Origin of the sequence: Metabacillus sp. B2-18, from assembly GCF_021117275.1 — a bacterium.
In the GTDB taxonomy this organism is placed as follows: Bacteria; Bacillota; Bacilli; order Bacillales; family Bacillaceae; genus Metabacillus.
Window position 1 is genome coordinate 2,056,006 of the sequence record NZ_CP088245.1, and the last position, 115,343, is coordinate 2,171,348.

Sequence of the window (115,343 nt, forward strand, 5' to 3'; positions counted from 1 at the left end):
TGAGACGAAGAAATATGCAGTATATACGATTCTAGGTTATACGATGGACGGAAAGAAAGAAATCCTTGGTATATGGTTGAATGAAACAGAAAGTAAACATAAATGGATGCAAATCTTTGATGAGATCAAATCACGTGGTGTAGAGGATGTGTTTTTCTTATCAATGGATGGAGTAAGTGGACTAGAAGAAGGTGCTCGTGCCATTTTTCCTGACCTGATTGTGCAGCGTTGTATGGTCCATTTGATTCGAAATTCCATTAAATATATTCCTACTAAAGAGTATAAAGCCTTTACAGCTTCTTTAAAAAAGGTGTATGGAGCACCTAGTCTGAAAGCTTGTCATAGCGCCTTCGATGCCTTTCAAAAACAGTGGACTTCTTATCCAGGTGCTGTGGATGTATGGGTTCGCAACTTCAACCATGTGGAGCAACTTTTTGACTACGGGAGTGCCATTCGCAAAGTAATGTACACCACAAATGCCGTAGAGAGCATTCATTCTAGCTTTCGAAAGGTGACGAAAAAAGGAGCATTTCCAAATGAAAATGCCCTGTTCAAAGTCCTATATTTACGTATTCAAGAATTAGAAAAGAAATGGAGTGTTGGGTTTATTCAAAACTGGTCCATGGTAATAAATCAACTTTTACTCCACGAAAACCTCAAAGACCGAGTCCTAAAGTATATGGAGTAAATTAGGACTTACACACTTTATTTGACAGCCCCTGACATTTATACTTTCTGCTCTATTCATCTAACTCGCACTTTCTAATAGACCTAAATCAAATAAGTCAGTTCCCTTTTACTACTCTCATTTGTTATTTTTCAATTCTGCTTTTTAACATCAAAAGACAATGAATATAAATTATTTATCCCACTATGATGTGCTTTTTATTAAACAATTAGAATTTACTTCCACCAATGTTTCGAAGGCCCATTACTTTTAACTGTAAAATTTATTTAATCTTAATTCATTAACTTTTCTATCTGACTTATAAGAAGGTCTTTAAATTGTATGAGTATTTTGTGTATGCATTATTATTCCACATCCTTTATTTATCCAATAAAAATACATCTTCTCCCTATTTTAATAATTTCATATCAACATACCATTCCTCATTCTGTACCCTTAACTGCTAAACTAATCCCCCCTTTAAAACAATCTTTATAAAGAAATAAACATGTATAGATGCTTATTTACTAAATGTAATATAATAAATTTATTCCTATTAGTTCTTAGCTTTAAACCTAACTTCATTAAGTCCACTTTCATTAAGTCCCCTTTTTTGTAGATACCGAAGTGATTCAACGTATGTAACAGAGGGAGAAGCAGAACAATTTCCAGAGATTCTACAGAAGCTAAGAGGATTTGATCAATATAAAGAACTCTTTCCTTTGCCAGTTTCATCAATCTTAAAAAACCCTCGATATGTGAATGAAAAAAAGGTAACAGATCACTATGCAATAATTCCAACAGAGCAAGTTAGGGATCCTAAAAAGCTCTCTTCTGATGAGGAAAAAATTTATGACATGATTGTTAGAAGGCTAATCGCTGCCCATTATGAAAAGGCAATTTTTGATTATTCTACATTAACAACCCTTGTTGATGGACGTGCAGAATTTATAACAAAAGGGAAGCAGCAAATTCAAGAAGGCTGGCGTAAAGTCATCTATCAAAATGACAAGGATAAGGATGAGATTTTACCAAATCTTGAAAAGGGTGATTCCGGGCGTGTTGATATGGTGGAAACAAAGGAAGGAAAAACCCAGCCACCAAAACGATATACAGAAGGACAATTAATTACCTTAATGAAAACTGCTGGTAAGTATCTTGATAATGATGAATTGGAAAAAGTACTAAGTAAGGTAGAAGGCTTAGGAACTGAAGCAACCAGAGCTGGTATTATCACAATGCTAAAAGATCGTAAATATATTGAAATTAAAAGAAATCAAGTATTTGCAACAGATAAAGCAAAAGTTCTTATTGAAGCAGTAGGAGATCATATTTTGGCTTCACCTGAAATGACAGCAAAATGGGAACAACGCTTATCGGAAATTGGAGAAGGTCAGGCGTCAGCATCAGTTTTTATGGAGCAGACAAAAAGGTTGTCAACTAAAATAGTATCGGATGCTATAGAAGTCTCCACAAGTTGGAGTTTTGAAGGTTTAAAAGTAGAATCAATTCAGAGAACATCTTCAAAATATTCTTTAGGAAAGAAAATAGGGAAATGTAAATTTTGTGATGGAGATGTAGTTGACAAAGGAGAGTTCTACGGATGTTCAAACTATAAAACAAATCAATGCAAATTTACGATTTCGAAAAAGATACTTGGTAAAAAAATCTCACAAACAAATGCTCAAAAATTGTTAAGTGAAGGTCAGTCTAATGTTATTAAAGGGTTTAAAAAGGGTGATAAAACCTTTGATGCAAGGCTTGAATGGAAAGACAATAAAGTACAATTCTTTTTTGAAGAAACGAATGAAAAAAAATAGATTCGCATTTTTCCGCAAAAACATGTACAATTCTTTACAGTATGGTTAAAAGATTGTGTTCTATTGCTATTATCGATATACTATTAAGTTGTATGTTTCTATATATTTTATATTACAGAATTAAGAATTGCCTTTTTAAAGATTAGGATAAGCGCAGTTTGAAAGGAGAATTGCATAATGAATGAACAACAGCGTAAGGAAAGCACTCAAGTAAACCCTTCGGACAAAAAATCCGAAAAGGACTACAGCCAGTATTTCCAAGCCGTATATATGCCACCTTCTTTAAAAGATGCGAAGAAGCGTGGAAAAGAAGATGTAAAATATGATGGATTCTCAATTCCTGAAGAATTTAAAGGAATGGGACAAGGTCGTAAGTTTTACATTCGCACATATGGCTGTCAAATGAATGAGCATGACACAGAGGTAATGGCGGGAATCTTCATGGCATTGGGCTATGAGCCAACAGACGGTGTTGAAGATGCAAACGTGATTCTTCTAAACACATGTGCTATTCGTGAAAATGCAGAAAACAAAGTGTTTGGTGAATTAGGGCACTTAAAAACATTAAAAAAAGAAAGACCAGATCTTTTATTAGGTGTTTGCGGCTGTATGTCACAGGAAGAATCTGTTGTGAACCGTATTCTTAAGGTGCATCCTTTTGTTGATATGATTTTCGGTACACATAACATCCATCGTTTACCACAAATTTTGAATGAAGCTTATCTTTCAAAAGAAATGGTTGTTGAAGTATGGTCAAAAGAGGGAGATGTTATTGAAAATCTTCCAAAAGTTCGTAAAGGAAACATTAAAGCGTGGGTTAATATTATGTATGGCTGTGACAAGTTCTGTACTTATTGTATTGTTCCTTATACACGTGGTAAAGAACGCAGCCGTCGTCCTGAAGAAATTATCCAGGAAGTACGCCATTTAGCTGCACAAGGCTATAAAGAAATTACACTTCTTGGTCAAAACGTTAATGCGTACGGTAAGGATTTCGAGGATATAGAATATGGATTAGGCGATTTAATGGATGAAATTCATAAGATTGACATTCCTCGTATTCGCTTTACTACTAGTCACCCTCGTGACTTTGATGATCATTTAATTGAAGTGTTAGCTAAAGGCGGTAACCTTCTGGATCATATTCATTTACCGGTTCAATCAGGTAGCTCTGAAATATTAAAAATTATGGCACGTAAATATACACGTGAGAGCTATTTAGAGCTAGTTCGTAAAATTAAGGAAGCAATGCCTAATGCTTCTTTAACAACTGATATTATTGTTGGTTTCCCAAATGAAACTGAGGAACAATTTGAAGAAACACTTTCACTTTATCGTGAAGTCGAATTTGATAGTGCTTATACATTCATTTACTCTCCACGTGAAGGTACACCTGCAGCTAAAATGAAGGATAATGTACCAATGGAGGTTAAGAAAGAACGTCTTCAACGTTTAAATGCAGTTGTAAATGAAACCTCTGCAAAAAAATTAAAGGAATATGAAGGTCAGATTGTGAACGTTCTAGTAGAAGGTGAGAGCAAAAACAATCCAGATGTTCTTGCAGGCTACACAGAAAAAAGTAAGCTTGTGAACTTTAGAGCACCAAAATCGGCAATTGGTAAAATTGTTAAAGTTAAGATAATAAAAGCTAAAACATGGACGCTAGATGGAGAAATGGTAGAAGAAGCGGTTGAGGTGAAATAAAATGACAAAAATATATACAAAAGACGATATTGTAGTAAAAGCTCGTGAACTTGCACAAATGATTTCAGAATCAAAGGAAGTGGATTTCTTTAAACGTGCGGAAGCTCAGCTTAATGAAAATCAAAAAGTTCGTGAGATGATTGCAAGTATTAAAAGCTTACAAAAACAAGCAGTTAATTTTCAACACTATGGTAAACATGAAGCATTAAAGCAAGTAGAAGAGAAAATTGACAAAATTCAAGGTGAACTTGATGAAATTCCAATTATCCAGGAATTTAAAGATTCACAAATTGAAGTAAACGACTTACTTCAACTAGTTTCTCATACAATTTCTAATAAAGTAACAAATGAAATCATTACTTCAACTGGTGGTGACCTTTTAGCAGGTGAAACTGGTTCGAAAGTAAGAAGCTCTAAAGGCGGCAGCAGCTGTTCATAATTTAAACTTTGGCAATCGGTTGAAAGAACCGATTGCCTTTTTATGTGTCTTTCCTTTGCGATGAAATCACTCCAATTTTTATAATAAGAGGTTTGATAGATAGCTCTTAAATAAGTGAGGAAAAAATAAATTTGGGTTCTTACAAGCTTCGCAATGGCTATAACAGCAATTGATATTGCAAGTTATATAAGAATTTGTATAAAAATTTCATTGAAGAAGTGCATATCTTCCTCCGGTTTAACATAGATTTTTTTGAACACTCAACTAAATAATGACTTTTTTACTTTTCACGTTAAACACGGAAAAATAACATAGTTGAGAGTGAAGTTATACATTTGTTTTACATGATAAAGGCGCTGGAAAGAAATTTAAGCAAATTTTTTTACTTACACATGCACCTTTTTACTTTTTTAGGCACATATTCTGTCAACCTAGCATACAATGTACTATACGTTACATGTATTGGCGTAACATGTCATAAATTCATTTAATTAATTAGCACATATGTTACTAGCCTAGCATAGGATTAAATGAAGATTCATTGAGGAGGGTATGCTCGAATGTCTGAATACAGAGAGATTATTACAAAAGCAGTTGTTGCAAAAGGACGTAAATTTTCACAATGTACACATACGATTTCACCATCGCAAAAACCTGCGAGCATTTTAGGTGGTTGGATTATTAACCATAACTATGATGCGCATAAGAAAGGTAAAACAGTTGAAGTTGAAGGTACTTATGATATTAATGTTTGGTATTCTTACAACGAAAACACAAAAACTGAAGTTGTTACAGAACGTGTAGATTATGTAGATGTGATTAAGCTTAGATATAAAGATGATAACTTTATTGATGATGAACATGAAGTAATTTGTAAGGCACTTCAACAACCAAACTGTTTAGAAGTTACAATTTCACCAAACGGAAATAAAATTATTGTTCAAGCGGAACGCGAACATCTTGCAGAGGTTATTGGTGAAACTAAAGTTTGTGTACACGTTAATCCAGAAGGCTGCGATGATGATGATTGTTGGGAAGAAGAATTAGAAGATGAGTTTGAAGACTTGAATCCTGAGTTTTTAGTTGGAGATGTAGAAGAGTAACTAGGGGGAAGCAACCTCCTAGTTTTTTTGTTTTCTCTTGAGCTATTAAAATTAGAACAATAAAGATCATAATATACTAATGGTTGTTACGAAAATTTCCAACGTGCTACTTTCACTAGAAAATGTCGATTTATGTTATAATGGAGGATATTGAAAAAGGCTTATTTCACCATAGATATAGATTTTACGGAATGGAAAATAACCTATATAGAACGTTAACAGTGGTATTGGAGGATAAACATGGCAACTTACACGCCAATGATACAGCAATATTTAAAGATTAAGGCAGATTATCAAGATGCCTTTTTATTTTTCCGTTTAGGAGATTTTTATGAAATGTTTTTTCAAGATGCTGTTAAGGCATCACAGGAATTAGAAATTACTTTAACAAGCCGTGATGGAGGCGGAGAGGATAGAATACCAATGTGCGGGGTTCCTTATCATTCTGCTCCTAACTATATCGAACAATTGATTTCAAAAGGTTATAAGGTTGCTATTTGCGAGCAAACAGAAGATCCGAAGCAGGCAAAAGGTGTAGTTCGGAGAGAAGTTGTTCAACTTATTACACCAGGTACTGTAATGGATGGAAAAGGAATTCAAGAAAAAGAGAACAATTATATTGCTTCCATAACCGAATTTGATTCTCAATTTGGTTTGGCATTAAGTGATTTAACAACGGGTGAAAACCTTGTTGCATACTGTTCAAGTTTTGATGATTTATTAAACGAAATCTATTCTGTTGGTGCAAAAGAAATTGTGATTTTAAATGATTTTCAAGAAAACTGGAAAAAGCAGCTTATAGATCGATGTCAAGCAACTTTATCCTATCAAATAGAATCATCAATTTCAGAACAGTTTTCTTCACTAGTTGAAGAAATAAACGATCAACGGCTGGTTACAACATTTGGTAGACTATTATCCTATTTAGAACGGACTCAAAAACGTAGTTTAGATCACTTGCAAAAACTAAAAGTGTATTATCTTCATGATGCGATGAAGATCGATCTTTTTTCAAAAAGAAATCTTGAACTAACAGAAACAATTCGTTCAAAAGGGAAAAAAGGTTCGCTTTTATGGTTGTTAGATGAAACAAAGACGGCAATGGGTGGAAGACTCTTAAAACAATGGGTAGACAAGCCACTTGTAGATAAGGTGAAAATCGAAAAGCGATTGTCAATGGTTGAAACTTTAATGGAACACTTTTTCGAACGAGAAGATCTAAGGCAATTATTAAAGGAAGTATATGATTTAGAGCGCCTAGCTGGTCGAGTAGCCTTTGGTAATGTAAATGCTAGAGACCTTATTCAACTTAAAAAATCGTTACAGCAGGTTCCAGCAATAGAAAGTCTATGTCAATCTTTACAAAGTGAGACATTTTCTGTAGAAAGGCTAGATTCTTGTGAGGATTTAACAAATTTATTAGAACGTTCGATAATTGAAAACCCACCTCTATCCGTTAAGGAAGGGAACATTATAAACGATGGTTATAACGAGCAATTAGATCAGTATCGTGATGCCAGCCGAAACGGAAAAACCTGGATTGCTCAGCTTGAACAGCAAGAGCGACAAAAAACAGGAATTAAGTCACTGAAGATTGGCTATAACAAAGTTTTTGGCTATTATATCGAAGTAACCAGAGCAAACCTTCACCTTTTAGAAGAAGGCATGTATGAGCGTAAGCAAACATTGTCTAATGCTGAACGCTTTATTACTCCAGCTCTAAAAGAAAAAGAGTCACTAATCTTAGAGGCAGAAGAAAAAATTGTAGAATTAGAATATCAATTATTTGTTGAAATTAGAGAAAAAATTAAACAATATATTCCTAGATTACAAGGCTTAGCTAAACGTCTTAGTGAATTAGATGTACTTCAGTGTTTTGCAACTGTAAGTGAAAATCGTCACTATTGCAAGCCTGCATTTTCTTTATCTAATGAACTATTTATTAAGAATGGCCGTCACCCAGTTGTAGAGAAAGTAATGGATACTCAGGAATACGTAGCAAATGATTGTTATTTTAACAATGAACGACATATGCTGCTTATCACAGGACCCAATATGTCAGGGAAAAGCACGTATATGCGTCAAATAGCTTTAACGTCAATACTAGCTCAAATAGGTTGCTATGTACCTGCTTCGAAAGCTGTTTTACCTATATTTGATCAAATTTTCACGCGCATTGGTGCAGCTGATGATCTAATATCAGGTCAAAGTACGTTTATGGTAGAAATGCTTGAAGCTAAAAATGCCATTGCTCATGCTACTTCTCAAAGCTTAATATTGTTTGATGAAATCGGCAGAGGAACTTCAACTTATGATGGTATGGCTCTAGCACAAGCTATTATTGAGCATATTCATGAAAAAATAGGCGCTAAAACATTATTCTCAACACACTATCATGAACTAACAGTTCTCGAAGAACAATTACAATCGTTAAAAAATATTCATGTAAAAGCCATTGAGGAAAATGGAAAAGTTGTGTTTTTACACAAAATTGAAGAAGGTGCAGCAGATAAAAGTTATGGAATACATGTAGCAGAACTTGCTGAACTCCCAAAATCTTTAATTGTACGTGCGAAAGAAATATTGAAGGATCTAGAAAAAGAGAATAAAGGTACAAATTCTGTCACACCTAAGAAGAGTGAAATGGTACAAGAAAAATCTTTTATAGATTCTCAGCTTTCTCTGTTCCCGGATGATGGACGACAACCTGCGACTAAAGTGCAAACTCTAACTAAGAAAGAACAAAATGTTGTTGATCAATTAAAATCTATGAATCTCTTAGAAATGACACCTCTTGATGCTATCAATGCACTATATCAATTGCAGAAAAAGGTAAAATAATATGCAAGAAGGCGGTGAGATGATTGGGAAAAATAATTCGCCTAGATGATATGTTATCCAATAAAATTGCAGCGGGAGAGGTCGTTGAACGACCTGCTTCTGTTGTGAAAGAGTTATTAGAGAATGCAATAGATGCAAACAGTACGATTGTGGAAATTGATATTGAGGAAGCTGGTTTAAGTAAGATTAGAATTGTTGACAATGGTGATGGAATTGAACCTGATGATTGTCTAAATGCTTTCCACCGTCATGCCACAAGTAAAATAAAAGATGAAAATGACCTTTTTCGCATTCGGACTCTCGGCTTTAGAGGAGAGGCGCTACCTAGTATTGCATCGGTCTCGCTGCTTGATATGAAAACAAGTACAGGAGAAGGCGCAGGATCAAATCTGATTTTATCGGGTGGGAAAATTGAAAAACATGAATCAACCTCAAGTAGAAAAGGAACGGATATCACTGTTAGAAATCTCTTTTTCAATACACCAGCCAGGTTGAAATACATGAAAACTGTTCATACGGAATTAGGAAATATTACGGACATTGTGAACCGAATCGCACTTGCACATCCAGAGGTTTCCATACGCTTAGTTCATAATGGTAAGAAGCTTCTTCACACGAATGGAAATGGGGATGTCCGCCAGGTTTTGGCTTCAATCTATGGACTTTCCATTGCAAAAAAAATGAAAAAGTTAACGTTAGAGTCGTTGGATTTTGAAGTAAATGGCTATGTTGCTTTACCTGAAATAACAAGAGCTTCTCGTACCTATATATCAACGATCATTAATGGCCGATTTATAAAAAATTATTCTCTTGTTAAGGCTATTCAGCATGGATATCATACATTGCTTCCAATTGGACGCTTTCCCATTGTGTTTTTAGAAATAAAAATGGATCCATTATTAGTTGATGTGAATGTTCATCCATCAAAACTTGAGGTGAGGTTAAGTAAGGAAGCAGAATTAAATGAACTTATTACAAATGGAATTAAAGATGTGTTAAAAAAACAGCAGCTTATACCGTCCGTAGAATCTCCTAAAATGACAAAAGTGAAGTCAAATGATGAGCAGCAACAGTTTACCTTCGATCATAGTAGCGAGGTTGTTGAAAAGACATCAGCTATTCAACAACCATCCATTATACAGAATACACCAATATTAGATAATGAAGAAGAACAGCTTTATAATAAAATGGATGCTAGTTGGCAACATCAAGATCAAATAGATCAAGAATCTCATCATGTAATTGAAACAAGAACAATTCATCATGAAGAAGAGGTTTTTGAAGAAAACCTTTCTTATGATGATAAACAAGAACAAGAACAACAACAAGAACAACAACAAGAACAACAACAAGAACAACAACAAGAACGAGTACCTGTCTTATATCCGATTGGTCAAATGCATGGAACATATATATTAGCTCAAAATGATCGAGGGCTTTTTATCATAGATCAACATGCTGCCCAAGAGCGGATTAAATATGAATTCTTTAAAGAAAAAGTTGGAGAGGTTCACTCGGAGGTTCAAGAGCTTCTGGTGCCTCTAACATTTGAATACTCTACAGATGAAACAATGATTATTGAAGAACATCTAAATACATTAGCACAAGTGGGTATATTTCTTGAGCCTTTTGGTCGGAATAGTTACATTGTAAGATCGCATCCACAGTGGTTTCCTATAGGAGAAGAAAAGGATACAATTGAGGAAATCATTCAGCAGGTACTCGATGAAAAGAAGATAAATATTAAGAAACTCCGTGAAGAAGCAGCGATTATGATGAGTTGCAAAGCTTCCATCAAAGCGAATCATCACTTACGGAATGATGAGATTTTTGCATTGCTTGAAACGTTAAGAAAAACAACTGATCCATTTACTTGTCCTCATGGAAGACCAATTATTGTTCATTATTCAACTTATGAAATGGAGAAGATGTTTAAACGAGTAATGTAAAAAACATAAGAAATAATATGAACTGGAGAAACAGTCCTCTTTTTAGAGGGCTTTTTCCTTTTAGGGAGAAACCTCTGAAAATAATAATATTATGTAAACAAGAATACTTCGTAATTTAAAGTCTTATATAATATTGTTGTTTACATTGTTTAAAACATTGTGCAAAAATAAATACTAATAGAATGTTTACAATTATATTAAAAAGGTAACAATAATCTGGTGTTCATATCATACACATGATAAGATGATGAACGTAGAATCTATTTGATGTGAAAGAGTGGTTGTTTTTGAATAGAAAGAAAATCGTCGTCATCATTGGTCCAACAGCAGTTGGAAAAACGAAGCTTAGCATTGACCTCGCCCACCGATTAAATGGTGAAATTATTAGTGGGGATTCAATGCAAATTTATAAAGGCATGGACATTGGAACAGCCAAAATAAATGTAGATGAGATGGAGGGTATCCCTCATCATCTTATAGATATTAAAAATCCAGATGACGATTTTTCAGTAGCTGAATTTCAAGGAAAAGTCAGACCCTTAATTGATGACATTACTATAGCAAACAAAATGCCAATGATTGTTGGAGGGACAGGCTTATACATACAATCTGTTTTATATGATTATCAGTTTACTGAATCTCCATCAGATCCTGAATTTAGGAAGAAGCTTGAAGAAGACCTAAAAGTTAATGGTGAACATGCCATACATCAATTATTAGTTGATGTTGATCCGGAGTCTGCTATTAAAATCCATCCAAATAATACAAGAAGAGTTATTAGAGCCTTAGAAATTTTTCATTGTACCGGTGTGACGATGGCAGAGCATCTGAAACAACAGGAAAGCCAACTTTTGTATGATGTAGCCTTAGTTGGTTTAACAATGGACAGAGATATTCTATATGCCAGGATTAACGAACGTGTTGATTCTATGATCAAACAAGGACTCATTGAGGAAGTTAAGCAGCTGTATGATATTGGCATACGTGATACACAGGCAATAAAAGCAATAGGCTACAAAGAAATTTATGATTACCTTGATGGTTTAACAACACTTGAAGATGCAATAATCCAATTAAAGCAGAATTCAAGAAGATATGCTAAACGTCAGTTAACATGGTTTCGAAATAAAATGGATGTTAAATGGTTTAATATGACCCCACCTATAAATCATGAACAAAAGGTGGATGAAATTTTTACATACATAGCAGGAAAGCTGAAACTTTAATCGAATTAAAAGGTATAGATAAAAGAGGAGGACGAAACATGAAGCAATCAATTAATATTCAAGATCAATTTCTTAATCAACTTCGTAAGGATGGAACTTTTGTAACTGTTTTTTTATTAAATGGATTCCAATTAAGGGGCCTTGTTAAGGGCTTTGATAACTTTACAGTATTGTTAGAAACAGAGGGTAAGCAACAGCTTATTTACAAACATGCTATCTCAACATTTTCACCACAAAAAAACATACAAATAGAACTAGAGCAATAAAAGTAAGGGAGTTGATGAAAAAACATCAACTCCCTTTATTTTTTGAAATTTATCATTTAAATAGATCTCAAGGTTTTATTTTATGGAAAACTGAATATAGATAAAGGAATGGATATTTCTTGGGAAAGCGCAGAAACCAACAAAATTCCTCTTTTTTTGCGTTTGCCATTTGGACAATTTCATTCCATAGTCAAATTTTTAAAAAGCTCACGTATACTAAGTAACAGATAGTGAGGTGAAGGTCTTTGGAACGTGATCAAGCATTCACATATAAAACAAATGGACAAATAAATATAATTTTAAACAATCAATCAAAAGAAAAAGTGGAAGTCAGCTCCTCTTCATATGACTTGAAAATTCCTAAGGTAGAGGTCAAGCACGCGATTTTAAAGGAAATTGAGGAAGAAATGGGCTCACTTGTCGGGATGAATGAAATGAAGAGAATGATAAAAGAAATTTACGCTTGGATTTTTATAAATAAAAAGCGTGAAGAACAGGGGTTAAAAGTAGGAAAGCAAGCACTTCACATGATGTTTAAAGGAAATCCTGGTACAGGAAAAACAACTGTTGCAAGATTAGTTGGAAAACTTTTTTTTCAAATGAATGTTTTATCAAAAGGACATCTTATTGAAGCAGAAAGGGCAGATCTCGTTGGAGAATATATTGGGCATACTGCACAAAAAACTCGTGATTTAATTAAGAAAGCACTTGGTGGGATATTATTTATTGATGAAGCCTATTCTCTTGCAAGAGGAGGAGAAAAAGACTTTGGTAAGGAAGCAATTGATACATTGGTCAAACATATGGAAGATAAGCAACATGATTTTGTATTAATATTAGCCGGATACCCACGTGAAATGGAAAACTTTTTGTCTTTAAACCCAGGACTTTTATCAAGGTTTCCACTTGTTGTAGATTTTCCTGATTATTCTGTGGACGACTTAATGGATATTTCGGAACTTATGATGTCAGAACGAGAATACCGATTTCACCAAGATGCAGAGATCAAACTCAAAGAACATTTAATGGCTGTTAAAACGGAAACACATCCATCAAAGTTTAGTAACGGTCGCTATGTTCGGAACATAATTGAAAAGTCTATCCGTTCTCAAGCGATGAGGTTATTACTAACGGACAGATATAATCGAGAAGATCTTCTAACAATAAAAAGCCAAGATTTGGTATTAAATGAACATAAAAGTAATTGAAGTTAAAGTTGTTTTTTATTGAGACGACTTTCAAGACATTGCCCCCATTTTAATTAATTGGGGGCTTTTGTTCTTATTAATATTTTTTAGAGGCGCTAGCCGTTCTTTTTTTATATTTTTATCATACATCATATATCAGGTTATTATTTGCACTGTCTGTTCAATTTCGGGACAGTTTTTTCGATATGGAGGTAATGATGAAAATAAAACTAATTCTTTTACTCGTTTTAACAGGGGTCTTATTAGGGATTTGTATTGTCTTTATTAAGCCAGACGCCGGAGGAACATCTAAAGAAGTAACAACAAGTGAAATCAAAGAAGATTATAAAACCTTTACTTATGTTATTACAAAAGTTGATGGTAATGAATATCATGGAAAATCAACAGATGGGAAAACTAAAATACAATTTAATAGCGAGAATATTAAACATCCTTTAACAGAAAAACTTGAAGTGAAAGACAAGATTGTGGCTTATGTAGAATCTGAAAATCATATTAATGGGATTGTTAAAATCGAAAAAATTGAAAATGAAAAATAGATTTCTTCTATTTCTAAAACAAAAAAGGTACTTGCACAGTACCATTCAATAAACAAATATATTTACGATAGTCAATTGATGACTATCGTTTTATGTTTTCCTTTAAGCTGCTAATTCCATTGTGATTAAAGAGCATGATATAAATATATTTTATTTTTATTTTTCATAAGGTTCGTATTTACGATCAGGAACAGCTTCTTCAGAGAATGTGGTTGTTGTTTCTACGGATTGATTTAAGTTATTTTTGGTTGGCTGTAGGTTTGTCATATCAGAAGGGGTTATGGGATTGTCTGTTTTTTTATTGAAAAATCCTTTTCCATTTTCAGGATTGGAAATAATTCCTAATGTAACAAGAATACCTAAAACAGATGTGACATAAGTTTCCCAACTTGTTAGATCAATTTGTAGGCCTAAATCTTTAAATACCATATATAAAAGAGAAGCAATAGATGTCCATAAACCATAATTTCTCCACTTCATTATAATCACACCTTTCTTTTTGTAGCTATCATATAAAGTATTCTTGATTAATCAATCGGTGAGAGCATTCATGATATTTAGCAGAAAAAAATTAATAAATAATAATTGATTTCAGAAATCTTAACATGTATTCCCTCTAAATTAACTGAATAAAAATAAGTTAGAGTTTGTAGAGAATGGGAATAATAATCATTAGAAATCTATATACAATAAAAAATTCTAAACCATAACTTTCAGGTTCATTATGAATTTATTTGTATAAATATAGAGTCATATAAAAATAGCATTAAACCAGTAATCTTCAATCGAAAAAAGCTATAAAAAACAATATTGGAAACGATTTCAAAAACACCCTCTAAATGTTAGAATACAAACTATAAGAGGGAGTGATTAGGATGTGTGATAACAAATTATTTTTAGAACAGCTAAAATACCTTGTTGAAAATAACTTGTCACTTAACGAATCTGTCATTAATCAATTGGTGGAAAAATACGATAAAAATCCATTTTTAATAGTTCAACTATATCAAATAATTAAAAATAACGAAGCAATTTTACCATTCTTCCAAGATATTGAATCTGCAATTTATGATTATATTATTAACGAAGAAATGACTAACGAAAAAACCTATTATGGAGCAACGTTATATGTTGCAGACATGTTTGATACAACTCAAACTTACATAAAATGTAAAGTTAGTCGATCAAGAGAAGAACTTCAGGAAATCAGCTAAAATTAAAAAAGGCAACTCCATTAAAGTTGCCTTTTTCTATATTTATCCTGAGATTGTTTCATTGTTTGTTGATGGTTTGAAACTTCGGTTTGGCAAACGCCACTTATATGTATAAGACAGAACTCTAAGTAATACAATTAATCCAAAAAGAATATAAAGTTCGAAGGGCTCGTTAACAAGCTTAAAGCCAATTAAAAATCCTGCAATAATTGCCCAAAAGGCATAAATTTCTGCACGAAGTACTAGTGGCTTACGTCCTGCAAGGATGTCCCGGACAATTCCTCCACCACTACCTGTTAATACTGCTGCAACGATTACTGCACTAATAGGGTGATTCATGTTAACCGCATATAAAGCACCTTGTATGGCAAATGCGGAAAGACCGATTGCGTCAGTAAAATTCCCCCATTTTTCCCAATGTTGTAATAATCGATTAGGAAATAAAAAAACAATCGTCATAGCAAAAAGGGCTACCTGAAAAAGCACTCCTTGTTCCCATAAGGCACTGACTGGGACACCAATAAGTAAATTTCGAATTGCACCACCGCCAAATGCCGTGACAATACCTAAAATATATACTCCTAATATATCATACTCTTCTTCCATTGCTACAATTGCGCCGCTAATCGCAAAAGCAATTGTTCCAATAATACTTAAAACGTCCCAAGTCAAAATAATTCCCCCAGTTGTATTAATTCAGCCGAAATAATTGTATATGTAACCTCCATAAAGGTCAATTCTATTTTTTAGTATGCTGCTGCTTGCATGCAGGTGGAAAAGAATATTATAGGTCCAAAACTGTTTATACTAGGTCTATAACAGAAATAATTAGAGAATTACAGTAATGTTTGATATGATTAAAGTGCTAAAAATAGCGTAAGGGAAGGGTTTTTTATTGAATAATACATTGGATGTACTAAAAGAAAAGGTAATATTAGTTGGTTGTCAGCTTCAAACAATACTTGACGAACATTTCCATTACTCAATGGAGGAGTTAGCTTCATTAACGAAAACAGCTAATGGTGAAGTACTTAGCCAAATGACACAGAAAAGGGAGAGGCCACATCCCGCTACATACATAGGTAAAGGAAAAGTAGATGAATTATTGAGTTTAGTTGAGGAATTTAGTCCAGATATTGTTGTTTTTAATGATGAATTATCACCAAGTCAATTAAGAAATTTATCATCAATAGTAGATGTGCGAATTATAGATCGTACTCAACTGATTTTAGATATATTTGCTCAACGTGCTAAATCAAAAGAAGGTAAGCTTCAGGTAGAGCTTGCACAACTACAATACCTGCTCCCGAGATTAACTGGACAAGGTATTGCTTTATCACGTCAAGGGGGAGGTATTGGTACAAGAGGGCCAGGGGAGACTCAATTAGAGACAGATCGTCGTCACATTCGAAATCGTATTAATGAAATAAAACAGCAGTTATCAACTGTAGTTAGACACAGAAGCAGATATCGTGAACGTCGTAAGAAAAACCAAGCATTTCAAATTGCTTTGGTAGGATATACAAATGCAGGGAAATCAACGATATTTAATCGATTAACAACAGCAGGTACTTTTGAAGAAGATTTATTATTTGCAACATTAGATCCTATGACAAGAAAAGTATTGTTACCATCAACATATCAAGCTCTTATCACAGATACTGTAGGTTTTATTCAAGATTTACCGACAACTCTTGTAGCAGCGTTTCGATCCACACTTGAAGAAGTAAAAGAAGCGGATCTTATTCTTCACGTTGTTGACAGCTCAAATGAAGACTACGCAAATCATGAAAAGACTGTATATAAGCTTCTTGAACAATTGGATGTAACTGATATACCAATTTTGACCGTTTATAATAAAAAAGATCAGACTCCGGAATCATTCGTACCATCCCCGACGGAGGATTATTTAACAATTTCTGCTTTTTCTGAAGAAGATTTAAAAATGTTGATGAATAAGGTGGAGAAAATTGCAAAAAAAGAAATGAAACATTATTCCATCCACCTACCAGCAAATGAAGGTAGATTAATTTCGCAATTGAAAACTGAATCTCTTATTGAACACTTAGAATTTATCGAAGAGAAAGAAATGTATGAAATCGAAGGGTTTGTTCTCCCGACACATGCTATAAATGGACAGCTAGATAGGTATAACGGAGAGGGTAATAAACATGTTTAAGTTATTAAAAAATGGGGCAGCTATTGCCCCAATTGTTGAAAATGCTGAACAAAAAATATCTAAGATTCATGACCAAATTGATTTTATCAGTGAGGTAAACCAATTTAAGGTGCTAAAAAGCTTTCAGAAGCATCGAATTAGTGACTCACACTTTATTCCATCAACAGGTTATGGATATGATGATATTGGCAGAGACACCTTAGAAGAAGTGTATGCAGATGTGTTTGGGGGGGAGGCTGGCTTAGTAAGATCACAAATTATCTCTGGAACGCATGCTATTTCAATCGCTCTTTTCGGAGTTTTAAGACCAGGTGATGAACTTCTATATATAACAGGAAAACCATATGATACACTCGAAGAGATAGTAGGTATCAGAGGTAGCGGTATTGGTTCACTTAAAGAATTTAATATAGATTACAATACTGTGGACCTTAACGGAGATGGTACTGTAAGTTTTGAAGCTGTAAAAAACGCCATTTCACCTAAAACAAAAATGATTGGTATTCAACGATCTAAAGGGTATGCAACAAGGCCTTCATTTACAATATCAGATATTAAAGAAATGATAAATTTTGTTAAATCTATTAAAGAAGATATTGTCATTTTCGTTGATAACTGCTATGGTGAATTTGTGGAAGAATTGGAGCCATGTCATATTGGAGCTGACCTAATTGCAGGGTCATTAATTAAAAATCCAGGCGGTGGACTTGCAAAAACAGGAGGCTATTTAGTCGGCAAAAAAGAACTTATAGAGGCGTGTTCGTACAGAATGACTTCACCTGGTATTGGAGCAGAGGCTGGTGCTTCACTATACAGCCTTCAGGAAATGTATCAAGGGTTCTTTTTGGCACCGCATGTTGTGGGCCAAGCGTTAAAAGGTGCAGTATTTACTTCAGCTTTTTTGGAAGAAATTGGTTTGAAAACAAGTCCTAAGTGGAACAGTATAAGAACTGATTTGATTCAATCTGTACAATTTGACGACCCAAACCTGATGGTTGCTTTTTGCCAAGCAATTCAGTACGCCTCACCAATAAATTCCCATGTTACACCATATCCTAACTATATGCCTGGATATGAAGATGATGTCATTATGGCAGCAGGTACTTTTGTTCAAGGAGCTAGCATTGAACTTACCGCAGATGGGCCACTAAGAGAGCCGTACGTTGCATACGTTCAAGGTGGCCTAACATACACGCATGTAAAAATAGCTGTTTGTAGTGCTGTTGATTCTCTAATTGAGCAAAAGTTAATTTCAATAGATAGATAATTACCATATAGAAAGTAATTATCCTATGTTATGTAACCTTACACATGATTGACACATAATATTACATAAGTTATAATGAGATTAGTTAATTAAAAGGAGCGAATAACATGAGTGATAACATACGACGCTCAATGCCCCTATTTCCTATCGGAATTGTTATGCAGCTCACAGATCTGTCTGCAAGACAAATTCGTTATTATGAAGAGAATGAACTTATTTTTCCAGCTCGAACTGAAAGCAATAGAAGATTGTTTTCGTTTAATGATGTTGACAAGTTATTGGAGATTCGTAATTTAATTGAACAAGGTGTCAACTTGGCTGGAATTAAAGAGATTTTCTCGCGTAACAGTACACATAATGAAGAGAAAGAAGAGCAACATAAAACTGTTGAAAAACCTGATTTGAGTGATGCTGAATTACGTAAGCTCTTAAAATCTGAGCTTATGCAGGCAGGACGCTTTAATCGTCCAACATTAAGGCAAGGGGACATGACAAGGTTCTTTCATTGATTTGGTTAGTATTAAATTGAATATAAAACTTTTTTGAAATAGGAGAGGAGATTTTCAAGTGGCTAAATATTCAAGAGAAGATATTGTAAGTTTAGTAAAAGAAAACAATGTAAAATATATCCGTCTACAATTCACAGATATTTTGGGAACTATTAAAAACGTAGAGATTCCTGTAAGCCAATTAGATAAAGCTCTTGATAATAAAATGATGTTCGATGGATCTTCAATTGAAGGTTTCGTTCGAATCGAAGAGTCTGATATGTACTTATATCCTGATATTGATACATTCGTTATCTTCCCTTGGACAGCAGAAAAAGGAAAAGTTGCACGATTCATCTGTGATATTTATAATCCAGATGGCACTCCATTTGCTGGTGATCCACGTAATAACCTACGACGTCTTCTTTCTGAGATGGAAGAACTAGGGTTTACAGATTTCAATTTAGGGCCTGAGCCAGAATTCTTCTTATTTAAATTAGACGAAAAAGGCGAACCAACATTAGAATTAAATGATAATGGTGGATATTTCGACTTAGCACCAACTGACTTAGGTGAAAACTGCCGCCGTGATATCGTTCTAGAACTTGAAGAAATGGGATTTGAAATCGAGGCATCTCACCATGAGGTAGCTCCTGGTCAGCATGAAATTGATTTTAAATATGCTTCTGCAATTAAAGCATGTGACGATATTCAAACATTTAAATTAGTTGTTAAAACAATTGCACGCAAGCATGGATTACATGCTACATTTATGCCAAAACCATTGTTTGGTGTAAACGGATCTGGTATGCACTGTAACTTATCATTATTTAGTAATGGTGAGAATGCATTCTTAGATACAAACGCTGAACTGCAATTAAGTGATACTGCTAGACAATTTATTGCTGGTGTAATCAAACATGCCCCTGCATTTACAGCAGTAACAAACCCAACTGTAAACTCTTATAAACGACTTGTACCAGGTTATGAGGCGCCATGTTATGTGGCTTGGTCTGCACAAAACAGAAGTCCTTTAATTCGTATCCCTGCTTCACGTGGGTTAAGTACACGTGTAGAAGTACGCAGTGTTGACCCTGCAGCAAATCCGTACCTAGCTATGAGTGTTCTTTTAGCTGCTGGTCTTGATGGTATTAAAAATAAGCTTCAAGCTCCAAAACCTATTGATCGTAACATTTATGTTATGTCAAAGGAAGAGCGTGTTGAAAATGGTATCGTAGACCTACCAGCAACACTAGCTCAAGCTCTAGACTTGTTAAAAGCTGATAGCACAATGAAGCATGCTTTAGGTGAACATTTATTTGAGCACTTTATTGAAGCAAAAGAAATAGAGTGGGATATGTTCAGAACTCAAGTACACCCATGGGAAAGAGAACAATACATGTCAATGTATTAATAGAAAAAAACTTAACACAAATTTGTGTTAAGTTTTTTTATTTACAAATAAAAAGCTTGCCTGATTAGGCAAGCTTAATGAACCGTGCGGTAAACTCCAATTACTTTTCCTAGTATACTCACATTTCGAAGAATTATAGGTTCCATTGTTGAATTTTCTGGCTGTAAGCGAATGTAGTCTTTTTCTTTGAAAAATCTTTTACAAGTTGCCTCATCATCCTCTGTCATAGCCACAACAATATCACCATTGTTAGCCGTTTGCTGTTGTCGGACAATTACTAAATCACCGTCTAATATTCCAGCTTCTATCATACTTTCACCCATAATTTCTAGCATAAAAACATGTTCATCTTCTGAAATATATCGATCTGGGAGCGGAAAGTACTCTTCCACATTTTCAATAGCTGTAATTGGAAGACCTGCTGTTACTTTTCCGATTACTGGAACATTAATAACATTGCTCTTTGGAATATGAAGAGTCTCTTCTTCCTCTAAAATTTCAATAGCTCTTGGTTTCGTAGGATCTCTTCTAATTAATCCTTTTGACTCTAATCTAGCTAAATGGCCGTGTACTGTTGAGCTTGAAGCTAAACCCACAGCTTCTCCAATTTCACGTACTGAAGGTGGATACCCCTTTTTTTGGACCTCATCTTTAATAAAAGTTAATATATCTTGTTGCCTTTTTGATAGTTTCGTCATCCTCTGTGACACCTCGGATCCTCTAATTTATGTTTATTATAGCATCATTTACCTTTATATACAAACATAAGTTCGAGAAAAACGCTTGACTGGAACATTCGTTCGTATTATACTAATTTCAACAAATACGAACAAATATTCCTATGAGGTGTGTAATATGAAAAAAGAATCTTTTACATATGTAGTATCATTTTTTCTAGTCCTTTTTGCAATTACACTAGCAATAACGTATACTGGTGAACCAGAAAGTTTGGATAAGTATCATCAAGTAGAGATTCAAGAGGGTGACAGCCTTTGGTCAATTGCTGATGAGTTTAATGTAAAAAGCCAGATTTCAAAACAAGAGTTTGTAAAGTGGGTACAGGATAAAAACGGCATTCACTCCAATGTTATTAAGCCAGGTGAATTTGTTTTTGTACCTGTTGAAAAGGATGAAATCTATCAAATTGAACAAATTGCTAGTAAGTAGAGGATGATCTAATAATGAAGGCAGTTGTTTATTGTAGAGTAAGTACAGAGAAGGATAGTCAAGACTCATCAATTGATAGGCAAAAAGAGGAGCTATTAAGGTTGGCTTCGCTACATAATATTGAAGTTATAAAGATAATAGAGGAAAGACATAGTGGATATGACATAGACCGTGATGGAATTATTGAAGCTCTATCAATATTAAAAGAAAAGAAGGCATCTATATTATTAGTTCAAGATGATACAAGATTGGGACGGGGTCACGCAAAAATAGCCCTTTTGCATGAAATAAGAAAAATGAAAGCTGAGATTTTCACTCTTAATGAACGTGGAGAGCCTGAACTGTCCGAAACAGATGAAATGGTACTGAGTATTCTTGCAACTATTGAAGAATTCCAACGGAAGCTTGTTAATTACAAAATTAGAAGAGGCATGAACCGGGCAATAGAGAATGGTTACAATCCTCTTAAAAATTTAAAAAACATCGATAAGGGAGGGGGCCGTGAGAAGATTGATTTACCAATCGAAGAGATTCTTAAGTTAAGGAAGAAAAACCTAACATTTGGAGAAATTGCTTCAACTCTTAGGGGATTAGGGTTTCAAGTTAGTAAGGCTACAGTACACAGAAGATACCAAGAATATATTGATGAAAATGATCTACAGAATCTTGAAAGGTAAATTATTGGTGAAAAAATATGTTTTAAAGTTGTTATTTTCTCCTCTATTTAGTAATATGTCATTTGTATCATTTAAAAGACTTTAAAGTAATATTATAGTTAATCTCTTTGAGGTTAGCTGTAGATTGAAGTCTATATGGTTTAAGAGAGGAGTTTATAAAACATGTTACCGAAACTTAAGATCGATCGAATAAATGAATTATCCAAAAAAGCAAAGTCAGTAGGACTAACTGATAAAGAAAAGCAAGAACAACAATCTCTTCGAAATGAGTATTTACAAGTGTTTCGATCATCTATGAAAAACACTTTAAAGGGAGTAACAGTTGTTGATCCGAATGGTAACGATGTAACCCCGCAAAAGCTGAAAAATGAGAGAAGTAAAGATCTACATTAAAAGGGAATAAATCAATGATTTATTCCCTTTTTGTTGGAAGTGAATATGGCATTCTTATTTAAGTAATGATAGGCTTCGAATGTTCGACAAAAATAGTGTCTTCTCTCTCCAGTTTAAGACAATAATTGCTTCTCTGTTCTTTTATAATAAGAGAAATAGTATGGTTGAGGAGAGTGAAATAGTGAGACACTATTATATTTACTTAATAGAAGAAGAATTTGCAAGTCACTACTTTGGTCGTGAGTCTAAAATCTACCATCTGTTTCAAGATTTTCACTGGACAATTGCCCGTTCTGAACATGAAAACACACTAGAGAAGCAAATTAATTATATAACTAAGCCTATTCCAATGTTATTTATTCATCAATTATTAGGAACTCATTTAGCAAAGCGTTCGGATTATCAAGTGTTCCAAAATATCCATAAAATTGAGTTAAAAGGAAATCTTGGTAATGCAACATTAATAGTGAAAAATCGTCATCTTGAGCTTTCTTCTGATGGAAGTTATGAGGCAGAAACTATATTTTTCGAAGTGTTAAGAAAATTTGATCCTTGTTTTTTAGCAATGGACTTAAAAGGTGAAAGATATGGGTGGCTAAACCCAATAAAAGAAAGAAATTTTGGATAAAATATAAAGAAATTATAGTGCAAATGTTGTATAATATCAAAGGATTTAGTACACTGTAAAATAGACAACACGAAGGAGGAAATACAATGCAATTATGGGTTGTTATTCTAGTAGGCATTCTAGCTTTACTTGCTGGAGTTGCACTAGGATTTTTCATTGCGCGTAAATATATGATGAATTACCTGAAGAAAAATCCACCAATTAACGAACAAATGCTAAAAATGATGATGATGCAAATGGGACAAAAACCATCCCAAAAGAAAATCAATCAAATGATGTCACAGATGAATAAGATGCAAAAGTAACAAACGTTGATATAGCAAGGTTTTAAGCGATTTACAGATTGAAATCCTAAGTAGAAAAACTGTTATTGGTGAATCTTTCTTCGGGATTTTTAATATAAACTGCTTAATCTTTCTTACATAACGTAGAAGACCATTTTTTCTGATGAAAAATTCAGGAAGGGTGGTCTTTTTTTATGCTTATTTAAAAGATGTTTTATCGGAGTATTTCTACCACTGTCAGGCGAAGGGATATACCCTAAAACAATGAAAAATAAAAATCAGGAGTAAAGCAACTTAAGCAGTTTCTTGTCGATAAATAGATTAAACATAGAGAAATTGAATTAAATGAGAATGGCTTTTTAGAGGAATGTCATAAAAAGCAATTGTTGCCCAAAGGGATTACTTTGTCACCTTCTCACACAGCGTAATGACAATAAACAAGGCAATGCAGAAACAGTTATGAAGCATTATGTGAACACAAACATAGTAAACTCTGTAGATGCTAACAGAAAGATACCACAATTGATTGTTGCACCAAACTAAAACAGAGGACAGTCAATATCCTGGCAATCACGTTTAAAAATCCTTGCAGAAGAAATAGCAAGTATCTCACTTCTTATGTTGAAGGACAAGGTGAAGGGATTGACAGAAGAGTCGTTGATCTGATTCAGGTTGATATCGACATGAGATGTTTGTAGAGCTAAAGATACAGCAGAAACAAACGATGATGGAACAGCTAGGCTCGAGGTTGTTGTTTATGATTTAAACACTAGGAGCTATGTAACAGATACATTTGGAAAATTAAATGTGAAGGAAGTGGTTATTTGAATAACAGAAGCTACTAAAATTGCAATTGAAAGATTAGCGAAGTATGGGATTGAAGCCGGATTATGATGTTACAAATGATTATGAAGTCCCTCTTATTTCTATGATAAATGCTTTGGTTAAAGCTATTGAAGATAGAAAACTGAAGTAGATAGGTTCTGTGTTTTACAGATTGTAGAAATATATGGTAATATTTTCGTGGTTGATAGATTTCAAATTGAAGGGAGAAGACCATGAAAAAAATAATATTATCAATGTTTACAGTATTGGTTGCATTAACATTAACAGTAAATACTGCTAGTGCTAGTAGTTACACTGATGCTGCAAATTTAGGTGAGGTACTTAAAACAAAGTTATCTAGCTTCAATTCCACAATTAACTCGGGTGACATATCTTTAATTGATGATCAGTATGATTCATTTTCTAATGATATTAAGAAGACTGAAAGAGCAATTGGAAAGACTTCAGGAAAATCCAACAGAGATGCTTTGAATAATAAATATGTGAAGCCAGCGAAGGTTGCAAGAGAACGTGTTATCTATGAAGTGTCTCAATATAGATTAATGAAAGTAATAAATGACTCACTTACAGCAAACAGAGTTGATATAGCAAATAGTGACTTTGCAAAACTTGAAAGATTAGAAAAAAGAGCAGTTGAAATTAAAGAAGCTGGTGGGTATGAGCAGTTACCTGCTAAAGTGAGCAATGGACTATCTAAAATAAAAAGTGATATTGTTGACAAATTAAACGAACTTAATAATAGAAATTCTAGAAAGAATCCAGCAGGAATTGGTGAAACATTACTTGTTGAAAAAGATGATTGGTTAGACGGTCATGTTAAATATGAGGTTGAACTAACAGATGTTATCACAGGTGATGAAGCATTAACTTTGGTAAAAGAAGCAAACATGTATAATGATTCACCAGATGCCGGTATGAAATACGTGTTAGCTAAGTTTAGAATAAAAGTTCTTGAATTAGAAAAAGAACCATATGATATAAATCATGCTAAATTTAAAGCTGTTAGTGGAAGTGGAGTAACGTATGATGACTGGATTTCTATTGCTGGTCTTGAACCAGACTTAAGAAACGATTTGTATGAAGGTGCAGAACATGAAGGTTGGACATATTTCATGGTAGATGAAAATGATGAACCTTTAGTTGTATTTAATCAAGGTTGGGATGATGAAGTTTGGTTTGACATAAGTAATTAAGTAGAAATAACCCCTTTCCTGATTTGGTAGGGGTTATTTTGTTTACTCCAATTACAATTATTTTACATCCTAATTTGTTACAATTGTTTTGAGGTGTATTTAAATGTTTATATCGCCAATGTTGTTACACAAATCTGATCATCCTTTTGAAGATGATTTTATATAACTGAGTTAAAATTAGATGGTGTTAGTATACTTTGGACTAAGTTTAATGACAAGGTACGTATTTACACTCGACACAATAATGATTAACTATTTTAAGAGGATATTATGTCCATTAAATGGGTATAGATTCTCTTTTTTAAATATATTAAAACAGTTATATGAAGCTTAAAAAATATGTCAACTATGTTTACTCTAGTATGACAAATCTAAATTGGAGGACAAAAAAACGTAAAATAATAGGATGGTCATTAAAGGAAATTAAGGTGGAAAGTACATGAAGGTTCAAGAGATATATTTAGAATCCTAATAGCAAGAGATACATACTCATTGATGGAGAAGGAATACCGGTTAAAAGCAACTCTCTATAACAATAGAGACCATAGTAGCATAACGAAATCTTACGTCAAAAACAAACACAATCACCTACTGCAAAACAAATAAAACGTGAAATGAACGAAAATAACAAAGACGCTCTTATGGAGTCATTGAAACGAAAAATTCGCAAGATATAAGACGAAAACAAACAACTTAGAGAACAGTTAAAAGTAGCCTACGCAGAGGTATATAAAAAATTTTAGTTTATGCCCAGAACATTGCTCTCCCTCCCTGCTTATTCAATTAACAGGCTAGAGTGTTGAAGATCAATTTGTTGAGACTGTGAAGAGTTATACTTAAACTAACGGAGCATTAATATTTAACATGAAACAACTAAATGAGTTAGAAAAAATGGTATAATTAGGTAAAGATTCGAAAGGAAGTTTTGTTCAACTAATGAAATTGTGGAACAGATAAAAATGCAAATCAATATTCTGGTAGGGTTTTATTATAGGGGGATTCATTTGCAATTTATTAAAAATATATTTTTTACTTTATCTGGTTTAGTTTTAACAGTCATTTTATTAGGGGCAATCTATTTATTTCTAGACAATGAAATAGGAACAATCGTTTTATTAATAGGGTTCATTTGTTTGTTTGCGTTGTTTGTATTAACGCTCATAGGTTTAGTAAGAGGGAGTATAAAGTGGTTGAAACTGAATAATAGATTTAGCATATCTTTAATCCTTATCTACGTAGTGGTAACAAGCATTCTATTATGTGGGATTTGGGGATTCAATTTTGTGTTACATCATGAGTTCGGTATAATGTCTGCAAAAGAAAAAATTCAAATTTTTCAAGGGGAAATTGTAAGTAGCGATGAGATGCGACTGGAAATCATTCAGGAATACCCTGTTTTAGAGCATCAACATATAACCTTTAGGTACCATCCTGATACGGAGAAACAGGTGCAAGAGATTATCAATAGAATGGAAGATATTACGCAACTTGAAAAAGAAATTTTTGGAGAAGAAATCACAAAGACCGAGACGTTAGAAGTAATTGTTCTTCGTAGTTCCAAAGAATTCAATCAGCTAAACCCTATTTTTACCGAAACCATAGGTGGCTCTTATGAATCAACCAATAAAAGAGTGATAATTTATCAAAGCAGAGAAAACTTTGCAGATAGCGAATCCTTTATGATTGGTACGTTTGCACATGAATATGGTCATTTTCTTCTTGACTTATTTTCGAAGGAAAAAGGAATACATAGTGATGAATTTCCAGCTTGGTATAACGAAGGATTATGTGAATATATAAGACATCAAATTGTTGATAATATCCAAATCCGAGAAGAAATTAACACTAATATAAAGTATACAGACCTACATACATCAGAAAATTGGAATTCTGAATCGGAAAATACGGATGTATATTATTTAGCCCAAAGAGCAATCGAATATATTGTAGGACGTCAAGGTAATGCAGAGGTATTATCGAACATTCTCCTACATCAAAAGGAAACTGGAACATTTGAAGAGTCCTTCTTTCAACTAACAGGGGTGAAATTAGATACATTAAACAAAACCATTTTTTCAATGAAGGAAGATCTAGAAGAAGCATGGAAAGCATGGTCGCAAGAATCAGATTTTGAAAAGGCTGGAAAACTTTATGAAGAAATAACAGAGAAATATTCTCACGAAAGCTTAGTTTGGCATCAATTCGCATTAATGCTAGAAGAACAAAAGAAGTGGGATGAAGCACTCATTGCTAGACGAAAGGTGATTAGCTTAAGTCCAGAGGATTCAGCTGGTTTCCAAAACATATCCTATTTATTAACAATTATTGATCCAAGTGAATCCTTAGAAATGGCGAATAAAGCTTTGGAATTAACGAAAAAGGATCCAGATGGAAATGTTGAATTCATACAGAAGTGGTTAAATGAAATCTCTCAATTTAATGATCTGATAAGTGAAGAAAAATATGCAGAGGCATATCAAGCTATTCTCCGAAGTGAACAATTGTCCTACCAGACTACTGTATTGGAAGAATTAAAAAAACAAGAAAAAGAGAACTCTTCGGGGCTATGACTAAGAAATTATAAATATTTCTGAGTATTAATACGCTATATTAATAAAGAGAGTTTTAAGCTAACAGGTGCTCATGTTGAACTAGAAACCAGAAAAACAAAAGATCCTTTTCTGCGTAGTACAACGATACTATGCAAAAAAATAGAAGAATATTGTTCTTCATCAAAGCGCGATTGTTGCAGAAAGTGATCGCTTTTACATATCGAAGAAGAAGAACTATTAATAGAGTACCTTATAGGAGTGAGATTTTGAAAAAACATATTTTGATTTCTCTTTTAGCCTGCCTATCTATGTTGATTAGTGGATGTAATTTTTTTCAAGGGGGGAAATTACCAATTGAGATGGTTGCCTTTAATAGCCTAACAAAAGAGGAACAAGATAAAATTCCTGTGTCTCCAAAAGATTCATCAGTAAAAAAAGTGACAGTAAATGATGAATTAAGTGAACAGCTTGGCAATAATCTTATCGGTAAGAGGCTATATGCAGTAATATTTAATGGTACTGAAACTGATTCTTTAGGCAAACTTATTGTCTATGTGGATTTGAATAAAGAGACAGTTGTTGGAAAAGGTTATGAGAAAAAACTAAATAATTGATTCTCCACAAACGGGCGCTTTTATGTAATAAAAAAAGAGCACATATTATACACGACTAATATGTGCTCCTCTTTATTGCGTGCCCAGCAAGCCGTTAATTGCTAGTTGGTGAAAGTCCGACCCGAGTAAGTTCCAAGACGCTCGGTAGCTGACAGGCAACTGGTGGAGAAATCCTAAGGTTGAAGCCCTGTGACAAAGTAACTCTCTTGAGAGTGCAAGCAAACTAACAGGTTGTAACATAAAGTGAATCCTGCCGTCTCGTCAAGAGCATCCACTGTTTGTGGCTAAGGAGAAGTCGAGCCTTGAGTAAATGGGCGAAGACCATGGAAGGTGTGAAGAACTTGGAGGAGCAGCACCGAAGAATCTCTCGGGATAAGGGGAACGACATGTTAGGAAAGTAGTTAACGGAACTGGGGAGACCCTCATCATCACTTTCGGAAGAAAGTAAAACAGAAACCTATAAGTGCAAACGAAATGGTGGATGGATGAAAGGGAGTCGGAGGGGGTCATAGTACCTATGATGACAATGACAACACAACATTGTCTAGGGAAGGACGGCGTAAGCCAGTACCCTACTTCGTTCATATGTCAGAAGGAGGTAAGAGTCAGTGAATGTCAAGAAAATGGCTAACTACACCAATAGTGCAAAAGCTCAAGAACTCTGGAAGACGTTATATCTTTGTGCCAAGGAGAGTCCAACTCGTAGATTTCACGCTTTATATGACAAAATTTATCGTCCTGATATTCTATGGGAGGCATGGCAACGTGTGAAACGTAAGAAAGGTAGTGGAGGTGTCGATGGACAGTCGATTGAACAAATCGTTTTGGATTACGGTGAGAAGAAGTTTATGAACGAACTTTATCTAGAATTGAAGGAGAAACAATATCACCCAAGTCCAGTCCTAAGAACCTATATTCCGAAAGATGATGGAAAGAAACGTCCATTAGGAATACCAACCATTAAAGATAGAGTGGCACAAATGGCAACGAAAATGGTCGTTGAACCAATTTTTGAAGCTGACTTCCATGACTGTTCGTTTGGTTTTCGTCCTAAACGTAATGCTCACCAAGCACTAGCCAAAATAAGAAAGGCAAGCAGAAATTGCTTTTGGGTAGTAGACGTCGATATCCAAGGGTATTTTGACAACATCAATCAAATCAAATTGATGAAACTGCTTGAACAACGAATTAGCGACCGACGGGTCTTAAAATTAATTCGGAAATGGCTAGAATCGGGCATTATGGAAGAAGGAAAGATAAGGAATCCAATATCCGGAACTCCGCAAGGCGGTGTAATTTCTCCGTTACTAGCAAATATTTATCTGAACACAATGGATAGATTATGGCAAGAGAAGTTTAATCACCTAGGAGAATTAATACGTTACGCAGATGACTTCGTCATCATGTGTAAAACCAAACAACAGGCACTGGAAAGTATAAAGGTCATTCAGTCAATAATGGGAAAACTTGACCTTTCTATTAATCGAGACAAATCAAGATTAGTTAATCTGTGGAATGATATAGATGGATTTGATTTTCTTGGTTTTCATAATCGAAAGTTTCCAAAGAGATTAAAAGGTGGAAGTACCGTACATGTAATGTCTCACATACCAAAAAAGAACGCACTGAAGAAAATGCGTACAAAGATAAAAGCCTATACCGAGCCACGAAATAAGCTTTATCTAGACATCAGGGAATTGGTGAAAGGACTAAATAAGAAACTACAAGGTTTCAAGAACTATTACCAAATATCACCCCTAGGAAAGAAATGGCTCAATCGAATCGATTGGTATGTCTTAGAACGTCTCACTTTGTTTTACAACAAGAAGAGAAATAATCGTAAGAAACATGGAAACTTAAAGGACGTAAGTAAAGAAGTTGAACATATTTTAGTGAAATTGGCTCGTTAGAAACCGTAAAGCCAAAGAAAGAAGAACGTCGGAAAGCCGTATGAGGGAAAACCTCACGTACGGTTTGATGAGGAGAAACTGAAAGTAAAAGAGATAGCGTAAGCTATCCCCTCGAAATCAGTTTCTTACTCTACTTTAAGTATTTATATAATTTAGACCTTGATAAATAATGAAGTCACAGCGATTTATCCTGAATTAATCAATATAGATTTACCTAATGGTACTGTTATAGACGGTGAAATAGTCGTTTCTGATGAACAGGGTAAACCTGACTTTGAGGCCACAATGGAACGTTTTAGATCCAGGTAAGCGCCGTATGAGATATAATATTGTGTGTTTGACATCATTCAATATAATGATTAAAAAGACGCTCACCTTCCATTATTAGAACGTAAAGAACTGCTGCAAAAAAATGAATACTACTATGAGGGCGGAATTAAGTCGTATGTAGAGCATTTAAACCGTACGCGCGAGGTTATTCATGATGAGCCGGTTTATATTGAGGGAGAAAAAGATGGTATTACAACCGAGGTAGCTATTCAGTATAATGTAATTCCTACTCATCCTCATATCCATGTAGTACAGTGGCTTCCAGGTAACGCTAATGCTTACTTTGACCTTGTTAAACAAAATCACCTTGAAGGAATTGTTATGAAGCGTTCTGATAGTCCCTATGAAATTAACAAACGTTCATACAATTGGCTCAAAGTAATAAACTTTCAATATGATGATGTCTACATTACAGGTATACGTAAAGGTGAGTTTGGTGTACTGTTATCATTCCTAGATAGGAGACCTGCTGGAATAATGGAATTTATGCCACCTGAAGCACGTAAAGAGTTGTATTCTATGTATAAAACAAACTCAGAAAATGATAAATTTAAGATTATTGAACCTATTAGTGCCGCATCAAATATCGTAACCTAACTAAGCAAGGTAAATTACGTATTCCATCATTTGTGGAGTGGTTGTAATAAGCTCTACATTACATAATTTATTCTTTACTTAAATTAGTTTGAGGTGGGCGGATCTTCGGATTTAAATATCTATTTCTAAACTATTTTTAATTTTATTAGGTATTATTCAAATTGTATGCTATCCTTAGTTAACCATTGAAATACCTTTTAGTATGTTTGCCTCCCCCCATTCATTTTAGAGTGGGGGTTTTTTATTGTCTAAAAAAATAGAGAAAAATAAAAAAGGACTCTAATATAGAGTCCTTTAATCATTATGCTTTGTTTACGTTAGTAGCTTGAAGACCACGTTGACCTTGTTCTGTGTCAAAAGTAACCTTTTGGCCTTCATCTAAAGATTTAAATCCTTCGCCTTGGATAGCTGAGAAATGTACGAATACATCGTCTCCACCTTCAACTTCGATGAAACCGAAACCTTTTTCTGCGTTAAACCATTTTACTGTACCTTGTTGCATAATTGTTGCCTCCTGTGTGGATTCAATCCACAATTTATTACTATAGTTGCTCAATTAGATATCAAAGGCGAAAGTTTTAAAAAACTTTTTCTTTCCTTACATACCGAACAAAAATAATTCTTATATAGAATAACAGATAATTCTTGGAAAAGCAAATAAGGAAAAATAAAAGACTTTTCACTCACTCGGCTTTTTTCTATATAATAGATAAATTTATTTATGAAAATCAAATGATTATCTTAGGGACAAATTTGTTGAAGTAAAAAAAGGGGAATAATCCTATAGAAGAAAGGCAGCTTATTTTGAACCTGCCCCTTATATATGGACAGATTGAATAATTTTATGGTATGTTTTTCCTATCGGAAAAATGGTCGGACATATTATAATTTATATATCAACGTTTTGATGCAAATGGGAAAAAACTATCCCAAAAGAAAATCAATCAAATGATGTCACAGATGAATAAGTTGCAAAAGTAACCAGTCCATTATTATATGGATTTGCCACTTGTTGAGATAGATAAAGATAATAGATCTAATTAAAATTTTTCGATTAGATTATACTCTTATCTCCTTTTATCTTACATCGAACATACTAGAAACCACTTTTCTTGATAAACAATATGGAAGAGTGGTTTTTATGTTGTTTATAAAATGTAAATTAGTATTCTCTATATAAAGCTAAAGCACGCCTAGTAGCGTGCTTCATCATTTCTTAGGAATAAACTTGATTTTTACGTGGTAAATCCTCTTTAATGTATTGAGTTAATAAAGTATCTAGCTCCTGGCTATATTTTATAGATATGGTTGAATTAAGCCCGTACTTTAGGACAATGTCAATAAGCTCAGCTCGTTTCTTTTCAATCAGTTGTAGCATTTCTTGTTTAGACACGAGAACTTGTCCTTTCTGTCAAAAAATTGGAATACATAAAGTATATCATTTTTTTCTTGTGATAGAAAATAACAATGAGTATATTATAAAGGGTTAATAGGTGGAATGAAAAGAAAAAAATGGCAGATGTTATACAATTGACATAAAAATGTCACAGATTGATACATATATTAGAAAGAAACATTTGCTAGAATAGAGAAGACGTTCTTTTTAGGAGGAATAGTATGGCTGATGTAAATATATTTTTAGCATTTGGAGCAGGATTCCTGTCTTTTATTTCACCATGTTGTCTGCCGCTTTACCCAGCTTTTTTATCTTATATTACAGGTGTTTCGGTAGGAGAGCTAAAAACAGAAAATGCATTGTTACAAAAGAGAAGTTTATTACATACAATTTTTTTCTTAATAGGTTTTTCTTCAATATTTATTGCGCTTGGATTTGGAACATCTTTTATAGGCGAGGTTTTTCAAAATTATCAAGATTTTATCCGTCAAATCGGGGCTATTTTAATTATAGTGTTTGGATTAATAATTGTAGGTGTCTTTAAACCTGAATTTTTAATGAAAGAGCACCGCTTTGAATTTAAGAATAGACCAGCTGGATTTGTGGGTACATTCCTAATTGGAATGGCTTTTGCTGCTGGCTGGACACCATGTACAGGGCCTATTTTATCGGCTGTTATTTGGCTCGGAGCAACAAATCCTGGTTCAGCTATGATTTATATGATTGCCTATATATTAGGGTTTGCTGTACCTTTCTTAGTTCTTTCTTTCTTTATTGGAAAACTAGGATGGATCAAAAAACATAATGTGAAAATAATGAAGATAGGAGGATATATCATGATTGTAATGGGAATATTATTATTCTTTGATATCATGACCTCTATCATTATCTTTTTAACACGAATTTTTGGTGGTTTTACAGGTTTTTAATATCGCTTAAATGAATTTTAATAAATTGTCATTTTAACTATATTATGTTGTGAAATTTGATATAATGGAAGTAGTGTGACTGATATTGCATTGTAGGCTAAAGGAAAAAAGTCCACAATTAAGTCAACTGTCAATCGCCTTCAAATAAGAAAGTTTTCAAGCTTTCTTTATCATGTTTGAGGAGGAACTAGGCATGGCTAGAATATTAATTGTTGATGATGCCAAGTTTATGAGAATGACTTTATCTAATATACTTATAAAGGCTAACCATGAGGTTGTTGGTGAGGGGGAAAATGGATTAGAGGCAGTGACTCTTTTTGAAAAAGAACAACCTGATCTAGTTACCCTTGATATTACAATGCCAGAAAAAAATGGTATACAAGCCCTTAAGGAGATTAAGGAAAAATATCCCGATGCAAAAATTATTATGTGTTCAGCGATGGGGCAGCAAAAAATGGTCGTTGAAGCTATAGAAGCAGGAGCAAAGGACTTTATTGTAAAACCTTTTGATGAAAATCGTGTACTTGAAGCAGTCGGAAGGGTACTGGGATAATGAGACAAAAACCATTTAAGTTATTCTTAAATGGTTTTTATTTTTCAACCGTGGAGAATGGAATTTCTAAGATCAAGAGTGAAAAATGTAAGATCATCTATTTATATAGATGAATTTCGTATATACTAAAACTAGCAGCGGTCTAGTAAAGGATTGATATTTTTGATAACTATTGCTTCTTCTATTATTGCTGTAGTCATGGCAGTAATTGTTTTATTTATTCGAATGAAGTCTGCCAAAAAGCCGGCTACAGCCAAAAAAATTATATTACCTCCGCTTTTTATGAGTACTGGTGCTTTAATGTTTCTTCATCCCTTGTTTAGGGTAACAGCAGCTGAATTCTTTGAAGCTCTTTTTGTTGGAATGTTTTTTTCTATTTTTTTAATTAAGACTTCTAAATTTGAAATTAGGGATAATGAAATATACTTAAAGCGTTCGAAAGCATTTGCCTTTATTTTAATTGGTTTACTCATTATTCGAATTATTATGAAGTCATATTTAAGTAATTCTATTGATGTTGGAGAGTTAAGTGGTATGTTTTGGATCCTTGCTTTTGGAATGATTGTTCCTTGGAGAATCGCAATGTACCGGTCTTTTCAAAAGATCCATAAACAACATAATGCTTCTACAAATATTCGTACATAATCTTGAATAAAGCACAACGAAAAACCCGAAAATCATATGATTTCGGGTTTTTGTTTTAAAACAAAGCTTTATAAGGGGAATAATCTATTTGTTTTTCTTTCAATCTTTTCATAAGAAACTTATGATCCCGTTTAGGGGTAGCTAATATATAACCACGTATTATTAAATCTAAGGTAATCTTTTTTGCGTTTTCTTTTAAAGCGAGTTGCCCAATCCTGCCTGCTATTTTTGCCCGGGCTACATCACGGAATAGTTCTGGAACGGGTTCTACTAACTCTTCTAATAGAATTTTTTCTTCTTCATTCCATAAATGTCGGGTTTTTTCTAAATAGTAATCCTGCCAATCAAGATCTGATTTACCATCTTCTTTAGGTAGTCTTTGTAAAAATTTTCGAAACATAAAAAAACCACCAATGGCTAACATTGAAACTAGAAAAACAACCCAAAATAATATGAACCAAAGAAACCAACCTTCTAACATCATTCTTAATCACCCCTTGTTAGTCAAATCCATAAAAATAGGCAGCTAGAACACCTGAAATTAGATGTATAACTACCAGTTATATCGATTAATTTTATAAGCATATTAATGTTTGAAAAAGAAAGCATCTTATATTTTTCTATTCATGATGCCCAAATGCATGATGTTCTTTTGCTAAGAGGAGTAATGATTTTTTCACAGCTTCTACTTTTTTACGGTCATAAGAAGAGGTCATTAAATCATTTAGTTCAGCTTGAACATGAAACATGGAATGTTTATAAAAAATATCAATACGAATCGTTCCAACATCGGTTGGTAAATAAACAAATTCATATGTACCCGACATACTTGTTCCTCCTGAAAAAACACCAATTTAGAATTCATTTTATAGATTGTTCTCTATACTTATAATAATAGCAGATAATATGTAGTTTGGCACTATTTTGATGACAAAAAGAAAGCAGCAAACAAAATGTTTGCCGCTCTAGTCCCTTCCGATCCGTACATTGGTTAAGTGTCCCGCAACAAGCGCGAATGATTCGGAAGGAACTATTTAATAAAATATCATAAGTACTATTTTCTGTAAACAGGAAATAGTAGGGGGGAATGATAAGACTACAAATTCTTACTTACTGCATCATCATATTATTATTTTGCTGACTCATTTGCGTATTCTGTGTAGTCGTATACGCACCTAGCATTTGATTCATATCTTGTTGTTGAAGTTGTGGAACTTGATAATAGTGATTTTTATTTTGATATAAGAAAATTTCATAAGCCATTTCAATAAAGTTTGGTACACTGTCAGCTGCAACTCGACGTAAAACAGGGTTTGTAATTTCACAAGCTGACATGCTTAATAAGCCAGCCATTGATTTACATTGACCAAGCATAAATGAGGATACACATTGGTCTCCTAATTCGTTTATAGACTGAACAGGTTTTTGGGGTTGAGAAGGCTTTAGACCATAAAAAACATCATTACTTTGTTGCATATTAAAGACCTCTGTAGAATGCGAAGGTTTATTACCTGTTGAAAAGGATTCAACCATGATGTTATAACAGTCACTAATAAAGGAATATTGACGTTGAAGAATATTCTTTAGTTCTTGATCCTTTATAAATTGGCTGTACATTAGATATTGATCCAACATACCAATCATTCCTGAAATTACTTCTTGTGATTCAAACATTTCATGTCCACCATGATTCATTTTAGGTTGCATATTAGGAGATTGCTGCATCATTACTTGTTGATTCATTTGATTTTGCATTCTTTTATCCCTCCATTTAATTTAGTACATAACTATAGTTCTCATTAGGGTTTAAAAACATGTAGGCAATATCACAAATAAAAAAGGGAAGGTTACCATAAACTTTTCATATAAAAAATACTATATTTAGATGGGTTATGTAACATAATGGAAATGAAATAGGAACAGTACAAGCTTTTAAATATGTAGAGAGAAAAATTCCCCAAAATGTATTTGAATGTGAAATTAGGTTTATTTTGGTGTATGATAACAAAGAGACTATGTTAAGAGAGGGAGAACGAGATGAACAATTCAATAGCAGTACAATTATTTACTTTAAGAGAAGAATGTGAAAAAGATTTCTATGGTACTTTAGAAAAAGTAGCTGAACTCGGCTTTGATGGTGTTGAATTAGCAGGTTATTATGGAAAAGATGCTGAAGATTTAAAAAGCACACTTGACCGACTTGGTTTAGTAGCAGTTAGTAGTCATGTTTCACTTGAAAGAATGGAAGAAAATCTTGAGGCTGAATTAGAGTATTTAAAAAAACTTAATTGTAAAAATATTGTATGCCCTTACCTTGTTGAGGAAAGACGGTCTGAATATGATCAACTTGCTAAGTTTTTAAACAAAGCTGGAGAGAGAAGTCTTCAAGAGGGAATTTCGTTAAGCTATCATAATCATGATTTTGAATTAGAAAAAAGCGATGACCGTTCTCATCTTGAAAGACTTTATGATGAAACGAGCCCAGAATTTGTTAAAGCTGAACTAGATGTTTATTGGTTAACATTAGCAGGGCAAGATCCTGTTGATTGGATGAATAAGTATAAAGGTCGTATGCCGTTAATTCATTTAAAAGATATGACAACAGACGATGAGAAAGCATTTGCTGAGTTAGGAACAGGTGGAGTAAACATCAAGGGTATTTTAGATAACATTGAGCAGGCTCAGGTTCAATGGATGGTTATTGAGCAAGATAAATGTAAACGTTCTCCATTAGAAAGTATCGAAATAAGCATTAATTATTTAAAGGATGCATTATCGAATAGATAATAGGAGAAGAGCATACTTACTTGGTATGCTCTTTTCCTATTGCATCAGGTCAGAAAAAAGATATTGAGTTCCTTTTGCTTGCTATGCAAGAGGTGAGTTTTCATTTTTATGGACATTTAATTCTTGCCTTAGAGAAGCTTGAGATTTTCTATAAGCTGTAGGAGTAAGTTTTTTTTGTTCTCTGAATACACGAGAGAAGGTTTGAAAACTTCGATAACCTACTTCTAATGCGATATCAGTAACTGGAATAGTAGTGGATGTTAATAAACTACATGCGTGGCGAATTCGTACTTCATGTAAAAAATGAACAAAATTTTGACCAAGTTGTTCTTTAAATAACTCGCTTAAATAGGGAATACTGACGTGAAATTTCTTAGAAAGACTTGATAGGCTAATATCTTCATGATATTGAAGATGGATATAGTGGACAACATCCCATATTACCTTTTTCTTTGTTGAGTTTGAGTTCTTGAGTGTAACTGAATGATTTCTCTTGCGAATACGTTCAAATAAAACAATGACCTCAGCCAACTTTGCCTTTAATAAAATATGTTTATATGGTTTATTATCTTTATATTCAATAAGCATGTCATGAAGCATTTTTTTTATATGTATAAAGTCTTCAACACCTAATGCGATATAAGGTTCAATTGACAATTGATCTGTATCTGATAATAAGCTTTGTAAATCCAGATCATGTAAGACTCTTAAATCAAAAACACAATTAAATAAAATGAGTGAAGTGTTTTTGGCTGATATAATTTCATGAATTTGATAGGGTAAAATAAATGTAAATGTACCGGGTTGCATGCGATGCTTTTTTCCATTAATGATTTCAAAACCTTCTCCCTCAATCACTAAAGAAAACTCAAGATAGTCGTGTCGGTGAGATGGAAAACTTGTGTGAATATTGTTTATTGATAGGTGGAATGGAAATGTTGTATTCATATTAGGGTACTCAGATAAATACATCGGGTAATTTGTCATAGTAACGTTTCCTCCTATCAGAAGAATTGAGATAAATAGATGAAAAATTGATCAGTATTTTTTTATCTTTTATTTTATCATAATTGTAAACGCTGTTATTGATTTATTATAGAAATCTTCTAAGGTAGATATAATTTATTACATAAAATGGAGGTAATTCGATGCAAACACAAATGATTCGACTTGGAATAATTGGTGCGGGTGCTATAGGAAGTGTTCATTTAACAACATTTTCAAAATTAAGTGAAGATGTGGTGCTTCAAGGTATAACTGATGCTTATCTTCCATTAGCTGAACAAAGAGCAAAAGAATTCGGGGTAAAGCAAGTGTTTAGTAGTGCTGAGGAATTAATCCATGATTCAGATATAGATGCTGTTATAATCGGTGTCCCTAACAAATGGCATGCACCACTTGCAATTCAGGCTTTAAAAGCGGGAAAACATGTGCTAGTTGAAAAACCTATGGGCATTAACAGTGAAGCAGCTAAAGATATTGTGAGAGCACAACGTGAATCAGGTAAGGTTGTAATGGTAGGTCACCAGATGCGTTGGCAGTGGAATATTCAGCAAGTAAAGGAACAAGCTGAAAAAGGTGCTTTAGGAAGAATTTATCATGCAAAAACAGGATGGTTCCGCCGTAAGGGAATTCCCGGCTGGGGAAGCTGGTTTACGACAAAATCAGAAGCGGGGGGAGGTCCGTTAATTGACATCGGTGTTCATATGCTGGATTTAGCTTTATATTTAATGGGAAATCCAAAGCCAGTATCCGTTTTCGGTTCAACATATGCTGAATTTGGTCCAAAGAAAAAAGGAATTGGTAATTGGGGGACTCCAAACTGGGAAGGTCAATATGATGTTGAAGATTTAGCAACAGCATTGATTAAAATGGAAGACGGATCAACGCTAACTCTAGAAGTTAGTTGGGCAGTAAACATGGACACAAGCAATGAACCGTTTATTCATTTAATGGGCTCTGAAGGAGGAGCATCGTTAGGTGGCAATAGTGCCAAAATTCTTACAGAACAATTCGACCGCCCAATTGATATTGAGCTTTCTCCAGAAGCAAATGAAGAAGAAGATCGTGTTCAATTAAGTAGACATTTTGTTGAATGTGTTCGTAATGGGAATCAACCTATCACATCAGCAATGACAGGGTTAACTAACAATCTTATTCTTGATGCCATTTATGAATCATCAAAAACAGGACGTGAAGTAGTCCTGGATTGGAATATCTAACTTTTACGGTACTCCTCTGTATTGGGGAATATAACAAGGAGTTGACTTTCATGTTAAGGGGATTAACGAAAGCTGGGTTAGGGAATCTGAAGGATGATAAGCAATTCATTGAATTAGCGGCTGAATATGGATTTCAATCTGTTGATTTAGATGCAAATAGTTTTATTGATTCATTTGGTTTGGAGTATGCAAAACAAATACTAAGTGAAAACGATGTTGTATTTGGTTCAATTGGGCTTTCGGTTGAGTGGAGAAAATCTGATGAAGAGTTTTCAAGCAGCTTACCTAATCTTATTTTGGAGGCGCAAGCAGCAAAAGAACTTGGCTGTTCACGTTGCTGCACATATATATTGCCATCAACAGACTTAAAGTCTGCGCACTTAATGAGCCTAGCTGTTAATCGTTTAAGAATTTGTGCAGAAATTTTAAATGCTTATGATATCCGTCTTGGATTAGAATACGTTGGTCCACATCATTTAAGAGATACATGGAAAAACCCATTTATATGGACACAAGAGGAAACATTAAGTCTAATTGATGCGATAGGTCTACCGAATGTAGGCTTATTATTAGATTCATATCACTGGCATACAACAGGTTTATCAAGTGAAGATATTGCCAATTTAAATGAAAGTCAAATCGTTCATGTTCATATAAATGATGCTGCAAATTTACCTGTTGAAGAACTAAAGGATAATGAAAGATTGTACACTGGTGAGGGCATTATTGATTTAGAATTATTTCTTAAGAGTTTAAAGAAAACGGGTTATAATGGACCTATAGCTCAAGAAGTTTTAACCTCTAAACAAGCCACACAATCAATAGAAGATATTTTAAAACGTTCAAAAGCAGGTTTTGATAAGGTATTTAATAACTTGTAGGCGTAAAGATGACAAGAAACCTCCGTATTTTTACGGAGGTTTCGTTTCGTTAAGTCAAGCAACTATAACTGAAAAACTATTCATTTAAAACTTTTTCCATAACCGCTTTTGTATTAGGTCCAAAAACTCCGTCATTAATAAGCTCTGGAAATCGTTTTTGAAACTGAATGACAGCTTCTTTCGTTTGATGGCCGTAGATACCGTCAATGACAACGTTATAACTCATATCTTTTAAACCTTTTTGTAGGGTTTTAACCGCTTCACCCTTACTACCCAGCTTTAGATTTTTTTCATCAAATCCAAATGAATTAACCTCTTTTGACAGAGCAGCATGTGTATTTGGTCCATATATTCCATCGGCTTTTAACTTATTTTTTGCTTTTTGAAAGGCAAGTACGGCTCTTGTTGTATTTGGTCCAAAAATACCATCTTCAGATAATTCTGCGCCTATTGCTTTATTTAAAGCCCGTTGCATAATTTTTACATCTTCTCCTTTTGATCCTTCTTTTAGAATCGAGGAAAGTTCAAAAATTTCATAATTTAAACTTTCCTGGGCATTCACTCCAGTAGAAGGTATCCCTAAAAATAAAGCTGATGCTGTTACGATTGTTGCAGTTAGGCTTTTCCATTTATGCAAATAAACCATCTCCCTTTGTTTTGATTCTTCACATATACAACGAAAGATGTTTTTGTATTGTTTCAATTTCAAACTACCTAAATTTATAACTCCAGAGGATCTATCCAAATGGAATGAAAGTTAGTTAATCCGTAAGAGTCAAAAGATACACCTTTTAAAGATGAATGGTAATGCAGTGTATTTGTTGCGTGATAAAGAAAATGAATAGTATGATCTTTCATTAGAATTTCTTCAATTTGTAAGAAATAAGATATTCTTTCATTTTTGTTATTTTTTAATTTCATCAAAGCAAGCTTCGTATCAATAATCTTTTTTGATTCATTATTAAAGAAATTTCTAATAAACGAATGATCACTTTTGAAGAGTGTATATAATCCAACCTCAACATCACGATCCAATATAACTGATAGCAAAACGAAATCGGAATTAGATATTGTCTCATGGTTGTCATACGAAATCGGCGTAAGGGAAATGTTCAACCCAATCTTTTTTGCTTCTTTTTGGATCCAGCATGCACTTTCATACCCTTCATTAAGGTTAAAATAATAAAGCTTAATAATCTCACCAGCATAATGACTTTTTTGTAAAAAATTTTCAGCAATGTCCAAATGCTGTGAATCACTGTTAACTTTTTTACTATATGATGTTAGAAAACTTGTTGCTGGTATACGTCGGTTTCCATTTAGCTCATTCACTAAATGACTTGGATTAATGAGATGTTTTATACACAAACGGAAGTAACTATTAGATTGATAGCCGTTTTTTGTCTGATTAAATAATAGAAAACGACTTCCTTCTAATTTTTGTTTGTGGATAACAGACTTTTGTTGGTTTTCACCTATCTCCAGTGTTGAAGCATTATTAGGAGCATCGTTGCTTTTTTGCATCCAAATATCAATCGAATCAATTAATGGTCTTTCTCGAAAATAAGAATCAAAGGCTACTAGACGAATAAAATGTTTGGAATGCTCCATCACTTTAAAAGGGCCTGTTCCGTTTGGAAGGTTATGTTTTTTATATGAATGGTGAAGAACCGAACAGTGAAAGGAAGTTAACACCCTTGGGAAAAACAGGTTTTCCTCCTTCAAGTAGAAGGATATAGTGTGTTCATTATGTATCTCTACCTTTAATAAGTCATCGAGTAGGGGAGCGATACTTGTATGTTTACCAACCGTAAGCAGGTACTCGAATGTAAATTTCACATCAGAAGCTGTAAGTATTTCGCCCCGGTGGAACATAACAGATTTTCTTAAGTAAAAAGTCCATTTTTTTTCATTGTTATCATAACTCCATGTATATGCTAAGCCAGGACTTAATTTTTGTTCACGATGATCATAGGTAACAAGTGTGCTATATATTTCCTTTACTAAATGAGCCTCTGAGTACAGAAGAACATCCATAGGTGTTAATGTAGTAATTTCTTGTGATAATAATATCTTTATAACGTTTGTGAAATCGTCTTTTGATTTCTCTATTTTGGGACCAAGCTTTATTGATAAGATGGTATATAAACTCTTCCGTCCTTCTTCGTTCAAATAAGAGGCATTAATAAAATTTACAACATCGATTATCTTTTCTTCTGAAACCATTTTAGCTACATATTCTTCTGCTGATTCAATGAATCCTTGTAAGAAAAGGAGTGTTGATTTTTTTCCACGACCTCTACCAGAAACCCATATTAATTTATGATCTATACTTAATTTTTTTATTAAGTAATTTGCATTTCTTTCGGAAATTGAAAGTATTTCAGCAACTTCCTTAAGAGTGATCGCAATTTCTTCGTTATTGTCAAAGTTATCAAATTTATTTCTTAAGATTAAAAGGTGTTCAATCTGTTTCATATATCCTCCTAATAAAAGGTGCAATACTTCTTTTGTTTTTTCACTTTTTAGTTATTGTGTTTCAGGTTTAAATTAATAATAACAGATAATTGTGAATGGGGGATTTGCGTGTGATTGAACTACTTAAAGATAAAACCTATTTAAGGTATTGGTTGTCAGTTGTTGTGTCATTTTTAGGGGATGCAATGACGGTAACAACTGTTTTATACCTAGTTGGTACAACTGTGGAAAACCCTTTGTTAATCGGGTTTGTTTTTGTGGCTCAATTACTTCCTGCTGTAATCATTGGACCATTAATAGGACCCTTAATAGAAAAATATTCTAGTCGGAGAATGATGATTTTTTCGGATGTTTATCGATGCATCATGGTGTTAGGTATGATTCTATTCGTTGATAAACCACTCGTTTTGATTTGTCTCACTTGTTTACAAGGGATAGGTACAGCGTTTTTTGAACCAGCGAGAATGGCCTCAATACCAATAATAGTTGGAATAGATCGTATACCAAGTGGTATTGCTTTGTTTCAAACAACGCTTGCTGTTATTAAGTTAGTAGGACCTGTATTAGCTGGCTTATTATTAGCTTTTCAATCACCTAGTTTAGTATTTGTACTTGATGCATCATCCTATATCATTTCTGCATGTTTAATATTCAGTTTGAAAATATTAAAAGGTCAAAAAAAAGAATATAACACAAATTCATTTTTTAATAATCTTTGGACTGGAGTTAGGGAGATGATCAAAACTCCAATTCTATTATTTATGATACTTTTGTTGTTCCCGGTTCTGATTGGTTATGGTATGTTTTTAACAAATTATAAAGCTGTATTGCTTCAATATTTTCAAGTATCTAATATAGAGTTCGGTATTTTAGAAGGGGTATTTGCATTTGGAACGGTAATCGGGGCAATCGTAGGTTCTTATGCTATGAAAAAAATTGTTCATTACCAATTACTATATATTGCAATTGGCACACTTGGTCTAGGTGTTGTCAGTATTTATGGAATAATAAAATTAGATGTAATGTTTAGTCAGTCAGTCTTCTACATACTAGGGGGATGGAGTTTCATTACCGGCTTAGCCAATGCTTTATTGATGGTCCCGACAAGTTCGATCTTCCTACAATATTTACCTGAGTCTATTAGAGGAAGAGGAACGGCCATTTTTTATTCTATTTTCAATTTGTTTTTATTAGCCGGAACCCTTCTTGGGGGCTTTATTGCAGGTTCAATCAATATCCTACTTGCATTGATCCTATCTGGAGGGATTCTACTTTTCACAACCATCTCTTATCCAATATATAAAAATTCATCATTGATGAGGAAGGTGAAAAAAACAGCTATATCAAGGTGAATTAATTATAGATACAATACAAATGTATGTGACTGGCTTTATTTGTATAGGTGTCGTAAATATGTACTACATGTGACAAATTTGTGTTATAATTAGTGACATGGTTTTTAAATTTATCGGAGCTGATACAGATGAATACACTAGAAGTTATGACAAATTTAAATAAAGTTATTCCCTATTTTCAAGCCATTTTCAGTGCAGATAGTCATACAATTATCGGTTATGAGGTTTTGGCTAGAATCGAAACAGATGATGGGATAGTGAGTTTAGGTCCTTTTTTTCATGACCCGACGATACCAATGGAATTTAGTCTTGAGGTGGATGCATTTATCCATGAAAAGGCGTTGGAGATCATACTTAATAATAAAGAAAATGTTCTACTGTTTCTAAATGTGAATGCAAATTATGTGATGATTGATAATGGGGAAGGTCTTCTTTCCAGGCTTTTAACCTTTCGTGAACGTGGTCTTATGCTTTCAAAAATAGTAATAGAATTAACTGAACATAATGTTAATGGAGATATGTTAATGGTTGCCGCACTATGTCAAAAAATAAAAGCTTTAGGTGTAAAGATTGCAATTGATGATGTTGGGGTTGGAGCAAGTAATTTAGATCGAATTGGAATGCTTGAGCCAGACATATTAAAAGTAGATATTCATGCTTTAAAAAGCAACCAACAAACAACATCTTATGATGGGGTATTATACTCGTTATCTTTACTAGCTAGAAAAATTGGGGCAGAGTTATTGTTCGAAGGTATTGAGAATAGTGATCAATTTTACTATTCATGGAGTAAAAATGCAAGGTATTATCAAGGATACTTCTTTTCAAAACCTCAAGGTATATTAATAGAAAAAAACATCCTTAAAGAACGATTTAAGAAAGATATCTATCATTTTATAGAACTGGAACGAAAGAAGTATAAGTTAGATTATCAGTTATCTCATCTGTTAAATGAAAAATTAAACTCTTTAACACAGTCTGTACCAATTGATCATAATTTAGATGAATGGTTATATAAGATAGCTGTGAACCTAAAAGAAGAGTGTTTTAGAATCTATATAACGGATAAAAATGGGTATCAAATGACTTCGAATGGAATGAGAGTTAATGAAGATTGGATGCTCTTACCTGCTTTAAAAGGGAGAAATTGGAGCTGGCGTCCTTTTTTTATTGAAAATCTTATAAGGATGGATGAGGAGAACAAAGGGATTTTATCTGATGTATATAGTGATATTGAAACAAGTGAGAGTGTCCGAACTTTTTCTTTTCCCATTGATCATCAGCTTTACCTATTTATTGATATACGCTAGAAAATAACCTTTAGCCGATAAAAGCTAAAGGTTATTTTAGTTTTTCAAAAAAATATTTCTTAATGTTATCGAACATATATTTTCCATTTTTAAGAAAAGAGGTAAAATGACATAAGATATTATTCCTAGTTCATACAAAAAGTAAGTTTTAAATAATGAGGTGCAGCCATAATGAACCGTAAAGTGAAAATAGTTGGCATGGGTTCGTATTTACCAAAAAGAGTAATAGAGTCAACAGAAATTGATAAAATGATTGGCGCAGAGCCCGGTTGGTCAGAGAAAAAATCAGGGGTTAAACAACGCTATTTTGTAAGTGATGAAACTGCTACATATATGGGGGCAAAGGCGGCTAATAAAGCGGTTGAGAATGCTGGTCTTTGTCTATCAAACATTGATTGTATTATTAGTGCAAGCGGGACAAATGAGCAGGCTATTCCATGTAATGCTTCATTAATACAAAAGCATTTAGGACTTCAAAGCTCTGGAATTCCTTGTTTTGATGTTAATTCAACCTGTTTAAGCTTTGTGTCTGCACTCGATATGGTGTCATATGCTGTAGATGCTGGTAAATATGAAAAAGTATTAATTGTCTCTTCTGAAATTTCTTCCGTTGGACTAAATTGGAAACAACGTGAGAGTAGTATATTATTTGGTGATGGAGCAGTAGCGGTGGTTTTATCAGCTGCTAACAATACTTCCAAAATTTTGAGCTCACATATGGAAACATATAGTGAGGGAGCTCATTTATCAGAAATAAGAGGTGGAGGAACAAAGCTTCATCCACGTATTTATAGTGAACAAACAGCCGAAGAGTTTTTATTTGATATGGACGGAAGAGCTATTTTTAAATTATCGTATAAGCTTTTACCAGATTTTTTGGATCGATTATTTAAAGGGACTGGTTTAACGATTGCAGATATTAATATGGTTATTCCTCATCAAGCAAGCGCATCTGCTATGAAGATTATTCGAAAAAAATTAGGTGTAAAAGAAGAACGATTTATGAACATTATTGATCGTTATGGGAACATGATTGCAGCATCCATTCCCTTTGCTCTTCATGAAGCGGTAATTCAAGGTCGTATTAAAAGAGGTGATACTATTTTACTGTTAGGGACTTCGGCAGGGCTTTCAATTGGAGGTATTTTACTTGAATACTAGAAAAAGAGTTTTAGTAACCGGTGCCAGAGCACCTGTTGCGCTCCATTTGTGTCGGCTAATGAGTGAGGCAGGGTTCGAAGTTTATGCAACTGATTGTATTTCATATCCATTAACAAAGGTTTCTAATAGTATAAAAAATTTCATCTTAACTCCTTCACCAAAGAAAGATACAAAAAGTTTTATAAAGTGAGTTAATTTCATAATAATAACTCTTAAATCAAAAAACGAACATTTTTCTTCATCCTGAACTTGTTAATAAACAATACACGGATAAAAATACTAATAAAGGTAAAACTCATACGTTTTTTGGTAACAAATGATACATTATGAAATTGATTCAAGTCCATAATCAAAATAATTGAGCAACAAAAAATTACATTGATCATTCCAACATCTGAAGAAGTTTTTTATATTTCTAGATATAAAGATAAGCTGACCCCATTTTGTAATGTGTTTGTTGATGACTTTGATAAAATAAAACTTCTACATAATAAATATGAGTTTATTCAACTTGTAAAGGACTTGGGCTTTGAAGTGCCAAAGACAGCTTTGCTATCTAATCATGTAAATTTAGTTCAATTCGAAGACGAATCTGCTCTTTTAAAAAAGGTCTATTCGAGATTCTCTGAATCTATAATTTTTCTACAATCTGTTGGTCAAATATCTAACCATATAAAAAAGGATGGAAGCTGGCTAGTACAAGAAAAAATTGATGGCAAGCAATATTGCTCATATACCGTTGCCAAAGATGGAAAAGTACTTGCTCATTCTACTTACAAAAGTGAATTCACAGCAGGTTTAGGTGCAACTCTCTCATTCAAACATGAAAACAGACCTGATATTGAACGGTTTGCACGTAAAGTGGTTGAGAAACTTAATTTCTCAGGACAGATATCTTTTGACTTTATCATACATGAAAATGGAGTCGCCTTTCCGATAGAATGTAACCCTAGAGCGACAAGTGGTCTCCATTTATTTGATAAGGAATTGGCTTATCTATTCACAGATGCAAAATCAATTCTTTATCCTAGGAAGGATCAAAAAGAAGCGATAAAGTTGGCCGTGTTTTTATATGGATGGAAACAAGTAAAAAGTCTACGTCAACTGAGGAGATTGTTAGAAGTATTTTTTTCCTATAAGGACATTACGTTTACAAGCAATGACCTTGGGCCTTACTTTTATCAAATAATTAGTTTATATAAGATGTGGAAGGAAAGCAGAAGAAATCAAGTTTCTCTTATGGAACAATCCACCATAGATATAAGTTGGGATGGTGAAACGATTTGAATGTACTAGTAACTGGAGCTACTGGTTTTTTAGGAAGAAAAGTAGCGCTTCATCTTGCTTCGATTGGATACAATGTCACAGGGACAGGACGAAACCAACTAGTAGGGGACTCTCTTTCGAATTCAGGGATTAAATTTAATGCATGTCATTTGGAAAATCGTGATGATATCATGATGTTGTGTGAAAATCAACATTTTGTTATTCATTGTGGAGCACTTTCATCTCCATGGGGCAAGTATAACGACTTTTATCAAGCGAACGTTATTGGTACAAAAAATGTAATTGATGGCTGTAAAAAGTGGAATGTGAGTCGCTTGGTTCATGTTTCAACACCAAGTTTATATTTTCACTATGACGAGCGTAAAGATGTGAAAGAAGATGATAGTTTACCAGAAAAATTCGTTAACCATTACGCAAAAACCAAATTTCTTGCAGAAAAAGAAGTAGACCAGGCTTTTATAGAAGGATTACCAACCATAACAATAAGACCTAGAGCTTTATTTGGTCCTGGTGATCAGGCTATTTTTCCAAGACTTATCAAGGTTTGTGAAAAGGGGATGTTCCCTAAAGTCGGGTCTGGTGATGTTGTTATTGATTTGACTTATATAGATAATGCTGTAGATGCAATCCTTTTATGTATGAACTCTGGATCTGAAACGTTGGGGCAAAAATATAATATTACAAATGGTGAAAGAGTTCAGTTATATTCTATGATTGATACAGTAATGAAACAACTAGGCAGGTCCTTTTCTTATAAACAGATTTCATATAAAAAAGCTTTTCATTTAGCAACATCACTTGAGTATGTTTCGAAACTTCTTCTTTTTGGAAAAGAGCCGCTACTCACGAGGTATACAGTTAGTGTTTTATCTCAATCTCAAACACTTTCAATTGAAAAGGCAAAGAGTGAATTAGGATATAAGCCGGCGGTTTCTGTTAAAGATGGCACGAAGGAATTTGTAGATTGGTGGAAGTCAAATGTTCATTAATATGGTAAAGATTTTTGCTTGTGGGTATTGTACACATCCAGAAAAAATTGTGAATCCAAAACAATCATTAAAACCAATAAAATTTCCAGCCACAGTTGCTTTATTAGAGCATCCAACACATGGCTATATCTTGTTTGACACAGGATATGCTTCCTATTTTTTAGAAGCTACTAGGGCATTTCCATATTCCATTTACGCAAATTTAACACCTGTTTTCTTTTCAGAAGAACTATCTATTAAAAATCAATTAAAGAAACAAGGCATAGATCACAATGACATTAACATGATCATTCTTTCTCATTTCCACGGAGATCATGTTGGGGGATTAAAGGATTTCCCAAACGCAAAAATTTTAACTTTTAAAAAAGCATATAATCACATCAAAAAACTAAGCAAGCTGAGAGCTCTAACAAAAGGCTGTTTGCTTGATTTACTGCCTCAAGATTTTACAGAGAGAGTTTCTTTTATTGATGAAGCCCCTTTACTAACTTTAAGTGAAAGTTATCATCCATTCATGGAAGGTTTTGATGTGTTTCGAGATGATTCTATCATTGCTGTTGACTTAACAGGTCATGCAGTGGGTCAGCTTGGAATATTTGTGAATCTGAGAAGTGGGAAAAAATCTTTCTTTGTGCTGATGCTGTTTGGCAAAGTACTGCTTTTGAAGAAATGATTTTCCCTCATCGTATAGCCCATTTATTAATTGAAGATATTGACGCTTATAAACAGAATATTAAAAAGTTACATCTTTTATTTAAGCATAATCATCATATTGAAATATTGCCAACTCACTGTCAAATAACATGGGAGATTGCAAAAGAGGGTATTACTTATGAATAAATCACTATTACTCAAACAGTATTTTCTTACAAAGTATGGTAGGAGTTTTACTTCTCGGGAAAAATTGCTTGCTTTTCATGACACAAAAATGAAAAAACATATAAAATTTGTTTTAAAGCATTCTACCTTTTATAAAGAACTCTATCAAGATGAACTGAACCATCATAACTGGAAATCCCTTCCTATCATCACAAAATCTGATATGATGGACTCTTTTAATGAGTTAAATACCGTCGGAATTAAGAAAGAAAAAGCTTTTCAGTTAGCTTTTGATGCGGAAGAAACTAGGGATTTTTCACCTAGAATAGGAAATGTTTCAATAGGTCTTTCTTCTGGAACAAGCGGAAATCGAGGCCTATTTCTAGTAAGCAGCAGGGAAGAGGCAATGTGGGCCGGAACGGTTCTTGCAAAGATGTTACCAAGCAGTATTTTCAGAGAACATAAGGTTGCCTTTTTTCTCAGGGCAAATAGTAATCTTTATGAGTCTACAGAAAGCGGAAAAATCAGCTTTCACTACTTTGATCTGTTAGATTCCTTTCCTAATCATATTGAAAGATTAAATCAGCTTAAACCTTCGATTATTATTGCACCTCCTTCGATGTTAAGAATGATTGCCACATGGAAGGATAAAATGATTATTAGTATTTCTCCAGAAAAAATTATATCGGTAGCAGAAGTACTAGAAGATCTTGACAAAACATATATAGAACACATTTTTCAACAAACTTTGCATCAAGTATATCAAGCGACTGAAGGATTTTTAGCTGCTACATGTGCATTTGGAATTCTTCATATGAATGAGGATTTAATCGCAGTTCAAAAAGAGTATATTAACAAGGAACTCGGAATATTTGTACCAATTATTTCAGACTTTACTAGGAAAACACAACCGATTATTCGATATCGTTTGAATGACATATTAATAGAGAGAAAGACTGCATGTCCCTGCGGGTCACATTTTTTAGCATTAGAACGGATAGATGGCCGTTCTGATGATCTTTTTTATGGGAAAAATTTATTAACAAATGAAGAAACATGTTTATTTCCAGATTTTATTAGAAAATCTATCATGATCTCATCAAATCAGATTTTAGAATATAAGGTTATACAGCGGGAGTTCAACTTAGTAGAGATTAAGTTGAAGGTAGAAAGTGATGAAGAAGTAGTTAAAGACCTTGTTTTAACTGAGTTGCAAAAATTGTGGAAACATTATCAATTAGTAATTCCACAGTTTCACTTCACACCCTATGACATCGTTACTTCGGACAAAAAGTTAAAGCGAATTGAAAATATGATGAAGGTAAAAAGTAATGATTCATTTATATAATACTGATAATTATCATACAATCGATTGGTTTTCTAAGCGTAACGGACAGTTTTTAAAAACTTACTTTGAGCCTTTAATAAAATACGAGGTTTCCCATTTTATTGAAAATGTTCATTCGGAAATTTATTTGTTAGAAGTAGATGACCTTCTTTTGCCGGTTTCTGTAACTGACAAACAGTATAAAGATTCATATGTTGCTTCACCTTACACTCATTATATTAGTTATGCAAAAGAAGAGTTATGGGAGCTAAAGAATAAGGGGCTTGAGGTGATCCTTCGCCCTGTTATCGATATGATGGGGCAGTTTCTTCGAAAGAGCAACATGAACAAAGTTGTTATTGTTAATAATTGGTTTTTATCAACAAATCTATTTGAATCAACTCTGTCTTTTAATCAAATACAGAGAATTACTGAATTTTTAGTGAAGAAGTTCCCTAAACACACTATCTTGTTTCGATCGATTACAAGGGATCTACATGAAAAAATGATGAAATCGTTTGATACAGTTGGATATAATAGATTAATGTCACGCTCTATCTACCTATTTTATCCTGAGCAAAAACTAACTAAACAACAACTAAAAAACCTCTATCAAGACGAAAAACTGATCAAAAAACATCAGTATACAATTAGAGATGCAAGTATAGAAGATTGTGATGTTATTTTGAGTTTGTATTCAGAATTATATATACAAAAGTATTCTACTAATAACCCTCAGTTTACAACAGAGTTCATACGTCATGCGTATAAAAGTAAGTTATTAACCTTTAAAGTGGTTTGTAAAGGTGAGCAAATTGTCGGTGCTATAGGATTCTTCATCCAAGGAAAGGTGCTGACAACCCCGATTTTAGGCTATAACATGAAGATGGAGAAAAATGCTGGGTTATACAGGGTTCTTTCATTCCTTATTACGAAAGAAATAATGAATAATCATTATATTGGGCATCGTAGTGCTGGGGCAGGAGAATTTAAAAGAAAACGCGGTTCCACTCAACAGATTGAATATACATATTTTTATCAAAAACATTTGCCTATGACGCATAAGTGGGGGTGGAATTTGCTCAAAAAGATAATGGATCTTGTTGTCGAACCATTAGCTAAGAAAAAACAATTTTAATCTGTTAAATAACGACTTGCTATAATTACCATCGCTACTTGTAAGAGTTATTTGTTACTATTTTAAAAGAGTTTGCAAAAAAAGGAGTGAATACCCTTGAAAAAGCAATATCTTTTACTGATAGTGGCTGTTATCTTGTTTGCAGGAGGATTTTTTTCAGGCGTTCTCTTCTCGAATATAGAACATCAAAAGCTAACTAACGATCAGTCTAAACAAACTGAGAATTTATCTAAATCTACAAAACAACCGATTTCGAAAAAAATTCCGGAAATACAGGAATCCAAACCAAAAGTATTAATAGGCTATGTTCAAGATTTTAGAGAGCCAGAAACAATTGACTTTTCTTCACTAACGCACGTTGTTTATTCCTTTGCTCATCCGACTAAAGATGGAAGTGTTTTATTGAATGGAGGAACGGAACCAACTAATTTAAAAAAGTTAGTAAAACGTGCACATAATCATAATACAAAGGTGTTGCTTGCTGTTGGTGGCTGGTACCATATTGAAGGCGGCGAATCGTATGATTATTTTAAAACGGCCATTTCTTCGGAAACTTCTAGAACTAAATTAATAAATGAACTACTAGCTATAGTGGATAGAGAACAATTAGATGGAATAGACATCGATTTTGAGCATCCACGTTTACAAGAAGATGCCGACCAATTGTTAGAATTTACAAAGCAATTGAGCAATAAATTGCATCAAAAAAAGAAACAGCTCACAATCGCTGTCTACTCAAAAATACACAGTGTAGCAGGTACAGAAATTCAATCAGTTGTATTTCATCCCGAAATGTTTAACTATGTAGATTATGTTAACATTATGGCTTACGATGGCCAATGGGACGGGGAGTACAATGCAGCGAATTTAGCTCCTTATTCATTTATAGAAAACATTGTGAACTATTGGGGAGCACTTTTTGACAGTTATAAATTACCACGTGAAAAACTGGTACTGGGTGTTCCTTATTATGCTCAACCTGAAGATCCATCAATTAAACAAATGTCCTTTGATGCTATTATTGCCAACAATCCTGAATTTGCTCATCAAGATAAAGCTCAAGTAAATGGAACAACATATTATTATAACGGTATTCCTACTATAGAGAAAAAGACCAAGCTTGCTATAGATGAGGAATTTGGAGGTATGATGATATGGGAGATGGGACATGATGCACCTGGGAGTTATAGTTTAACAAAAGCGATAGCAAAATTACTAGAAAATGAAAAATTGTTAGTAAGACAATAATTATACGTAAAAACACGTTCATCAAAATAAGATGAACGTGCCAGACTGTAGACAAACTCAAAAAAAATTGAGTTTGCTTACAGTCTTTTTTAATTTAAACTTGTATTAAGAAAATCTTGAGGTGATAAATATGCTTTCGAAACATAATTCCATACAACGAGATCAAATTGAAATGATCGCTTTAGATCAACTTGTACCAGCGGACCATTTGGTTCGCAAAATAGAGGCTGCGATTGATTTCTCTTTTATTTATGACTTAGTGGAAGATATGTATTCTGAAGTAGGCCGCCCGAGTATTGATCCAGTCATTCTGATTAAACTAACCTTCATTCAATATACCTTCGGTATTCGTTCGATGCGAAAGACAATTGAAGAGGTTCAAACAAACATGGCCTATCGATGGTTCTTGGGCTATGGTTTCCATGATAAAGTGCCGCACTTCTCTACCTTCGGGAAAAATTACGAACGTAGATTTAAAGATACAGATATATTTGAACAAATATTCTATCGTATATTAAAGAGTGCTGCCGAGAAAAACCTTATTAGTGCAGAACACATATTCATTGATTCTACTCATGTAAAAGCTAGTGCTAATAAGCATAAATTTCAAAAGAAGGTCGTACGGAAAGAAACAAGAGCTTACCAAGAGCGTCTTCAAGAAGAGATTAATCAAGATCGTGAAGATCATGGGAAAAAGCCTTTTCCACCAGATAAGTTTGACAAGGCAGAATCAAAAGAAATCAAGGAAAGTACAACTGATCCAGAAAGTGGTTACTACGTTAAAGACGAACGCACAAAACAGTTTGCCTATTCATTTCACGCAGCAGCAGATCGCAAAGGTTTTGTATTAGGCGTGGATGTTACACCAGGTAATATTCATGACAGTCAAATGTTAGAGCCATTGGTTGAAGATGTAAGCGAGATAATAGGAAAACCAAATGCTGTTGCTGCAGATGCTGCTTATAAGACTCCAGCGATTACAAAGTACTTAATAGAAAACAATATTATTCCAGCAGTACCTTACACAAGACCACGTACAAAAGATGGATTCTTCCGAAAACATGAATATGTTTATGATGAACACTTCGATTGTTACTTATGTCCAGCTGGGGAAATCTTGAAATACTCTACAACAACTAAAGAGGGATATAGAGAGTACAAATCTCCAAATCACATTTGCGCAACGTGTCCATTATTGGCTCAATGTACAGAGAGTAAAGATCACCAAAAAGTGGTGACGCGCCATATCTGGCAAGAATACGTAGAAGAGGCAGACCATCTACGTCATCATCAAGATGTAAAACCGATATATGCAAAACGGAAAGAAACAATTGAACGTGTATTTGCAGATGCCAAAGAAAAGCATGGGATGCGTTGGACAACTTTGAGGGGACTCAAAAAATTGACAATGCAGGCGATGCTTACTTTTGCTGCCATGAACTTAAAGAAGATGGCCAACTGGAATTGGAAAGGTCCAGTAATAGTATAATATAGAGACTCGAAGAGTCTCTTTTTCATAAAAGTTGAACGAAATTAATATAAAATCGCAAAAAGGGTTTGGAATGTATTACATTCCAAACCCTTTTTGTCGACAGTCTGACACGTTCATCAAAATAAGATGAACGTGCTTTTACGTATTGGATAGGAAGAAAAAATTAATGTTTCTGGTGACTTTTTGCTATTTCTTCTTTTATACGCTCTTCTTCTTCTTGTACACAAATACGTGTAATTTGTTCAATTAACATATGATTAACATAGTCGCCTTCTTCAATACAAGAGCTTTCTTTATCTTCCTTCATATGTAAGAGCTCCTTTCTCCAGACAGAATAATATCGGAATATGATTCGGCATTGCCATTATAAAGCCGAGCTTTTCTTTTATCATTTGTATAAAAAAGGAGCTGTATTCAAAAAAACAAAAGACCTTGATTGGCTAAGGTCTTTTTAATGTATAAACATATCTTATTAACAGTAATGGTCCTCAGTGGTTTTGGAATAGAGTATATGCTCTAATTCTTTTTCAGTAGCCTCATAAAACTGTCTTCCATCAGGCATTTTAAAAACATTTTGATCCAAAAGAGCAGAAATAATTTCCGCTTTAGTTGTAAAAGTATCTTTTATTGCTTCACACATACATATCACCCCAATAATTGAAAGCGTTTACAATTTAATATTAAAGAAAAATTTAGGAAATGTCAACCAGATTTATAGGTAGTTTTTTAATTATTATAATGAGTAAGTAACGTAGCCACTGATATTACAACTACTACCAATAACATTCAGCCAAATTTTTTAGAGTTTGAGATTAAAGAAGTCCCCACTAAATGAGGACTTTTTGTATAATATTTAACTATCTTTAAAACCAGTGCTTTGATTTTTTTATAAAAATAAGTGAAAGAAAAGCAGTAACAGCTAAATATGCTTCAATTATCCATAATTGAGTTAAATGACCTGTTTGGTAAAAGACAGCAGGAAAATCTACTGCGGCATGTATGAGTATGGCAAGCAGAACATATGAAAATTTCCTTTTTAAGACGGCGTACAAAACGAGTATAGAAAGGGCAATTTGTAAGAATACCACAAACAAACGTTCTATTATGATATAAAAAGAATCTAACACACTATGGTCCAATACACTGTTACGTAATAGTTCCATTTGTTGACTATTCATTTGACTTCCGATTGTTGCTTCAAATGTTCCGGCATTTATCATAAAAGCAAAAATAATTAAAGGAACAACTGTCAATAAATTAAGAATAACTGCTTCTATTCCTCCCCAGCCTATACCGAACGAAACACCATCTTTATATGATCTATATTTCTTTAATATCCATGTAAACAAAAGAAACCTTCCAAGCTCCTCGAAAACACCTGCAGTCATTCCACCGTATAGACCAAAGAGCCATGGGTGATCTGCATAATTTGGAAATGTTGTAATGACTGCAATGTGAAGGAGCTTTTCTAGTACTTGTGTTATGACAAAAAATCCAATTCCACCAATAATGATAGGTTTTACTGAGATTCCAATTTTGTTTCTGAAAAAAAGAATAAGTCCTAAAAAAAGAATAAAGGAAAATATAACAGGAAAGAACATGGATACAATAGTTAAATTACTAATCATTCAAAACACTCCTTTTATTATTAAAAATGATAATGATTGTTTAAAAAAATAAAAGTATTATTATCATTATTAATAATAATAACGAAAAACAATGATGTCAATCCTTTTTTGGGTAAAATTATTAAAAGGTTCTTCTTTAACTTAATATTTATAATGATTTTAGGAAAATTAATAATAAAGGACCTAAAGAAAGGATGAGAAACATTAGGTTTTACTTAACATTTTCGATAGTAGGTTTAAGCCTATTTTTTATTGTCATAAATATTATTAAGGGCCATGAAACATTTGCAACTATGAACTTGGATGAAGAAGAAAAAATTCACATTTATCTTGTTGGAGATTCAACTGTTTCAACATATAAAAAGAGTTTGTCACCTAGAATGGGGTGGGGCCAGGTTTTAGATGAAATGTTTAATGAGAAGGTTATGATTCATAACGAAGCAGTATCTAAAAGAAGCTCTAAGAGTTTTTACAATGAGGGAAGATTAACAAAAATCGTTAACCACTTACAACAAGGGGATTATCTCTTTATTCAATTCGGACATAACGATGAAAAAGTAAATGATCCAAATCGATACACTGAACCATTTACTACTTATAAGAAATACTTGAAAAAATATATTATAGCCGCAAGATCAAAAGGTGCTTTCCCAGTACTAATTACTCCGGTTGAGCGTAGGGAATTTTCAACAAATGGACATATCGTTCATACACATGGTGATTATCCAAAAGCAATGAAACAATTAGCTGAAGAAGAAAATGTGCCAGTAATTGACCTAACATCAAAAAGTAACCGACTTTTTAGCAAACTCGGATCTAAAAAAACCAAAGAACTTTTTTTATGGCTCCCTCCAAATAAAAACCCACATTACCCTGAGGGAAAAAAAGATAACACACATTTACAGGAACGAGGTGCTTATATTGTAGCATCTTTAGTAATTGATGGAATAAAAGAACTAAATCTACCTATTAAAGAACACATTGTTAATCAAGATAAATAAGGTACTGTTTAGAATGATATTCTAACAGTACTTTTTTCATTTATAGGATATATACAGAAATAATGATCATATTCTTGGTCATTACTATGAAAAAACTTCAACCAACAAAGAAAATCGTTAATAAAAAATCTTACATTAGAAAAGGAATATTAAAATAAAGAAAGAAATACATATATACAGGTTCATCCGAAAGCGTTTACTTAATTAAGTTGGAGGGGTGTAGTATATGTATCTAACAATTGGAAAGCTTTTTGAACAAACTGTTTCAAAGTATCCTAACAAAGAAGCAATTGTGGATTGCTCTCGAAATATTCGTTTTACATTTGGACAGTGGAATGAAGAAGTAAATAAACTTGCTAATGCTCTGTTAGCTTTAGGTGTACGAAAAGGAGATCGAATTTCTACTTATTTATTTAACAGTTATGAATTAGGTACAGTTTATTTTGCTGCTGCAAAAATTGGTGCCATTATTAATCCAATTAATTTTAGGCTAAAAGCAGAGGAGGTTTCATACATCCTTTTAGATGCAGCTCCAAAGGTTGTTTTATTTGAACAAGCTCTTGAAGAGTCCATCACGAACATTCACAAACGATTTCCCTCTATTTCCTTTATTTATATTGATGAATCTGTTCCTAGTTATGCTTCTTCTTTTCAAAACATCGTAAAAAATTCTCCATCAAATCATCCAGAAATCTTTGTAGAAGAAAATGATACGTATGCCATTATGTATACTAGTGGAACGACAGGACGCCCAAAAGGTGTTATGCATCGACATCGTGATATGATAGAACAAAGTTTAATTTGTATAAATGCATTATCCATTACTTCTAAAGATGTGGGTCTTGTTACAGCACCAATGTTTCATTGTGCAGAGCTTCATTGCAGCTTTTTACCCCGTGTACATGCTGGTGCAACAAATATTATTATCCATCATTTTGATCCGAAGATGGTTTTAAAAACAATTGAAGAAGAAAGCGTTACAATGCTGTTTGCAGCTCCTACAATGTGGAATATGCTTCTTCAAGAGGATATTGAGCAATATAAAATAAGTTCCCTCAATGTTGGATTATACGGGGCAGCCCCGATGGCCCCTGCTTTGGTAAAGGCTTGTAAACAAAAGTTAGGAATTGAACTAGTTCAAGCATATGGAATGACAGAAATGGGACCAGCAATAGCTTTTTTAGATAGAGATGAACAATTAACTAAGGCAGGTTCTGCCGGTAGAGCTTGTTTTAATCATGAAATAAGAATCGTACAACCAAAAGAAGAAGGCCCATCAGATCCAGATGACATTCTTCCAATAGGTGAGGTCGGTGAAATTATCGTAAAAGGACCATGCATGATGCTTGGATATTTTAACAAAGACGAAGCAACAGAAAAAGCAATGTATAAAGGGTGGTATCATTCCGGTGACCTTGGCTATTTAGATGAAGATGGTTATTTATTTGTTGCTGACCGAGTAGATGATATGATTATAAGTGGTGGTGAAAATGTATATCCCCGTGAAGTAGAGGACGCTTTGTATGAACATGAGGGGATTTTGGATGTTGCCGTTTTAGGACAACCTGATGAGTTATGGGGTGAAAGAGTAATTGCAGTTATAGTGAAAAAGGATGAAACTTTAACAGCTGAACAACTTGATCAATTTTTAAAAAACTCAGATAAACTTGCACCCTACAAACGACCAAAAAGATATGTGTTTGTTACCGAATTACCACGGAATGCAAGTGGGAAAATTCAAAAGTTTTTATTAAGGAAATCTTTATCACAAAATAAAGTGAAATAATTGGAAAATAGAGCCTTTCTGATGGAAGGCTCTACTATTTTTATAAGAAAATGATAGTGGAAGAGGGAAGGTATGATGGTGGATTAAGTATAAATATTACTTTTTTTTCTTAAAAGCTTTTTCTGAAACATTTTTGAAAACTTTTGAAGAGGTATCAACTGTATTACCGATAACATTGTTTCCGGTATCAGAGATTTTTTTGACTATTTTACCCGAGGAATCAACAGTTTTTCCAACAAGACCGCCATCACCTGAAATCGACTTAACAATCTTTCCAGATGTGTCCACTGTATGATGAACAAATTCATTAGCTTCCTTTGAAATTCCTTTAATCAATCCATCGTTTCTTTCATTGTTGTTATTTGTCACTTTTCACATTCCTCCCTTAGTTAAAAAATACTACTGTAAAGGGTATGTGAGGAAAGAAGATATATGAGAAAAAGTTTATATCATTTATGATTTTAAATTAGTTTAAAATTTAGTGAAAATAACATATTTCAAAACAAAATGAAAAAAGATAATGAGTATGATATAGTTAGAAAGCTATTTTTGATAAGATGAAAAGAAAAGAGACGTGATCAAGATGACTGAATTTTTAAAACTAGGTATTCGAAAAGAAGTGAATCATACATTAAAATCTCTAGGACTAATGAACCCAACACCTATTCAGGAACAAACAATTCCAAAAATATTAGAGGGAAGAGATGTGATTGCACAGGCTCAAACCGGTACAGGGAAAACACTTGCATTTGTTCTTCCCATTTTAGAAAAAATTGATGTGAGTCAATCTGAGGTTCAAGCACTTATTTTAACTCCAACAAGAGAATTGGCACAACAAATATCAAAAGAAATAAAGAAGATGCTTGAAAATTTAGAAGGTGTAAATGTTCTTGCTGTTTATGGTGGACAAGATGTTGAACATCAACTGAAAAAGCTTAGAGGGGCACAGCATATTGTTGTAGCAACACCAGGAAGATTGCTTGACCATATTCGCCGTAAAACAATTGATTTATCAACGGTTACAATGCTAGTTTTAGATGAAGCAGATCAAATGTTACATATGGGCTTTTTGCCTGAAGTAGAAGATATTATTTATGAAACACTTTCCACTCGACAAACGATGTTATTCTCTGCAACAATGCCAGATGAAATTCGGGCATTAGCTAAAAAATATTTGATAGATCCGGAGAATATACAAGTTAAAGCAAAAAATCTGACTGTTGATAAAATAAAACAAATTGTGATTGAAACAACTGACAGAAGAAAGCAAGCCACCTTGTTACATCTGTTGCAAGAGCAGCGTCCCTTTTTAGCGATTATTTTTTGCCGTACAAAAATTCGAGCAAAAAAGCTACAAGAAGCATTAATTGCTAATGGCTATGAATCCGATGAATTACACGGCGATCTAACTCAAGCTAAGCGGGAAAAGGCGATGAAACGTTTTAGAGAGGCTAAAATTCAGTTCCTTGTCGCAACTGATGTTGCAGCAAGAGGCCTTGATGTGGAAGGTGTGACACATGTTTTCAACTATGATATTCCTCACGATGTAGAAAGCTACATTCACCGAATTGGTCGAACAGGTAGGGCAGGTGGAGTAGGTATTGCCTATACACTTGTGGCACCAAAAGACATGGATTTTTTACGGATGATCGAAAAAGGTATTAATCAATCTATGGAAAAACAGGTTATTAGAGGGATTAGTGTTCCTGATCGAGAAGATTATGATAAAGAAAGAAAAGAACAAATAAGAAAAGAAAGTCGTCCATTTAATAGCGGGAGAAAAACAAATCCCCGAAGAAACTCTGATTCCAATCAACCACCAAAAGAACGGAATAAAAGAGTGTCAAAATCTGCTTCTAAAGATGGTAGAAGAAATAGGCAAAGATAAAAAGGAGTGGCTGTCCCTTGTACAAGAGATGACAGCCACTCTTTTTATTTTTGAAGATCCTTTTTTGTTTGTTCACTTCTAATGTTGATATCTTTAGAAAACTCAGTATCTTTATTTTTATTGTTAGGATATTTATTTTGACGCTCACGGTTATCATTGCGATTTGTCATAGTACGTACCTCCCTTCAGAGTTAGTCAATCCTATTATGTACAATAAAATTGGCTTTTATATTAACAATAATTATTAAAAAACAAAGGGATTTTACATACTCTTTTTTAAAAAGAGGATACTATATTTTAGTTACAAATTTGGCATTCTTGGTAGAATATAAGGGAGACATTAAAATGGATCAGAAGCTCTTTGGATGGATTAATTCCTTAGCAGGTAAAAATCAAACAATAGACCAAGTCATGGTGTTTGCCTCAACAAAGTTTCGTTATTTGTTTGCTAGTGTTCTTTTAATGATATTGATTGGGAGTCGATCAAGAAAGAAGCTAACATATCAAACTGTACTTTCACTGGTTATTAGTAGTAGTGCTAAGGCGTTGATTAATAAGATTAAATTTAGGCCTAGACCTTTTGTCACACGTGATGTTAATGTATTACTTGCCTCAAAACTCGATACAACATATTTAAGTAAACATAGTTTATTATCTTTTGCTGTTTCTACCATGGTTTACATGTATTATAGTGGAATTGGGAAAATCATGTTGGCTATGTCATCTCTTACTGCAATCTCACGTATCTGGGTAGGCGCACATTATCCACTTGATGTTGTAAGAAGCTCGATAATAGGGGCATTGATTAGTATACTTGTAAAAAAATGTACGTTCATAAGTTGGAGAGAAGGGTGATGTGAGATCACCCTATTTATATAAATGCCTCAACTTTTTGTTAATAATATTTCTAGGGTTATACCTTAATATTGTTCTTACTAGTATTCTGAACTTAAAATCCACAAACTTTACATTCCTTTCCAATATGAATACAGTAGTGCTATGTCTTTTATAAGCATATGTTGGGTTTTGGCAGATGCAAAAGACATGTGCCCATAATCTGAAAATTATAAGATGATATGTTGAGTCATTTTAGTCAAATAAAAAAGCAAGAGAAGATTAATGAATATCTCTCTCTTGCCATTGTTAATTTTTTATTTTTCTTCTTGAGCATGTTTCTTTTTTAAGAACGTAACAGCTCTTTTTTTCATGGATTTTGTAAGAAAGCCGCCTTTAAATGATCGGATTTCATATGACATTAAAAATGCTTTAGGCTCATGTTGATCGATGATATGAAGTAATTCTTTTTCTCTCGAGCGTTTTGCTACAATGTCTAGGCGGAAACGAGCTGTATTAATTCCTTCTCCTTCAAAGACTGTAACACCGAATCCCGCTGTTCTTAATGCATTCACTAATTCCATATTTTTATCCAATATATTAGCTTGATACGTAATATATCCAATTGCCAATTTTCGTTCTAATGCTCCTCCAAGAAGCAATCCAACGCTAAATCCAACAACGTAAGCGACTATATTGTACATATTTGATAGGTCTTGAAAAACAAAGATTAAGCTAACAATATAAATAATTCCTTCTAATAATCCAACACCTGCAGCTGATTTTGTTTGATTTTTCACTAGTAAAATTGTTCTGATCGTTAGAACAGGAACATAAATAAGTTGTAAAACAAAAATGAGTAAAGCCTGTAAAAGCATATTTCGTATTTCCCTTCTAAAAAGTAATATCGAAAGCATAACATATTTTCAAAATAAATTTTATGGATTGTGAGCAATTTTTTTAAAATAATCTTAAGGGAATTCTAGGAAAATATATGTCTTATCATTCTACCCCGTTTAAGTTGGGTTAAAACATGAAGATAATATTATTATGTAAACTAAAATTTATTACTTATAAAATTATTAACAACTATAAAAGTAAACAAAACTAACTATTTTCTTGATAAGATGGAAGTCTTGAAATATACCTTTTATAATAAAGAAAGAGTTATTTTGGGTTAAGTTCACATTAATGAAAAACAAGGGGTATTGCCAATCAATCTACATATAGATTTGAATAGCAGGTATATTAAAAGGTTAGGTTAAAGAAGGGGATGGAGAGAAAAATGAACATTTCAATCTTTAGGATTGCAAACAAATTAATTACTGGAATTGGTGCTACAGAAAAATTAATGGATGAGGTAGTACGATTACATATAAAAAAACCATTAATTGTAACAGATAAGGTGCTAGAATCAGTTGGGGTAATTAATCAAATAAAGGAAATTTTAAAGAATCTCCCTCATGATGTATACACAGGTGTTCAACCTGAACCAGAAATTTCAATAGTTGAAGAGTGTAAACGAATGTTTTTGGAGGGAAAGCATGACGGAGTAATCGCCGTAGGTGGTGGAAGTGCAATAGATATCGCTAAAGCTGTTTCGGCCTATGCAAAGATTGATGATCATCTAAAAAGCATATTCGGAACCGATTTAATCCCGGAGAAGGGATTTCCGATCATTGCTATTCCTACAACAGCAGGAACTGGATCTGAGGTAACAAATATTTCTATTTTATCTGATAAAGAAGAGAAGTTAAAGAAAGGAATTGTCAGTGATTTTATTTTACCAGATGTTGCAATTGTTGCTCCGGAAATGATGATTACGATGCCAAAGTCAGTTACAGCTGCAAGTGGCATTGATGCACTTGTACACGCAATAGAGGCGTATATTTCTGTAAACGCTTCCCCGATTACTGATGCTTTAGCTATTCATGCGATCAAGTTAATTTCAACAAATCTACCGAAAGCTTATGCAAATCCTGCTAATATACTGGCGAGGGAACAAATGGCAACAGCTAGCCTTATGGCGGGTATGGCATTTGGAAATGCAGGAGTTGGAGCAGTTCATGCCCTTGCATATCCACTTGGAGGACGTTTCCATATTCCGCATGGAGTTAGTAACGCGTTATTACTACCATATGTTATGGAGTGGAATAAAATAAGTTGCTTGGACCGTTTTCGAGAAATTGCAGTTGCTTTAGGTGAAAATGTTCAGGACTTAACTGATCGTGAAGCAGCGGATAAGGCTGTTTTTGCAATGGATTATTTATGTCGTGCTGTAAATATTCCAAAGGGGTTACGTTCATTTCAAATACCAGAATCAGCGATAATTGATATGGCAGAAGACGCAAGTAAAATTGATCGCCTTCTTAAAAATAATCCAAGGGTGTTCTCAAAACAAGAAATAGAGGAAATTTACCGATCGGCCTATTGATTAATCTATGCGTAGCTTTTGGATTTTTAAGGTTTACTCGTAACCTTAACTTATAAATATAGTCAAATAGTTGGAGGTCGATTTTGAGTGTTCAAAACAATTATTGAGCCAAGGGTTTCTGAAACAGATGGGGTAGGGCATATAAATAACACCACCATTCCTATATGGTTTGAGGCAGGTCGAAATCAATTATTCAAGTTATTTACTCCTGATAGCAAATTTGAGAATTGGAAAATGATTATACTCAATATGAATGTAGACTTTATTAATCAAATATACTTTGGTCAAAATGTTGAGGTTTATACATGGGTTAAAAAAATAGGAAATAGTAGTCTAGAATTATATGAAGAAATACATCAAAATGGGAAACTGTGTGTAAAAGGTACAGCTGTTTATGTGAATTTTAATAAGGATAAACAAAAATCAGAATCTATCTCGGAAGAATTAAAAAAAATTCTACTTAAGCATATTTATGATGGAATTTAGTCAACCTATTAGTTAATTGACTAGTCTCATAGAGTCTTCATGATATAGCTTTTTTCATGGCTATTAATAAAATGTAATTATTAGTATTAAATTATATTAATTATAAAAAAGTATTGATTTTTATTTAATAGGTGTTATTATAATAAAGAAGACAATCATTCACATACTATTCTCATTTTATTCTCAAAAAAACTATTCTCAAAAAAACTATTCTCAAAAAAAGCATCCAATCATGGATGCTTTTTTGAGAATAATGCATAAGAGCACATGTAATGTTTACAATGTCACAACGTTTGCAAAAGCTTCACTATGCTCTCGTCGCTCTTTACGAACATTTCTTCTTTGTTGTGCTGTATTAAACAGCATAACTTCTTCATCTGATTCTGGTATAACCTGTGGGACTTGTTCTGGCTTCCCATTTTCATTTAGTGCAACAAAAGTTAGAAACGAAGTGGCAGCAAGTCGTCGCTCACCAGTTTTAAGATCTTCAGCAATGACTTTCACAAAAACTTCCATTGACGAGCGGCCAACTGATGAAACATATGATTTTAAGCTTACCGAGTCACTTTGACGAATTGGGATTAGGAAGTCAACTGAATCTGTAGAGGCAGTTACAACCTCACAACGTGAATGCATCGCTGCAGATATAGATGCCACATCATCTATATAGCTCATTAACTTTCCACCAAATAGTGTATTATGGTTATTTGTATCTAAAGGAAATACTCTGCTTGTTTTAATTACTAGTGATTCCTTACATGTTTTTGCCGTTAATTCAGCCATATTTATCTCTCCTGACTTTTTGTCCTTATGCTCATACAATTATTCATTTTCATATTGAAATCGTCAATTTTATTGTTTGGTTTTCTTACACCTTATATTAGTATGTTTCATTAGAATGATAGCTGATAATCTCTAAATAGTTTACATAACTATATTAATGTAAATTCATCTTTTTGATTATTTAAAAAAACCCTGCTACTGTGGCCAGGGTCAACTATTTATGATTAAAATGCCTATCAATAAATGCGCATATGGTTTTAATTGTTTTTTCCTTAAAAAGGTTGGGAACTGACTCATTATTGGGGCTACAATAATAGAATTCATTTTCTACCTGATTATGTTGATACCCAAGAGATATGAGTTTATTTTTAAGTTCATCTGGAAATTCAGATGATCCAGTAATTGAAGAAAGAAGTGGAGTAGGGTAGACTCTAACATCAATATCACCTTTTCCAGTGTATATTACTACAAGATCATGATCGTTTTTTATCAGCCATTGACTTTTGGTATAAAGAGAAATACGGGCATGTTCAAGTGAAGAAATACCTGGTAGATTGATTCCATATACAAGGTTTATAGTCCTAACCAAATCCTCAAGCGAATAGTTTGGAATAATACTCAAATAAAGATCCATAACTTCAGCCTTCTTTAACGTCATAATGTGTTGATCAGTTTCAAAAGAACGTGCTTTTTGATCTAAAGCTTTTGTTACTCCGGTCATAATTTCTTCAGGATAGATTGATAGCCTAGCACCTTCACCGTCATTTGAAATCTCGATTAAATTCAACCCGAAAATATCTTTAATAGCTTTTCTGAACGTTGTTCCATTAAATGTAACGTTTGGATCGCTTAAAAAAGTATTTAAAACATCCATCTTTGAAAGTTCATTTATTTCATTATCATTGAATGTAAAAATCCTATTTCTTAATACCTTCCTTATATATAATGGATATTTTTCATGTTCTTCATTTGGTTTGTGAGGGTTTTTATTTATTAATTTCTTAAACAATGGCATTAATACAAATAAGAATATTGCTAAAAATGGTAGTTGAATTTTAGTGCGTTTCATTTTTCTATATCCACCTTAATACATTAATAATTCTAGTTTAATAAATTAATGAGATGAATTCTATTAAAAAAATCAAGTTAGATACATTTTATTTCATTCTTTGCGAAAATATGACAATTTCTGAATGTGTTTAGAAACAATAACCCCCTGAATAGAAAGTCAGGGGGTTTGATTTTATTTTTTCCACCATGTATCAAACATTGAAGCCGGTACTTCACGTTTATGTTGTGAAATCAAATAACGCTTTTCAATTTTTTCAGCTACTTCAGGTTCTACCTGTTTGCCTTCCAAATAATCGTCTAACTGATCATAACTAATTCCGAGTTCGGTTTCATCAGCTTGAAGTGGTGTTTGATCTAATAGATCAGCCGTAGGAGTCTTTAAGTAAAGACGTTCAGGTGCATTTAATTCCTGTAATAAGCTTCTTCCTTGACGTTTCGTTAAACCAGTTAACGGTAATAAATCGGCTCCACCATCTCCATACTTTGTAAAAAAGCCTGTTACAGCTTCAGCAGCATGGTCTGTACCGATTACAAGCAATCCGTTTTGTCCGCCAATCGCATATTGTGTAATCATGCGAGTTCGGGCTTTTACATTTCCTTTATTAAAGTCAGAAAGGGATTCATCCATTATTTTTTTATACGATTCTGCAAAGGAATCTACACTGCTTGATATATCAAAAGCAACACTTTTATCAGGTTGAATAAAAGAGAGAGCTAATTGGGCATCTTCTTCATCCTTTTGAATTCCATACGGAAGTCTTACTGCAGTAAAGGTTGCATCAAAGCCTTCATTTCTTAATTCTTCTACAGCAAGCTGGGCTAAACGACCAGAAAGGGAAGAGTCCTGCCCACCACTTATTCCTAGAACAAATCCTTTTGCTCCCGTCATTTTTAAATAGTCCTTTAAAAATGTGATTCGGGCGCTAATCTCTTCTTTCGGGTTTATAGTTTCTTTTACATGTAACTCGTTCATGATTTTCTTTTGTAAGCTCATAACGTAAAACCTCCATGCCTGTTTCTTTGGTATCCTTAGTTTTTCGTTATCATTTCAGATACCTTTTGTTTTACTTCTTCTATATTTTTCATTTTGTTTTCCCAACATGCTTGACTAAGATCAACAGGATATTCCTCAGGATGTAAAGCACGCTTATATTCATCCCAAAGTAACTCTAAATTTTCAATTGTATAGTTTTGCATTTCTTTAAGGGATGGAGTCTCATACACAAGTTTTCCGTTATCAAAGATCTTATGATGAAGCTCCTTTGCTTCAAAGTTTGTAACAAATTTACTTACGAATGTATGAATAGGGTGGAACATTTTTAACTTTTCTTCATTTTCCGGTTGTTCATGTTGGAGTGTAATATAGTCTCCTTCAGATTTATGATTTAATGTATTGATTATTCGATACACCTTTTTAAGACCTGGAGTTGATACCTTTTCTGGGTTGCCACTTATTTTTATCGTATCAACCATTTGCCCGTTTTCATCCTCAATTGAAGCAAGTTTATAAACTGCACCTAGAGCAGGTTGGTCAAAGGCAGTAATTAGTTTTGTACCAATTCCCCAAATATCAATTTTTGCTCCTTGAGATTTAAGGTTTATGATTGTTGATTCATCTAAATCATTAGAAGCAATAATTTTTGTAGAATGGAAACCAGCTTTGTCAAGCATCTTTCTTGCTTCTTTTGAAAGGTAGGCAAGATCACCGCTATCAAGACGGATTCCTTTGAACTCAATTTGATCTCCTAGTTCTTTTGCAACTTTAATAGCATTCGGAACTCCCGACTTTAATGTATCGTAAGTATCCACCAAGAAAACACATTCTTTATGTCTTCGGGCATATTTATGGAAGGCGATGTATTCATCTTTATAAGCTTGAACAAACGCATGTGCGTGCGTACCTGAAACAGGTATTCCAAAAAGTTTACCAGCTCTTACATTTGAAGTGGCATTAAAACCGCCTATAAACGCTGCTCTTGTTCCCCAAATAGCTGCATCTAATTCATGAGCACGACGTGTACCGAACTCCATTACCGTGTCATCACCGGCAACATGCTTGATCCGAGCTGCTTTTGTAGCAATTAAAGTCTGGTAGTTTACGATGTTTAAGAGGGCAGTTTCAATCAATTGAGCCTCAGCTAAAGGAGCCTCAACTCGAATGATTGGTTCATTGCCAAACACCATCTCTCCTTCTTTAACGGAATAAACATTGCCAGTGAAACGAAGCTGACTTAAATAATCTAAAAAGTCATCCTTGTACCCTAACTCATCACGTAAATAAGTAATATCAGTTTGAGAAAATGAAAATTGCTCCAAGTACTGAATGATTCTTTCTAAACCAGCAAAAATACCAAATCCATTTCCAAAAGGCAGTTTTCTAAAGTATACTTCAAAAACAGCTTTTCGCTGATGAATGGAATCTTCCCAATAAGATTCAGCCATGTTAATTTGATAAAGATCCGTATGTAGTGCTAAACTATCATCATCATTATACGTGTTCATTTTTTGTCCTCCAGTGTAAGTTCAATTTTTCACAAAGGCCGGTATATACGGCAAAGGAGGGATTATCATATCGAATTATTAGGTTCATGGTTGTGTATAATTCTATAGAACTTTTGCATTTAAACAGGAAGAAAAATGCTGTAACGCCCAGTCATGACCTTGTTGATTAAAGCTAGCAACAGCTTCTTTATATACAACAATTGAAAATCCCTTATTATAAGCATCAACTGCTGTGTGTAATATACAAATATCCGTACATACACCAACTAAGTGAAGCTCCGTTATTCCACGTTCCTTAAGTTTAATTTCCAGATCAGTGCCGGCAAAAGCACTGTAACGCGTTTTGTCCATCCAATAAACATTTAGATTATCTTTATTTGTTATGTATAATTCTTGTAGTTTTCCATATAAGTGTCTGCCTTCTGTATGACGAATATTATGTGGTGGAAATAATTTTGTTTCTGGATGGAAATGATCATCTTTTTCATGTAAATCAACTGCAAATACAACAAATTCATCGTTATGAATAAATTGTTCTGTTAAATCGACAAGTTTAGTTTCAATGTCTTGACCAGGTTGACCACATGTTAATGCCCCATGATCTGCGATAAAGTCAACTGTGTAATCAATGGCAACTAAAGCTCTTTTCATGGTTAATACCCCCTTCATAGTATGAAAAACAGCACAAGTTGTAAATGTTTCAGCAAGGAAAGTTTGTCACTTATACTTATCATAAGTATATCAATTTAACCAGCAAATGATTATGTTTAATTTTACACAATCTCTACAATTTAGCAAATAAGGGAAATGAAGAGGAGAGGATAAAAATAACCAGTACAATCAGGTACTGGTTATTTTTATTTTTGAGACAAAGATTTTACGATTACACTTAGTTATCCTAATAAAGGTTCTTGGCTGGAGTAATGTGCAACAAGTTAAAAGGTGAAGAAAAAAATCGTTATTTGATTTAATAGCGACCGTTACGAAATTAACTCACTTATCTTCTATTGAAAAGATTAATTTATTATTCGATGGATCTCTTACAATAAAATCATTTTGTTGCTGTGTAAAATTTGTTCCGAAAGTTTCTAATCTTGTCAGAGCTGATTGTCTTGTTTCTTCATTTGGAAACAATAAGGTAAATGATTTCATACCTAATTCATTTTCTAATGGAGAAGGGCTTCCTGCACTATGCCAAGTATTTAAACCAATATGATGATGATATCCGCCGGTTGAAATAAACAAGGCTTGTAATCCATAGCGGTTTACTACATTAAACCCAATTAAACGATAAAAGTCCTCTGATTTCTTAATATTTGAAACTTGTAAATGTATATGTCCCATAATCGTTTTGGGTGAAATTTTCATAAAAGGTACCTCACTTTTTTCTAATAACAGACTTTGTGCATCTAAACGATTTGTTGCCATTTCAATCGTTCCGTCAACCTTTTTCCAGTTATCTTGTGAGCGGTCAGCATACAATTCAATACCATTGTTATCGGGATCTGCTAAATAAATGGCTTCACTAACAAGATGATCTGATGCACCTTGAAGTGGGTATCTTGAATGTATTAAATGGTAAAATACATTCGCTAACTCTGTTCGGTTAGGAAGGACAAGAGCAAGGTGATATAATCCAGTTTTCCTGCCGGAATTAGCAATGGCTGAATCAACTTCTTCTATAGTAATTAACGGTTTAACTCCATCTGCAGTTAGAGACACCACTTTTTCTGATGTATTAAGAACAGATAAGCCGATCATTTTTTTATAAAATGAAAGAGACTGTTCCAAGTCGCTAACCTTTAAATGGACATGTGACACATAAATATTAGGCGGTGTATGAAAGTTCATTAATATTCCTCCATAAATATACTTACTTTTTGTAAGTAAGTATATTGTTCATTAAGATAAAACGTCAAGCAAAATACATTAGGTAGATATGAGTTTTGAGTTATTAGTTAATATGTATAAATATTAGTTTTTTATTACATAAAATACCTCTTCAGTTTCTTGAAATGTATAAAAATAGTAATCTTTATAAGAAAATAACATGTAAGCGGTTACCTATAAAATTTTATAAAAATACAGAAAATTTAACGGAAAAACTCTTGTCAAAATATGAATCTTTAAATATAATAAAGTCATGTTATAAAAAACGACATAGAAATGAGAGGTTATCTAACATGAGTGAAGCGGTTATTTCAAAAGGTAAAAATGAGACGGAAATTCTTGCGCAAATTAAAGAAATCATTAGCTCGAAAAGTGTAGAGCTTATCCATCTACAATTCGTAGATATAGAGGGTATTTTAAAAAGCGTTACTGTAACGGTTGAGCAATTTGATGATGTTGTTGCAGGGAAACAAATGTTTGACGGTTCATCTGTAAAAGGTTTCTCTCCAATTAATAAGTCAGACTTATACTTACAACCAGATTTAACAACTTTTGCAGTATTACCATGGTCTGTTGAAGAAGGTTACTCAGAAGCACGTTTCCTTTGTTCAGCTGTGAACCCAGACGGAACTCTTTTCGAAGGTGATACACGAAATGTGTTAAAAAAGACTGTTGATCGTGCAGCGGACAAAGGCTACACAATCTCAGTTGGTCCAGAATTAGAATTCTTCTTATTTAAAACAGATGCGGATGGAAATCCAACTCAACAATTAGATGATAACGGTGGTTATTTTGAGCCATCACCAAAAGACCTAGGTGAGCGTGTACGTTTAGAAATCTATCGTGCATTAAAAGCAATGGGCTTCACGATTGAAGCATCTCACCACGAAGTTGCGGAAGGTCAACATGAAATCAACTTCAAATATGCTGATGCTTTAGGTGCAGCTGATTTATCTACAACTTATAAATGGGTTGTTAAAACAATTGCTCAAAAGTTTGGTTTACACGCAACATTTATGCCAAAACCTGTTTTCGGTATTAATGGTTCAGGAATGCACGTTAACATGTCATTTTTCAAAGATGGAGAAAATGCATTCTATAATGAAGCTGATGAATTACAATTATCAGATGAAGCATATTCATTTATCGCTGGATTAGTTGATAATGCTAAGAATATTGTTGCTGTTACAAATCCACTAGTAAACTCTTACAAGCGTTTAGTTCCAGGATATGAAGCACCTTGCTATATTGCATGGTCTGCATCTAACCGATCAGCTTTAATCCGTATTCCAGCTAAAAAAGGTATGGCAACTCGCGTAGAGCTTCGTTGTCCAGATCCATCTGCAAACCCATACTTAACATTCGCGATTATCGCATCTGCTGGTTTAGAAGGAATTGAAAAAGGCTTAAAGGCTCCAGCTTCTATCAATGAGGATATCTTCCACATGACAGAAGAGCGTCGTGAAGAATTGGGTATTGAAAATCTTCCGGGAAGCCTAGAAAAAGCAATTGCAGAATTACAAAACGGAGAAATTGGCCGTAAAACATTAGGTGAGCACGTATACGGTGAATACCTATCTGCTAAAAAAGCAGAATGGGATAGCTATCGTACAGCTGTTCACTCTTGGGAAATCGATAACTATCAATCTAAATTTTAATATAAGCTGTTGTAAAAAGCCGGGTGAGGCATCACCTGGCTTTTTTGCATTTTTTGTAGTCCTGTCACTACTCGGTTTTTGTCGAGTTTTGTAAAATGGGAGGGTGGAAATAAAGTTTAGTTCCGGTAAACATTTTAAGTTAGAAGGAATGTTTACTTTTTAATAGAATACTAAGTGTGTGTTTTAATAAGAGGATGGTTCATTACTGTAATTTTGTAATAATAATATTATGTAAACCCGAAATTATTAGGATGATGAATTATTAGGAGAACTTCCATATAGCTTTATTCATCCAGATGATATTTCTTTTGTGGAAAAAAAACATAAAACTCTATTAGAGAGTAAACAGCCTGTGTTAGCTACTTATCGCTTCAGACATAAAGATGGAACTTATATTTGGGTGGAGTCTAACTTAAGATCTGTAATAGATGAGCAAACTGGTAAGATTACGGGTATGATTGCAATTTCAAGAGATATTAGAAGTAGGCTTGAACAAGATAAACTTCTACATAGATCAGAAAAAATGGCTGTTGTTGGACAACTTGCTGCGGCTGTAGCACATGAAATTCGTAACCCGTTAACATCAGTAAAAGGTTTTATTCAACTTTTTTCTGAAACGAAACAATGTAATGAAGAATACATGAATATTGTTCTTAATGAGCTAGATCGTGTTGAAGATATTATTTTTGAATTTTTAACTCTAGCACGTTCACACCAAGAGAAAATGGAAACGATAAAGATTGATGAGTTATTGAAACAAGTCATTCAATTGTTACAAACTCAGGCCATACTAGTTAATAAAGAAATAAATTTTTTGGTTGAATCGAACATCCCTCCCGTAGAAGGAGATTCCAACAAGTTAAAACAGGTTTTTTTTAATATTATACAAAATGCTCTGGATGCGATTGATGAGAAAGGTGTTGTTTTTGTTAGGCTCTATTCGAACGATTCCCGAGTATGCATGGAATTTATTGATAATGGTTGTGGAATTCCCGAGAGCCGACTTGAAAGTGTAGGTGAGCCCTTTTATTCAACAAAAGAAAAGGGGACTGGAATGGGGTTAATGACCAGCTATAAAATTATTGAAAACCATAAAGGGAAGATTGATATTGATTCAACTGTCGGAGAAGGAACAAAAGTAAGTGTTTCGCTACCTTTATCATGATCCTGAATTTGAAATAGAGAGAGGTGCTTCTCATGTTTTATGTTGTTTTGGATTTAGGGTGTGCAGAGTGTGGAGAAAGCTCGAATGTCCTTGGTATTTTTACAAGTTTGGATAAAGCAAAAGCTGCTAGAGATGAATACAAAGAATTGAATTCTTTAGATGAGTATTCAGATCATGAATTTTTTATATATAAAATTGATGAGCTAGATAAAATTTTTAACAATAGTTTTGAACATCTTGTGGAATAAGAAACAATTGTCCTTCTTAATCATATACTGATTGAAAAAGGGGAATGTAAGATGGTGAAATATTATTGCTCCAGATGCATGTTGTTAAATGATGAGAGTAGTTGTTGTATGAAATGCGGGAATTTAGAATTAAAACATTTAACAATTAGTGTTCAAAATCAAAAAGGCAAGAAAGAGTAGAAATTTCCAAATATACCTTTCTTATATACATTTAAGGGTTCTCCTAATTAAGGGGAACCTTTTTATTGTACTCTAAAGAAAGGATGGAAATGGCTGATAATAGGGAGCGTTTACAAATGCATCAGCCAAGGATGTTTATACAATTAGAGGAAATGTCAGAATCTGAGGTTTTTGAAATTTTTATTTCTAGCACTCCATTCGTAAATGTTGCTGAAATTTTTTTTTGTTCAATTCTATAAGGGAGAACAATTTTTCTAGTTACTTCATTATATTCTTGTTTTTCTGCTTCATTATCCTTTAACACATGAATTAAAATCTGTTCTTGGCAAACCTGTATGTTGATGTTTTCTTTTTTTATTTTCTCTCCAAGTTCGCCCTCGACAATAAAATAATCACTTGTCTCAAATAAATCAACTCTAAATGTGTGCTCATCCAGCAAGCTTGTAAACGGATCAGTAAAAAATTGAGTCATCCATTCTTCTATACCTTTAATGTTCATTGGATTAGAACACTTTCTAATATTCATGTTTATTGACCTCCATAGACGTTGCGTACATTATAAAACATAGGTCCCCTTAACCTTTAAATTATTCACAAAGTGATTTTTGGTGAAGGGGAATTGTCTAATGGATATCTAAAATAAGTAAAACGAGGAAATAAAAAAGGAATGGGAAGACCCATTCCTTTTACATATCATGCCCTTGATTATTCTTTTGACGAGTATGGTTTGCATTTTTTACCTTTTTAGAACCGTCTAATGGTTCAGGTTGGCCTGGATTGTTACCTTTTGGAGCATTTTTGCGAATATCTTTTCCTGTATTTTTGTTCGTCATCAATATCCCTCCTCTTGATATATATCATGAGTCAAATGTTGCAAAAAAATGCTGAACAAATATGAATAAATTCCAGTTAATATCACATCCTAATATATGGTTTAAATATGATAACTGAAAGGAATGTGAAATTATGCCATATAATAAGGATAAGCAACAATCGTTTCAAGCCGCGCAACAGGGAGCTGAGGAAGCTTTTGATGTTTATGATAATCTTGTAAAAGACGGTGCTGACTACGGACATCAATTGAAGCATTTAGCAGAAGAAGTAAACGAGGCTTATCAGCAAATAAATAATGCACTGGAAAATGCTTCGGAAACACAAAGAAATAGACTAGAACAATATCAGCGAGATCTTCAACAAATTGTTCAAGAAGTAAATCAAACAGAACATTAAAAAACGACGGTGATTCCGTCGTTTTTTGTTGTCGTATAAGAAAAATTATTGATTTTTCTTTCTCTTCTTATTGTTCTGTCTTTGTGCAGCAGTTAAAGGCTCATTTTGAAGTTCTTCATTGTATCCAGTGCCAACTCCTTGAGCGCTTGCATCATTCATACCCATTCTAACATGATTTGCTTTACGTTTAGCCATTACTTCCTTCACCTCCCGATAAAATTAGCTTGTCACATTTGATAAAATTGCATGCAAGGTCAGTGACAGGTAAAAAAATTACAGAAAAAATATTTAAAAAAATTTAAAGTTACTATACTATTTCCCTCAAAATTTGATATAGTAAAAAAGTAAAACTAGTACGCTTTCATAAGATTAACTTATACATATCAATCACATCATTGTTATTTACTTATGTTACTAGTTGTATTAATATTAAATTGTGAAAATTATTAAAAATGGGGTAACATCCTTCGACAAGAGTCGATCCTTGATCTTACTAAGGGGGAGAATTAATGACTTATCAAGTGACTACAAAAAACGATGTTTTCCAATCACGTAAAAATTTTACGGTTGATGGAAAGACCTACAACTACTATTCTTTACAAGCATTAGAAGATGCTGGAATTGGTAACGTTTCACGATTACCATATTCGGTTAAAGTTCTTTTAGAATCTGTGCTACGTCAAGTAGATGGAAGAGTGATTACAAAAGAACATGTTGAAAACTTAGCGAAGTGGGGAACAAGCGAACTTAAAGATATCGATGTTCCATTCAAGCCGTCTCGTGTTATCCTTCAAGATTTCACTGGTGTACCAGCAGTTGTTGACTTAGCTTCATTACGAAAAGCTATGGCTGATATGGGTGGAGATCCTGATAAGATTAATCCAGAGATTCCAGTAGACTTAGTAATTGACCACTCTGTACAGGTTGACCGCGCTGGAACTCCTGATGCACTTCAATTCAACATGGATCTTGAATTTGAACGTAATGCTGAGCGTTATAAGTTCTTAAGCTGGGCAAAAAAATCATTTGACAACTACCGTGCTGTACCTCCTGCTACAGGTATCGTACACCAAGTTAACTTAGAGTACTTAGCGAATGTTGTTCATGCTGTACAAAATGAAGATGGTGAATTTGAATCTTTCCCAGATTCATTAGTTGGTACTGACTCTCATACAACAATGATCAATGGTATCGGGGTTCTTGGATGGGGTGTTGGTGGTATCGAAGCGGAAGCTGGTATGCTAGGACAACCATCATATTTCCCAGTGCCTGAAGTAATTGGTGTTAAACTAACTGGTGAACTTCCAAACGGTACAACTGCTACTGACTTAGCGTTAAAAGTAACTCAAGTTTTACGTCAACAAGGTGTTGTTGGTAAATTCGTTGAGTTCTTTGGTCCTGGTGTAGCACAATTACCACTTGCAGATCGTGCAACAATTGCAAACATGGCCCCTGAATATGGCGCTACTTGTGGTTTCTTCCCAGTTGATGAGGAAGCTCTAAACTACATGCGTTTAACTGGTCGTGATGAAGAGCAGATTAAAGTAGTTGGCGAATACTGTAAAGCGAATGGATTATTCTTTACACCTGAAAATGAAGATCCAATCTTCACTAAGGTTGTTGAAATTGACCTTACTGAAATCGAAGCCAATCTTTCTGGTCCTAAGCGTCCACAAGATTTAATTCCACTTTCAGCGATGAAAGAAAAATTCCACGAGCATTTAGTAGCTCCAGCTGGAAACCAAGGATTCGGATTAGAAAAATCTGAACTTGACAAAGAAATCACTGTGAAATTCAAAAATGGTGATGAAACAAGCATGAAAACTGGTGCCATTGCAATTGCTGCGATCACTAGTTGTACAAATACATCAAACCCTTACGTACTAGTAGCTGCAGGTCTTGTTGCGAAAAAAGCAACAGAATTAGGCTTAGAAGTTCCTAAATATGTAAAAACATCATTAGCTCCAGGTTCTAAAGTTGTTACAGGTTACCTGGAAAATTCTGGATTACTTCCACACCTAGAGCAACTTGGTTTTAACACAGTTGGTTATGGTTGTACAACATGTATCGGTAACTCAGGTCCACTTGCTGATGAAATCGAAGAAGCTGTAGCTGCTAACGATTTATTAGTAACATCTGTACTATCTGGTAACCGTAACTTTGAAGGTCGTATTCACCCGCTAGTAAAAGGAAACTACCTTGCATCACCACCATTAGTTGTGGCTTATGCATTAGCAGGTACTGTTGATATCGATCTACAAAACGATTCACTAGGTAAAGACAAAGACGGTAAAGATGTATACTTTAACGACATCTGGCCAACTACAAATGAAATTAATGAAGTTGTTAATAAGACTGTAACTCCTGAACTATTTAGAAAAGAATATGATCAAGTATTCGATGATAACGAACGTTGGAATGCAATCGAAACAACTGACGAAGCTTTATATGTATGGGATGATTCATCAACATACATCCAAAACCCTCCATTCTTTGAAGGTTTAGAAGCTGAGGCAGGAAAAGTAGAAACGCTAAAAGGTTTACGTGTTGTTGCTAAATTTGGTGATTCTGTAACAACAGATCACATTTCTCCTGCTGGTTCTATCGGTAAAGATACACCTGCTGGTCGTTACCTACAAGAGAATGGTGTAACACCAAGAGAATTTAACTCTTATGGTTCACGTCGTGGTAACCACGAAGTTATGATGAGAGGTACATTTGCAAACATTCGTATTAAAAACCAAATCGCTCCTGGTACTGAAGGTGGATATACGACTTACTGGCCAACTGGCGAAGTTAAATCAATCTATGATGCATGCATGGATTACAAACAAGATGGTACAGGACTTGTTGTTTTAGCTGGTAATGATTACGGAATGGGAAGCTCACGTGACTGGGCAGCTAAAGGTACAAACCTTCTTGGAATTAAAACAGTTATTGCACAAAGCTTCGAGCGTATTCACCGTAGTAACCTAGTGCTAATGGGTGTTCTTCCTCTTCAATTCAAAGAAGGAGAAAGTGCTGAATCATTAGGCTTATCTGGTAAAGAAACAATTGAAGTTGAAATTGATGAAAATGTTAAACCACGTGATTTTGTTAAAGTTACTGCTACTGATGAAGCTGGTAATAAGAAGGAATTTGAAGTATTAGTTCGTTTCGATAGTGAAGTTGAAATTGACTACTATCGTCATGGCGGAATTCTTCAAATGGTATTACGTGATAAGTTGAAAGGCTAATTATGATTAGTAATGAAAAGGGAACGGTTATCCGTTCCCTTTTTGTATGTGCTCCCAAAATGGTGCTTAGACTACAAGCCCACGTTATTCATCGTTATCTTTGTCTAAAATCTGAAACTTGTCGATTATACATTGTCCTATAAGAAAATCCATGCTTAAATAAGAAGGGATATAGTCATTAAGGAGATCTTTATTCATGTATGATGCTTTACAGCTGGGTCCATTTACAATTCAACTTTTTTGGATCATCTCATTTTTTTCTTTTCTAGCTACTTACTTTATATTAGATGGGTTATTAAAGGAATCAACAATAAAGAAATTTATGAAACAATATTTTTGGACTGTAGTATTTATCATATTTATTACATATAAATTTAGTGTTGTCCTATTTCAACCTCATCTATTGTTAACATTTCGATGGTTTTTCCTTACTGGGGGAAAAAGTGGGATATATTTAGGTTTATGTCTATCACTAATATTTTTAGTATGGAATATGGTTAGAGAAAGAATAGTAATCAAACACTTTGTATTTGGACTTATTATACTGACAACGGTCTTTCTAGGGACCTTTTTACTAGTAAAATTAATTGTATTGTCTGTCATGTAGGAGGTTTTATCATCTTGAAAAAGATTTTAGCAGTATCCATTCTGGTTTTTCTTATCGGTTATGCCATATATTTTGCAATTAATCCTAATACGGCTAAAGAAGGTGTAACAGAAGGTAGTGCGGCACCTAACTTTGAATTATCTACCCTTAACGGTGAATCAATGAGCTTAGAGAGTTTAAAGGGAAAGAAAGTTATCCTTAATTTCTGGGCAACGTGGTGTCCTCCTTGTCGTTCAGAAATGCCGGACATGCAAAAAATACAGGATGAACACGATGGGGACGTCGTTGTCGTCGCAGTAAACTTAACTAGCTCAGAAAGCAGTGTCAAGACAGTCGAAGACTTTGTAAATGAATTAGAACTAACTTTTCCAGTTTTACTAGATGAAAAAGGAAAAATTAATAATCAATTTGAAGTTTTATCTTATCCAACATCTTATTTTCTTGATGAAGATGGCGTGATTAGAACAAAATTTGTTGGAGCAATGACGTACGACCAGATGAATGATTTATTAGATGATTTATAAACCGAGAATAGATCTCGGTTTTTTATTTTTCCTAAATTTTAAAATTATCATTATCATCGCACTTTCAAATATTTTCTAAATATTGTGTTAAAAAATCAGAAAATTGGGTAACCTTCTTATATACAATACGGAGGTGATTGGCAACATGAGGAAAAGTAAAAAGAAATCGTTTGAGGAATTAGTAAAAGAAAATAAACAGCAATTGTTAAAAGATCGTGAAGCGCTTGAATTATTAGAAGAACGCTGGGAGCAGAGGATGTTAAAGAAACTTGATTAAGTTATGTACAATAAAAGTGTTTTTTTCGTTCACTTTTAACAAGCTTTTCTAGTCATTAATTGTCACGACAAAGGGTAATCTACTCTTTGAGGAGGCGATAATAATGGGAAAAAATCAACAAGCACATCTTAATCCTTCACATATTGGAATGAAGTCTAGAGGATTTGGTAATAACAAAGGAAAACAAATGCAAGATAAATCCGGAGAACATGCCCAAGTTATCCAAACGAAGGGTGAATAAGAACAAAAACGTGTTTAAAAACTCCTTCAATAAAGCAGACTAACATTGTTTCTTTGCTTCAAGCATTGAATAACAACGATGAAAGGAAGGATACACGATGACAAAACATAACAAACCTAATCCAGATGACCGTTCTGATAACGTAGAGAAATTACAGAGCATGGTGCAAAACACAATTGAAAATATTGAGGAAGCACAAGATTCCATGCAATTTGCAAATCAAGAGGAACGTGAACGCATTGAAGCTAAGAATCATCGTCGTGAAGAAAGCATTAATGCAATGCGTAATGAAATTAAAGATGAAGCACAAGCACGTGAAAATGGATATCGCTACGATCAATAAATAAATCAGGCTTTATGCCTGGTTTATTTTTTACGTTTTTTTCTGTGTTTTGATAGTCTTTATTAGACATACTTTGTTGTTAAAGATATGATAATAATGGAAAACACTAATAAAATGGGCAATGGCGATAGCAAGGAGAGCGGATTAGATGCATGTAACAAAAGCGGAAATAGAAGTTAGATATGCAGAAACAGATCAAATGGGTGTAGTTTACCATGCAAATTATCTTATTTGGATGGAAGTGGGGAGAACAAAGTTAATTCAGGATTTAGGGTTTTCATACGCAGGTATGGAAGATCAAGGAATTATTTCACCAGTCATTGATCTAGACATTTCTTATAAAAAACCATTAAGATATGGTGAAACAGCTACAATACATACATGGATTGAAGAATATAATGGCATAAAAAGTGTATATGGATACGAAATATATACTCCATCAGGGGATCTAGCAGTTCAAGCAAAATCAAGCCATGTTTGTGTACAGAAGGACACCTTTAGACCAGTAAAGTTTCGTAAATTATTCCCAGAATGGCATGAAGCCTACGAAAAGGCAAAAAGATAATGGCTTTTGGTATTTCCCGTTCTGAATTAACGAGATGGAAAGAAGAGGTTGAAAAAGGGGAAATCTCATTTTTAACACACTTCTGGCTTGATGAACGATTTCCTACCATTCATTGCGTAACCAAAGTTGGATGTTCCGACATTAACAAGCTAAAAAATTGGGGAGCTTCTTTTGGATTAAAAAAGGAATGGATTCACTTTTATAAAGAATATCCTCATTTTGATATTATGGGGGAAACCCAATTAAGAATTTTAAAACATTATGGACTAAACGATCATATAGTGCGTTTTAAATTATCGTAAAACAAAGGGTCAAAGTATTTTTGACCCTTTGTCATTTTTTTAGCTATAGTGAAAAACAGGTTCATCAGCTTTTTCATCTAAAACAACATCTAAATCATGATCATCAAAATACCATAAATCTCTATTTTCAACATAAAACGTTATACCTTGACTCTCAACACTTGAACCAATTTCCTCAGGCTCTTGTTTGACGACTCCTAGTGAGAAGCCTTTCTGAACATTGCTACATCCGCCATATCGCACAAAAAAGTGAACTTTATCACCTTTTTGAAGTTGCAATTCATTTATATACCAGCTTACGGCTTTATCTTCTATTGTAATCTTCATCATCAACACTCCTTTTTCACCTACAAAATGCACTTATTATTATAAACTAGAAAAGATAATAGAGCTAATAATCGTGTTTAAGTTTACAAATAATCATGATTAAGTAAGAAAGACCAATCTAATATTAGGATTGGTCTTTCTTACTTTTAAAGCCATTTTACTTTTGGCTCAGTTTTGTTTAAAATCCTTTTAATATTCGCACGGTGACGATATACGACAAAGATCGTTAAAAGTGAAATAACGATAATAAGTGGAATATCCTTCGTGAAAATGCTGTATACGATTCCGTATACACCTGCAAGCATAGAGGAAAGCGACACATACTTAGAAATGTATAAAACAATAAAGAAGAATGCTAGCATCGTGATGAACATAAGTGGTACATAGCATAATAAAACACCACCTGAAGTAGCAACAGCTTTTCCACCTTTAAATTTCGCAAAAATGGGATATGTATGACCGATTACAGCAACTACACCTACTAGAAGTGGATGTAACCCATGTATATTAAATAAGTCTGGTAAAGCTGTAGCAAGCGTTCCCTTAAGGATATCAGCACTTGTCACAATGATTCCTGCTTTAATACCAAGTGTTCGAAATGTATTTGTACCACCGAGGTTTCCACTACCATGTTCACGAATATCAATACCATATCCGAGTTTTCCAACTATAAGACCGGACGGAATGGAACCAAGTAAATAAGCTAAAATAAATATTAGGACTTCAATCATATTTGTACTCCTTTACATAATCTTCTTATATTCTATCATGATAAAAGATAAAATCTCTATGAGAGAATAAAAAAACCAAAAAACTCTCATGTTAAAAATACGTAAATGACTACTATAGTATAAGAAATATGATTTGTTATCATTCAGTATTTATTATACATATCGTTTGTTAGAGGCGAATGAACTTGATATGATTAAGAAAAAAGGAGCTGGAAAAAATGACAATAGAATATCCAACAAGAGATGAGATTGGACAAATTTTAAAAAGTAGTAAAAAGATCGCAGTTGTCGGGTTGTCAGATAACCCAGAACGTACTTCATATATGGTTAGTAAGGCAATGCAGGATGCAGGTTATGAAATAATTCCCGTAAATCCAGCTGTAGATGAAGTTCTTGGACAAAAAGCAGTTGCAAACCTAACGGATATAAAAGAACATATCGATATTGTAAACGTTTTCAGGCGTTCAGAACACCTGCTTGATGTTGCAAAAGAATTTTTGCAAATTGATGCCGATGTTTATTGGGCACAATTAGGTCTTGAAAATGAGGAGGCTTATAATCTTCTAAAAGAAAACGATAAAACAGTTATCATGAATCGTTGTATTAAGGTTGAGCATGCTATGACAAAGTAATAGAAGAGTATTATTTGAAAAATCCTTGTAAAAACAAGGATTTTTTCCTTTATTACACGAATAATGTTTCCTAAAACCAAATTACCATATACAATAAAGCATGGATATAAGGTAATTTGTAGTAATAAACAGCATTAAAAACTTTTACTTGATTTTCTTTTGCTAAGTGGGGGTTGTCGATCTGCAAATTATTGTATAAAATACTAAAACATGCGTTCTAACTAAGAATAGGATTTATTGTGTGTCATTGAAAGGGGTTTAGTCGCTTGGGTAAGAAGCAACAGTTTGATTATAATGATGATGCTATTCAAGTCCTTGAAGGACTAGAGGCCGTTAGGAAACGTCCTGGAATGTACATCGGTAGTACAGATAGCAGAGGTTTGCATCATCTCGTATACGAAATCGTCGATAACTCTGTGGACGAAGCCCTGGCTGGTCACGGAGATCATATAATTGTCAAAATACATAAAGATAATAGTATTTCTGTACAAGATAAAGGTCGAGGTATGCCAATTGGTATGCACAAGCTTGGCAAACCAACTCCGGAGGTTATTTTAACCGTATTACATGCAGGAGGTAAGTTTGGCCAAGGTGGTTATAAAACAAGTGGTGGTTTACATGGTGTAGGTGCATCTGTAGTAAATGCACTTTCTGAATGGTTAGTCGTAACAATTCAGCGTGATGGATTTATTTATGAACAGCGTTTTGAAAATGGCGGCAAACCAGCTACCACCCTTGAAAAGAAAGGGAAAACAAATAAAACTGGAACACGAATTCATTTCAAACCTGATCCGGTAATGTTTAGTACAACTACGTATAACTTTGAGACTTTAAGTGAACGTTTACGTGAGTCGGCTTTCCTTTTGAAAGGGTTTAAAATAGAGTTAATTGATGAGCGCAATGACAACTCAGAGGTATATCATTATGAAACGGGTATTGAAGCGTTTGTCACTTATTTAAATGAGGAAAAAGATGCCCTACATCCAGTTGTCTCATTTGAAGGTGAACAAAACGGTATTGAAGTTGAGTTTGCATTCCAATTTAATGATGGATACTCTGAAAATATTTTGTCCTTCGTTAACAATGTTCGAACAAAAGATGGCGGAACACATGAGGCTGGTTCTAAAACAGCGATGACAAGAGCCTTTAATGAGTATGCGAGAAAAACTGGTCTGTTAAAAGAAAAAGATAAGAATTTAGAAGGATCTGATATCCGTGAAGGATTATCGGCTATCATCTCTGTTAGAATTCCAGAAGAGCTTCTTCAGTTTGAAGGTCAAACAAAAGGAAAGCTTGGTACTAGTGAAGCAAGATCTGCTGTAGATGCCATTGTGTCAGAAAATCTTTCATATTTTTTAGAAGAAAACCCTGATTCCGGTACTTTACTTGTTAAAAAAGCGATCAAAGCCTTTCAAGCAAGAGAGGCAGCTCGAAAGGCACGTGAAGAAGCACGGAGTGGTAAAAAAAGAAAGCGTTCAGAAACAACTCTTAGTGGCAAGCTAACACCCGCCCAATCACGAAATCCACAAAAAAATGAGCTGTACTTAGTTGAGGGTGATTCTGCTGGTGGATCAGCAAAACAAGGAAGAGACCGCCGCTTTCAAGCAGTACTCCCTTTACGTGGTAAGGTTATAAATACAGAAAAAGCAAAGCTTGCAGATATCTTCAAAAATGAAGAGATTAATACAATTATTCATGCAATTGGGGCGGGCGTAGGTGCTGACTTTACAGTTGATGATGTGAATTATGATAAAGTTATTATTATGACAGATGCCGACACGGATGGAGCACATATTCAGGTTCTTCTTTTAACATTCTTTTATCGATATATGAAGCCATTAATTGAAAATGGTAAAGTATTTATCGCATTACCACCTTTATATAAAGTAAGTAAAGGATCGGGCAAAAAAGAAGTTGTAGAATATGCTTGGTCAGATGAAGAGCTAGACGGTGCTATTAAGAAAGTCGGAAAAGGATACATGATTCAGAGATACAAAGGTCTTGGTGAGATGAATGCAGATCAATTGTGGGAAACAACAATGAACCCAGAGTCAAGAACGCTTATTCGAGTAAAAATTGACGATGCAGCACGTGCTGAGCGTCGAGTTACAACTTTAATGGGAGATAAAGTTGAACCTCGTAGAAAATGGATTGAAAGTAACGTGGCCTTTGGTCTTGATGAAGAAACAAATATACTAGAAAATGAGCACTTATCGGTCGCAGAGGAGGTATAGAATTTGGCAGATTCAGTAGAGATTTTTCGTGATTTACCTCTTGAAGATGTGCTTGGTGACCGTTTTGGGCGATATAGTAAGTACATTATTCAAGATCGAGCACTACCTGATGCACGTGATGGCTTAAAACCTGTACAACGAAGAATTTTATATGCTATGCATGTTGATGGGAATACAAATGATAAAAACTACCGTAAATCAGCAAAAACAGTCGGAAACGTAATTGGTAACTATCATCCTCATGGTGACACATCTGTTTATGATGCAATGGTTCGTATGAGTCAAGATTGGAAAGTTCGAAACCTTCTTATCCAGATGCATGGAAACAATGGAAGTATAGATGGTGACCCTCCAGCCGCAATGCGTTATACAGAAGCAAGATTATCAGCAATAGCTTCTGAACTTTTACGTGATATAGAAAAGGAAACTGTTGAGTTTGTTCCAAACTTTGATGACACAAGTAAGGAGCCTTTAGTGCTCCCAGCTATGTTTCCCAATCTTCTAGTTAATGGGTCGACTGGTATATCTGCAGGATACGCAACAGAAATTCCTCCACATCATCTTGGTGAAGTAATTGATGCTGTTATAAAACGAATGGAAAAACCAAATTGTACGGTTGAGGAATTAATGACCTTGATTAAAGGTCCTGATTTTCCAACAGGTGGAATCATTCAAGGTGTAGAAGGTATAAAAAAGGCATATGAAACAGGTAAAGGCAAGATTATTGTTCGTGGGAAGGCCGAAATTGAAGAAATTCGTGGTGGAAAACAGCAAATTTCCATTTCAGAAATTCCTTTCGAGGTTAATAAGGCGAATCTTGTTAAACGTATGGATGAATTTCGTATTGAACGCAAAGTTGAAGGAATTGCAGAAGTACGTGATGAGACAGATCGTACAGGACTTCGTATTGTAATTGAGCTGAAAAAGGATGCTAATGCAGAGGGCGTCTTAAACTATTTATACAAAAATAGTGACCTCCAAATAACGTATAACTTTAATATGGTGGCGATTCACAATCGTCGTCCGACGTTGATGAGTTTGCCTTCCATCTTAGATGCTTATATTGGTCATCAAAAAGAAGTAGTAACAAACCGTTCGAAATATGAACTTCGTAAAGCTCGCGAACGTCAGCATATTGTTGAAGGTTTAATCAAAGCATTATCGATTTTAGATGAAGTAATTGCAACAATTCGTGCTTCGAAAGATAAGCGTGATGCAAAGGATAACTTGATTCAAAAGTATGAATTTACTGAACCTCAAGCAGAAGCGATCGTTTCGTTACAACTTTATCGTTTAACGAATACAGATATAACGGCGTTAAGAAATGAATCAGAAGAATTAGCTTCAAAGATAGAAGAACTATCAAGCATTCTAAATGATGAAAATGTTTTATTAAAAGTGATAAAGACCGATTTGAAAAAAGTGAAAAAAACATATGCAGATGACCGTCGTTCAGTCATTGAAGCTGAAATTGAAGAAATTAAGATAAATCTTGAGGTGATGATTGCCTCTGAAGATGTAATTGTAACGGTTACAAAGGATGGCTATGTGAAGAGAACGAGTCAACGCTCATTTGCAGCATCGAACGGTCAGGATTTTGGAATGAAAGAAACCGACCGATTGCTTTCTAAACTTGACATTAATACAACAGAGGTTGTACTGTTGTTTACTAATAAAGGAAATTATCTGTACTGTCCTGTACATGAACTTCCAGACATCCGTTGGAAAGACCTTGGTCAACATATAGCTAATATCATTCCAATTGAACGGGATGAAGAAATTTTAAAGGCAATACCTGTTAAAAATTTTGATGAACCTCTCTTTGTTACATTCATTACAAAGCATGGTATGGTGAAAAAATCAGAGCTTAGTCAATATAAAGCGCAACGATACTCGAAGCCTTTAGTGGCTGTTAACTTAAAGGGTGATGACGCTGTTGTAAACGTTCATATCACTAGTGGGAAAGATGATTTATTCCTTGTGACTCATTTAGGTTATGGATTGTGGTTTTCTGAAGAAGAAGTGAATATTGTAGGTCCACGTGCTGCAGGAGTTAAGGGAATTAACTTAAAGCCGGAGGACTATGTTGTTAGCGGAAATGTATTAAAACCAGATCAAAAGGCATTTTTAGTCATTGCTACTCAAAGAGGAGCAGTTAAGAAGATGTCTATCAATGATTTTGAGAAGTCATCTCGTGCAAAACGAGGTCTCATTATGCTTCGAGAACTTAAAAACAATCCTCATCGAATAGTTGGGGGAGCAATTGTTTATACTAAAGAAGAGTTCTTTTTGGAATCACAACAGGGTGTAGTTGAAAGTATTAATGTGTCAACGCTACGGGCAAATGACCGTTATAGCAATGGCTCATTTATCTTAGATGAACAAGATGCTGGCTCTGTAACCGAAGTGTGGATTAAAGACGCTGAGGAAAAAGAGAGCTAATAAATAAAGAGGGCTGACCAAATTGGTCAGCCCTCTTTCATTAGGTTATTTTTTATTAAAATAGTCTGTAAAAGCATGTAGAATTTCAATACCTTGATATGTGAACAAACTAAGAGCAGTAATTGAAAACATAACAACAGGAATCATTCTTAACCAAAACATCATTTATAAAACCTCCAATTTTGATTTATGCATACAAGGTTGGTTTATATAAATGATTTTTTGAAAAGTACGAGGATTGGTAATAAACAGCGTATAAGAATGGTCTTAATTGCTGTGTATGTGTTGCCAATTGAGCAAATAAAAACATTGTAAGAGCAGTAACTAAAACAATGTAAGCTGTATCTAGTGAGCGAAATAAGTTAAAATGCTTTTGTTCATCCTCTTCAAATAACAGCACTCCGGAAGTTGCTTCATTCTCAACAGCAATCATTTTTCCTTGATTTGTAGGATGATGATAATTCGTAGACATTGAAACAAGTTGGAAGCCAGAAAGAAAGATTAATAGCAACATAAATAACTTTATCAGCAATAGATGTTTCAATTGTCTCACCCCTTTGCTGTTTGATAGATAATATCTTAAACCTTTTTTATTCACTTGAAAAGAGATATTTTTGTCTCAATAGACCAGATATTGACGATAAATAAATGTAAGGGTTACCAACTAGCTTTAAATAAGTATAAAAAAAAATAACTTTTTGCACATGCTATACCTTTGTTTAACAGACGAAGAGTTATCGAGATTACTTCCGAAGAAAGAAGGCGACAAGTGGTTACAAGAAACGGAAGCGAGGCACTTTTAAATCATTCTAAATGTATAATATTTCCTGAACTTAAAGGATTTTTTCTTTTTCTGTTGAATTAAGGTGTTTAATGCACTTATCAATTAAAAAAGAGGTTTATATAATGAATATGAAAAGCAAGTGGATTCGTATGTCAAAGGTTTTGTTATTATTTTTTTCAATTTTTATAAGGATTTATTGGTTCAAACTAAGAAAAAAAACTGAACAAGAATGGGAATTATTATGGGAAAAGATTGGGGCAGATTTTCGAAAAACACTTTTTGAATTAGAAGGTTTGCTTATTAAAGTTGGTCAGATATTAAGTATACGTGCCGATTTGCTTCCTCATTCCTTTATTAAGCAAATTCAGGATTTAACTGATAAAGTACCTCCTTCAGAATGGAAGGAGATTCAAGCTGTGATTGAAGCTGAATGGGGATGCGAACTTGATCAACACCTACGTTCAATTGAGAAAACCTCAATTGCATCTGCATCAATAGGGGAAGTATATCAAGGTATTTTAAAGAATGGTGCAAAAGTAGCTATAAAAGTACAAAGACCACAGATTCAATCTATTGTTTCAATTGATTTTCGAACGTTAGGAATCGTTATTTGGTTTGCAGATCGTTTTGTTCCGATTCCTAAGGAATTTATTAATTTTAAAGTGTTATACAAGGAATTAAAAAGTGTGATTGAGCAAGAACTCGATTTTCAAAAAGAAATGAAATCATTACTATTTTTTAAAGAAAGATTTAAAGAAGATGATGACGTGAAAATTCCACATGTTTATTCTGATCTTTGCACATCAAAAATTATCGTAATGGAATGGGTTGAAGGAATAAGGTTAACTAACGATAAAGCTCTTGAGTCGTTAGAGTTAAATCGTGAAGAGCTTGCACAACGACTTCTTAAGGTTTTTCTTCCTCAATGGCTCGAGCCTGGAATATTTCACGCCGATCCACATCCGGGAAATATCCTCATTACTAAGGATGGACAAGTAATTTTATTAGATTTTGGAATGGTGGGGGAAATAACTAAAAAAGATGCTTCATATTTTCAAAGTTTAATTGGAAGCTTACTTGCAAAGGATTACTCTAAAGCAGTAGAATGCTTATCACAATTAGGATTTCTACACCCTCAAGCTGACTTTAGAACAATGGAAAAACTACTTGCTGAATTAGTTTCCTTTGATACAGCTGCTTTAAAAGAAACAGATTTAATTCAATTGAAAATGGAAATGAATGATATGATTCAAGCACTACCTATTCAAGTTCCAACAAGGTTTGTTTTTCTCGGTCGATCAGTTGTAACAATTGAAGGAATTCTTCGTCAAGTTGCGCCTGAAGCAGAAATTTTAGAATTAGGAAGACCTGTTTTTATGAGGTGGCTACAAAAGCAAGGTAATTCTAAATGGACGTTTCTCTGGCAATGGGCTCAATCTCAGCCTGTTTTTAAGGTCGTCCATTCTGTAAATGAGTTTTTACGACTACCTCAGAAATTAGAGTCAATAAAGGAAACGGAGCAGAGAAGACATTTCCAGTTTGTTATATTTGAAAATAATAAAAAACGATTTTTTCAACTACTACTAATAGGACTAATCGGATTTTGTATGGGATTATATAGCGGACAATCTGTTCTTTGGCAATTATCTACAGCTATTGGGTTCATATCGATTATTGGGTACTTCATTTGTAGTTTTAAACAGAAAAAATGGATGAAATATATGCAGGAACGAAAATGAATGAAATGGACATGTTTAAAAGTAAGAGTATACATTCGTCTAGAGTGTATACTCTTTTTAATTCAAGGATATTAAAAGGTGTATATAGGATTCCTCTTAATGGTTAAACTGTTTATCTGGATATATCGGTAGCTTTAATTGAGGAGGAAAAGAATGTTTTCTGATTTCAATAAATATTTATCATGTAATCTATGGTCTGGTTTTTTATTTGGAATAGGTTTAGCAGCCTTTATCGATGAAACTGTGTTTCATCAACTTTTGCGTTGGCATCATTTTTATGATCGATCAACAACAGATGTTGGACTAATATCTGATGGACTTTTTCATGCATTTAGTTGGTTTGCTACAATTTGGGGGTTGTTTATACTTGCCGATCTTCGAAGAAAACAAGGATTTTGGTTTAAAAGGTGGTGGGGAGGTATGCTTGTAGGTTCCGGTGGATTTCAACTTTACGATGGGATTATTCAACACAAATTAATGAGAATTCATCAGATTCGCTATGTAGAAAATATCCTTCCTTATGATTTGATTTGGAACATAATAGCCGCAATCATGATTTTAGTTGGCTCTATTCTTTTGTTTCAAACCAAAAATCATGAGAAAAAAAGCAAGGGAATGGATGCTATATATGAACGATAATCATAATCACCATTTAACTGGTACCCTTGATCTATACTTTATAGTAGGATTTTGCTTGCTTCTTTTCATTTATGTGCATGCAGCTGTAATTGCAAATCATAAAAAAAGAAAGTGGCCTCTTTATCGAACAATATTTTGGATATTAGGTATTTTATGTGCTGCTATTTCATTGATCGGACCTATTGCTAATCGGGCACTTTTCGATTTTACATTTCATATGGTTGGTCATTTATTGCTTGGAATGCTTTCCCCGTTATTATTGGTCCTTGCAGCTCCAATATCTTTAATGATGAGGGCATTGAGTGTGACAGCTTCCCGACGTTTGTCTCGTGTTTTAAGAAGCTGGCCAATTAGACTGATCAGTGATCCAATCGCTTCTTCTTTGCTTAATATAGGTGGGTTATGGATACTTTATTTAACTGACCTTTACTCACTCATGCATCAGAATGTGTTTTTGCATTTTATCATACATATTCATGTTTTTTTGGCAGGTTATCTTTTTACGTCTTCAATGATCTCGTTTGATCCAAACCCTCATAAAGCAAGTTTTACATACCGTACTTGTGTCTTGATTATTACTCTAGCTGGTCATGGTATTTTATCAAAATTAATATATGCTAATCCACCAGCTTCTGTTTCAAAAGTTCATGCAGAGGATGGGGCAATGTTGATGTACTATGGCGGGGATATCATAGACCTTGTTCTCATTTATTTTCTTTGTTTAGAATGGTATAAAGCAACTAGACCAAGGGTAACTACAATAACTACGTAATGGAATTAGCCTTACGTAGGTTTTTTATGATAATTTCTAATTTGGCACTAAAAAAAGAAAAATATTTTACAAAGTTCTAAGTTTAGTAGATTATAGGTTTTATGGAGGTAGTGCAATGTTTACATTACAAAATATTCGTTACAAAAAAATATTAAAAATTGAATCACTTCATATACCAGCAAATAAAGTGACTTTTCTTGTCGGAGAAAGTGGTGCAGGAAAATCAACATTATTAAAAATGTTAAATATCATGTTGTCTCCAGACCATGGTGAGATTTTTTATAAAAAAGAAAATATAGATGATCTTGATCCTATATATCATAGAAGAAATGTTATTATGCTGTCACAACAACCGACGATATTTGAAGGAACAATTAGAGAAAACTTGAACAAAGGTCTTATTTTCGCAGGTGAAAAAGAAAAAGAAGATAAAGAGCTAAAACAAGCACTAACTATTGTTCATTTAGAGAAAGATCTTGATGAAAAGGCTGATACCCTTTCAGGAGGGGAAAAACAAAGACTTGCGCTTGCACGAATTCTCCTGTTAGATGCGGAAGTTTATTTATTGGATGAACCGACTTCAGCCCTAGATGAGGTAACGGAAGAACTGGTCATGAAGAATTTTATTGAAATGATAAAGAAAAATAATAAAACAGCCATTCTTATTACACATTCCCAAAAGCTTGTTTCCACTTATGCTGAAAATGTTGTTACCCTAAAGAAAAATGGGAGTGAGAGTTGATGGGAAATGTGATAAGAGATATTGAGCTGTGGAGGCTTGCTGCTGGATATTTATTTATAATATTATTGATTGCATTCGTTAGATGGAGAGGCTTAAATAGAGAAATCCGCATAATTGTTTCTACAGCAAGAATGACAATTCAATTAGTGGTCGTAGGATATATCCTAACGTACATTTTTGAGGATCCAAACCCTTATATCATCACCTTTATTGTGTTGTTTATGCTTACATTTTCAATTTTTAATACATACAAGCAGGTGGCAAAACCATTATCTAGAAAACTAAAACAAATTATTGCTCTCTCAATGACGGCCGGTTCGCTTCTAACGTTGCTTTACTTTAATTTTGTTGTCATTCATTTTCAGCCTTGGTATGAGCCTCATTATCTGATTCCAATAGCAGGAATGATTATAGGAAACTCAATGACAGGGATTACTCTTGGTGTGAAAAATTTAGTAGAAGGTATTGAAAAGGAAAAGCACTTAATTGAGGGTGCACTCATGTTGGGAGCTAAACCTGAAGCCGCCACCAAGTCTGTTGTCAACGCCGCGTTTGATTCAGCAATATTACCAACAATTAATAGTATGGTAGGTATGGGAATTGTTTTCTTACCAGGCATGATGACAGGTCAAATATTAGCCGGAATAAATCCAATAATAGCGATTGAATATCAAATTGCTGTATTGCTTGGTATTGCTGGAAGTGTAGCTCTAACAGTCATGATTTTTACATCATTTAGTTATAAAACTTTCTTTAATGATCGTCAACAGTTTATAAATAAGTAAAAGCTATTTTATGCAGCTTTGCGAGCTGCGTAATTAGCTTTTTTATTTTATTAATTCATATTTCAGGAATGATATTGACAAATTTTACCTAAGAGGGTAAAGTGTATGTGAACATATGTACATATATTGTATATGAGGTGTGGTTACGATGATATATGATGTTTTAATTATTGGTGCAGGTCAAGCGGGTCTTTCAATGGGGTATTTTCTTAAGCAAAGTCATTTATCCTTTTTAATTATAGATAAGGAGCAAGAAATTGGAAGTGTATGGAGGAAACGCTATGATTCTTTGGTTTTATTTACACCTAAAAGATACAGTTCTTTACCAGGTTTGATGATGGAAGGAAATTTAGATGAATTTCCCCCAAAAAACGAGATTGTTGCGTATCTTAAAAAATATGCAACTACCTTTTCTTTACCAATAAAACATGGTACCGAAGTGATTAGAGTAGAAAAAACTAAAAATATTTTTCATGTAGTAACAAATAGAGGAGCATTGTTAGCAAAACAAATAATAGTTGCTACAGGACCTTTTCAAACACCGAAAATACCTGAAATCTCTCAAAAACTAGATCACAGCATTAAACAACTTCACTCATCTCAATATAAAAATAGTACTCAACTACAGGATGGGGCTGTTTTAGTGATTGGGGGAGGAAACTCTGGAACACAAATAGCGGTTGAATTATCGAAATCAAAAGAAGTATATTTATCTATTAGTCAAAAGCTGACATTCTTACCGTTAACTTTTGCCTCTAAAAGTATATTTTGGTGGTTTGATAAATTAGGTATTTTACATGCGAACCGTGACTCTTTTATAGCTAAAAAGCTTCAACAACAAGGCGATCCTATTTTTGGATATAATTTAAAAGAATTAATTCGAAAAGGGAAAGTGATCTTAAAGACTAGAACAAAAAATGCTGAACATACGACCATATACTTTGAAGATGGAGATACATTAAAAGTGAAAAACATCATATGGGCAACAGGATTTTACTCAAATTACCATTGGCTTAAAATAAAAGAAGCTTTTGATAAACAAGGAAATCCAAAGCATAAAAGAGGTGTTACTAGTGTTAGTGGATTGTACTTTTTAGGACTTCCATGGCAGCATAGAAGAGGCTCAGCACTATTGCTGGGGGTTGGAAATGATGCAAAATATCTATGTCAACAAATTATTAAAAATGTAAATAGCATGTAGGGAGATGACGTGTAGTGTTGTTAGTTAGCTCTTGTTTGGCCGGTTTGGAAGTAAGATACAATGGAACACACAGTCTACTTAAAGAAATAAGGGATTTAGTAAACGAAAACAAAGCTGTAACCGTTTGTCCTGAATTACTCGGAGGCTTCACCACACCAAGAGAGCCAGCAGAAATTGTTGGAGGAAATGGAGAAGATGTTTTAGATGGACATGCTAGAGTGGTGGAAAAGTCAGGAAAAGATGTAACGCAGCTATACATAAGAGGTGCATATTCAACATTAGAAAAAGCCATAGAGATGAAAGCAAAAGTAGTGATTTTAAAAGATTATAGTCCTTCATGCGGAAGTTCAATGATTTACAATGGTAGGTTTAAGGGGAAAAAAGTAATTGGAAACGGGGTAACAACAGCTTTATTGAAAAGAAATGGGATAATGGTGTTTTCTGAAAGCAATCTGCCTGATAAATTGTAAAGATTCTCTTAGATTGGACTATCTCCAAGCGTTAAAAATAAACAATGAGATCCCTCATTATTTGTTCATGAACTGTGATTGGGGCTATTATTGAGAGAGACTCAGATTATGGTACAATTACGTTATGTGAAAGGATGAAAATAATAAAATATTTAGAAAGTAGGAATAGAGATGGCCACTAAAAGTGTGATTTTTTTTGATATAGATGGAACTTTACTTACACATGATAAAGAATTACCATTTTCAACTAAAGAAGCTATTTTTAAACTGAAAGATGAAGGACATGTTGTTGCGATTGCAACAGGTCGAGCTCCTTTTATGTTTGAAGATTTACGTGAAGAATTAAATATAAATACATATGTTAGCTATAATGGTCAATATGTCGTACTAGATGGCGAAGTGCTTTTTACAAATCCTTTAAAGATTTCATCACTCGAAAAATTAACAGAAAACGCTCTTCTGAACGAGCATCCTGTTGTCTTTATGGATCATGAAGATATGAAAGCAAATGTTCCCGAACACCACTATATTAACGAAAGCATTTATTCATTAAAAATCAAACATTTTCCTACACATGATCCGTACTACTATAAAGGTCGTGATTTGTATCAAACGCTTTTATTTTGCCCAGAAGGAGAAGAGAAGCAATACGAACAAAATTATCAGGATTTTGACTTTGTAAGGTGGCATCCTTTTTCAGTGGATGTTGTCCCAAGTGGCGGTTCAAAGGCAATTGGAATTAAGAAAATCGTTGAGAAGCTTGGATTTTCGGATGAACATCAATATGCTTTTGGCGATGGTTTAAATGACATTGAAATGCTTTCAACTATAAAGAATAGTGTAGCAATGGGAAATGCAGAAAATCGTGTGAAGGAAGTCGCAAAATACGTAACTAAATCAGTTGAGGAAAATGGTATACTTCATGGACTTCAACAGGTAGGGCTTTTATAATTTTTTTATGGTATAGAAATCAGGCGCTTAATATTCAGAGCGCCTGGTTTCTATTATTTAAATGATTGAGGGGCACCTGTTGAAGTATGTTCATTTACCCACTGAAGAGATACCTTAGAAACAGTTTCCCATCCCGGTATTTCAAGTTGATGTTGTTCAACCCAGCTCATGCAAAACTGTGAGTCAATATTATTTTGTTCACATTGATCAAGGAAATCCTGAATTGTTGTAACGGTACAGTTTTGCCATGAACCGCATGTATCCTGAAAAATATTCTTCATTTTATCCACTATTTCGTTGCTTCTATCCATATTTGAAAACTCCTTTCATTTATTCATCACAGCCCAATACAGTATGTCCCCTGATTGATTATTTATGATATAGTAGTTTTCTTCAATTTCATTTAGTTACAAAATATTCTACATCTTCCTTAAAATAACTTATAATAATAGATGAATAGTTTTTGATAAAGCGTTGAGCCTCACTATATTAGAAATCAGGTGATTAACAATCAAAAATATAAAAAATATAATGTTTGCTATTCTTGGATTTATTTCCCTTGGTGTTGGAGTTGCGGGAATTATTCTCCCTATTTTACCCGGAGGTCCATTTTTTCTCTTAGCATCATTCTGCTTTGCAAAAAGCTCTAAGAAATTTGAAAGATGGTTTCAAAGTACCTCATTCTATAATAAATACGTTGAAGGTTTCCGACAGAAAAAAGGCATGACACTTAAAGAAAAAATTCGTATCAACCTAATTGCAGATACGTTCATCCTTTTTTCGGTCTTTTACATAAACATCCTAGTGATAAAAGTTATTTTAGTGCTACTTGCAATATACAAGCACTATTATTTCTTAAAGAAAATTAAAACGATTAAACCAAAGCAAAAAGAAGCTGATAAAATTTTTTATAGGAAGTGATTATTTAGCGAATGATTAAGGGAAGTGGATAAGATAATACCTTTTGGGGATGATTCAGTTATATCAAATTATGACGGATTTTTATCACTCATTAATAATGTGCACATTTAATAAAAAAATACACAGCATGATTTTTTTATGAAGGACGAGACTACTTACAGTGAAAATACAAAACGTATTGAAGTTTCGATCAGTTCAAATAAAACAATGCTCAAAAGTTTTTTAGCATTATTTCACTAGGATACCTGTTGCTAGCTTGGAAAATCTATAGATATTGAAACATTTACATGAGAGGTTTAGTAATGGAAGGGAGAGAAATTAATGGAATCATTATGGTTAGAGTATGCCTGGGCATTGTTGATTTTAATTGGGTTGGAAGGACTGTTATCTGCTGATAATGCGTTAGTGCTGGCAGTTATAGCTAAACATTTACCTGAGGATCAGAAAAAAAGAGCTATAAATTATGGAATTATCATGGCTTTTGTATTCAGGTTTCTTGCACTTTTTGCTATATCATTTATTGCGAATGTCTGGCAAATTCAGGCGATAGGTGCAGCTTATCTTCTTTACTTAGGATTAAAGCATATTATTCAGGCACGTTTCGGTAAAGAAAATGAAAATATTCGTGAGGAAGAAGAAAAGGAAGCAGCTGGTAAAGGTTTTTGGCCAACTGTAGGTAAGATAGCATTGGCAGACCTTGCTTTTGCGATTGATTCAATTCTTGCAGCAGTAGCACTGGCGCTTGGACTTCCGGATTCACCACTAGGCAATTTCGGTGGTATGGATGGAGGAAAGTTTATAGTAGTTGTTTTAGGAGGTATTGCTGGTCTTATCTTAATCAAGTTTGCAGCAACATGGTTTGTTCAGTTACTTGCAAAACGTCCAGCTCTGGAAACAACAGCATATGCAATTGTTGCTTGGGTAGGTGTTAAACTTGCAGTCATTACTTTGGCTCATGAAGATATCGGTATCTTAGATCATCATTTTCCACACAGCACGGTCTGGACTTTGATCTTTTATGGAGTGTTAGTTGGAATAGCCTTACTTGGATGGTTTGCACCTGCTAACAAGTCTTTAGAAAAAGATTTAACATAAAGTAAGTTTTTTGAATAATTCAAGTGTGAGTTAATGACAAAATTGACTCACACTTGAAATTTCAAAAGAATGATAAAAAGATGACCAGCATTCACTTAGGTCATCTTTTAGCTTTTTAAAGTCAGTTTTTCCCTTTTATTATTCTTCTGTTTTATTTAAATGAAGAGGAGGTGGAATTAGCCAACCTTTTTCTTTATTTAGTCGTAACACTTTGCCACCAAGTGCTGCTTTTTGTGTATGGAATTGACCAAACATCATAGCGATGTCTTCTCTAATTGCTTGACCAATCATTTGACTACATGCTACCAATCCAGCAGCTATGCTTGCGGATAAAGCTGCTGCAATTTCTTGATCCATAAACTTTGCTCCTGCTGGAATATCCTCTAAACGAGCGTTTGGACGTTCAGGTGGTGTAGGAGGAAGAGCGACTCCATTGTCTTTTAAAATTGTCTCAATCTGTTTCATTTCTTGTTGACATTGATCTATTGCTTCCATTAGCAATTTACTAAGGTCCTCATCTCCAGCATGATTAACCTTTGTCTGATATCCGGCAACTGCTGCTTTTGAAGTTAAAAGAAAAGACCAAGCACCAAAAACTTCTCCATAATGTAATGGCTCGTTTTGAGGATTACCACTTAAAATGCCCATTAAAACACTCCCTATTGTTTTTTTCATATCCATATAAAAATTCTCCTAATATTACTTACTGTCTTTTAGACAAAAAATAGTATGTGTTAAAACTTTCTTATTTAATCTTAATAAGAAAAATGGGCTTCTTTTTAGGCTCCTAAATGAATCATTCTTAGGATTAGACGGGCTCCAAATTTCGATATACGTATATACTATATCGTCTAAGTAATTTAAAATCGACAATTGAAAGGAAGATGTTTAAATGTACGGTTACGAAAACAGCCCTCATATGGCTGGTGCAAACATGCCTCATGTTGCTGCAGAAAATGTTCCTCATCAGCCTATGGTAATGCCTTATTATGAAGCTCCTGCTTATGGATATTGTGCTCCTGCTTATAGACCGAATACGTTCGCGCTTATTGTTGTGCTATTCATTTTGTTAATTATTATAGGTGCAACGATCTACGGTAATAAGTGTTAACCACATACACCTTTAAAAAGACACTATTGTAGTGTCTTTTTTATTTTCTACCTAACAGAATAGGATAAAGATGCCAAAATCACAGGTTATTACCACTACACAGAAGTATTTTTCCGTGATATATTATGAATACACGATACGTCATACAAATTATCGTGCTAACTCAGATATTTAACAATCGGTTAAAACCGAATTGTTTTAAACTACTCTAATATGGGATCGTTTTGGTATCGACAGGGATGGTTAAGCTTATATGGCGAGTCGAGTTGACGAGCTCGTAAAAACGTCAAAGCCTACAACTGGCAAACAACAAAACAACTTCGCTTTCGCTGCCTAACAACAGTCGATGCGGTTCCGCCCTCCATCGTCCATGTGGTAGGGATATGGGACTCAAACGTAGTGGACTACGCCTGATTCCACCGTCTGAGGAAGAAGGAAGAGAAGAAACAGACTAGCCACTTCAATGCCTGTCAGTGGGCTAAAGAAGAGGGCGAAACATAATTTTGCTGACTACACTCGTAGAAATATAAGTGGAAACACCTTTGCACACCGGTTCGAATCCGGTCGATTCCACCAAATTATGCCGATCATGCTCAAATTGGTAGAGTGACTTTTAGTTGAGGTTCGACTCCTCAGGGCGGCACCAAGAGGTATATTATTATTTTGCGATCGTGGCGGAATGGCAGACGCGCTAGGTTGAGGGCCTAGTGGGAGCGATCCCGTGGAGGTTCAAGTCCTCTCGGTTGCATTATTCATCCTGCAATGTTCGTTGCCCCTTCATGTTTTAAACCTTACTATTTATTAGGGATTCCTATATGATTAACCAATGTCACGCCTACCTTAGTAGGATTGCAGCAGGTTAATATGCGGAAACCCACCTGTTGAAAACAGGTTATCAAAACATATGGGGAAACGGCATAGGTGGGAATGATTTAAAAACAACATATATCATTTTCTTATACATACCGTTGATAGTCGGGGAGGTAGCGGTGCCCTGTAACTCGCAACCCGCTCTAGCGAGGATGAATTCCTTTTTAGCGGTATGATAATGGAAGGTTTGCCTTATATAAGCGGTGTTGACTTTCGGAGTCCTCGCAATAGAAACCCATGAATCTGGTCAGGACGGGAACGAAGCAGCCATAAGTGGGACAATCTATGTGTCGAAGGGTAGCTTTGAATGAGCTGGCTGTATAAGTAGCGCTTGTGTTGTCATATCAATAAAAGGTTCAACGGTGCTATATGGGGCCTTAGCTCAGCTGGGAGAGCTCCTGCTTTGCACGCAGGAGGTCAGCGGTTCGATCCCGCTAGGCTCCACCATTAATACGGTATGTGCAATGCGACATGCACAAGTTTAGTCATACATAACAAAAAGCTTTTGTACAAAGAGTACAAAAGCTTTTTCGTAATTATTTATAGTATTTACATATAATCGTAAACTGAATCTTCAAAATAGAGCCAGTGAAAATATTCAATTTGTGGATCTGACATCTCCGCGATTTCCTTTTCATTGAATTTGCGTTTGTCTAATAAATCCTTCACTTTGATTTCTCTTGCTAATTGGCTCATGGTATATCCTCCTTATTAATAAGAAGTAACGTTGTTGTTACAATCTTGTAAGCGTTTACTGTTATTTCTTATTTTCATTATATATCTCAAATCGATATGAAACAAATATCAATTTGAGATAAATATTTGAAAAATGATATAGAATTGTAATCTACAACAGCTACTCCCAAATCTTCTGGATTTTGTTACACATGAAAGTGAACGAGTACGGTGTCTCCCTCTTGAATTGAATGTTTCACCACGAGTGCTTTGTGTGGGATAATAAATTTCCTTAATAAAATCTTTTATATGTATAAAGAAATAAATATTATAAAGATAAGAAGTAGATTCACTGGATTTAGCTTGAAGTGTATAGAATGATAGGAAAAGCAGGATTTTTAACCTTTTATTATTTGAACAAAACAAAATACTTTTTTATTGAATAGAAAGATAAAATGATTTCTATTGATAAAATAATTTTAAGGAGATAATGAGCATGAGTATTCGTTTTGAATCGCAAAAAAATCTAAAAGTATCCAAACAAAAGGCATACACAGCTTTACTTGATCTTGACTCTGCCGAGAATTGGATGCAAGGCTTTGTAGGAATAGAGCGGCTCGATGAAGGACCATTGAAGGTAGGAAGTGAATGGAAGGAAACAAGAAAGATGTTTGGAAAGGAAGCTTCAGAGTACTTTGAAGTTGTGGAACTCAAAGAACCAGATAAAATTGTGCTTCGCTGTGATGGAACAAAAGGAACGACAGGAAAAGGCGAATTTTTGTTTACATACACCCTTTCTTCAATAAATGATCATACAGAGGTTAAATTGAATGGAGAAATAAATGGACTTTCCGGGTTATCGAAAATCTTTGGTAAATTGGTTGTCGGCTCATTTAAAAAAGCATGTGAAAAAGACTTAGATGCATTAAAAAAACATTTAGAGAATGAACAATAAAGGATAAACGAAAAACGATAAAGGAGTATCAATTATTAATTATCTTCAGCTAAGCAATAGAAGACCCGTGAAAAACGCAGAGGAGAAATGGTTGATATTTTATCTCAAGGCTATAAATCAGTTGATTTGTTTCGACAAAAGAAAAAATTATGATTTTGTATAAGGGGAGTTATCTGTTATGACAACATCTAAAAAACTTAAGTTCTGTGAAGAAGGGCACAAATACTTTAAAAGTAGCAATTGCCCAACTTGTCCGATTTGTGAGCAAGAAAGCAAACCAGAAAGGGCTTTCTCTCAAAGCTATCTGCACCAGCTAGACGAGCTTTAGAAAACAATGGAATTTATACATTGCAACAACTTTCTTCATATAGCGAAAAAGAAATTTTACGTTTTCACGGAATGGGACCAGCTTCATTACCAAAGCTTACGTCTGCTTTGAAGGAAGAGGGTTTAGCATTTAGACAGGATAACTTAATATAAGAAAAGAAAGAGCCTCTGATTAGTAATAGAGGCTCTTACTATGTCCCAAAACTAATCTTAGTTAACAGAAACAAATACTTCATCAACATTTTTGTTAGCTGCACGAACTTGATTCTCTATTTTCTGTTTAAGCTGACTTGAAACCTGTGTTGAGTGACCAGTACGAGTATTTCGATTATCAGTATCTACATTAGTAGTAAAATTTGTGTTATTTCCTAAGCCAGGTCTAGTTGTTGAGGGATTATTTGTACCCGGTGTTTCATTTATTCTTTCAGCCATCTCTGTACTATTGTTTCGATCAGCAGTATTTGCTGTTTTTGAATGACGGTTATTGAATCCCACATTATTATATTCATTTGCCATTCCACGTAAATTCGTGTTAGTTCCTGTTGTTCCAGAATTAGTAGCACTGTTATTACCAACAGTAGTTCCATTGTTATTATTCGTGTTTCCATTTTTGTTTAAACGAACCGTAACATAAGCATCGTTGCCTCTCATGATCACTCTTGCTTGAGATACTTCATCTAGACGCTCAACATTTTTTGTTGCACGTGTTTGGACAGTTGCATTTTGATTACTGTTAGTATCATTCTCGTTGTAGTTTACTCTTGTTATTGGAGCCTGATCATTTCTCAATCCCATATTTGTTGCGTTATCTGTTTGATTGCCTGCACAGCCTGTAACACTTAGAATGCAAGCTGCTGATAAGATCGTTACAAGTCCTTTTTTCATCACCATCATCCCCTAAATAGTAAAGTTCATTTTTAGAATATCTAAATAAGTACAAACTATCCGATGTGAACAAATCCATAATATGAAAAATAAGGCTATTGAAAGATGGGAGAGGATGAAGCTAGTCAAATTTGGAACAATAAAGATATAACTCAAGTCAAGGGAGGTTTCAATTATGAACAAACAGAATAAATTAAATCAACATAAGAATTTTAAGGAAAACTCATATGAGATTGAAAAAGAAACGAAAGGAACCATGCATCTAAAAAATGCTCCTACACCACATATTGAGGGACATCAAATTACTGAAGATATGGAGTAGGTAGATATAAAAAAGACAGAGGACTAGCCCCTGTCTTTTCGATTAGTTTTTCTTACTATTGCTCGGTACTTCACAACCATCGTCGGTACAAATAGCACCTTCACCACTGTCAAAGCGTAGCTCCTGAAACTTAGGTTTTGGTTTTTCTTCCTCCCAAAATTGTGTAAGTGCACGTGAAAATGTTTCTTGTGGTTGAGCACCTGATATGGAATACTTCTGATTCACAACAAAGAAAGGTACGCCTGTTACACCGATTTGTTGAGCTGTTCTTTCATCGCCTCTCACTTCATTTGCAAAGGCTGTTTCGTCATTTAACACTTCTAAAGCTTTACTGCGATCTATTCCTGCAGCCTCTGCAAGGTCAGCCAATGTATAGATGTCCCCGACATTTTTTGTATCTGTAAAATAAGCATGCAATAGTTTTTCAGTTAATTCTGTTTCTTTTCCAATTGTTTTGGCGAATTTATTTAAACGGTGAGCATTAAAGGTATTCGTTGGCTTCATATCTTCATAGTTAAATGTTATACCAAGGTCAGAAGCTTGTTGAATAAGACCTTTATTCATTTCTCTAACTTGTTGTTCACTTGCTCCAAATTTAGCTGCTAATGCCTGATAAATACCTTGTTCAGTTTGTATTGGAGCATTAGGGTCCAATTCAAAGCTTTTAAACTCAACCTCTACTTGGTCTTTATGTGGAAATTGATCTAGAGCCATTTCTAAACGGCGTTTACCTATATAACAAAACGGACAGACAAAATCTGACCATACTTCTATTTTCATACCTTACACCTCGTTGATTAATTTTTTACTAATTGTAGCATACGTCCCAGTAAAATCTAAAAATGATGCTTGGGATTAGATTATCGTTTTTAATATCTATAGAATTTATTGAATTTAAGGATTAAAAATGTAATGAGAACTATTACATAATAGTTAGTTTACATGCTGTCTGTCTCTAAGTTCTATCTACAGCTAATAATCATATAAATTAGTGGTTAATCAATTACGGAGGTGGTGATTATTTGGATAAGTCATCAAAGAACAACAAGAAAAATAAAAAGAATGAGCAACTTGATCAGTATCGTATTCAAAATACAGGTAAAAAAATAACAACAAATGAAGGGTTAAAGATTGCTAACAATCATGCAACCTTAAAGGCGGGCGATCGTGGTCCAGTATTAATGCAGGACTTTCATTTTTTTCAAAAACAGATGCATTTTGACCAGGAACGCATACCTGAAAGAGTTGTTCATGCTAGAGGAGCAGGTGCCCATGGTGAATTTGAACTATATAAGTCTATGAAACAATATACTAAAGCAGGCTTCTTACAAGAACCCGGGACCAAGACACCTGTATTTGCTCGGTTTTCAACAGTCCAAGGGGGTAGAGGTTCTAAGGATACTGCTCGAGATATTCGTGGTTTTGCAGTTAAGTTTTATACGGAAGAAGGGAATTATGATTTATTAGGACTTCAATTTCCTATATTCGTACTTCATGATGCCTTTAAGTTTGTGGATTCCCAGCATGCACTTAAACCTGAACCACATAACGAAATGCCAACTGCCTCTGCTGCACATGATAATTTTTGGGATTTTGTTGCGAATAATCAGGAGTCAGCACATTTTGTGATGTGGGCGATGTCAGATCGAGCCATTCCAAGAAGTTGGCGCATGATGGAAGGGTTTGCTATTAATACGTTCCGATTTGTAAATGATCAAGGAAAAGCAACATTCGTGAAGTTTCATTGGAAGCCAGTTCTGGGTGTTCACTCATTACTAATGGAAGAAGCACAAATTATTGGTGGTGTTGATCCAGATTATCATAGGCGGGATTTATATGAATGTATTAAAAAAGGAGCTTATCCGGAATTTGAATTGGGTGTTCAGATGATCCCTGAAGAAGATGAGCACAAGTTTGATTTTGATGTTTTAGATCCAACAAAGGTTTGGCCTGAGGAGATTATACCTGTAGACATTGTTGGTAAAATGACATTAAATAAAAATGTTGATAACTTCTTTGCTGAAACAGAACAAGTTGCATTTGATGTAACAAATCTTGTACCGGGAATTGACTTTACAGACGATCCTATTTTACAAGGAAGAACATTTACTTATAAAATCACTCAGTCACATCGTCTTGGTGGACCCAATTATCAGGAAATCCCCATTAACCAATCTCTTTGCCCATTCCATAATAACCAGCGTGAAGGCTTTAAAAGACATCGAATTGATGTTGATCAAGTAAACTATTATAAAAATTCAATTGCAAACAACACCCCAGGTCCTACAAGTCCCGAAGAAGGTGGATATCATCATTATCCAGAGAAAGTAGAAGGGCGTAAGGTAAAGGCTAGTAGTGATTCTTTCAAAGATTTCTTTTCACACGCAAGATTGTTTTGGAATAGTTTGTCACATGTAGAGAAGCAGCACGTTATTGAAGCTTTTAGCTTTGAACTTGGAAAAGTAGATAACCTGTCCGTTCGACAGCAAGTTGTCGATATGTTTGCAAATGTGGATAAAGAGATGGCAACCATCATTGCAAATCATATTGCAGCAGATCTTCCTAAAGGAAATCATGTTCCAGTTACAGCCTCATCACCAGCACTTAGCCAAGCAAATACAAAACACTACCCACACACATTAACGGTTGGTGTAATTATTGCAAACGGTTTTAATGGGAATGAGGTAAAGGAAACTTTGGATGCTCTTCGTCAACATGGTATTTTTGTTAAAGTAATAAGCGATAAGCTTGGTTATGTAACAGGAGCAAATGGTACAAAGATTAAGGTAGATCAGACATTCCTTACTACTCATAATGCTCTGCTTGACTCTCTCTATGTTGTGGGTGGACATTCTGATAATCAATCTATATTTAACATAAAAATGAGTGAGTTTATAAGTGGAGTATACAAACATTATAAGCCTATTGGTATTGCAACGACAGGTCAGTCTTTTTTTCAACCTTCTGAACTAAACAACATGGCTGGAGTGATTTTTGCAGAAAACAACCAGAACTTTGGGGAAGAATTTGTTTCGGCTATTACAACACAGAGGTTTTGGAATCGAACGTAAATATTAAAATCTGGAACATTTAGATAAAGCCATAATAAAAGAGTGATCAAATCAAGATCACTCTCCTTACATATTTAAATACCCACTTACTTCAAAACAGGATCATTATAATAAATCACTTCAGAAAGAATCTTATTCCCCTCGATATCCTTCAACAATTCTCTTGCTTCTTGCTCTGTGTTAAACTCATACATAAATATTTTTCCTTTTGCATAGCGCGTGATAACCCACATAAGCTATCCTCCATTTAAGGTATTTTTAGCTTTACTGTATTGTTTATGCTTTTATCATCATCTTTTGTAACGGTAGGAGCCTAAACAATCTGCAAAAATTGTTCCTTGTACTGGTAGTATCATGTTTATTAGTTAAATAGGATCATATCTTCACAGAATAACCCCCGATCTTGGTATAATAGATGTCGGGGATTTTTGTTTACAAAAAACAAATAGTTAATTGGATGGAGAAAAGAAAATGAAAAAGAAACTAATCATTACAGGCTCAATTTGTGCATTTTTACTAGTAGCTGCTTATTTCTTTGTAGGAAACTATTTTTACAATTTTGCGTTAAATGTTGATCGAGAGAAAGAATTTTTAGAAGATAATCCAAATTTACAGCAAAGTGATGCTGTTGTTGCATCTGTTGCCGAGGAAGCCGAGCTTGCTGACGATGAGTTTAAGCAAAAGTATAGTCCTTCCAAGCTAAGCGTTGTTTCGTCGGATAAAGAACAATTAAAGTTAAATGCGTATGTTTATGAAAATGAACAAGCTGGTCACAAGTGGGCAATCGTGGTTCATGGTTATAATGGTAAGGCGAAATCAATGACGAGATATATTAGGAATTTTCATGAAAAAGGCTACAATGTTCTTGCTCCTGATCTTCGCGGGCATGGGGAAAGTGAAGGAAATTATATTGGTATGGGCTGGCATGATCGTAAAGATATGTTACTGTGGATTGACCAAATACTAAAAAAAGATCATGAAGCAGAAATTGTTTTATTCGGTGTCTCAATGGGGGGAGCAACAGTCATGATGACATCTGGAGAAGAGTTACCATCAAACTTGAAAGTAATTGTAGAAGATTGTGGTTACTCGTCAGTAAGTGATGTGTTTGTGTATCAGCTTGACGATCTTTTCGGTTTACCTGAATTTCCTGTTATGAATGCAGCGAATACAGTGACGAACGTACGTGCTGGATATGATTTATATGAAGCATCCGCTATTGAGCAAGTTTCCAAAAGTGTAACACCAATGTTATTTATTCATGGTGATGCCGATACCTTTGTACCTTTTGAAATGTTAGATAAAGTCTATGAGGAAGCAAATGTGGAGAAAGAAAAGCTGGTTATCTCAGGCGCTAATCATGGAGATGCGGAGAAGGTGGATCCTGAGGCTTATTGGGGTACTGTATGGCGATTTGTTGATCGTTATATAAACTAATTGCAAATGAGGTGTAAGTTATATAGACTTACACCTTTTAATCATTAAATTATTTAATAACCGAATCATATACATCATCAACCACTTCTTCATCTTGAATATCAAATTCCATTCTCAGGTTATACCGAATGATTTCTTTGTTTACTGATCCTTCAATCACTTCTACTTTACTTGTTTTCAACCAATGGGCAATCAATTGAATTTGATCTTTATAATTTAAAACATTCACACTAAACGCTCCTTCAGGTAATAATCGTATTTATAAAGTTTGCTTATTGCTCCATTTATATACGTTGAACCTGAAAACCGCAAGAATGAAGTTTTTATGGTAAAATTATGTAAAGGACAGGTGATCATTTATGAAAAGCAATGCTACTGTTTTATTTCTCTTTTTATTTATTGCTTCAATAGCGGCCGGCTTAGCTTTAAAAGATGTGTTTCGTTATTCAATGAGCATTGGAGTAGGTTTGGGTATGATCTTCATCATATTAAGCTCTTTGTCACTTAGTAAAAGTAGAAAACACGAGTAAAGTCAATTCCGTGGAGGGTGAGTTAGATTCGGGTGGTCTTTTAACTCATGAATATTCTAGGAAGATAGATTATAATAATAACAGAATGAAAGAACTAGGAGCAAATACAAATGAACAAACATAACAGCAAGTACAGATGGGTCGTTTTTGCCTCCGTCCTATTCACCTATTTTCTCATAGTTAGTCAAAGAACGGCACCGGGCTTAATTACAGCTCAATTAATGAAGGATTTTCATGTAACAGCTGCAACAATTGGCATGATTGCAAGTATTCAGTTTGTCGCATATGCAGGTTTACAGGTTCCGATTGGAATTTTATCAGATCGGTTTGGACCTAATTTTTTCCTCATTGTTGGAACGTTTTTAGCTGGAATTGGAACTTTGATGTATAGTGTTGCACCCAATGAAATTGTGCTTCTTTTGGCAAGGTTAATTGTTGGAACTGGTGATTCAGCTATTTGGGTGAACTTAGTTTTAATTTTAAGTCAATGGTTCAAAGGAAATGAGTTTGTTAAATTAATTGGAATGGCTGGAATGGCGGGAAGTCTTGGCTTTTTTCTAGCATCGGTACCATTTTCTATATTCATAGGATTAACAGGTTGGAGAACTTCCTTTTTATCAATGGGTATCCTTTTATGTTTAAGTGGACTACTTCTTTATATAGTTCTGGTTCATCGTCCAAAAAAAACGATGAAAAATCATCATTCAACTCAACCTTCTGCAAAGAAAACCAGTTCCTCACCTGAAAAAACAATGGCGATATTAAAGCGTATTTTTTCAACTCGTCAAGCATGGGCAGCTTTCTTCTGTCACTTTGGTGCTGTTGGTACATATGTGGGGTTCATTGGTTCTTGGGCTGTACCATATGGAATGAACGTGTTTGATATGTCGCTTTCTAGTGCAAGTCAATTGATTATGTATGGTCTTGTTGGGGCGATCATTGGAGCACCTTTAACAACCTGGATTTCAAGTAGAATTCATTCTATAAAAAAACCTTATATGATTGTTCATTCCATTATTTTTCTTAGCTGGTCGTCATTTCTCTTATTTAGTGGAAAGCCACCATTTTTTATGATCGTTCTCTTGTTTTTCATGATTGGTTATGGAAACGGTGCAAGTACCTTAACCTTTGCCATTGTCCGCCAATCTTTTGATCCGAAAGAGGTAGGAGTTGCAACTGGTTTTGCTAATATGGGTGGTTTTTTAAGTGCTGTTTTATTACCAAGTATTTTTGGTAAAGTATTAGACTTTTTTCAAGTCTCTGAAAGCAATATAGGTTATTTCTATGGATTTATAATTCCTGTGGTTTTTTCGTTAATAGGTTTATTTGGTGGATATCTTATTAAAGAACAACGTCAGGAGGTTATGCAATCAAAGGGGTTAACCTATTGATTAGCATAAAAAGTTAATTAATCACGATTAAAAATCTCCCTAATTAGGAGATTTTTTTATGGTCTTAAATTTAAAGTTGGTCCTTTGGGAAATACAAAATAAAACAAGGAGTATCAAAACTAGTATAGAAGATACATAATGAACTAAGAAAGTACAAAATAGTAGGAGGAACTTATGAGCAGATTAGTTCATTTTGAAATTCATGTAGATAACATGGAGCGAGCTAAAAAATTTTATGGTGAGGTTTTTGGTTGGACATTCCAAGATTGGAGTGAATTTGCTGGGATGCCTTATTTCGGTGCGGTAACAGGTAGTGAGGATGAGCCCGGTATTAATGGCGCTTTAATGCAACGTATGCAACGTCAAAGTTCTGCTCCAGAACAAAACCAGCCTCTAAACGGCTACGCATGTACAATGGGAGTAGAAGATTACGATTCCACGGAAGCTAAAATTTTGGAACAAGGTGGCAAGGTAGCGATGACTAAATATGCCCTCCCTGGTATGGCTTGGCAAGGATACTATATAGATACCGAAGGAAATATTTTTGGTTTACACCAACCTGATGTAAATGCAAAATAGAGATAAAAGGTAATTGAACCTGCACCTCTGGTGTAAAGGGCAAACTCCTTTTCCTTGTCCTTATCAAGAAATAAAAAGGAGAAAGATGTAATGATAAATAAAGTTGGAAAAGTAACGGTTTATGTACAAGATCAAGAACAGGCAAAAGAATTCTGGGTTAATAAACTCGGGTTTATCTTAAAGTTGGAACAACCAATGGGACCGAACGCTACATGGATTGAGGTTGGACCTAGTGATGATGAATTTACGACATTGGTTCTTTATTCAAAGTCAGCTATGGAGCAGCAACAACCTTCAAAAGTTGCTCATCCATCAATTCTATTTAGCACAACAGATGTTGAATCAGCGTATGAAGAAATGAAACAAAATGGTGTAAAAGTAGGGGACATGTTAAAAATGCAGTTCGGCACAATGTTTAGTTTCTATGATCAAGATGACAATGAATATTTATTAAGAGAAGATAAATAAAAAAAGGAGTTAACACTCATGAAAGATCCCATCCTATAAATAGACTTTAAGATGGGATATCTTCATGAAAGAGTAGAAAGCAGGGGAAGTTATGAATATTTTATATGTCGAAGACGAGGAAGAGTTAGGAGTATGGGTTTATCAGGATTTAACCAAGAGAGGCTATCAAGTAACATGGTTAAAAAGTGGAGAAGGTGCTCTAGAGCGAGCTGATGACTTAGATCTTGCTATCCTTGATGTTATGCTACCTGGATTAGACGGCTTTTCTATTGGAAAGAGATTAAAAAAGGCTTCACCTAAACTGCCAATCATCATGCTATCAGCGCGTTCACAAGTGGATGATAAGCTAGAAGGATTGCAATTTGCAGATGATTATATGACAAAACCGTTTCATCCAGATGAGCTTGCTGCAAGAATTAGTGTACTGTTACGTCGCTTTGATAAAATTATGCCAACTGTGGTAAAAATACAGCACTTGCAATATTATCCAAAGCAATATCAGTTGTTTGATGATGAACTTCAGGAAGAAATCATTTTAACATCAAAGCAGCTGCAAATTTTTGATTATCTATTAAAACATACCGGTCAAATTATGACTAAAGAACAAATCTATGAATCAATTTGGGGAGCGGACTTTTTTGAAGGTGACAAAACCCTGATGGTCCATATTCGTTATTTAAGAGAAAAAATCGAAAAAGATCCTGCTAAACCAACTATTATTGAAACAATTCGAGGAATTGGCTATAGGTTAAAGCAATGAAGAAATTAAGTCGTAGTTTGCAAACGAAATATTTAGTCTTAATTATTAGTGCTATGTTTATCTTGCCAATTGCCTTTCCTCTTGCATCATTTGTTGTTTACTTACCGGCATTATTAGTGAATTACAATAAAATGGAAGTTTATCAAAGCGACGAAATAGAATCAGAATGGCATGAAAAAGCTATGACTTTACAAAATCTAACTGATTCAGAAATTATTGATAGTTTAAAAGAAACAGTAAATGAACTTGAACACTCCTCTGTTTTTTGGGTGGATAACACTGGAAAAACACGATTTACTTCAAATGAAAAGGCCAGGGTTCCTGAAATTTGGAATGCAAGTGATATTGTGTTGTTTATGAAAGAAAGCTATGGAGGCGATCCGTTTACTGTTGTTTCTTTTATTGGTGAAGAGAAGAATGGCCTTATTGTCCTGCAAATTGATCGAAAGTACATGGATTATCCTATCCAGCAATTGGAGAATTACTTCGAAATCATCTATGCAATAGTTGTAGGACTATTATTGCTACTATTTATCATTCTTTTTTGGTTGTTTTTTCGAACCATTCAAAAAAGAATTGTGAGACTTCAGTCAACTATGGATATAGAAAATCAGAATATTCCTAGTAAGGTAAAAGTTGGAGAAATGGATGAGTTAGGTCAATTAGAAGATTCATTTAATAAAATGATTGAACGCTTAGAGGTTGGAAGATTGCGTGAACAAGAAGAAGAAAAGCTTCGAAAAGAGCTGATTGCGAATTTATCCCACGATCTTCGTACGCCATTAGCAACAATTCGTGCCCATGCATACTCGCTAAAAAATGAGGATATCTCTCCAGAAGGGCAAGAGTCAATCACGATCATAGATAAAAAAATTGATCATTTACATACTTTAATTGAAAATCTTCTTTCCTATACCTTATTAAGTTCAGGAAAATATTCGTATAAACCAAAGGATGTTGACGTAAATCGAGCAATTCGCCTTTCTCTTTCGGCCTGGTATCCAATTTTTGAAAAAGAAGGACTGGAAGTAGACGTTCAGTTGTTTGAAAAAACATTATCTTGGAGAATGGATCCAAATTGGTTTGAAAGAATATTGGATAATCTATTTCAAAACGTCGTAAGACATGCAAAGTCAGGTAAATATATTGGGATTCTTTGCGAGGAAGATAAGATCATTATTAAAGATCGAGGTCCTGGAATGAAAAAAAAATCGGAGCAATCAGGAGTTGGAATCGGATTATCAATCATTGAACTTATGACAAAGGAAATGGGCATGATTTGGACTATTGATTCTTCGAACGAAGGAACAACGATCACGATAACGAAACCTTAGTGAGTACGTTTGATTTTATCAACGTACTCTTTTTATTTTTAAACAAAATTTAACCTTCCTTACAACTCGATTTTAAGATTCATTGTTTATTCTGTATTCAGAGGTGATAAACATGAGTCAATTAATAGTAGAAACGAACAATTTAACAAAATCATTTAAAGGAGCACAAGCTGTTAATTCAGTGAATTTAAACATACCGAAAGGATCTATATATGGGTTCCTTGGACCAAATGGTGCAGGAAAAACAACCGCTATTAAGCTGCTTTTAGGTTTGATGAAAGAAACTTCAGGATCAATACAAATTTTTGGAAAAGACCTGAAAAAAGACAAACAAATGATTCTTAGAAGAATTGGATCTTTAGTAGAATCTCCTTCGTATTATGGTCATTTAACCGCTAGAGAAAATTTACAATTATTGCAAACAATATTACATGTTCCAAAAGAACGAATTGATGAAGTCCTTGCTATTGTCCGCTTAGAAAAAGATGATAATCGCCCAGTTAAAGGCTTTTCATTAGGAATGAAACAAAGACTTGGAATTGCATCAGCTCTTCTAGGAAATCCTGAACTTCTTATTCTAGACGAACCAACAAATGGACTTGATCCCTCTGGTATTATCGAGATTCGAGAATTAATTAAAAGTTTACCAGAAAAATATGGTGTAACTGTCCTCGTTTCAAGTCATCTTTTATCAGAGATTGATCAAATGGCAACCGAAGTAGGGATTATTTCAAAAGGATCACTCATATTTCAAGATTCTATTGAAGTTCTAAGAAAGAAATCGGTTAGCAAAATACGCATACAAACAAACAATTCCAAAGCTGCATGGAATATTTTAGTCAAAGAAGGATTAAAAGGGGAAATTGAAGGAAATTACCTTTCGTTTAAGCAAAACAAGAACAAAGAAGTCGCCGAAATGATTCGTATTCTTGTCCAACACAAGTTGGACGTTTATCGGGTAGAAGAAGTGAAAAGGTCATTAGAAAGCATTTTCTTAGACATGACGAAAGAGGAGAAAAGCTTATGATCTTAAGGTTGTTACGTAGTGATTTTAAAAAGCTAAAAGTTGGAATGTGGATTCTTGTTTTCTTAGGACCGATTGGAATTTTTGGATTAACGACTTTAAATTATATGCTTCGTTATGAATATCTTCTTCGGCAGTCAGATGATCGCTGGATGCAGCTATTACAGCAAATCAATCTTTTTCTAGCACCAGCTTTACTTTTAGGAGCAGCACTACTTGCCTCATTATCTGCAAATATTGAGCATGAAACAAATGCTTGGAAGCAGCTTCTAGCACTTCCGATTAGTAGAGTAAAGGTGTATTGTTCAAAGTTTATCATGATTAGTCTTCTATTGTTTATTCCTACAATTCTTATGTTTATAGGAACCTGGTTGTTCGGTAGTCTTTATGGTTGGGAGCAGAACATTCCGTTTCAAGAAATTGCGATTAACAGCTTTTATCCGTATTTTGCTGCAATGCCTATTTTAGCCATACAGCTTTGGTTTTCTGTCACATCAGCTAATCAAGGAACACCGCTAGCAGTCGGAATCGTTGGTGCTGTTGTGTCCATGTACTCATATGGAGGTCCTGAATGGCTCATTTGGAAATGGCCGTTGCTTAAAAATAAGTGGGATATACCTGAAATTAGTGTGTTATTAGGAATTATTGTTGGTGGTGTCATTTTTCTTATCAGTGTTATTCATTTTGAACGAAAGGATGTGAAGTAATTGCTAGGAAATTTATTATAT

General features: G+C 34.1%; 122 protein-coding genes, 2 tRNA genes, 3 other RNA genes and 8 pseudogenes (2 of these 135 only partly in view). 99 read left to right on the forward strand and 36 right to left on the reverse strand.

Going from position 1 to position 115,343, the window contains the following annotated elements; genetic code table 11:
- The 11 genes and pseudogenes from LPC09_RS10280 to LPC09_RS10330 form a co-directional block, all read left to right on the forward strand.
- Window positions 1–688, forward strand: a pseudogene (locus LPC09_RS10280) (IS256 family transposase) (its annotated part extends 98 nt beyond the left edge of the window); the annotation flags it as partial.
- Window positions 689–1,290: 602 nt separating this feature from the next.
- Window positions 1,291–2,487, forward strand: a pseudogene (locus LPC09_RS10285) (DNA topoisomerase); the annotation flags it as partial.
- A gap of 177 nt (window positions 2,488–2,664) precedes the next feature.
- The gene (gene miaB, locus LPC09_RS10290; RefSeq protein WP_231309491.1) at window positions 2,665–4,191 is read left to right on the forward strand and encodes a tRNA (N6-isopentenyl adenosine(37)-C2)-methylthiotransferase MiaB; all 1,527 of its coding nucleotides are present in this window, start codon (window positions 2,665–2,667) and stop codon (window positions 4,189–4,191) included.
- Window position 4,192: 1 nt separating this feature from the next.
- Window positions 4,193–4,630, forward strand: coding sequence for a regulatory iron-sulfur-containing complex subunit RicA (locus LPC09_RS10295; protein WP_231309492.1), 438 nt, complete (start codon window positions 4,193–4,195; stop codon window positions 4,628–4,630).
- 560 nt (window positions 4,631–5,190) lie between these two features.
- Window positions 5,191–5,733 (forward strand): outer spore coat protein CotE, encoded by a 543-nt coding sequence (locus LPC09_RS10300; protein WP_098797263.1) that lies wholly within the window; start codon window positions 5,191–5,193, stop codon window positions 5,731–5,733.
- Between the two features lie 240 nt (window positions 5,734–5,973).
- Window positions 5,974–8,574, forward strand: a complete 2,601-nt coding sequence (gene mutS, locus LPC09_RS10305; RefSeq protein WP_231309493.1) for a DNA mismatch repair protein MutS — start codon at window positions 5,974–5,976, stop codon at window positions 8,572–8,574.
- Between the two features lie 23 nt (window positions 8,575–8,597).
- On the forward strand, window positions 8,598–10,523 hold the full coding sequence (mutL, locus tag LPC09_RS10310) for a DNA mismatch repair endonuclease MutL (RefSeq protein WP_231309494.1): 1,926 nt from the start codon (window positions 8,598–8,600) through the stop codon (window positions 10,521–10,523).
- 287 nt (window positions 10,524–10,810) lie between these two features.
- The gene (gene miaA, locus LPC09_RS10315) at window positions 10,811–11,749 is read left to right on the forward strand and encodes a tRNA (adenosine(37)-N6)-dimethylallyltransferase MiaA (protein WP_098797260.1); all 939 of its coding nucleotides are present in this window, start codon (window positions 10,811–10,813) and stop codon (window positions 11,747–11,749) included.
- 38 nt (window positions 11,750–11,787) lie between these two features.
- Window positions 11,788–12,015, forward strand: coding sequence for an RNA chaperone Hfq (gene hfq / locus LPC09_RS10320; protein WP_098797259.1), 228 nt, complete (start codon window positions 11,788–11,790; stop codon window positions 12,013–12,015).
- A gap of 245 nt (window positions 12,016–12,260) precedes the next feature.
- The gene (gene spoVK, locus LPC09_RS10325; protein WP_098797258.1) at window positions 12,261–13,223 is read left to right on the forward strand and encodes a stage V sporulation protein K; all 963 of its coding nucleotides are present in this window, start codon (window positions 12,261–12,263) and stop codon (window positions 13,221–13,223) included.
- A gap of 197 nt (window positions 13,224–13,420) precedes the next feature.
- Window positions 13,421–13,762 carry a hypothetical protein gene (locus tag LPC09_RS10330; RefSeq protein WP_098797257.1) on the forward strand — a complete coding sequence of 114 codons (342 nt, stop codon included), beginning with the start codon at window positions 13,421–13,423 and terminating at the stop codon, window positions 13,760–13,762.
- Between the two features lie 156 nt (window positions 13,763–13,918).
- On the opposite strand, the gene LPC09_RS10335 is transcribed toward LPC09_RS10330, so the two are convergent.
- Window positions 13,919–14,242 (reverse strand): hypothetical protein, encoded by a 324-nt coding sequence (locus LPC09_RS10335; protein WP_176551067.1) that lies wholly within the window; start codon window positions 14,240–14,242, stop codon window positions 13,919–13,921.
- Window positions 14,243–14,637: 395 nt separating this feature from the next.
- Here LPC09_RS10335 and LPC09_RS10340 point away from each other — a divergent pair, with 395 nt between their 5' ends.
- Window positions 14,638–14,976 (forward strand): hypothetical protein, encoded by a 339-nt coding sequence (locus LPC09_RS10340; RefSeq protein WP_098797256.1) that lies wholly within the window; start codon window positions 14,638–14,640, stop codon window positions 14,974–14,976.
- 42 nt (window positions 14,977–15,018) lie between these two features.
- On the opposite strand, the gene LPC09_RS10345 is transcribed toward LPC09_RS10340, so the two are convergent.
- The gene (locus LPC09_RS10345; RefSeq protein WP_098797255.1) at window positions 15,019–15,648 is read right to left on the reverse strand and encodes a trimeric intracellular cation channel family protein; all 630 of its coding nucleotides are present in this window, start codon (window positions 15,646–15,648) and stop codon (window positions 15,019–15,021) included.
- 223 nt (window positions 15,649–15,871) lie between these two features.
- Between LPC09_RS10345 and hflX the strand changes: the two genes are divergently transcribed.
- The 4 genes from hflX (at window position 15,872) to glnA (LPC09_RS10365) (ending at window position 20,324) form a co-directional block, all read left to right on the forward strand.
- Window positions 15,872–17,155 carry a GTPase HflX gene (gene hflX, locus LPC09_RS10350; protein ID WP_231309495.1) on the forward strand — a complete coding sequence of 428 codons (1,284 nt, stop codon included), beginning with the start codon at window positions 15,872–15,874 and terminating at the stop codon, window positions 17,153–17,155.
- A complete protein-coding gene (locus LPC09_RS10355; protein ID WP_098797254.1) occupies window positions 17,148–18,422 on the forward strand; it encodes a methionine gamma-lyase family protein in 1,275 nt (424 codons plus the stop codon). Before hflX ends, LPC09_RS10355 begins: the two co-directional genes overlap by 8 nt.
- A 107-nt stretch (window positions 18,423–18,529) precedes the next feature.
- Entirely contained in the window at window positions 18,530–18,931 is a 402-nt protein-coding gene (locus LPC09_RS10360; RefSeq protein WP_098797253.1) for a MerR family transcriptional regulator, read from the forward strand.
- Window positions 18,932–18,989: 58 nt separating this feature from the next.
- On the forward strand, window positions 18,990–20,324 hold the full coding sequence (gene glnA, locus LPC09_RS10365; protein ID WP_098797252.1) for a type I glutamate--ammonia ligase: 1,335 nt from the start codon (window positions 18,990–18,992) through the stop codon (window positions 20,322–20,324).
- 74 nt (window positions 20,325–20,398) lie between these two features.
- Here the strand turns inward: glnA (LPC09_RS10365) and lexA are convergent, their stop codons facing one another.
- Window positions 20,399–21,022: a transcriptional repressor LexA gene (gene lexA, locus LPC09_RS10370; protein WP_098797251.1), complete on the reverse strand. Its 624-nt coding sequence runs from the start codon at window positions 21,020–21,022 to the stop codon at window positions 20,399–20,401.
- Window positions 21,023–21,179: 157 nt separating this feature from the next.
- On the opposite strand from lexA, the gene yneA reads away from it, so the two are divergent.
- From yneA to LPC09_RS10430, 13 genes and pseudogenes are all read left to right on the forward strand, one after another.
- Window positions 21,180–21,491, forward strand: a complete 312-nt coding sequence (gene yneA / locus LPC09_RS10375) for a cell division suppressor protein YneA (RefSeq protein ID WP_098797250.1) — start codon at window positions 21,180–21,182, stop codon at window positions 21,489–21,491.
- A gap of 14 nt (window positions 21,492–21,505) precedes the next feature.
- Window positions 21,506–22,168, forward strand: a complete 663-nt coding sequence (locus LPC09_RS10380) for a YneB family resolvase-like protein (protein ID WP_098797249.1) — start codon at window positions 21,506–21,508, stop codon at window positions 22,166–22,168.
- A gap of 162 nt (window positions 22,169–22,330) precedes the next feature.
- Window positions 22,331–22,561 (forward strand): DUF896 domain-containing protein, encoded by a 231-nt coding sequence (locus LPC09_RS10385; RefSeq protein ID WP_098797248.1) that lies wholly within the window; start codon window positions 22,331–22,333, stop codon window positions 22,559–22,561.
- 160 nt (window positions 22,562–22,721) lie between these two features.
- On the forward strand, window positions 22,722–23,189 hold the full coding sequence (gene sirA / locus LPC09_RS10390) for a sporulation inhibitor of replication protein SirA (RefSeq protein WP_442920021.1): 468 nt from the start codon (window positions 22,722–22,724) through the stop codon (window positions 23,187–23,189).
- A gap of 86 nt (window positions 23,190–23,275) precedes the next feature.
- Entirely contained in the window at window positions 23,276–23,494 is a 219-nt protein-coding gene (locus LPC09_RS10395) for a YneF family protein (protein WP_098797247.1), read from the forward strand.
- A gap of 351 nt (window positions 23,495–23,845) precedes the next feature.
- Window positions 23,846–24,016: a Gp37-like protein gene (locus LPC09_RS27585; RefSeq protein ID WP_369689279.1), complete on the forward strand. Its 171-nt coding sequence runs from the start codon at window positions 23,846–23,848 to the stop codon at window positions 24,014–24,016.
- A gap of 515 nt (window positions 24,017–24,531) precedes the next feature.
- Entirely contained in the window at window positions 24,532–25,512 is a 981-nt protein-coding gene (locus tag LPC09_RS10400; RefSeq protein ID WP_098797246.1) for a hypothetical protein, read from the forward strand.
- A 516-nt stretch (window positions 25,513–26,028) separates the two neighbouring features.
- Window positions 26,029–26,255, forward strand: a pseudogene (locus LPC09_RS10405) (DUF6262 family protein); the annotation flags it as partial.
- Window positions 26,256–26,516: 261 nt separating this feature from the next.
- Window positions 26,517–28,082 (forward strand): collagenase, encoded by a 1,566-nt coding sequence (locus LPC09_RS10410; protein ID WP_231309496.1) that lies wholly within the window; start codon window positions 26,517–26,519, stop codon window positions 28,080–28,082.
- Between the two features lie 248 nt (window positions 28,083–28,330).
- Window positions 28,331–28,678, forward strand: coding sequence for a hypothetical protein (locus tag LPC09_RS10415; protein WP_098799758.1), 348 nt, complete (start codon window positions 28,331–28,333; stop codon window positions 28,676–28,678).
- A 608-nt stretch (window positions 28,679–29,286) separates the two neighbouring features.
- Window positions 29,287–30,588 (forward strand): group II intron reverse transcriptase/maturase, encoded by a 1,302-nt coding sequence (ltrA, locus tag LPC09_RS10420; RefSeq protein WP_231309497.1) that lies wholly within the window; start codon window positions 29,287–29,289, stop codon window positions 30,586–30,588.
- 405 nt (window positions 30,589–30,993) lie between these two features.
- A pseudogene (locus LPC09_RS10425) lies at window positions 30,994–31,137 on the forward strand (DNA-cytosine methyltransferase); the annotation flags it as partial.
- 21 nt (window positions 31,138–31,158) lie between these two features.
- A complete protein-coding gene (locus tag LPC09_RS10430) occupies window positions 31,159–31,515 on the forward strand; it encodes an ATP-dependent DNA ligase (protein ID WP_331275809.1) in 357 nt (118 codons plus the stop codon).
- 301 nt (window positions 31,516–31,816) lie between these two features.
- Here LPC09_RS10430 and LPC09_RS10435 read toward each other — a convergent pair whose 3' ends face one another.
- Together LPC09_RS10435 and LPC09_RS10440 are read right to left on the reverse strand one after the other, a co-directional pair.
- Window positions 31,817–32,017 (reverse strand): cold-shock protein, encoded by a 201-nt coding sequence (locus LPC09_RS10435; protein WP_026560151.1) that lies wholly within the window; start codon window positions 32,015–32,017, stop codon window positions 31,817–31,819.
- A 714-nt stretch (window positions 32,018–32,731) separates the two neighbouring features.
- Window positions 32,732–32,908, reverse strand: coding sequence for an aspartyl-phosphate phosphatase Spo0E family protein (locus LPC09_RS10440; protein WP_098799186.1), 177 nt, complete (start codon window positions 32,906–32,908; stop codon window positions 32,732–32,734).
- A gap of 224 nt (window positions 32,909–33,132) precedes the next feature.
- Here LPC09_RS10440 and LPC09_RS10445 point away from each other — a divergent pair, with 224 nt between their 5' ends.
- From LPC09_RS10445 to LPC09_RS10455, 3 genes are all read left to right on the forward strand, one after another.
- Complete coding sequence (locus tag LPC09_RS10445; RefSeq protein WP_098799185.1) at window positions 33,133–33,840, forward strand: cytochrome c biogenesis protein CcdA; 708 nt, start codon at window positions 33,133–33,135, stop codon at window positions 33,838–33,840.
- Between the two features lie 193 nt (window positions 33,841–34,033).
- The gene (locus LPC09_RS10450; protein WP_098799184.1) at window positions 34,034–34,393 is read left to right on the forward strand and encodes a response regulator; all 360 of its coding nucleotides are present in this window, start codon (window positions 34,034–34,036) and stop codon (window positions 34,391–34,393) included.
- 165 nt (window positions 34,394–34,558) lie between these two features.
- Window positions 34,559–35,038 (forward strand): CcdC family protein, encoded by a 480-nt coding sequence (locus tag LPC09_RS10455; protein ID WP_442920037.1) that lies wholly within the window; start codon window positions 34,559–34,561, stop codon window positions 35,036–35,038.
- Between the two features lie 55 nt (window positions 35,039–35,093).
- Here the strand turns inward: LPC09_RS10455 and LPC09_RS10460 are convergent, their stop codons facing one another.
- From LPC09_RS10460 to LPC09_RS10470, 3 genes are all read right to left on the reverse strand, one after another.
- Window positions 35,094–35,519, reverse strand: coding sequence for a DUF2621 family protein (locus LPC09_RS10460; RefSeq protein ID WP_098799191.1), 426 nt, complete (start codon window positions 35,517–35,519; stop codon window positions 35,094–35,096).
- A 139-nt stretch (window positions 35,520–35,658) separates the two neighbouring features.
- Window positions 35,659–35,865: a hypothetical protein gene (locus LPC09_RS10465; protein WP_098799182.1), complete on the reverse strand. Its 207-nt coding sequence runs from the start codon at window positions 35,863–35,865 to the stop codon at window positions 35,659–35,661.
- A 283-nt stretch (window positions 35,866–36,148) separates the two neighbouring features.
- Window positions 36,149–36,793 (reverse strand): spore coat protein, encoded by a 645-nt coding sequence (locus LPC09_RS10470; protein WP_098799181.1) that lies wholly within the window; start codon window positions 36,791–36,793, stop codon window positions 36,149–36,151.
- 282 nt (window positions 36,794–37,075) lie between these two features.
- Here LPC09_RS10470 and LPC09_RS10475 point away from each other — a divergent pair, with 282 nt between their 5' ends.
- Window positions 37,076–37,825, forward strand: coding sequence for a sugar phosphate isomerase/epimerase family protein (locus tag LPC09_RS10475; protein WP_098799180.1), 750 nt, complete (start codon window positions 37,076–37,078; stop codon window positions 37,823–37,825).
- A gap of 81 nt (window positions 37,826–37,906) precedes the next feature.
- On the opposite strand, the gene LPC09_RS10480 is transcribed toward LPC09_RS10475, so the two are convergent.
- Entirely contained in the window at window positions 37,907–38,812 is a 906-nt protein-coding gene (locus LPC09_RS10480) for an AraC family transcriptional regulator (protein WP_098799179.1), read from the reverse strand.
- 161 nt (window positions 38,813–38,973) lie between these two features.
- Here LPC09_RS10480 and LPC09_RS10485 point away from each other — a divergent pair, with 161 nt between their 5' ends.
- Together LPC09_RS10485 and LPC09_RS10490 are read left to right on the forward strand one after the other, a co-directional pair.
- Window positions 38,974–40,047, forward strand: coding sequence for a Gfo/Idh/MocA family protein (locus LPC09_RS10485; RefSeq protein WP_098799178.1), 1,074 nt, complete (start codon window positions 38,974–38,976; stop codon window positions 40,045–40,047).
- A gap of 50 nt (window positions 40,048–40,097) precedes the next feature.
- Window positions 40,098–40,928: a sugar phosphate isomerase/epimerase family protein gene (locus LPC09_RS10490; protein WP_098799177.1), complete on the forward strand. Its 831-nt coding sequence runs from the start codon at window positions 40,098–40,100 to the stop codon at window positions 40,926–40,928.
- 76 nt (window positions 40,929–41,004) lie between these two features.
- Here LPC09_RS10490 and LPC09_RS10495 read toward each other — a convergent pair whose 3' ends face one another.
- Both LPC09_RS10495 and LPC09_RS10500 read right to left on the reverse strand, forming a co-directional pair.
- Window positions 41,005–41,565 (reverse strand): peptidoglycan-binding domain-containing protein, encoded by a 561-nt coding sequence (locus LPC09_RS10495; protein ID WP_176551210.1) that lies wholly within the window; start codon window positions 41,563–41,565, stop codon window positions 41,005–41,007.
- Window positions 41,566–41,648: 83 nt separating this feature from the next.
- Complete coding sequence (locus LPC09_RS10500; protein ID WP_098799175.1) at window positions 41,649–43,406, reverse strand: ABC transporter substrate-binding protein; 1,758 nt, start codon at window positions 43,404–43,406, stop codon at window positions 41,649–41,651.
- 110 nt (window positions 43,407–43,516) lie between these two features.
- Here LPC09_RS10500 and LPC09_RS10505 point away from each other — a divergent pair, with 110 nt between their 5' ends.
- The 11 genes and pseudogenes from LPC09_RS10505 to LPC09_RS10555 all read left to right on the forward strand — a co-directional run bounded on the left by LPC09_RS10505 (window position 43,517) and on the right by LPC09_RS10555 (window position 55,529).
- Window positions 43,517–44,758, forward strand: a complete 1,242-nt coding sequence (locus LPC09_RS10505; RefSeq protein ID WP_176551209.1) for an MFS transporter — start codon at window positions 43,517–43,519, stop codon at window positions 44,756–44,758.
- 131 nt (window positions 44,759–44,889) lie between these two features.
- Window positions 44,890–46,071 (forward strand): EAL domain-containing protein, encoded by a 1,182-nt coding sequence (locus LPC09_RS10510; protein ID WP_098799173.1) that lies wholly within the window; start codon window positions 44,890–44,892, stop codon window positions 46,069–46,071.
- A 171-nt stretch (window positions 46,072–46,242) separates the two neighbouring features.
- Entirely contained in the window at window positions 46,243–47,232 is a 990-nt protein-coding gene (locus LPC09_RS10515) for a beta-ketoacyl-ACP synthase III (protein WP_098799172.1), read from the forward strand.
- On the forward strand, window positions 47,222–47,422 hold the full coding sequence (locus tag LPC09_RS10520) for a hypothetical protein (protein ID WP_098799171.1): 201 nt from the start codon (window positions 47,222–47,224) through the stop codon (window positions 47,420–47,422). Before LPC09_RS10515 ends, LPC09_RS10520 begins: the two co-directional genes overlap by 11 nt.
- Window positions 47,423–47,610: 188 nt before the next feature.
- Window positions 47,611–48,519: an ATP-grasp domain-containing protein gene (locus LPC09_RS10525; protein ID WP_176551208.1), complete on the forward strand. Its 909-nt coding sequence runs from the start codon at window positions 47,611–47,613 to the stop codon at window positions 48,517–48,519.
- Window positions 48,516–49,508 carry an NAD-dependent epimerase/dehydratase family protein gene (locus LPC09_RS10530; RefSeq protein ID WP_098799169.1) on the forward strand — a complete coding sequence of 331 codons (993 nt, stop codon included), beginning with the start codon at window positions 48,516–48,518 and terminating at the stop codon, window positions 49,506–49,508. Before LPC09_RS10525 ends, LPC09_RS10530 begins: the two co-directional genes overlap by 4 nt.
- Window positions 49,498–50,348, forward strand: a pseudogene (locus tag LPC09_RS10535) (MBL fold metallo-hydrolase). The gene LPC09_RS10530 and the pseudogene LPC09_RS10535 overlap by 11 nt, the downstream one beginning before the upstream one ends.
- Window positions 50,341–51,675, forward strand: coding sequence for a F390 synthetase-related protein (locus tag LPC09_RS10540; protein ID WP_231309499.1), 1,335 nt, complete (start codon window positions 50,341–50,343; stop codon window positions 51,673–51,675). Before LPC09_RS10535 ends, LPC09_RS10540 begins: the two are co-directional and overlap by 8 nt.
- Complete coding sequence (locus LPC09_RS10545) at window positions 51,659–52,792, forward strand: GNAT family protein (RefSeq protein WP_098799166.1); 1,134 nt, start codon at window positions 51,659–51,661, stop codon at window positions 52,790–52,792. The genes LPC09_RS10540 and LPC09_RS10545 overlap by 17 nt, the downstream gene beginning before the upstream one ends.
- Before the next feature lie 96 nt (window positions 52,793–52,888).
- Window positions 52,889–54,040: a glycosyl hydrolase family 18 protein gene (locus LPC09_RS10550; protein WP_098799165.1), complete on the forward strand. Its 1,152-nt coding sequence runs from the start codon at window positions 52,889–52,891 to the stop codon at window positions 54,038–54,040.
- 130 nt (window positions 54,041–54,170) lie between these two features.
- Window positions 54,171–55,529, forward strand: coding sequence for an IS1182 family transposase (locus LPC09_RS10555; protein WP_231308068.1), 1,359 nt, complete (start codon window positions 54,171–54,173; stop codon window positions 55,527–55,529).
- Between the two features lie 166 nt (window positions 55,530–55,695).
- Here LPC09_RS10555 and LPC09_RS10560 read toward each other — a convergent pair whose 3' ends face one another.
- The 3 genes from LPC09_RS10560 to LPC09_RS10570 all read right to left on the reverse strand — a co-directional run bounded on the left by LPC09_RS10560 (window position 55,696) and on the right by LPC09_RS10570 (window position 57,160).
- Window positions 55,696–55,839 (reverse strand): hypothetical protein, encoded by a 144-nt coding sequence (locus LPC09_RS10560; RefSeq protein ID WP_176551230.1) that lies wholly within the window; start codon window positions 55,837–55,839, stop codon window positions 55,696–55,698.
- A gap of 165 nt (window positions 55,840–56,004) precedes the next feature.
- Window positions 56,005–56,172, reverse strand: coding sequence for a Fur-regulated basic protein FbpA (locus tag LPC09_RS10565; protein ID WP_098799472.1), 168 nt, complete (start codon window positions 56,170–56,172; stop codon window positions 56,005–56,007).
- 223 nt (window positions 56,173–56,395) lie between these two features.
- Window positions 56,396–57,160 carry a YhfC family intramembrane metalloprotease gene (locus LPC09_RS10570; protein ID WP_098799471.1) on the reverse strand — a complete coding sequence of 255 codons (765 nt, stop codon included), beginning with the start codon at window positions 57,158–57,160 and terminating at the stop codon, window positions 56,396–56,398.
- A gap of 194 nt (window positions 57,161–57,354) precedes the next feature.
- Here LPC09_RS10570 and LPC09_RS10575 point away from each other — a divergent pair, with 194 nt between their 5' ends.
- Window positions 57,355–58,161 (forward strand): rhamnogalacturonan acetylesterase, encoded by an 807-nt coding sequence (locus LPC09_RS10575; protein WP_231309500.1) that lies wholly within the window; start codon window positions 57,355–57,357, stop codon window positions 58,159–58,161.
- A gap of 226 nt (window positions 58,162–58,387) precedes the next feature.
- On the forward strand, window positions 58,388–59,947 hold the full coding sequence (locus LPC09_RS10580; protein ID WP_098799470.1) for a fatty acid--CoA ligase: 1,560 nt from the start codon (window positions 58,388–58,390) through the stop codon (window positions 59,945–59,947).
- Between the two features lie 96 nt (window positions 59,948–60,043).
- Here LPC09_RS10580 and LPC09_RS10585 read toward each other — a convergent pair whose 3' ends face one another.
- Window positions 60,044–60,316, reverse strand: a complete 273-nt coding sequence (locus LPC09_RS10585) for a hypothetical protein (RefSeq protein ID WP_098799469.1) — start codon at window positions 60,314–60,316, stop codon at window positions 60,044–60,046.
- A gap of 214 nt (window positions 60,317–60,530) precedes the next feature.
- Between LPC09_RS10585 and LPC09_RS10590 the strand changes: the two genes are divergently transcribed.
- Window positions 60,531–61,835 carry a DEAD/DEAH box helicase gene (locus LPC09_RS10590; protein WP_098799468.1) on the forward strand — a complete coding sequence of 435 codons (1,305 nt, stop codon included), beginning with the start codon at window positions 60,531–60,533 and terminating at the stop codon, window positions 61,833–61,835.
- A 44-nt stretch (window positions 61,836–61,879) separates the two neighbouring features.
- Here the strand turns inward: LPC09_RS10590 and LPC09_RS27330 are convergent, their stop codons facing one another.
- Window positions 61,880–62,005 carry a hypothetical protein gene (locus LPC09_RS27330; RefSeq protein ID WP_255301697.1) on the reverse strand — a complete coding sequence of 42 codons (126 nt, stop codon included), beginning with the start codon at window positions 62,003–62,005 and terminating at the stop codon, window positions 61,880–61,882.
- 175 nt (window positions 62,006–62,180) lie between these two features.
- On the opposite strand from LPC09_RS27330, the gene LPC09_RS10595 reads away from it, so the two are divergent.
- Window positions 62,181–62,690 carry a phosphatase PAP2 family protein gene (locus LPC09_RS10595; protein ID WP_098799467.1) on the forward strand — a complete coding sequence of 170 codons (510 nt, stop codon included), beginning with the start codon at window positions 62,181–62,183 and terminating at the stop codon, window positions 62,688–62,690.
- Between the two features lie 296 nt (window positions 62,691–62,986).
- Here LPC09_RS10595 and LPC09_RS10600 read toward each other — a convergent pair whose 3' ends face one another.
- Window positions 62,987–63,547 carry a DUF2179 domain-containing protein gene (locus LPC09_RS10600; RefSeq protein WP_098799466.1) on the reverse strand — a complete coding sequence of 187 codons (561 nt, stop codon included), beginning with the start codon at window positions 63,545–63,547 and terminating at the stop codon, window positions 62,987–62,989.
- A 407-nt stretch (window positions 63,548–63,954) separates the two neighbouring features.
- On the opposite strand from LPC09_RS10600, the gene LPC09_RS10605 reads away from it, so the two are divergent.
- Both LPC09_RS10605 and LPC09_RS10610 read left to right on the forward strand, forming a co-directional pair.
- Window positions 63,955–65,103: an iron-containing alcohol dehydrogenase gene (locus tag LPC09_RS10605; RefSeq protein WP_098799465.1), complete on the forward strand. Its 1,149-nt coding sequence runs from the start codon at window positions 63,955–63,957 to the stop codon at window positions 65,101–65,103.
- 87 nt (window positions 65,104–65,190) lie between these two features.
- Window positions 65,191–65,589 carry an acyl-CoA thioesterase gene (locus tag LPC09_RS10610; protein ID WP_098799464.1) on the forward strand — a complete coding sequence of 133 codons (399 nt, stop codon included), beginning with the start codon at window positions 65,191–65,193 and terminating at the stop codon, window positions 65,587–65,589.
- A gap of 276 nt (window positions 65,590–65,865) precedes the next feature.
- On the opposite strand, the gene LPC09_RS10615 is transcribed toward LPC09_RS10610, so the two are convergent.
- The 6 genes from LPC09_RS10615 to LPC09_RS10640 form a co-directional block, all read right to left on the reverse strand.
- Window positions 65,866–66,372, reverse strand: coding sequence for an acyl-CoA thioesterase (locus LPC09_RS10615; RefSeq protein ID WP_098799463.1), 507 nt, complete (start codon window positions 66,370–66,372; stop codon window positions 65,866–65,868).
- Window positions 66,373–66,586: 214 nt separating this feature from the next.
- A complete protein-coding gene (locus LPC09_RS10620; protein WP_098799462.1) occupies window positions 66,587–67,441 on the reverse strand; it encodes a hypothetical protein in 855 nt (284 codons plus the stop codon).
- A gap of 174 nt (window positions 67,442–67,615) precedes the next feature.
- A complete protein-coding gene (gene nadE, locus LPC09_RS10625) occupies window positions 67,616–68,437 on the reverse strand; it encodes an NAD(+) synthase (RefSeq protein WP_098799461.1) in 822 nt (273 codons plus the stop codon).
- Between the two features lie 35 nt (window positions 68,438–68,472).
- On the reverse strand, window positions 68,473–69,945 hold the full coding sequence (locus LPC09_RS10630) for a nicotinate phosphoribosyltransferase (RefSeq protein WP_098799460.1): 1,473 nt from the start codon (window positions 69,943–69,945) through the stop codon (window positions 68,473–68,475).
- Window positions 69,946–70,047: 102 nt separating this feature from the next.
- The gene (locus LPC09_RS10635; protein ID WP_098799459.1) at window positions 70,048–70,596 is read right to left on the reverse strand and encodes a cysteine hydrolase family protein; all 549 of its coding nucleotides are present in this window, start codon (window positions 70,594–70,596) and stop codon (window positions 70,048–70,050) included.
- A 342-nt stretch (window positions 70,597–70,938) separates the two neighbouring features.
- Window positions 70,939–71,796, reverse strand: coding sequence for a VOC family protein (locus tag LPC09_RS10640; RefSeq protein ID WP_098799458.1), 858 nt, complete (start codon window positions 71,794–71,796; stop codon window positions 70,939–70,941).
- Window positions 71,797–72,128: 332 nt separating this feature from the next.
- Between LPC09_RS10640 and glnA (LPC09_RS10645) the strand changes: the two genes are divergently transcribed.
- From glnA (LPC09_RS10645) to LPC09_RS10655, 4 genes and pseudogenes are all read left to right on the forward strand, one after another.
- The gene (gene glnA, locus LPC09_RS10645; protein ID WP_231309501.1) at window positions 72,129–73,493 is read left to right on the forward strand and encodes a type I glutamate--ammonia ligase; all 1,365 of its coding nucleotides are present in this window, start codon (window positions 72,129–72,131) and stop codon (window positions 73,491–73,493) included.
- A 265-nt stretch (window positions 73,494–73,758) separates the two neighbouring features.
- Window positions 73,759–73,977: pseudogene (locus tag LPC09_RS27590) on the forward strand (PAS domain-containing protein); the annotation flags it as partial.
- A gap of 39 nt (window positions 73,978–74,016) precedes the next feature.
- Window positions 74,017–74,658: an ATP-binding protein gene (locus LPC09_RS27340; RefSeq protein WP_442920038.1), complete on the forward strand. Its 642-nt coding sequence runs from the start codon at window positions 74,017–74,019 to the stop codon at window positions 74,656–74,658.
- A 32-nt stretch (window positions 74,659–74,690) separates the two neighbouring features.
- The gene (locus tag LPC09_RS10655; RefSeq protein ID WP_098799455.1) at window positions 74,691–74,906 is read left to right on the forward strand and encodes a hypothetical protein; all 216 of its coding nucleotides are present in this window, start codon (window positions 74,691–74,693) and stop codon (window positions 74,904–74,906) included.
- A 301-nt stretch (window positions 74,907–75,207) separates the two neighbouring features.
- Here LPC09_RS10655 and LPC09_RS10660 read toward each other — a convergent pair whose 3' ends face one another.
- Together LPC09_RS10660 and LPC09_RS10665 are read right to left on the reverse strand one after the other, a co-directional pair.
- Complete coding sequence (locus tag LPC09_RS10660) at window positions 75,208–75,612, reverse strand: Hsp20/alpha crystallin family protein (RefSeq protein ID WP_098799454.1); 405 nt, start codon at window positions 75,610–75,612, stop codon at window positions 75,208–75,210.
- A gap of 160 nt (window positions 75,613–75,772) precedes the next feature.
- Window positions 75,773–75,919, reverse strand: coding sequence for a small acid-soluble spore protein P (locus LPC09_RS10665; RefSeq protein WP_098798285.1), 147 nt, complete (start codon window positions 75,917–75,919; stop codon window positions 75,773–75,775).
- A gap of 133 nt (window positions 75,920–76,052) precedes the next feature.
- Between LPC09_RS10665 and LPC09_RS10670 the strand changes: the two genes are divergently transcribed.
- Window positions 76,053–76,316, forward strand: coding sequence for a hypothetical protein (locus LPC09_RS10670; RefSeq protein ID WP_098798284.1), 264 nt, complete (start codon window positions 76,053–76,055; stop codon window positions 76,314–76,316).
- A 45-nt stretch (window positions 76,317–76,361) separates the two neighbouring features.
- Here the strand turns inward: LPC09_RS10670 and sspO are convergent, their stop codons facing one another.
- Window positions 76,362–76,511, reverse strand: coding sequence for a small acid-soluble spore protein SspO (gene sspO / locus LPC09_RS10675; protein ID WP_098798283.1), 150 nt, complete (start codon window positions 76,509–76,511; stop codon window positions 76,362–76,364).
- A 314-nt stretch (window positions 76,512–76,825) separates the two neighbouring features.
- Between sspO and acnA the strand changes: the two genes are divergently transcribed.
- The 8 genes from acnA to LPC09_RS10715 all read left to right on the forward strand — a co-directional run bounded on the left by acnA (window position 76,826) and on the right by LPC09_RS10715 (window position 82,411).
- Entirely contained in the window at window positions 76,826–79,552 is a 2,727-nt protein-coding gene (gene acnA, locus LPC09_RS10680) for an aconitate hydratase AcnA (RefSeq protein WP_098798282.1), read from the forward strand.
- A gap of 196 nt (window positions 79,553–79,748) precedes the next feature.
- Window positions 79,749–80,159, forward strand: coding sequence for a hypothetical protein (locus LPC09_RS10685; RefSeq protein WP_098798281.1), 411 nt, complete (start codon window positions 79,749–79,751; stop codon window positions 80,157–80,159).
- Between the two features lie 11 nt (window positions 80,160–80,170).
- Window positions 80,171–80,683, forward strand: coding sequence for a TlpA family protein disulfide reductase (locus LPC09_RS10690; RefSeq protein WP_098798280.1), 513 nt, complete (start codon window positions 80,171–80,173; stop codon window positions 80,681–80,683).
- Window positions 80,684–80,828: 145 nt separating this feature from the next.
- Window positions 80,829–80,960, forward strand: coding sequence for an FbpB family small basic protein (locus LPC09_RS10695; protein WP_098798279.1), 132 nt, complete (start codon window positions 80,829–80,831; stop codon window positions 80,958–80,960).
- Between the two features lie 103 nt (window positions 80,961–81,063).
- Window positions 81,064–81,201, forward strand: a complete 138-nt coding sequence (locus LPC09_RS10700; protein WP_098798278.1) for an acid-soluble spore protein N — start codon at window positions 81,064–81,066, stop codon at window positions 81,199–81,201.
- 97 nt (window positions 81,202–81,298) lie between these two features.
- Entirely contained in the window at window positions 81,299–81,544 is a 246-nt protein-coding gene (tlp, locus tag LPC09_RS10705; RefSeq protein ID WP_098798277.1) for a small acid-soluble spore protein Tlp, read from the forward strand.
- A 148-nt stretch (window positions 81,545–81,692) separates the two neighbouring features.
- Window positions 81,693–82,109, forward strand: a complete 417-nt coding sequence (locus tag LPC09_RS10710; protein WP_098798276.1) for a YbgC/FadM family acyl-CoA thioesterase — start codon at window positions 81,693–81,695, stop codon at window positions 82,107–82,109.
- Complete coding sequence (locus tag LPC09_RS10715; protein ID WP_098798275.1) at window positions 82,109–82,411, forward strand: hypothetical protein; 303 nt, start codon at window positions 82,109–82,111, stop codon at window positions 82,409–82,411. Before LPC09_RS10710 ends, LPC09_RS10715 begins: the two co-directional genes overlap by 1 nt.
- A 39-nt stretch (window positions 82,412–82,450) precedes the next feature.
- Here LPC09_RS10715 and LPC09_RS10720 read toward each other — a convergent pair whose 3' ends face one another.
- Window positions 82,451–82,738 (reverse strand): HesB/YadR/YfhF family protein, encoded by a 288-nt coding sequence (locus tag LPC09_RS10720; RefSeq protein ID WP_098798274.1) that lies wholly within the window; start codon window positions 82,736–82,738, stop codon window positions 82,451–82,453.
- Between the two features lie 146 nt (window positions 82,739–82,884).
- Complete coding sequence (gene plsY, locus LPC09_RS10725; protein WP_098798273.1) at window positions 82,885–83,469, reverse strand: glycerol-3-phosphate 1-O-acyltransferase PlsY; 585 nt, start codon at window positions 83,467–83,469, stop codon at window positions 82,885–82,887.
- Window positions 83,470–83,687: 218 nt separating this feature from the next.
- Between plsY and LPC09_RS10730 the strand changes: the two genes are divergently transcribed.
- The 3 genes from LPC09_RS10730 (at window position 83,688) to parC (ending at window position 88,777) form a co-directional block, all read left to right on the forward strand.
- Entirely contained in the window at window positions 83,688–84,101 is a 414-nt protein-coding gene (locus tag LPC09_RS10730; RefSeq protein WP_098798272.1) for a CoA-binding protein, read from the forward strand.
- Window positions 84,102–84,367: 266 nt separating this feature from the next.
- The gene (gene parE / locus LPC09_RS10735) at window positions 84,368–86,335 is read left to right on the forward strand and encodes a DNA topoisomerase IV subunit B (RefSeq protein ID WP_231309504.1); all 1,968 of its coding nucleotides are present in this window, start codon (window positions 84,368–84,370) and stop codon (window positions 86,333–86,335) included.
- Window positions 86,336–86,338: 3 nt separating this feature from the next.
- Complete coding sequence (gene parC / locus LPC09_RS10740) at window positions 86,339–88,777, forward strand: DNA topoisomerase IV subunit A (RefSeq protein ID WP_098798270.1); 2,439 nt, start codon at window positions 86,339–86,341, stop codon at window positions 88,775–88,777.
- Between the two features lie 187 nt (window positions 88,778–88,964).
- Here parC and LPC09_RS10745 read toward each other — a convergent pair whose 3' ends face one another.
- Window positions 88,965–89,321 (reverse strand): hypothetical protein, encoded by a 357-nt coding sequence (locus tag LPC09_RS10745; protein WP_098798269.1) that lies wholly within the window; start codon window positions 89,319–89,321, stop codon window positions 88,965–88,967.
- Window positions 89,322–89,683: 362 nt separating this feature from the next.
- On the opposite strand from LPC09_RS10745, the gene LPC09_RS10750 reads away from it, so the two are divergent.
- The 8 genes from LPC09_RS10750 (at window position 89,684) to LPC09_RS10785 (ending at window position 96,860) form a co-directional block, all read left to right on the forward strand.
- On the forward strand, window positions 89,684–91,300 hold the full coding sequence (locus LPC09_RS10750; RefSeq protein WP_098798268.1) for an ABC1 kinase family protein: 1,617 nt from the start codon (window positions 89,684–89,686) through the stop codon (window positions 91,298–91,300).
- Window positions 91,301–91,453: 153 nt separating this feature from the next.
- Window positions 91,454–91,939, forward strand: coding sequence for a DUF2243 domain-containing protein (locus LPC09_RS10755; RefSeq protein ID WP_098798267.1), 486 nt, complete (start codon window positions 91,454–91,456; stop codon window positions 91,937–91,939).
- Entirely contained in the window at window positions 91,929–92,711 is a 783-nt protein-coding gene (locus LPC09_RS10760; protein WP_231309505.1) for a cytochrome c oxidase assembly protein, read from the forward strand. The genes LPC09_RS10755 and LPC09_RS10760 overlap by 11 nt, the downstream gene beginning before the upstream one ends.
- A gap of 115 nt (window positions 92,712–92,826) precedes the next feature.
- Entirely contained in the window at window positions 92,827–93,453 is a 627-nt protein-coding gene (locus tag LPC09_RS10765; protein WP_231309506.1) for an ABC transporter ATP-binding protein, read from the forward strand.
- The gene (locus tag LPC09_RS10770; protein WP_231309507.1) at window positions 93,453–94,238 is read left to right on the forward strand and encodes an ABC transporter permease; all 786 of its coding nucleotides are present in this window, start codon (window positions 93,453–93,455) and stop codon (window positions 94,236–94,238) included. The genes LPC09_RS10765 and LPC09_RS10770 overlap by 1 nt, the downstream gene beginning before the upstream one ends.
- A 148-nt stretch (window positions 94,239–94,386) precedes the next feature.
- Window positions 94,387–95,439 carry a flavin-containing monooxygenase gene (locus LPC09_RS10775; RefSeq protein WP_231309508.1) on the forward strand — a complete coding sequence of 351 codons (1,053 nt, stop codon included), beginning with the start codon at window positions 94,387–94,389 and terminating at the stop codon, window positions 95,437–95,439.
- A gap of 14 nt (window positions 95,440–95,453) precedes the next feature.
- Complete coding sequence (locus LPC09_RS10780; protein ID WP_231309509.1) at window positions 95,454–95,909, forward strand: 2-thiouracil desulfurase family protein; 456 nt, start codon at window positions 95,454–95,456, stop codon at window positions 95,907–95,909.
- Between the two features lie 171 nt (window positions 95,910–96,080).
- The gene (locus LPC09_RS10785) at window positions 96,081–96,860 is read left to right on the forward strand and encodes a Cof-type HAD-IIB family hydrolase (RefSeq protein ID WP_231309510.1); all 780 of its coding nucleotides are present in this window, start codon (window positions 96,081–96,083) and stop codon (window positions 96,858–96,860) included.
- A 53-nt stretch (window positions 96,861–96,913) separates the two neighbouring features.
- Here the strand turns inward: LPC09_RS10785 and LPC09_RS10790 are convergent, their stop codons facing one another.
- Window positions 96,914–97,171 (reverse strand): hypothetical protein, encoded by a 258-nt coding sequence (locus LPC09_RS10790; protein ID WP_098798261.1) that lies wholly within the window; start codon window positions 97,169–97,171, stop codon window positions 96,914–96,916.
- Window positions 97,172–97,391: 220 nt separating this feature from the next.
- On the opposite strand from LPC09_RS10790, the gene LPC09_RS10795 reads away from it, so the two are divergent.
- Together LPC09_RS10795 and LPC09_RS10800 are read left to right on the forward strand one after the other, a co-directional pair.
- Complete coding sequence (locus tag LPC09_RS10795) at window positions 97,392–97,781, forward strand: YbaN family protein (protein WP_231309511.1); 390 nt, start codon at window positions 97,392–97,394, stop codon at window positions 97,779–97,781.
- A 321-nt stretch (window positions 97,782–98,102) separates the two neighbouring features.
- Complete coding sequence (locus LPC09_RS10800) at window positions 98,103–98,876, forward strand: TerC family protein (RefSeq protein WP_098798259.1); 774 nt, start codon at window positions 98,103–98,105, stop codon at window positions 98,874–98,876.
- 138 nt (window positions 98,877–99,014) lie between these two features.
- Here the strand turns inward: LPC09_RS10800 and LPC09_RS10805 are convergent, their stop codons facing one another.
- Window positions 99,015–99,524: a DUF3231 family protein gene (locus LPC09_RS10805; RefSeq protein WP_098798287.1), complete on the reverse strand. Its 510-nt coding sequence runs from the start codon at window positions 99,522–99,524 to the stop codon at window positions 99,015–99,017.
- Window positions 99,525–99,855: 331 nt separating this feature from the next.
- Here LPC09_RS10805 and LPC09_RS27595 point away from each other — a divergent pair, with 331 nt between their 5' ends.
- The 6 genes from LPC09_RS27595 to LPC09_RS10835 all read left to right on the forward strand — a co-directional run bounded on the left by LPC09_RS27595 (window position 99,856) and on the right by LPC09_RS10835 (window position 101,304).
- Window positions 99,856–99,987 carry a YjcZ family sporulation protein gene (locus LPC09_RS27595; protein WP_141549706.1) on the forward strand — a complete coding sequence of 44 codons (132 nt, stop codon included), beginning with the start codon at window positions 99,856–99,858 and terminating at the stop codon, window positions 99,985–99,987.
- A 215-nt stretch (window positions 99,988–100,202) separates the two neighbouring features.
- Window positions 100,203–100,563, forward strand: a transfer-messenger RNA (tmRNA) gene (gene ssrA / locus LPC09_RS10815).
- Window positions 100,564–100,652: 89 nt separating this feature from the next.
- Window positions 100,653–100,735 (forward strand) — tRNA-Leu (locus LPC09_RS10820).
- Between the two features lie 3 nt (window positions 100,736–100,738).
- A non-coding RNA gene (ssrS, locus tag LPC09_RS10825) (6S RNA) lies at window positions 100,739–100,919 on the forward strand.
- A 34-nt stretch (window positions 100,920–100,953) separates the two neighbouring features.
- Window positions 100,954–101,219: signal recognition particle sRNA large type (gene ffs / locus LPC09_RS10830), an RNA gene on the forward strand.
- A 9-nt stretch (window positions 101,220–101,228) separates the two neighbouring features.
- Window positions 101,229–101,304: transfer RNA gene (locus LPC09_RS10835), tRNA-Ala, on the forward strand.
- 102 nt (window positions 101,305–101,406) lie between these two features.
- Here the strand turns inward: LPC09_RS10835 and LPC09_RS10840 are convergent.
- A complete protein-coding gene (locus LPC09_RS10840) occupies window positions 101,407–101,553 on the reverse strand; it encodes a hypothetical protein (RefSeq protein WP_162987302.1) in 147 nt (48 codons plus the stop codon).
- 475 nt (window positions 101,554–102,028) lie between these two features.
- Between LPC09_RS10840 and LPC09_RS10845 the strand changes: the two genes are divergently transcribed.
- The 3 genes and pseudogenes from LPC09_RS10845 (at window position 102,029) to LPC09_RS10855 (ending at window position 102,967) form a co-directional block, all read left to right on the forward strand.
- Window positions 102,029–102,487 (forward strand): SRPBCC family protein, encoded by a 459-nt coding sequence (locus LPC09_RS10845; RefSeq protein ID WP_098798257.1) that lies wholly within the window; start codon window positions 102,029–102,031, stop codon window positions 102,485–102,487.
- A 60-nt stretch (window positions 102,488–102,547) separates the two neighbouring features.
- Window positions 102,548–102,640 (forward strand): annotated as a pseudogene (locus LPC09_RS27600) (YdeI/OmpD-associated family protein); the annotation flags it as partial.
- Between the two features lie 25 nt (window positions 102,641–102,665).
- A pseudogene (locus tag LPC09_RS10855) lies at window positions 102,666–102,967 on the forward strand (RNA polymerase alpha subunit C-terminal domain-containing protein).
- 57 nt (window positions 102,968–103,024) lie between these two features.
- On the opposite strand, the gene LPC09_RS10860 reads toward LPC09_RS10855, so the two are convergent.
- Entirely contained in the window at window positions 103,025–103,699 is a 675-nt protein-coding gene (locus tag LPC09_RS10860) for a hypothetical protein (RefSeq protein WP_098798256.1), read from the reverse strand.
- A gap of 175 nt (window positions 103,700–103,874) precedes the next feature.
- Here LPC09_RS10860 and LPC09_RS10865 point away from each other — a divergent pair, with 175 nt between their 5' ends.
- A complete protein-coding gene (locus tag LPC09_RS10865) occupies window positions 103,875–104,021 on the forward strand; it encodes a hypothetical protein (protein WP_176551137.1) in 147 nt (48 codons plus the stop codon).
- A 42-nt stretch (window positions 104,022–104,063) separates the two neighbouring features.
- On the opposite strand, the gene LPC09_RS10870 is transcribed toward LPC09_RS10865, so the two are convergent.
- On the reverse strand, window positions 104,064–104,801 hold the full coding sequence (locus LPC09_RS10870) for a DsbA family oxidoreductase (protein WP_098798255.1): 738 nt from the start codon (window positions 104,799–104,801) through the stop codon (window positions 104,064–104,066).
- A gap of 242 nt (window positions 104,802–105,043) precedes the next feature.
- Here LPC09_RS10870 and LPC09_RS10875 point away from each other — a divergent pair, with 242 nt between their 5' ends.
- Window positions 105,044–107,092: a catalase gene (locus LPC09_RS10875; RefSeq protein ID WP_098798254.1), complete on the forward strand. Its 2,049-nt coding sequence runs from the start codon at window positions 105,044–105,046 to the stop codon at window positions 107,090–107,092.
- Between the two features lie 86 nt (window positions 107,093–107,178).
- Here the strand turns inward: LPC09_RS10875 and LPC09_RS10880 are convergent, their stop codons facing one another.
- Entirely contained in the window at window positions 107,179–107,325 is a 147-nt protein-coding gene (locus LPC09_RS10880) for a hypothetical protein (protein WP_176551136.1), read from the reverse strand.
- Window positions 107,326–107,563: 238 nt separating this feature from the next.
- On the opposite strand from LPC09_RS10880, the gene LPC09_RS10885 reads away from it, so the two are divergent.
- Window positions 107,564–108,529, forward strand: a complete 966-nt coding sequence (locus LPC09_RS10885; RefSeq protein ID WP_098798253.1) for an alpha/beta hydrolase — start codon at window positions 107,564–107,566, stop codon at window positions 108,527–108,529.
- 49 nt (window positions 108,530–108,578) lie between these two features.
- Here LPC09_RS10885 and LPC09_RS10890 read toward each other — a convergent pair whose 3' ends face one another.
- The gene (locus LPC09_RS10890) at window positions 108,579–108,758 is read right to left on the reverse strand and encodes a hypothetical protein (RefSeq protein WP_098798252.1); all 180 of its coding nucleotides are present in this window, start codon (window positions 108,756–108,758) and stop codon (window positions 108,579–108,581) included.
- A gap of 130 nt (window positions 108,759–108,888) precedes the next feature.
- Here LPC09_RS10890 and LPC09_RS10895 point away from each other — a divergent pair, with 130 nt between their 5' ends.
- The 9 genes from LPC09_RS10895 to LPC09_RS10935 form a co-directional block, all read left to right on the forward strand.
- Window positions 108,889–109,059, forward strand: a complete 171-nt coding sequence (locus tag LPC09_RS10895; protein ID WP_098798251.1) for a hypothetical protein — start codon at window positions 108,889–108,891, stop codon at window positions 109,057–109,059.
- 110 nt (window positions 109,060–109,169) lie between these two features.
- The gene (locus tag LPC09_RS10900) at window positions 109,170–110,450 is read left to right on the forward strand and encodes an MFS transporter (RefSeq protein ID WP_098798250.1); all 1,281 of its coding nucleotides are present in this window, start codon (window positions 109,170–109,172) and stop codon (window positions 110,448–110,450) included.
- Between the two features lie 174 nt (window positions 110,451–110,624).
- Window positions 110,625–111,029, forward strand: coding sequence for a VOC family protein (locus LPC09_RS10905; protein ID WP_231309512.1), 405 nt, complete (start codon window positions 110,625–110,627; stop codon window positions 111,027–111,029).
- A 90-nt stretch (window positions 111,030–111,119) separates the two neighbouring features.
- Window positions 111,120–111,497 carry a VOC family protein gene (locus LPC09_RS10910; RefSeq protein ID WP_098798248.1) on the forward strand — a complete coding sequence of 126 codons (378 nt, stop codon included), beginning with the start codon at window positions 111,120–111,122 and terminating at the stop codon, window positions 111,495–111,497.
- A gap of 91 nt (window positions 111,498–111,588) precedes the next feature.
- Window positions 111,589–112,257 (forward strand): response regulator transcription factor, encoded by a 669-nt coding sequence (locus LPC09_RS10915; protein WP_098798247.1) that lies wholly within the window; start codon window positions 111,589–111,591, stop codon window positions 112,255–112,257.
- Window positions 112,254–113,591: a HAMP domain-containing sensor histidine kinase gene (locus LPC09_RS10920; RefSeq protein WP_098798246.1), complete on the forward strand. Its 1,338-nt coding sequence runs from the start codon at window positions 112,254–112,256 to the stop codon at window positions 113,589–113,591. The genes LPC09_RS10915 and LPC09_RS10920 overlap by 4 nt, the downstream gene beginning before the upstream one ends.
- Before the next feature lie 112 nt (window positions 113,592–113,703).
- Entirely contained in the window at window positions 113,704–114,618 is a 915-nt protein-coding gene (locus LPC09_RS10925) for an ABC transporter ATP-binding protein (RefSeq protein WP_098798245.1), read from the forward strand.
- On the forward strand, window positions 114,615–115,322 hold the full coding sequence (locus LPC09_RS10930) for an ABC transporter permease (protein WP_098798244.1): 708 nt from the start codon (window positions 114,615–114,617) through the stop codon (window positions 115,320–115,322). The genes LPC09_RS10925 and LPC09_RS10930 overlap by 4 nt, the downstream gene beginning before the upstream one ends.
- Window positions 115,323–115,343 carry the start of an ABC transporter permease gene (locus LPC09_RS10935; RefSeq protein WP_098798243.1) on the forward strand. The gene runs 699 nt beyond the window's last position, so only the first 21 of its 720 coding nucleotides appear in the window; it begins with the start codon at window positions 115,323–115,325; its stop codon lies beyond the right edge, outside the window.

Excerpts from the sequence above, each read along its gene's own strand:
- miaB (WP_231309491.1), top strand. The coding sequence starts at position 2,665 with ATGAATGAACAACAGCGTAAGGAAAGCACTCAAGTAAACCCTTCGGAC.
- LPC09_RS10925 (WP_098798245.1), top strand. The coding sequence starts at position 113,704 with ATGAGTCAATTAATAGTAGAAACGAACAATTTAACAAAATCATTTAAA.
- LPC09_RS10380 (WP_098797249.1), top strand. The coding sequence starts at position 21,506 with ATGAAGGCAGTTGTTTATTGTAGAGTAAGTACAGAGAAGGATAGTCAA.
- LPC09_RS10510 (WP_098799173.1), top strand. The coding sequence starts at position 44,890 with ATGAATACACTAGAAGTTATGACAAATTTAAATAAAGTTATTCCCTAT.
- acnA (WP_098798282.1), top strand. The coding sequence starts at position 76,826 with ATGACTTATCAAGTGACTACAAAAAACGATGTTTTCCAATCACGTAAA.
- LPC09_RS10695 (WP_098798279.1), top strand. The coding sequence starts at position 80,829 with ATGAGGAAAAGTAAAAAGAAATCGTTTGAGGAATTAGTAAAAGAAAAT.
- LPC09_RS10770 (WP_231309507.1), top strand. The coding sequence starts at position 93,453 with ATGGGAAATGTGATAAGAGATATTGAGCTGTGGAGGCTTGCTGCTGGA.
- sirA (WP_442920021.1), top strand. The coding sequence starts at position 22,722 with ATGGTTGAGGAGAGTGAAATAGTGAGACACTATTATATTTACTTAATA.
- LPC09_RS10865 (WP_176551137.1), top strand. The coding sequence starts at position 103,875 with ATGAACAAACAGAATAAATTAAATCAACATAAGAATTTTAAGGAAAAC.
- LPC09_RS10555 (WP_231308068.1), top strand. The coding sequence starts at position 54,171 with ATGCTTTCGAAACATAATTCCATACAACGAGATCAAATTGAAATGATC.
- LPC09_RS10905 (WP_231309512.1), top strand. The coding sequence starts at position 110,625 with ATGAGCAGATTAGTTCATTTTGAAATTCATGTAGATAACATGGAGCGA.
- tlp (WP_098798277.1), top strand. The coding sequence starts at position 81,299 with ATGACAAAACATAACAAACCTAATCCAGATGACCGTTCTGATAACGTA.
- LPC09_RS10655 (WP_098799455.1), top strand. The coding sequence starts at position 74,691 with ATGTTTTATGTTGTTTTGGATTTAGGGTGTGCAGAGTGTGGAGAAAGC.
- LPC09_RS10710 (WP_098798276.1), top strand. The coding sequence starts at position 81,693 with ATGCATGTAACAAAAGCGGAAATAGAAGTTAGATATGCAGAAACAGAT.
- LPC09_RS27330 (WP_255301697.1), bottom strand. The coding sequence starts at position 62,005 with ATGACAAATCGCAATGATAACCGTGAGCGTCAAAATAAATATCCTAAC.
- LPC09_RS10775 (WP_231309508.1), top strand. The coding sequence starts at position 94,387 with ATGATATATGATGTTTTAATTATTGGTGCAGGTCAAGCGGGTCTTTCA.
- LPC09_RS10575 (WP_231309500.1), top strand. The coding sequence starts at position 57,355 with ATGAGAAACATTAGGTTTTACTTAACATTTTCGATAGTAGGTTTAAGC.
- LPC09_RS10685 (WP_098798281.1), top strand. The coding sequence starts at position 79,749 with ATGTATGATGCTTTACAGCTGGGTCCATTTACAATTCAACTTTTTTGG.
- LPC09_RS10845 (WP_098798257.1), top strand. The coding sequence starts at position 102,029 with ATGAGTATTCGTTTTGAATCGCAAAAAAATCTAAAAGTATCCAAACAA.
- LPC09_RS10795 (WP_231309511.1), top strand. The coding sequence starts at position 97,392 with ATGTTTGCTATTCTTGGATTTATTTCCCTTGGTGTTGGAGTTGCGGGA.
- LPC09_RS10715 (WP_098798275.1), top strand. The coding sequence starts at position 82,109 with ATGGCTTTTGGTATTTCCCGTTCTGAATTAACGAGATGGAAAGAAGAG.
- LPC09_RS10590 (WP_098799468.1), top strand. The coding sequence starts at position 60,531 with ATGACTGAATTTTTAAAACTAGGTATTCGAAAAGAAGTGAATCATACA.
- LPC09_RS10860 (WP_098798256.1), bottom strand. The coding sequence starts at position 103,699 with ATGAAAAAAGGACTTGTAACGATCTTATCAGCAGCTTGCATTCTAAGT.
- LPC09_RS10385 (WP_098797248.1), top strand. The coding sequence starts at position 22,331 with ATGTTACCGAAACTTAAGATCGATCGAATAAATGAATTATCCAAAAAA.
- LPC09_RS10885 (WP_098798253.1), top strand. The coding sequence starts at position 107,564 with ATGAAAAAGAAACTAATCATTACAGGCTCAATTTGTGCATTTTTACTA.
- LPC09_RS10560 (WP_176551230.1), bottom strand. The coding sequence starts at position 55,839 with ATGAAGGAAGATAAAGAAAGCTCTTGTATTGAAGAAGGCGACTATGTT.
- LPC09_RS10840 (WP_162987302.1), bottom strand. The coding sequence starts at position 101,553 with ATGAGCCAATTAGCAAGAGAAATCAAAGTGAAGGATTTATTAGACAAA.
- LPC09_RS10480 (WP_098799179.1), bottom strand. The coding sequence starts at position 38,812 with ATGACAAATTACCCGATGTATTTATCTGAGTACCCTAATATGAATACA.
- LPC09_RS10450 (WP_098799184.1), top strand. The coding sequence starts at position 34,034 with ATGGCTAGAATATTAATTGTTGATGATGCCAAGTTTATGAGAATGACT.
- LPC09_RS10870 (WP_098798255.1), bottom strand. The coding sequence starts at position 104,801 with ATGAAAATAGAAGTATGGTCAGATTTTGTCTGTCCGTTTTGTTATATA.
- LPC09_RS10730 (WP_098798272.1), top strand. The coding sequence starts at position 83,688 with ATGACAATAGAATATCCAACAAGAGATGAGATTGGACAAATTTTAAAA.
- LPC09_RS10605 (WP_098799465.1), top strand. The coding sequence starts at position 63,955 with ATGAACATTTCAATCTTTAGGATTGCAAACAAATTAATTACTGGAATT.
- LPC09_RS10750 (WP_098798268.1), top strand. The coding sequence starts at position 89,684 with ATGAATATGAAAAGCAAGTGGATTCGTATGTCAAAGGTTTTGTTATTA.
- LPC09_RS10915 (WP_098798247.1), top strand. The coding sequence starts at position 111,589 with ATGAATATTTTATATGTCGAAGACGAGGAAGAGTTAGGAGTATGGGTT.
- LPC09_RS10470 (WP_098799181.1), bottom strand. The coding sequence starts at position 36,793 with ATGCAAAATCAAATGAATCAACAAGTAATGATGCAGCAATCTCCTAAT.
- LPC09_RS10340 (WP_098797256.1), top strand. The coding sequence starts at position 14,638 with ATGTGTGATAACAAATTATTTTTAGAACAGCTAAAATACCTTGTTGAA.
- mutS (WP_231309493.1), top strand. The coding sequence starts at position 5,974 with ATGGCAACTTACACGCCAATGATACAGCAATATTTAAAGATTAAGGCA.
- nadE (WP_098799461.1), bottom strand. The coding sequence starts at position 68,437 with ATGAGCTTACAAAAGAAAATCATGAACGAGTTACATGTAAAAGAAACT.
- LPC09_RS10595 (WP_098799467.1), top strand. The coding sequence starts at position 62,181 with ATGGATCAGAAGCTCTTTGGATGGATTAATTCCTTAGCAGGTAAAAAT.
- sspO (WP_098798283.1), bottom strand. The coding sequence starts at position 76,511 with ATGGCTAAACGTAAAGCAAATCATGTTAGAATGGGTATGAATGATGCA.
- LPC09_RS10930 (WP_098798244.1), top strand. The coding sequence starts at position 114,615 with ATGATCTTAAGGTTGTTACGTAGTGATTTTAAAAAGCTAAAAGTTGGA.
- LPC09_RS10790 (WP_098798261.1), bottom strand. The coding sequence starts at position 97,171 with ATGGATAGAAGCAACGAAATAGTGGATAAAATGAAGAATATTTTTCAG.
- LPC09_RS10515 (WP_098799172.1), top strand. The coding sequence starts at position 46,243 with ATGAACCGTAAAGTGAAAATAGTTGGCATGGGTTCGTATTTACCAAAA.
- plsY (WP_098798273.1), bottom strand. The coding sequence starts at position 83,469 with ATGATTGAAGTCCTAATATTTATTTTAGCTTATTTACTTGGTTCCATT.
- LPC09_RS10395 (WP_098797247.1), top strand. The coding sequence starts at position 23,276 with ATGCAATTATGGGTTGTTATTCTAGTAGGCATTCTAGCTTTACTTGCT.
- LPC09_RS10460 (WP_098799191.1), bottom strand. The coding sequence starts at position 35,519 with ATGTTAGAAGGTTGGTTTCTTTGGTTCATATTATTTTGGGTTGTTTTT.
- LPC09_RS10490 (WP_098799177.1), top strand. The coding sequence starts at position 40,098 with ATGTTAAGGGGATTAACGAAAGCTGGGTTAGGGAATCTGAAGGATGAT.
- LPC09_RS10475 (WP_098799180.1), top strand. The coding sequence starts at position 37,076 with ATGAACAATTCAATAGCAGTACAATTATTTACTTTAAGAGAAGAATGT.
- LPC09_RS10300 (WP_098797263.1), top strand. The coding sequence starts at position 5,191 with ATGTCTGAATACAGAGAGATTATTACAAAAGCAGTTGTTGCAAAAGGA.
- LPC09_RS27340 (WP_442920038.1), top strand. The coding sequence starts at position 74,017 with ATGGCTGTTGTTGGACAACTTGCTGCGGCTGTAGCACATGAAATTCGT.
- LPC09_RS10565 (WP_098799472.1), bottom strand. The coding sequence starts at position 56,172 with ATGTGTGAAGCAATAAAAGATACTTTTACAACTAAAGCGGAAATTATT.
- LPC09_RS10635 (WP_098799459.1), bottom strand. The coding sequence starts at position 70,596 with ATGAAAAGAGCTTTAGTTGCCATTGATTACACAGTTGACTTTATCGCA.
- LPC09_RS10360 (WP_098797253.1), top strand. The coding sequence starts at position 18,530 with ATGAGTGATAACATACGACGCTCAATGCCCCTATTTCCTATCGGAATT.
- LPC09_RS10755 (WP_098798267.1), top strand. The coding sequence starts at position 91,454 with ATGTTTTCTGATTTCAATAAATATTTATCATGTAATCTATGGTCTGGT.
- LPC09_RS10700 (WP_098798278.1), top strand. The coding sequence starts at position 81,064 with ATGGGAAAAAATCAACAAGCACATCTTAATCCTTCACATATTGGAATG.
- LPC09_RS10435 (WP_026560151.1), bottom strand. The coding sequence starts at position 32,017 with ATGCAACAAGGTACAGTAAAATGGTTTAACGCAGAAAAAGGTTTCGGT.
- LPC09_RS10720 (WP_098798274.1), bottom strand. The coding sequence starts at position 82,738 with ATGAAGATTACAATAGAAGATAAAGCCGTAAGCTGGTATATAAATGAA.
- LPC09_RS10465 (WP_098799182.1), bottom strand. The coding sequence starts at position 35,865 with ATGTCGGGTACATATGAATTTGTTTATTTACCAACCGATGTTGGAACG.
- LPC09_RS10760 (WP_231309505.1), top strand. The coding sequence starts at position 91,929 with ATGAACGATAATCATAATCACCATTTAACTGGTACCCTTGATCTATAC.
- LPC09_RS10620 (WP_098799462.1), bottom strand. The coding sequence starts at position 67,441 with ATGAAACGCACTAAAATTCAACTACCATTTTTAGCAATATTCTTATTT.
- LPC09_RS10800 (WP_098798259.1), top strand. The coding sequence starts at position 98,103 with ATGGAATCATTATGGTTAGAGTATGCCTGGGCATTGTTGATTTTAATT.
- LPC09_RS10295 (WP_231309492.1), top strand. The coding sequence starts at position 4,193 with ATGACAAAAATATATACAAAAGACGATATTGTAGTAAAAGCTCGTGAA.
- LPC09_RS10665 (WP_098798285.1), bottom strand. The coding sequence starts at position 75,919 with ATGACGAACAAAAATACAGGAAAAGATATTCGCAAAAATGCTCCAAAA.
- LPC09_RS10805 (WP_098798287.1), bottom strand. The coding sequence starts at position 99,524 with ATGGGCATTTTAAGTGGTAATCCTCAAAACGAGCCATTACATTATGGA.
- LPC09_RS10630 (WP_098799460.1), bottom strand. The coding sequence starts at position 69,945 with ATGAACACGTATAATGATGATGATAGTTTAGCACTACATACGGATCTT.
- LPC09_RS10540 (WP_231309499.1), top strand. The coding sequence starts at position 50,341 with ATGAATAAATCACTATTACTCAAACAGTATTTTCTTACAAAGTATGGT.
- LPC09_RS10355 (WP_098797254.1), top strand. The coding sequence starts at position 17,148 with ATGTTTAAGTTATTAAAAAATGGGGCAGCTATTGCCCCAATTGTTGAA.
- LPC09_RS10615 (WP_098799463.1), bottom strand. The coding sequence starts at position 66,372 with ATGGCTGAATTAACGGCAAAAACATGTAAGGAATCACTAGTAATTAAA.
- lexA (WP_098797251.1), bottom strand. The coding sequence starts at position 21,022 with ATGACGAAACTATCAAAAAGGCAACAAGATATATTAACTTTTATTAAA.
- yneA (WP_098797250.1), top strand. The coding sequence starts at position 21,180 with ATGAAAAAAGAATCTTTTACATATGTAGTATCATTTTTTCTAGTCCTT.
- LPC09_RS10765 (WP_231309506.1), top strand. The coding sequence starts at position 92,827 with ATGTTTACATTACAAAATATTCGTTACAAAAAAATATTAAAAATTGAA.
- LPC09_RS10670 (WP_098798284.1), top strand. The coding sequence starts at position 76,053 with ATGCCATATAATAAGGATAAGCAACAATCGTTTCAAGCCGCGCAACAG.
- LPC09_RS10600 (WP_098799466.1), bottom strand. The coding sequence starts at position 63,547 with ATGCTTTTACAGGCTTTACTCATTTTTGTTTTACAACTTATTTATGTT.
- LPC09_RS10880 (WP_176551136.1), bottom strand. The coding sequence starts at position 107,325 with ATGTGGGTTATCACGCGCTATGCAAAAGGAAAAATATTTATGTATGAG.
- LPC09_RS10485 (WP_098799178.1), top strand. The coding sequence starts at position 38,974 with ATGCAAACACAAATGATTCGACTTGGAATAATTGGTGCGGGTGCTATA.
- glnA (WP_231309501.1), top strand. The coding sequence starts at position 72,129 with ATGAGTGAAGCGGTTATTTCAAAAGGTAAAAATGAGACGGAAATTCTT.
- LPC09_RS10500 (WP_098799175.1), bottom strand. The coding sequence starts at position 43,406 with ATGAAACAGATTGAACACCTTTTAATCTTAAGAAATAAATTTGATAAC.
- LPC09_RS10640 (WP_098799458.1), bottom strand. The coding sequence starts at position 71,796 with ATGAACTTTCATACACCGCCTAATATTTATGTGTCACATGTCCATTTA.
- LPC09_RS10660 (WP_098799454.1), bottom strand. The coding sequence starts at position 75,612 with ATGAATATTAGAAAGTGTTCTAATCCAATGAACATTAAAGGTATAGAA.
- LPC09_RS10580 (WP_098799470.1), top strand. The coding sequence starts at position 58,388 with ATGTATCTAACAATTGGAAAGCTTTTTGAACAAACTGTTTCAAAGTAT.
- LPC09_RS10400 (WP_098797246.1), top strand. The coding sequence starts at position 24,532 with ATGAAAAAAATAATATTATCAATGTTTACAGTATTGGTTGCATTAACA.
- LPC09_RS10335 (WP_176551067.1), bottom strand. The coding sequence starts at position 14,242 with ATGAAGTGGAGAAATTATGGTTTATGGACATCTATTGCTTCTCTTTTA.
- LPC09_RS10545 (WP_098799166.1), top strand. The coding sequence starts at position 51,659 with ATGATTCATTTATATAATACTGATAATTATCATACAATCGATTGGTTT.
- LPC09_RS10330 (WP_098797257.1), top strand. The coding sequence starts at position 13,421 with ATGAAAATAAAACTAATTCTTTTACTCGTTTTAACAGGGGTCTTATTA.
- LPC09_RS10445 (WP_098799185.1), top strand. The coding sequence starts at position 33,133 with ATGGCTGATGTAAATATATTTTTAGCATTTGGAGCAGGATTCCTGTCT.
- LPC09_RS10920 (WP_098798246.1), top strand. The coding sequence starts at position 112,254 with ATGAAGAAATTAAGTCGTAGTTTGCAAACGAAATATTTAGTCTTAATT.
- hfq (WP_098797259.1), top strand. The coding sequence starts at position 11,788 with ATGAAGCAATCAATTAATATTCAAGATCAATTTCTTAATCAACTTCGT.
- LPC09_RS27595 (WP_141549706.1), top strand. The coding sequence starts at position 99,856 with ATGCCTTATTATGAAGCTCCTGCTTATGGATATTGTGCTCCTGCTTAT.
- LPC09_RS10570 (WP_098799471.1), bottom strand. The coding sequence starts at position 57,160 with ATGATTAGTAATTTAACTATTGTATCCATGTTCTTTCCTGTTATATTT.
- LPC09_RS10785 (WP_231309510.1), top strand. The coding sequence starts at position 96,081 with ATGGCCACTAAAAGTGTGATTTTTTTTGATATAGATGGAACTTTACTT.
- LPC09_RS10900 (WP_098798250.1), top strand. The coding sequence starts at position 109,170 with ATGAACAAACATAACAGCAAGTACAGATGGGTCGTTTTTGCCTCCGTC.
- LPC09_RS10910 (WP_098798248.1), top strand. The coding sequence starts at position 111,120 with ATGATAAATAAAGTTGGAAAAGTAACGGTTTATGTACAAGATCAAGAA.
- LPC09_RS10895 (WP_098798251.1), top strand. The coding sequence starts at position 108,889 with ATGAAAAGCAATGCTACTGTTTTATTTCTCTTTTTATTTATTGCTTCA.